100 protein-coding genes, 1 tRNA gene and 3 pseudogenes (1 of these 104 running past the window's edge) are annotated in these 115343 nt (G+C 59.9%); 46 read left to right on the forward strand and 58 right to left on the reverse strand.

The features are described from left to right. Positions 1-172: 172 nt before the first annotated feature. A complete protein-coding gene (locus NKJ28_RS14280; RefSeq protein WP_352636093.1) occupies positions 173-1702 on the reverse strand; it encodes a pyridoxal phosphate-dependent decarboxylase family protein in 1530 nt (509 codons plus the stop codon). A gap of 25 nt (positions 1703-1727) precedes the next feature. Then, entirely contained in the window at positions 1728-2813 is a 1086-nt protein-coding gene (locus tag NKJ28_RS14285) for a PLP-dependent cysteine synthase family protein (RefSeq protein ID WP_023678947.1), read from the reverse strand. A 201-nt stretch (positions 2814-3014) separates the two neighbouring features. Between NKJ28_RS14285 and NKJ28_RS14290 the strand changes: the two genes are divergently transcribed. Then, positions 3015-5057 (forward strand): transcriptional regulator, encoded by a 2043-nt coding sequence (locus NKJ28_RS14290; RefSeq protein WP_352636095.1) that lies wholly within the window; start codon positions 3015-3017, stop codon positions 5055-5057. Between the two features lie 122 nt (positions 5058-5179). Here the strand turns inward: NKJ28_RS14290 and NKJ28_RS14295 are convergent, their stop codons facing one another. From NKJ28_RS14295 to NKJ28_RS14305, 3 genes are read right to left on the reverse strand one after another with little or no spacing between them, the layout of a single operon-like run. Next, complete coding sequence (locus tag NKJ28_RS14295) at positions 5180-5509, reverse strand: hypothetical protein (RefSeq protein WP_352636097.1); 330 nt, start codon at positions 5507-5509, stop codon at positions 5180-5182. 25 nt (positions 5510-5534) lie between these two features. Next, the gene (locus NKJ28_RS14300) at positions 5535-6227 is read right to left on the reverse strand and encodes a L,D-transpeptidase (RefSeq protein WP_352636099.1); all 693 of its coding nucleotides are present in this window, start codon (positions 6225-6227) and stop codon (positions 5535-5537) included. Further along, complete coding sequence (locus tag NKJ28_RS14305) at positions 6224-7195, reverse strand: ABC transporter substrate-binding protein (protein ID WP_352636101.1); 972 nt, start codon at positions 7193-7195, stop codon at positions 6224-6226. The genes NKJ28_RS14300 and NKJ28_RS14305 overlap by 4 nt, the downstream gene beginning before the upstream one ends. A 928-nt stretch (positions 7196-8123) precedes the next feature. Between NKJ28_RS14305 and NKJ28_RS14310 the strand changes: the two genes are divergently transcribed. The 7 genes from NKJ28_RS14310 to NKJ28_RS14340 all read left to right on the forward strand — a co-directional run bounded on the left by NKJ28_RS14310 (position 8124) and on the right by NKJ28_RS14340 (position 13993). After that, positions 8124-8474: a hypothetical protein gene (locus tag NKJ28_RS14310; protein ID WP_023678953.1), complete on the forward strand. Its 351-nt coding sequence runs from the start codon at positions 8124-8126 to the stop codon at positions 8472-8474. 37 nt (positions 8475-8511) lie between these two features. Beyond that, on the forward strand, positions 8512-8952 hold the full coding sequence (locus NKJ28_RS14315; protein WP_031212356.1) for a hypothetical protein: 441 nt from the start codon (positions 8512-8514) through the stop codon (positions 8950-8952). Positions 8953-9065: 113 nt separating this feature from the next. Continuing rightward, the gene (locus NKJ28_RS14320; protein ID WP_156937405.1) at positions 9066-10061 is read left to right on the forward strand and encodes a PDZ domain-containing protein; all 996 of its coding nucleotides are present in this window, start codon (positions 9066-9068) and stop codon (positions 10059-10061) included. A 39-nt stretch (positions 10062-10100) separates the two neighbouring features. Further along, complete coding sequence (locus NKJ28_RS14325) at positions 10101-12404, forward strand: lysozyme inhibitor LprI family protein (protein ID WP_352620864.1); 2304 nt, start codon at positions 10101-10103, stop codon at positions 12402-12404. 105 nt (positions 12405-12509) lie between these two features. Further along, positions 12510-12917, forward strand: a complete 408-nt coding sequence (locus NKJ28_RS14330) for a lysozyme inhibitor LprI family protein (protein WP_352570169.1) — start codon at positions 12510-12512, stop codon at positions 12915-12917. A gap of 117 nt (positions 12918-13034) precedes the next feature. Then, a complete protein-coding gene (locus tag NKJ28_RS14335) occupies positions 13035-13535 on the forward strand; it encodes a hypothetical protein (RefSeq protein ID WP_352636104.1) in 501 nt (166 codons plus the stop codon). An 86-nt stretch (positions 13536-13621) separates the two neighbouring features. Continuing rightward, entirely contained in the window at positions 13622-13993 is a 372-nt protein-coding gene (locus tag NKJ28_RS14340; RefSeq protein WP_352636106.1) for a DUF4087 domain-containing protein, read from the forward strand. Positions 13994-14100: 107 nt separating this feature from the next. Here the strand turns inward: NKJ28_RS14340 and NKJ28_RS14345 are convergent, their stop codons facing one another. Beyond that, a complete protein-coding gene (locus NKJ28_RS14345) occupies positions 14101-14469 on the reverse strand; it encodes a hypothetical protein (RefSeq protein ID WP_352636108.1) in 369 nt (122 codons plus the stop codon). 245 nt (positions 14470-14714) lie between these two features. On the opposite strand from NKJ28_RS14345, the gene NKJ28_RS14350 reads away from it, so the two are divergent. The 6 genes from NKJ28_RS14350 (at position 14715) to NKJ28_RS14375 (ending at position 19578) form a co-directional block, all read left to right on the forward strand. Continuing rightward, positions 14715-15650, forward strand: coding sequence for a hypothetical protein (locus tag NKJ28_RS14350; RefSeq protein WP_352636110.1), 936 nt, complete (start codon positions 14715-14717; stop codon positions 15648-15650). A gap of 60 nt (positions 15651-15710) precedes the next feature. After that, positions 15711-16703 carry a hypothetical protein gene (locus tag NKJ28_RS14355; RefSeq protein ID WP_352636112.1) on the forward strand — a complete coding sequence of 331 codons (993 nt, stop codon included), beginning with the start codon at positions 15711-15713 and terminating at the stop codon, positions 16701-16703. Positions 16704-16726: 23 nt separating this feature from the next. Continuing rightward, a complete protein-coding gene (locus NKJ28_RS14360; protein ID WP_352636114.1) occupies positions 16727-17539 on the forward strand; it encodes a hypothetical protein in 813 nt (270 codons plus the stop codon). Positions 17540-18028: 489 nt separating this feature from the next. Continuing rightward, complete coding sequence (locus tag NKJ28_RS14365) at positions 18029-18637, forward strand: hypothetical protein (RefSeq protein ID WP_352636116.1); 609 nt, start codon at positions 18029-18031, stop codon at positions 18635-18637. A gap of 87 nt (positions 18638-18724) precedes the next feature. Then, positions 18725-19105: a DUF3768 domain-containing protein gene (locus tag NKJ28_RS14370; protein ID WP_352636118.1), complete on the forward strand. Its 381-nt coding sequence runs from the start codon at positions 18725-18727 to the stop codon at positions 19103-19105. Then, a complete protein-coding gene (locus tag NKJ28_RS14375) occupies positions 19105-19578 on the forward strand; it encodes a hypothetical protein (RefSeq protein ID WP_352636120.1) in 474 nt (157 codons plus the stop codon). The genes NKJ28_RS14370 and NKJ28_RS14375 overlap by 1 nt, the downstream gene beginning before the upstream one ends. On the opposite strand, the gene NKJ28_RS14380 is transcribed toward NKJ28_RS14375, so the two are convergent. Beyond that, positions 19511-19774, reverse strand: coding sequence for a helix-turn-helix domain-containing protein (locus NKJ28_RS14380; protein WP_352636122.1), 264 nt, complete (start codon positions 19772-19774; stop codon positions 19511-19513). The genes NKJ28_RS14375 and NKJ28_RS14380 overlap by 68 nt on opposite strands. A gap of 81 nt (positions 19775-19855) precedes the next feature. Here NKJ28_RS14380 and NKJ28_RS14385 point away from each other — a divergent pair, with 81 nt between their 5' ends. Further along, positions 19856-20491: a DUF4339 domain-containing protein gene (locus NKJ28_RS14385; RefSeq protein WP_352636124.1), complete on the forward strand. Its 636-nt coding sequence runs from the start codon at positions 19856-19858 to the stop codon at positions 20489-20491. 26 nt (positions 20492-20517) lie between these two features. Next, positions 20518-21000, forward strand: coding sequence for a superinfection immunity protein (locus NKJ28_RS14390; protein WP_352636126.1), 483 nt, complete (start codon positions 20518-20520; stop codon positions 20998-21000). A gap of 366 nt (positions 21001-21366) precedes the next feature. On the opposite strand, the gene NKJ28_RS14395 is transcribed toward NKJ28_RS14390, so the two are convergent. The 7 genes and pseudogenes from NKJ28_RS14395 to NKJ28_RS14425 form a co-directional block, all read right to left on the reverse strand. Continuing rightward, complete coding sequence (locus tag NKJ28_RS14395; RefSeq protein WP_352636128.1) at positions 21367-21846, reverse strand: hypothetical protein; 480 nt, start codon at positions 21844-21846, stop codon at positions 21367-21369. Between the two features lie 7 nt (positions 21847-21853). Further along, positions 21854-24529, reverse strand: a complete 2676-nt coding sequence (locus tag NKJ28_RS14400) for a peptidoglycan-binding domain-containing protein (protein ID WP_352636130.1) — start codon at positions 24527-24529, stop codon at positions 21854-21856. Positions 24530-25344: 815 nt separating this feature from the next. Beyond that, on the reverse strand, positions 25345-25542 hold the full coding sequence (locus tag NKJ28_RS14405) for a transposase (protein WP_352636132.1): 198 nt from the start codon (positions 25540-25542) through the stop codon (positions 25345-25347). Between the two features lie 95 nt (positions 25543-25637). After that, positions 25638-25778, reverse strand: a pseudogene (locus tag NKJ28_RS14410) (IS5/IS1182 family transposase); the annotation flags it as partial. After that, positions 25730-25861 carry a hypothetical protein gene (locus tag NKJ28_RS14415; protein WP_352636134.1) on the reverse strand — a complete coding sequence of 44 codons (132 nt, stop codon included), beginning with the start codon at positions 25859-25861 and terminating at the stop codon, positions 25730-25732. The pseudogene NKJ28_RS14410 and the gene NKJ28_RS14415, both read right to left, overlap by 49 nt. A gap of 46 nt (positions 25862-25907) precedes the next feature. Next, positions 25908-26192 (reverse strand): transposase, encoded by a 285-nt coding sequence (locus NKJ28_RS14420; protein WP_502902187.1) that lies wholly within the window; start codon positions 26190-26192, stop codon positions 25908-25910. 547 nt (positions 26193-26739) lie between these two features. Next, on the reverse strand, positions 26740-27588 hold the full coding sequence (locus NKJ28_RS14425; protein WP_352636136.1) for a tetratricopeptide repeat protein: 849 nt from the start codon (positions 27586-27588) through the stop codon (positions 26740-26742). Between the two features lie 333 nt (positions 27589-27921). On the opposite strand from NKJ28_RS14425, the gene NKJ28_RS14430 reads away from it, so the two are divergent. Continuing rightward, positions 27922-28614 (forward strand): gamma-glutamylcyclotransferase, encoded by a 693-nt coding sequence (locus NKJ28_RS14430; RefSeq protein ID WP_352636138.1) that lies wholly within the window; start codon positions 27922-27924, stop codon positions 28612-28614. Positions 28615-28723: 109 nt separating this feature from the next. On the opposite strand, the gene NKJ28_RS14435 is transcribed toward NKJ28_RS14430, so the two are convergent. The 11 genes from NKJ28_RS14435 to NKJ28_RS14485 form a co-directional block, all read right to left on the reverse strand. Next, positions 28724-29281, reverse strand: coding sequence for a recombinase family protein (locus NKJ28_RS14435; RefSeq protein ID WP_352636140.1), 558 nt, complete (start codon positions 29279-29281; stop codon positions 28724-28726). Between the two features lie 165 nt (positions 29282-29446). Next, a complete protein-coding gene (locus tag NKJ28_RS14440) occupies positions 29447-32434 on the reverse strand; it encodes an SIR2 family protein (protein WP_352636142.1) in 2988 nt (995 codons plus the stop codon). Positions 32435-33041: 607 nt separating this feature from the next. Further along, on the reverse strand, positions 33042-34214 hold the full coding sequence (locus tag NKJ28_RS14445) for a hypothetical protein (RefSeq protein ID WP_352636144.1): 1173 nt from the start codon (positions 34212-34214) through the stop codon (positions 33042-33044). A 58-nt stretch (positions 34215-34272) separates the two neighbouring features. Beyond that, positions 34273-34752 (reverse strand): hypothetical protein, encoded by a 480-nt coding sequence (locus NKJ28_RS14450; RefSeq protein ID WP_352636146.1) that lies wholly within the window; start codon positions 34750-34752, stop codon positions 34273-34275. A gap of 69 nt (positions 34753-34821) precedes the next feature. Continuing rightward, positions 34822-35334, reverse strand: a complete 513-nt coding sequence (locus NKJ28_RS14455) for a hypothetical protein (RefSeq protein ID WP_352636148.1) — start codon at positions 35332-35334, stop codon at positions 34822-34824. 21 nt (positions 35335-35355) lie between these two features. Continuing rightward, positions 35356-36180: an Ivy family c-type lysozyme inhibitor gene (locus tag NKJ28_RS14460; protein WP_352636150.1), complete on the reverse strand. Its 825-nt coding sequence runs from the start codon at positions 36178-36180 to the stop codon at positions 35356-35358. Positions 36181-36238: 58 nt separating this feature from the next. Next, entirely contained in the window at positions 36239-37399 is a 1161-nt protein-coding gene (hxsC, locus tag NKJ28_RS14465) for a His-Xaa-Ser system radical SAM maturase HxsC (RefSeq protein ID WP_352636152.1), read from the reverse strand. Position 37400: 1 nt separating this feature from the next. Beyond that, the gene (gene hxsB / locus NKJ28_RS14470; RefSeq protein ID WP_352636154.1) at positions 37401-38858 is read right to left on the reverse strand and encodes a His-Xaa-Ser system radical SAM maturase HxsB; all 1458 of its coding nucleotides are present in this window, start codon (positions 38856-38858) and stop codon (positions 37401-37403) included. Then, positions 38851-39183 carry a His-Xaa-Ser system protein HxsD gene (gene hxsD / locus NKJ28_RS14475; RefSeq protein ID WP_352636156.1) on the reverse strand — a complete coding sequence of 111 codons (333 nt, stop codon included), beginning with the start codon at positions 39181-39183 and terminating at the stop codon, positions 38851-38853. The genes hxsB and hxsD overlap by 8 nt, the downstream gene beginning before the upstream one ends. Next, a complete protein-coding gene (locus NKJ28_RS14480) occupies positions 39183-39443 on the reverse strand; it encodes a hypothetical protein (RefSeq protein WP_352636158.1) in 261 nt (86 codons plus the stop codon). Before NKJ28_RS14480 ends, hxsD begins: the two co-directional genes overlap by 1 nt. A 152-nt stretch (positions 39444-39595) precedes the next feature. Then, positions 39596-41299, reverse strand: a complete 1704-nt coding sequence (locus tag NKJ28_RS14485; protein WP_352636160.1) for a RecQ family ATP-dependent DNA helicase — start codon at positions 41297-41299, stop codon at positions 39596-39598. 341 nt (positions 41300-41640) lie between these two features. Here NKJ28_RS14485 and NKJ28_RS14490 point away from each other — a divergent pair, with 341 nt between their 5' ends. Beyond that, positions 41641-42513: a hypothetical protein gene (locus tag NKJ28_RS14490; protein ID WP_352636162.1), complete on the forward strand. Its 873-nt coding sequence runs from the start codon at positions 41641-41643 to the stop codon at positions 42511-42513. On the opposite strand, the gene NKJ28_RS14495 is transcribed toward NKJ28_RS14490, so the two are convergent. Both NKJ28_RS14495 and NKJ28_RS14500 read right to left on the reverse strand, forming a co-directional pair. Next, positions 42510-43361, reverse strand: coding sequence for a hypothetical protein (locus tag NKJ28_RS14495; RefSeq protein WP_352636164.1), 852 nt, complete (start codon positions 43359-43361; stop codon positions 42510-42512). The two genes, NKJ28_RS14490 and NKJ28_RS14495, sit on opposite strands and share 4 nt — an antisense overlap. Positions 43362-43862: 501 nt before the next feature. Continuing rightward, the gene (locus NKJ28_RS14500; RefSeq protein ID WP_352636166.1) at positions 43863-45605 is read right to left on the reverse strand and encodes a DUF6538 domain-containing protein; all 1743 of its coding nucleotides are present in this window, start codon (positions 45603-45605) and stop codon (positions 43863-43865) included. Positions 45606-47178: 1573 nt separating this feature from the next. Between NKJ28_RS14500 and NKJ28_RS14505 the strand changes: the two genes are divergently transcribed. From NKJ28_RS14505 to NKJ28_RS14515, 3 genes are read left to right on the forward strand one after another with little or no spacing between them, the layout of a single operon-like run. After that, a complete protein-coding gene (locus NKJ28_RS14505) occupies positions 47179-48993 on the forward strand; it encodes a hypothetical protein (protein WP_352636168.1) in 1815 nt (604 codons plus the stop codon). 2 nt (positions 48994-48995) lie between these two features. Further along, complete coding sequence (locus NKJ28_RS14510) at positions 48996-50537, forward strand: hypothetical protein (protein ID WP_352636170.1); 1542 nt, start codon at positions 48996-48998, stop codon at positions 50535-50537. Beyond that, a complete protein-coding gene (locus NKJ28_RS14515; RefSeq protein ID WP_352636172.1) occupies positions 50534-55885 on the forward strand; it encodes an FtsK/SpoIIIE domain-containing protein in 5352 nt (1783 codons plus the stop codon). The genes NKJ28_RS14510 and NKJ28_RS14515 overlap by 4 nt, the downstream gene beginning before the upstream one ends. A gap of 5 nt (positions 55886-55890) precedes the next feature. Here NKJ28_RS14515 and NKJ28_RS14520 read toward each other — a convergent pair whose 3' ends face one another. Next, entirely contained in the window at positions 55891-56316 is a 426-nt protein-coding gene (locus tag NKJ28_RS14520; RefSeq protein WP_352636174.1) for a hypothetical protein, read from the reverse strand. A 135-nt stretch (positions 56317-56451) separates the two neighbouring features. On the opposite strand from NKJ28_RS14520, the gene NKJ28_RS14525 reads away from it, so the two are divergent. Genes NKJ28_RS14525 through NKJ28_RS14540 form a run of 4 tightly spaced genes read left to right on the forward strand, consistent with a single transcriptional unit; the run spans position 56452 to position 62740 of the window. Then, on the forward strand, positions 56452-57585 hold the full coding sequence (locus tag NKJ28_RS14525) for a cysteine desulfurase family protein (protein ID WP_352636176.1): 1134 nt from the start codon (positions 56452-56454) through the stop codon (positions 57583-57585). 39 nt (positions 57586-57624) lie between these two features. After that, positions 57625-58560 carry a DUF4007 family protein gene (locus tag NKJ28_RS14530; RefSeq protein WP_352636178.1) on the forward strand — a complete coding sequence of 312 codons (936 nt, stop codon included), beginning with the start codon at positions 57625-57627 and terminating at the stop codon, positions 58558-58560. Next, on the forward strand, positions 58557-61898 hold the full coding sequence (locus NKJ28_RS14535) for a hypothetical protein (protein ID WP_352636180.1): 3342 nt from the start codon (positions 58557-58559) through the stop codon (positions 61896-61898). The genes NKJ28_RS14530 and NKJ28_RS14535 overlap by 4 nt, the downstream gene beginning before the upstream one ends. Next, complete coding sequence (locus NKJ28_RS14540) at positions 61895-62740, forward strand: phosphoadenosine phosphosulfate reductase domain-containing protein (protein WP_352636182.1); 846 nt, start codon at positions 61895-61897, stop codon at positions 62738-62740. Before NKJ28_RS14535 ends, NKJ28_RS14540 begins: the two co-directional genes overlap by 4 nt. Before the next feature lie 201 nt (positions 62741-62941). Here the strand turns inward: NKJ28_RS14540 and NKJ28_RS14545 are convergent, their stop codons facing one another. Next, positions 62942-63352 (reverse strand): hypothetical protein, encoded by a 411-nt coding sequence (locus tag NKJ28_RS14545; RefSeq protein WP_352636184.1) that lies wholly within the window; start codon positions 63350-63352, stop codon positions 62942-62944. A 974-nt stretch (positions 63353-64326) separates the two neighbouring features. Between NKJ28_RS14545 and NKJ28_RS14550 the strand changes: the two genes are divergently transcribed. The 3 genes from NKJ28_RS14550 (at position 64327) to NKJ28_RS14560 (ending at position 67592) form a co-directional block, all read left to right on the forward strand. Further along, the gene (locus NKJ28_RS14550) at positions 64327-66051 is read left to right on the forward strand and encodes a hypothetical protein (protein ID WP_352636186.1); all 1725 of its coding nucleotides are present in this window, start codon (positions 64327-64329) and stop codon (positions 66049-66051) included. Then, positions 66048-67088, forward strand: coding sequence for a tyrosine-type recombinase/integrase (locus NKJ28_RS14555; protein ID WP_352636188.1), 1041 nt, complete (start codon positions 66048-66050; stop codon positions 67086-67088). The genes NKJ28_RS14550 and NKJ28_RS14555 overlap by 4 nt, the downstream gene beginning before the upstream one ends. Positions 67089-67217: 129 nt before the next feature. Beyond that, positions 67218-67592, forward strand: coding sequence for a hypothetical protein (locus NKJ28_RS14560; protein ID WP_352636190.1), 375 nt, complete (start codon positions 67218-67220; stop codon positions 67590-67592). Between the two features lie 94 nt (positions 67593-67686). Here the strand turns inward: NKJ28_RS14560 and NKJ28_RS14565 are convergent, their stop codons facing one another. Together NKJ28_RS14565 and NKJ28_RS14570 are read right to left on the reverse strand one after the other, a co-directional pair. After that, a complete protein-coding gene (locus NKJ28_RS14565) occupies positions 67687-68505 on the reverse strand; it encodes a hypothetical protein (RefSeq protein WP_352636192.1) in 819 nt (272 codons plus the stop codon). A 147-nt stretch (positions 68506-68652) separates the two neighbouring features. Then, positions 68653-68781, reverse strand: coding sequence for a hypothetical protein (locus NKJ28_RS14570; RefSeq protein ID WP_352636194.1), 129 nt, complete (start codon positions 68779-68781; stop codon positions 68653-68655). Between the two features lie 177 nt (positions 68782-68958). Between NKJ28_RS14570 and NKJ28_RS14575 the strand changes: the two genes are divergently transcribed. Further along, positions 68959-69558, forward strand: coding sequence for a hypothetical protein (locus NKJ28_RS14575; protein WP_352636196.1), 600 nt, complete (start codon positions 68959-68961; stop codon positions 69556-69558). 280 nt (positions 69559-69838) lie between these two features. Here NKJ28_RS14575 and NKJ28_RS14580 read toward each other — a convergent pair whose 3' ends face one another. Beyond that, positions 69839-70966 carry a RelA/SpoT domain-containing protein gene (locus tag NKJ28_RS14580; RefSeq protein ID WP_352636198.1) on the reverse strand — a complete coding sequence of 376 codons (1128 nt, stop codon included), beginning with the start codon at positions 70964-70966 and terminating at the stop codon, positions 69839-69841. Between the two features lie 326 nt (positions 70967-71292). On the opposite strand from NKJ28_RS14580, the gene NKJ28_RS14585 reads away from it, so the two are divergent. The 3 genes from NKJ28_RS14585 (at position 71293) to NKJ28_RS14595 (ending at position 79464) form a co-directional block, all read left to right on the forward strand. Next, a complete protein-coding gene (locus NKJ28_RS14585) occupies positions 71293-72636 on the forward strand; it encodes a hypothetical protein (RefSeq protein WP_352636200.1) in 1344 nt (447 codons plus the stop codon). A 321-nt stretch (positions 72637-72957) separates the two neighbouring features. Beyond that, positions 72958-77391 carry an NACHT domain-containing protein gene (locus tag NKJ28_RS14590; RefSeq protein ID WP_352636202.1) on the forward strand — a complete coding sequence of 1478 codons (4434 nt, stop codon included), beginning with the start codon at positions 72958-72960 and terminating at the stop codon, positions 77389-77391. A 321-nt stretch (positions 77392-77712) separates the two neighbouring features. Further along, positions 77713-79464, forward strand: a complete 1752-nt coding sequence (locus NKJ28_RS14595; RefSeq protein WP_352636204.1) for an adenylate/guanylate cyclase domain-containing protein — start codon at positions 77713-77715, stop codon at positions 79462-79464. A gap of 214 nt (positions 79465-79678) precedes the next feature. Here the strand turns inward: NKJ28_RS14595 and NKJ28_RS14600 are convergent, their stop codons facing one another. The 10 genes from NKJ28_RS14600 to NKJ28_RS14645 all read right to left on the reverse strand — a co-directional run bounded on the left by NKJ28_RS14600 (position 79679) and on the right by NKJ28_RS14645 (position 90174). After that, on the reverse strand, positions 79679-81394 hold the full coding sequence (locus NKJ28_RS14600; protein WP_352636206.1) for a DUF6538 domain-containing protein: 1716 nt from the start codon (positions 81392-81394) through the stop codon (positions 79679-79681). Positions 81395-81491: 97 nt separating this feature from the next. Further along, positions 81492-81576, reverse strand: a tRNA-Leu gene (locus NKJ28_RS14605). Between the two features lie 73 nt (positions 81577-81649). Continuing rightward, positions 81650-82270, reverse strand: coding sequence for a 2,3-bisphosphoglycerate-dependent phosphoglycerate mutase (locus NKJ28_RS14610; protein WP_352636208.1), 621 nt, complete (start codon positions 82268-82270; stop codon positions 81650-81652). A 58-nt stretch (positions 82271-82328) separates the two neighbouring features. Beyond that, a complete protein-coding gene (gene dapB, locus NKJ28_RS14615; RefSeq protein ID WP_352620859.1) occupies positions 82329-83162 on the reverse strand; it encodes a 4-hydroxy-tetrahydrodipicolinate reductase in 834 nt (277 codons plus the stop codon). After that, positions 83159-85018 carry an ABC transporter ATP-binding protein gene (locus tag NKJ28_RS14620; protein WP_352620857.1) on the reverse strand — a complete coding sequence of 620 codons (1860 nt, stop codon included), beginning with the start codon at positions 85016-85018 and terminating at the stop codon, positions 83159-83161. The genes dapB and NKJ28_RS14620 overlap by 4 nt, the downstream gene beginning before the upstream one ends. Before the next feature lie 119 nt (positions 85019-85137). Beyond that, complete coding sequence (locus NKJ28_RS14625; RefSeq protein ID WP_352451886.1) at positions 85138-86163, reverse strand: glucokinase; 1026 nt, start codon at positions 86161-86163, stop codon at positions 85138-85140. A gap of 121 nt (positions 86164-86284) precedes the next feature. After that, entirely contained in the window at positions 86285-87379 is a 1095-nt protein-coding gene (gene mepA / locus NKJ28_RS14630) for a penicillin-insensitive murein endopeptidase (RefSeq protein ID WP_502897614.1), read from the reverse strand. A 56-nt stretch (positions 87380-87435) separates the two neighbouring features. Beyond that, positions 87436-88344: an SDR family oxidoreductase gene (locus NKJ28_RS14635; protein WP_352636213.1), complete on the reverse strand. Its 909-nt coding sequence runs from the start codon at positions 88342-88344 to the stop codon at positions 87436-87438. After that, positions 88341-89501, reverse strand: a complete 1161-nt coding sequence (gene queG / locus NKJ28_RS14640) for a tRNA epoxyqueuosine(34) reductase QueG (RefSeq protein ID WP_352575350.1) — start codon at positions 89499-89501, stop codon at positions 88341-88343. The genes NKJ28_RS14635 and queG overlap by 4 nt, the downstream gene beginning before the upstream one ends. Then, entirely contained in the window at positions 89482-90174 is a 693-nt protein-coding gene (locus NKJ28_RS14645) for a glutathione S-transferase family protein (RefSeq protein WP_352476844.1), read from the reverse strand. Before NKJ28_RS14645 ends, queG begins: the two co-directional genes overlap by 20 nt. Positions 90175-90336: 162 nt before the next feature. Between NKJ28_RS14645 and NKJ28_RS14650 the strand changes: the two genes are divergently transcribed. Both NKJ28_RS14650 and NKJ28_RS14655 read left to right on the forward strand, forming a co-directional pair. Continuing rightward, positions 90337-91143: an undecaprenyl-diphosphate phosphatase gene (locus NKJ28_RS14650; RefSeq protein WP_352575348.1), complete on the forward strand. Its 807-nt coding sequence runs from the start codon at positions 90337-90339 to the stop codon at positions 91141-91143. 94 nt (positions 91144-91237) lie between these two features. Further along, positions 91238-92488 (forward strand): flavin-containing monooxygenase, encoded by a 1251-nt coding sequence (locus tag NKJ28_RS14655; RefSeq protein ID WP_352575346.1) that lies wholly within the window; start codon positions 91238-91240, stop codon positions 92486-92488. A 75-nt stretch (positions 92489-92563) separates the two neighbouring features. On the opposite strand, the pseudogene NKJ28_RS33000 reads toward NKJ28_RS14655, so the two are convergent. The 5 genes and pseudogenes from NKJ28_RS33000 to rsmI form a co-directional block, all read right to left on the reverse strand. Beyond that, a pseudogene (locus NKJ28_RS33000) lies at positions 92564-92691 on the reverse strand (YraN family protein); the annotation flags it as partial. Between the two features lie 99 nt (positions 92692-92790). Then, positions 92791-93027 (reverse strand): metallothionein, encoded by a 237-nt coding sequence (locus NKJ28_RS14660; RefSeq protein ID WP_254817997.1) that lies wholly within the window; start codon positions 93025-93027, stop codon positions 92791-92793. Positions 93028-93110: 83 nt separating this feature from the next. Further along, a complete protein-coding gene (locus NKJ28_RS14665; RefSeq protein WP_352620850.1) occupies positions 93111-94079 on the reverse strand; it encodes a complex I NDUFA9 subunit family protein in 969 nt (322 codons plus the stop codon). Between the two features lie 192 nt (positions 94080-94271). Continuing rightward, positions 94272-94649 carry a YraN family protein gene (locus NKJ28_RS14670; RefSeq protein WP_023678973.1) on the reverse strand — a complete coding sequence of 126 codons (378 nt, stop codon included), beginning with the start codon at positions 94647-94649 and terminating at the stop codon, positions 94272-94274. After that, positions 94642-95568: a 16S rRNA (cytidine(1402)-2'-O)-methyltransferase gene (gene rsmI / locus NKJ28_RS14675; RefSeq protein WP_352636216.1), complete on the reverse strand. Its 927-nt coding sequence runs from the start codon at positions 95566-95568 to the stop codon at positions 94642-94644. Before rsmI ends, NKJ28_RS14670 begins: the two co-directional genes overlap by 8 nt. Positions 95569-95744: 176 nt before the next feature. On the opposite strand from rsmI, the gene NKJ28_RS14680 reads away from it, so the two are divergent. Beyond that, a complete protein-coding gene (locus NKJ28_RS14680; protein WP_023678975.1) occupies positions 95745-95930 on the forward strand; it encodes a hypothetical protein in 186 nt (61 codons plus the stop codon). 263 nt (positions 95931-96193) lie between these two features. Here NKJ28_RS14680 and NKJ28_RS14685 read toward each other — a convergent pair whose 3' ends face one another. The 5 genes from NKJ28_RS14685 to rph are packed head-to-tail and all read right to left on the reverse strand — an operon-like array spanning position 96194 to position 99503. After that, positions 96194-96517 carry a low molecular weight protein tyrosine phosphatase family protein gene (locus NKJ28_RS14685; protein ID WP_023678977.1) on the reverse strand — a complete coding sequence of 108 codons (324 nt, stop codon included), beginning with the start codon at positions 96515-96517 and terminating at the stop codon, positions 96194-96196. Positions 96518-96521: 4 nt separating this feature from the next. Continuing rightward, entirely contained in the window at positions 96522-97685 is a 1164-nt protein-coding gene (gene hemW / locus NKJ28_RS14690) for a radical SAM family heme chaperone HemW (RefSeq protein ID WP_352575340.1), read from the reverse strand. Continuing rightward, complete coding sequence (gene rdgB / locus NKJ28_RS14695; RefSeq protein ID WP_023678979.1) at positions 97682-98344, reverse strand: RdgB/HAM1 family non-canonical purine NTP pyrophosphatase; 663 nt, start codon at positions 98342-98344, stop codon at positions 97682-97684. The genes hemW and rdgB overlap by 4 nt, the downstream gene beginning before the upstream one ends. Then, positions 98344-98754, reverse strand: a complete 411-nt coding sequence (locus NKJ28_RS14700; protein ID WP_023678980.1) for a VOC family protein — start codon at positions 98752-98754, stop codon at positions 98344-98346. The genes rdgB and NKJ28_RS14700 overlap by 1 nt, the downstream gene beginning before the upstream one ends. Positions 98755-98786: 32 nt before the next feature. Next, a complete protein-coding gene (gene rph / locus NKJ28_RS14705; protein ID WP_023678981.1) occupies positions 98787-99503 on the reverse strand; it encodes a ribonuclease PH in 717 nt (238 codons plus the stop codon). Positions 99504-99649: 146 nt separating this feature from the next. Here rph and hrcA point away from each other — a divergent pair, with 146 nt between their 5' ends. The 5 genes from hrcA to NKJ28_RS14730 all read left to right on the forward strand — a co-directional run bounded on the left by hrcA (position 99650) and on the right by NKJ28_RS14730 (position 105099). Further along, entirely contained in the window at positions 99650-100762 is a 1113-nt protein-coding gene (gene hrcA / locus NKJ28_RS14710) for a heat-inducible transcriptional repressor HrcA (protein ID WP_502898278.1), read from the forward strand. 330 nt (positions 100763-101092) lie between these two features. After that, positions 101093-102448, forward strand: a complete 1356-nt coding sequence (locus NKJ28_RS14715) for a PQQ-dependent sugar dehydrogenase (protein WP_352636219.1) — start codon at positions 101093-101095, stop codon at positions 102446-102448. Positions 102449-102535: 87 nt separating this feature from the next. Beyond that, positions 102536-103153, forward strand: coding sequence for a LysE family translocator (locus NKJ28_RS14720; RefSeq protein ID WP_352636221.1), 618 nt, complete (start codon positions 102536-102538; stop codon positions 103151-103153). 166 nt (positions 103154-103319) lie between these two features. Beyond that, complete coding sequence (gene cysK, locus NKJ28_RS14725; protein WP_023678986.1) at positions 103320-104300, forward strand: cysteine synthase A; 981 nt, start codon at positions 103320-103322, stop codon at positions 104298-104300. A gap of 175 nt (positions 104301-104475) precedes the next feature. Beyond that, positions 104476-105099: a glutathione S-transferase family protein gene (locus NKJ28_RS14730; RefSeq protein WP_352575452.1), complete on the forward strand. Its 624-nt coding sequence runs from the start codon at positions 104476-104478 to the stop codon at positions 105097-105099. 15 nt (positions 105100-105114) lie between these two features. Here the strand turns inward: NKJ28_RS14730 and NKJ28_RS14735 are convergent, their stop codons facing one another. Together NKJ28_RS14735 and NKJ28_RS14740 are read right to left on the reverse strand one after the other, a co-directional pair. Then, the gene (locus tag NKJ28_RS14735) at positions 105115-106371 is read right to left on the reverse strand and encodes an RNA polymerase sigma factor (RefSeq protein WP_352591729.1); all 1257 of its coding nucleotides are present in this window, start codon (positions 106369-106371) and stop codon (positions 105115-105117) included. Next, positions 106371-106724 (reverse strand): YciI family protein, encoded by a 354-nt coding sequence (locus NKJ28_RS14740; RefSeq protein WP_023718846.1) that lies wholly within the window; start codon positions 106722-106724, stop codon positions 106371-106373. Before NKJ28_RS14740 ends, NKJ28_RS14735 begins: the two co-directional genes overlap by 1 nt. A 258-nt stretch (positions 106725-106982) precedes the next feature. Between NKJ28_RS14740 and NKJ28_RS14745 the strand changes: the two genes are divergently transcribed. The 3 genes from NKJ28_RS14745 to NKJ28_RS14755 all read left to right on the forward strand — a co-directional run bounded on the left by NKJ28_RS14745 (position 106983) and on the right by NKJ28_RS14755 (position 110580). Beyond that, the gene (locus NKJ28_RS14745; RefSeq protein ID WP_352457892.1) at positions 106983-107942 is read left to right on the forward strand and encodes a TAXI family TRAP transporter solute-binding subunit; all 960 of its coding nucleotides are present in this window, start codon (positions 106983-106985) and stop codon (positions 107940-107942) included. 161 nt (positions 107943-108103) lie between these two features. Beyond that, entirely contained in the window at positions 108104-110200 is a 2097-nt protein-coding gene (locus NKJ28_RS14750; protein ID WP_352591726.1) for a TRAP transporter permease, read from the forward strand. After that, on the forward strand, positions 110197-110580 hold the full coding sequence (locus tag NKJ28_RS14755; RefSeq protein WP_352451865.1) for a DUF1850 domain-containing protein: 384 nt from the start codon (positions 110197-110199) through the stop codon (positions 110578-110580). The genes NKJ28_RS14750 and NKJ28_RS14755 overlap by 4 nt, the downstream gene beginning before the upstream one ends. A 123-nt stretch (positions 110581-110703) precedes the next feature. Here NKJ28_RS14755 and NKJ28_RS14760 read toward each other — a convergent pair. From NKJ28_RS14760 to NKJ28_RS14775, 4 genes and pseudogenes are all read right to left on the reverse strand, one after another. Next, positions 110704-111015: pseudogene (locus tag NKJ28_RS14760) on the reverse strand (DUF4166 domain-containing protein); the annotation flags it as partial. Beyond that, entirely contained in the window at positions 110943-112217 is a 1275-nt protein-coding gene (locus tag NKJ28_RS14765; RefSeq protein ID WP_352636225.1) for a saccharopine dehydrogenase family protein, read from the reverse strand. The gene NKJ28_RS14765 and the pseudogene NKJ28_RS14760, both read right to left, overlap by 73 nt. 50 nt (positions 112218-112267) lie before the next feature. Next, positions 112268-112648 carry a thiol-disulfide oxidoreductase DCC family protein gene (locus tag NKJ28_RS14770; RefSeq protein ID WP_245274773.1) on the reverse strand — a complete coding sequence of 127 codons (381 nt, stop codon included), beginning with the start codon at positions 112646-112648 and terminating at the stop codon, positions 112268-112270. Positions 112649-112905: 257 nt separating this feature from the next. Then, entirely contained in the window at positions 112906-113052 is a 147-nt protein-coding gene (locus NKJ28_RS14775; RefSeq protein ID WP_023678994.1) for a hypothetical protein, read from the reverse strand. 407 nt (positions 113053-113459) lie between these two features. Between NKJ28_RS14775 and NKJ28_RS14780 the strand changes: the two genes are divergently transcribed. The 3 genes from NKJ28_RS14780 to ligD form a co-directional block, all read left to right on the forward strand. Then, positions 113460-113966 carry a YciE/YciF ferroxidase family protein gene (locus tag NKJ28_RS14780; protein ID WP_352451918.1) on the forward strand — a complete coding sequence of 169 codons (507 nt, stop codon included), beginning with the start codon at positions 113460-113462 and terminating at the stop codon, positions 113964-113966. A gap of 136 nt (positions 113967-114102) precedes the next feature. Next, positions 114103-114954, forward strand: coding sequence for a non-homologous end joining protein Ku (gene ku / locus NKJ28_RS14785; RefSeq protein ID WP_352636227.1), 852 nt, complete (start codon positions 114103-114105; stop codon positions 114952-114954). 9 nt (positions 114955-114963) lie between these two features. Then, a protein-coding gene (ligD, locus tag NKJ28_RS14790; protein ID WP_352636229.1) for a DNA ligase D crosses the window boundary here: on the forward strand, positions 114964-115343 show its 5' portion. Its footprint extends 2122 nt past the window's final position; 380 of the gene's 2502 nt are visible here — the first part of the coding sequence; it begins with the start codon at positions 114964-114966; its stop codon lies beyond the right edge, outside the window.

The raw sequence follows: 115343 nt of genomic DNA on the forward strand, positions 1-115343 counted from the left end.
GACCCAGAACACGATCCGCCATCCCGAATCTCCCTGCTTCGACCATCATCACAGAATCACCAATCGGCTTCTGTGCAAAGGTCTCCTTGTGGGAGAAGGTGGATTGGCGCGCAGCGCCAAGACGGTTGAGGGGTGCGGACGGAGTGCCGTCGGTATCAAGCTGGAACACCCCTCATCCGGCCGCTTCGCGTCCACCTTCTCCCACAAGGGGAGAAGGAAGAGCCACGCCAGGCCTTGAAATCTCCAGTCCAAGCCGCACGGTCTCCCGCACCAGCAGGTCCAGATCGTCGCGCCGGGTGCGGTGGTTGTTGATCGCCACCCTGAGGCTATGCTGGCCATGCACCGTCGTGTCGGAAATGGCGGCGATGCCTTCTTCCTGCAGCCTCAGCATGATCTCGGTATTGAGCGCTTTCAGGCGCTCCCCGCCCAGTCCGTCCGCGCGGTAGCGAAAGCAGACGATGTTGATGCTCACCGGCGCTACCAGTTCGAGTGCCGGTTCGGCCGCGATCAGCGCGCCGAGATAATGCCCTTGCGCGATGTTCTGGTCGATCAGCCGGCCGAACTTTTCGATGCCGTGCTCTCGCAACGCCATCCACACCTTCAGAGCGCGAAAGCCGCGCGTCGTCTGCAGGCCGTAATCGTGCAGCCATTGGCCGGAGGCCAGGCCGCGCGGCGTCGATTCCAGATATTCCGGCGTCACCGCGAACGTGCCGCGATGCACGGAGGCATCCTGGATCAGCGCGCAGCCGACCTCGAATGGCGCGTGCAGCCATTTATGCGGATCGAGCGCGATCGAGTGGGCGTGCTCGATGCCGGCAACGCGATGCGAATTGTCCGGCGCAATCGCAAGCAAGGCGCCGATGCAGCCATCGACGTGAAACCACAGATTCTCTTTTGCCGCCAGGTCAGCCAGCGCTTGCAGATCGTCGATTGCGCCGGTGTTCACCGTGCCGGCCGTACCGATTACGCAGGCCGGCTTGAAGCCGGCGTCGCGGTCCTCGGCGATCGCCGCCCGCAACGCAGCGATGTCGATCCGCATCCCGGCATCGCTCGGGATGCGACGCAGCGCCCGGTTGCCGAGGCCGAGCACTTCCATTGCCTTGCGGTGACAGGAGTGAAGCTGGTCGGAGCCGTAGAAACGCAGCGGCTTGTCGATGCCGGCAACGCCGTGCTCGCGTATGTCGATGCCGGCCTTGGCGTTGCGCGCCACGGTCAGCCCGATGATGTTGGCCATCGAGCCGCCGCTGACCAGCGTGCCGCTGGCCGATTGCGGAAAGCCCAGCATCTGCTTCAGCCAATCGACGACCTGGCCGTCCATCAAGGCGGCGGCGTGGTTGCCGCCGCCGAGGTTGGAGCCCTGGATCGCCGCCAGGAAATCACCGAGCGCCCCGGTGAAATTGCTCGACCCCATGTACCAGGCCCAGAAGCGCGGATGGATATTGCCCATTGGATAGGCCATCAGCTTCTTGACAACGTCGCCATAGACATCGGCCAGCGGCGTTGGCGATTGCGGCAGGGACGCGGTGAAGAACTCCCTCACATCTCCAGGCATCTCCTGCCACACCGGCCGCTCTCTGACATCGCGCAGGTAGGCGACGGCATCGTCGACGACCCGATGCGACAGGACCTGCACATCTCCCCAGTCCGAGGGGTCAAGCGTTTCCTCGGCGGTCGTGGCGGGCAATCCAGACGGCGTGTCCATGCAGGTCGCTCCCGATATGCCGCCGTCACGCCGGAAACTGGCAGCCGGGCGTCGACTGCGAAAGCGCAGTCTCCTCGGCGTCCATCTCCGCCTCGATGCCGTCGAACAGCGGTGTCGTCATGTAGCGTTCGCCAGTATCGGGCAGCATGCACAGGATCACCGAGCCGGGCGCCGCCTTTTCCGCGATCTGCCGCGCCACCGCGAAGGTCGCTCCGCCGGAGATGCCGGTGAAAATCCCTTCCTTCTGCGCCAGCGCCTTGGCCCATTTCATGCCCTCGGGCCCGGCAATCGGCACCACCTCGTCATAGAGGCTTGCGTCTATCGCCTCCTGCAGCACGTCCGGAATGAAGTCGGGCGTCCAGCCCTGGATCGGATGCGGCTCGAACGCCGGATGGCTGGCGGCAGGCGCGCCGCCGGTGCCGCGCTGCTGCGGCTTGCCGCTGCCGATAAGCTGCGCATTGGCCGGTTCGGCGAGCACGATCCGGGTCTCCGGCCGCTCGCGGCGCAGCACGCGTCCGACGCCGGCGACGGTGCCGCCCGTGCCGTAGCCGGTGACGAAGCAGTCGAGCCGCGAGCCGGCGAAATCGTTGATGATCTCGCGCGCCGTCGTCGCTTCGTGAATGGCGGCGTTGGCCTTGGTTTCGAACTGGCGGGCCAGGAACCAGCCATTGGCTTCGGCGAGCTCCACCGCCTTCTTGTACATGCCGAAACCCTTCTGGGCGCGCGGCGTCAGCACCACCTTGGCGCCCAGCATGCGCATCAGCTTGCGGCGTTCGATGGAAAAACTGTCGGCCATCGTCACCACCAGCGGATAGCCCTTCTGGGCGCAGACCATGGCAAGGCCGATGCCGGTGTTGCCGCTGGTCGCCTCGACCACGGTCTGGCCAGGCTTTAGAGCGCCGCTGAGCTCGCCTTCCTCGATGATGTTGAGCGCCAGCCGGTCCTTCACCGAGGCGGCGGGATTGAAGAACTCGGCCTTCACATAGATCGTGGCATGGTCCGGTCCGAGATTATTGATGCGGATCACCGGCGTATCGCCGACCGTGTCGAGAATGCTGTCGAACAGACGGCCGCGCCCGGCGGTGGTTCTGATTTTCTGTTGATGCAACATGTCGATCTCCTCGCCTTGTCGTTGTCTCTTGTCGTCACGGGCCGGTTACAGACCGGTGGCTTGGGCGGCGAGGTTTCGAGACCTTGCCGCGCTACATTTGCCTCCGGCAATGCCAGCATCCGGAGCGGGAATTCGTTGCCGGATGCACCGTGTCGCGTTTGGTGATAAAACAAAGGCCGACTGGCCAGCGTGGGAGCAGGCGTGGAAACGCTCGTGGAATCCGCCCGATCGAGCCTCCACGGCGAGGTGGCCGGCTTTTCCGTGCGTCTGCTCGGACCGCTGACGATCGCACGCAACGGCATCATCATCCAGCTCCCAAAATCGCGCAAGCTGTGTGCGCTGCTCGCCTATCTGGCGCTGGCGCCGCATCCGGTCGGCCGCAGCCGCCTCTGCGAGCTTTTGTGGGATGTGCCGAACGACCCGCGCGGCGAGCTTCGCTGGTGCCTGAGCAAGCTTAGAGGCATCCTCGATGAACCGCATCATCGCAGGGTCGAGACACCAGGCGACACGATCGCGCTTGATCTGAGAGGTGCTTCCGTCGACGCTGTCGACATAGCCTCGGCCGCCGCCAAGGGCGTTGAGACGCTCGGTCTAGAGCGGCTGCAGGCTCTTTCCGGAATGTTCGCCGGCGACTTTCTCGATGGGCTGGAGATCGACCGCAGCCCGCATTTCAACAGCTGGCTGATCGCCCAGCGCCGCCGCTTCGGCTCTTGGCACGCCGCAATCCTGGAACATCTCGTCAACAAGCTTCCGGTGGATGCCGACAGATTGTCTTCGCATCTGGACAAATGGCTGGAACTCGCTCCGTTCGACGGGCGCGCGCATGTGGCTCTTCTGAACGGGCTGGCGCAGCGCGGCCAGTTTGACGCCTGCGAGGAACATCTCGCTTCCGCAGCGCAGCTGTTTGCTTCGGAGGATCTGGATTTCGGACCCGTTCGTGAGGCATGGCGCACGATCCGCAACGAACGACCTGCCGCTACGCTCTGGGCGCGACCGTCACTCGTACCCGCGGCCCCTCACGCGTCAATTGTGCTTCCCAATTCCGACACTGCTGCATCGCAGAAGGCTTCGCTTGCGGTGATGCCGTTTGCCGAAGAGACGGCTGACGGCGGCCCACGCGGAGGCATCGCCGATGGCCTGACCCACGATATCATCACCCGCCTGGCCAAGCTCAGGGATTTCTTCGTCATCGCGCGCGGTTCGGTGTTTGCGCTCGCCGAAAAAAACATTGGGCCGGAGGATGCCGGCCGTCGGCTCAATGTCGATTATGTCGCCACCGGCACGGTACGCAGCCAGGCCGGCCGCGTCACCGTCGCGGTCGAGCTGGTCGAAGTGCGCACGGCCAGGATCGTCTGGGCCGAGACGTTCGAGCGCAAGCCGAACGACATCTTTGCCGTGCTCGACGACATCGGCAACAGCATCGTCTCGTCGATCTCGGCCGAGATCGAGACGGTCGAGCGCAACCGCGCCATGTTGAAGGCGCCCAATTCGCTCAACGCCTGGGAAGCCTACCACCGCGGTCTCTGGCACATGTATCGCTTCACCCGCGCGGAAAACGAGCAGGCCCGGCATTTCTTCGACATAGCCTTGAAGCTCGATCCGACGTTCGCCCGCGCCTATGCCGGCCTCTCCTTCACCCATTGGCAAAATGCCTTCCAGCGCTGGGGCGACCGCGACCACGAAAGCGCCCTGGCCTTCGAGGCAGCCGGCCAGAGCCTGCTCGTCGACGATCACAATCCGGCCGCTCACTGGGCCATGGGGCGGGCGCTGTGGCTGCGCGGCGAGCAGGACGGCTCCCTCATCGAGCTGGAACGCGCCGTAGACCTCAGCCCGAATTTCGCGCTCGGCCACTATGCGCTATCTTTCGTCCATTCGCAGTCCGGCGACCCGCAGGCTGCGATCGGCTCATCCGACCATTCCAGGCATCTGAGCCCCTTCGATCCGCTGCTGTTCGGTATGCTGGGCGCCAGGGCGATGTCGCATGTCCGGCTCGGCCAGTTCGACGAAGCCGCCGAATGGGCGCTGAAAGCAGCCGCGCGTCCCAACGCCCACGCCATCATCCTCGCGATTGCCGCGCATTGCCTTGCGCTGGCGGGGCGGCTGGACGAGGCACGAAGTTTCGCCGCTGCGCTGCGCAAGATGCTGCCGAACTACTGCGCCGACGATTTCATCGGCACGTTCCGCTTCGAGCCGGACGCCGAGGCGCTGTTCCGGCAAGGCGCCAAGCGGATCGGGCTGGGGTGAGGCAGGCGCGCGGTTTGCCAGGCTCTCCAAACCGCTCATCGCGGCTGGCCGCCCCAAACATCGTCATGTCTGCAGCCAGGGCGCATCGTCAGGTTGGTTGCGAATTCGTCGACCAGAGCGGATCAGACGGGCTCAACCGATTTGACGTTGCCGTCGGTATCCACGAGGCAGCTTGTCTTCTTGCCACTGGCATCGAGTTCGACCTGATAGGTCTTGGAATCGAGCTTGCTCGATGAAACCGGAAGTATCTTCGTGCTGTCGACATCGCTCGCCTTGGCGACCGCATTGGCGCAAAGCAGTTGAAGGTCCGCCGGGGCAGTCTCGACCTTGGTCCTGGACATCTGGTCCTGAGGAGGCGGCGGCGGCGCGCTGACGCAAGCGCTAACGGCTCCAGCCAGGAATCCGATTGCCGTCACCAGGATCGAAGTTCTCACTGCATCTTTTGCCGACATTGCTTGTCCCTCTCCGAATGCCGCTTCACACACCCTTGTAAAGTGCCGCCCCCTGCATGAGAACGATAACCTTGGCTCCAACCTTGACGCGGGACGCGAGATCGACGATGTCGTCGTTCCTCATACGGATGCACCCCGATGACACGTCGAGCCCGATAGTCCAAGGCTCCGGGGTGCCGTGTATCCGGTAAATCGTGTCCTGGTCGCGCTCATAGAGATAGAGCGCCCTTGCGCCGAGCGGGTTGTCGGGCCCTCCCTCCATGCCTCCGGCGTATTTCACCGCCTTCGGATCGCGAGCGACCATTTCGGCCGGAGGTGTCCAGGTCGGCCACTCCGCCATGCGGCCGACGCGCACGATGCCGGCCCATCCAAACCCTTCCCGGCCCACGCCGATGCCGTAGCGCATGGCCCGCTGATCCGGCTGCACAAGATAGAGGAAGTGCTGGTTGCCATCGATGATGATCGTGCCTGGCACTTCCGCGGTGCGGAATTTGACCATCTGCGGACGAAATGCCTCGGGCACCTCATTATGCGCGGCATAGTATTTGCGCGCCTTGGTGCGATCGTAGTCCACCCATTTGTGGCTTTTCGGGTCGAAAACCTGTGTTCCCGCAGCCAGCGCCGCCACCGCGACAAGACCGAACGCCGCGGCGACGACTGCCGTGAGGGAGCGCCGCCGGACGGTGCCGCGTTCCGCGAACATAGGATTTCCGCTCATGGATTTGCCCACCCGTGCACCCGTGCGCCTTGTGCGGCAACCCATTGTTTGGCGTATTCGTAAGGATCCTGACGCTCTACCTGGAGCGCATAACTCATCTTGGTGATTTCCTCGGGCCTCAGGTCGACCCGTTCCAGGAACGCCACCACCTTCGGATATTTATTGCGCAGCGAGGTGGCGTAGGCGATATGGAAATGTGCGGTATCCCATGATACCGGCGCGCTGGACTTCGAGACCCAGAGCGGATCTTCTGACGGCAGCACGATCTTCCACTTTGCCGGGTCGAAGGGCGGCTCGGTAAGGCGGACAATGTCGTGCAGCTCAAAGACGTAGTGCGGCGCGTAGCAGGCAAACACCATCGGATGATCCGTGGCGACGGCGGCATCGACAGCCGCCATTCCGGCATCCTCCGGCGTCTCCAGCAAGGTCATTGTCTTGGCATAGCCATAGCTGTTGGCGCGGACGCGCTCGATAGCGGTCGAGGACCAACCCTCAGCGCCGATCCACAGTTCGCCGCGTCCGTCGCCATCGGTATCCAACGCGGCCGTTTTCTTCGTATCGCTGAGATCCGAAACATCGTGAATTCCAAATTTGTCGGCTGCTTCACGCGTCGCGCAAATGCCTTGCCAGGCCGGCACTCCAATGGGGCTGATGGCCACCGTGCCGGCCCCGTCCACATACTTCTTCACCAGATTGTCCAGATTGGGCAGCCAGATTTCGGGATGAATATCCACCTCACCAGAATTGAGACCGGCAAAGGCAATAAGCGTCCCAATCTCGCGCACGTCGGCATCGAGCCCGAAATTTTCCTTCAGGCTGACCTTGAGGATATTTGCCGTCGCCTGGCCCGACGGCCAGTTCGGCATTGCAATGACGAGATCAGCCGCGTGGACCGGGATGTTTAGCGCCAGCATCGTCAATGCCGCCAGCGACACTTTCCGCAGGCACTGCCGAAATCGGTTGTGCATCTCTTCCCCCTCGCTTCGGTGCTGAAATGAACCGGGACGGGAACAATCTGTCGCGGCAAGCACCGGACCCATCTTCTGACGGGCAACTGCTGAAGCTGCGGCAGTGCGTTCGCCAAAGAGAGCGCCTTCACGTGCCGCCCCTGCACGCTACCCGATGACAATCCGACTGGGAAGATGCTCACAACGCGGCCGCGGCGCCCCACTGTGCCCCTATTTGGCACGCCGCAGCGTTGAAAAGTCGGGCAAAGGGGCGCGTTTCTTTCGGCCCTCGCAACGGTTGGCTGGGTTCGAAAAAATACCACAATAGATCGCGATTAGGGAGATTGTATAAGATGTGGTATCGTCGCGCCTTTTTTGTAGAGCTGGCGCAAAATTCACAACAACATAGAATATTACTTGTACTAGCTCGGCTTAATGAGAACAAAACTAAGGAAGCATTCCTGAATCTTGCTACTGATCACATTTCAGTATCTGCTAAGATAGCTCGTGCTGATTCCGAATTATTAAGCATTTGCAAAATTCAATCCTGCGATATTTGGATTTGTCCTTGTCATAGGCTGCCTCGGATGCATTTCTTGGAAGCACAGCCGCGTCAGCGGATCGTTGAAACATGCTTGGGCGGACGGGGCACTAAGCATGGAGAGGAATATTGACACTCGCTAATGCGGCGGCCCCCGCTGGGAGCGTTCCCTCCCACGTAAGAGATTACGGCAACCGTCGGCTAAGTCGTCGAATGCATCGCCCACAGCCTGGCTCTCGTTTGATGGCCGGCGAAGCTTTGCCCTCCTCCGATTGGCGCCAGCCTTCGCGGCAAAAGCGAGGATCGCCGCCTGCAATGGCCTTCCGATATGGACGATGTCCGCCGCCAGCCAGTCGGAGGAATGAATCATGGAAACTCGTAATCTGTGCGGCCTTGGCCACTGCTTTGATGGCGATCGTCGGTTGTACCACCGACGACTACGATGGTTGTCGCGGAAAGGGCTGCCTGGTTGATCGGTCCCATAAAGGGAGCCGGAAGATAGACGACCGGCCGCAGTTCGAGAGGAACGGCAATCCCAACTTCGATACCAGGGGCCGTTACATCGGCTGCCATGGGCTCGGATGTAAAGTCGACGATCCTGATGACGGGGATCAAAGCATCGACGACAGACCGCAGTACGACAAAGAAGGCAATCCGAACTTCGATACGCAAGGCAACTACCAAGGCTGCCGCGGCATCGGCTGCGAGGTCGATACACCGGACGATGACAATTCATCAGACGACGACGATTCCGATTAATGGCCCCTGCAGCGAACAACGAAGAGGATAGCCACTCATGTCTGAATTGAACGGTCTCATCCGTCGACGTGTCAAAATCGTCATGGTCGGCCTTGCGGGGTTGGGAATGGCGCTGACGTCCGCTTTCGCTGCGAATAACGCCTGTGACGGTATAAAGGTCGAAGTGACGAAGGCGCGCAAGCAGGAATATGCCCCTCTCGTCGTCTCGGCGATGACCAATAAGTTCAAGCCCGCTCAGGCAAAGTTCTTCTCGATCATGGAGAGCGGCAGCTGGAGCGCCGCCTACGTCTCCACGCCGGTGAGCGACGACGGCGTGATGTTCTTCCAGACAGTCGACGGAAAGAAGCAGTTTCGCGACGTGTGGGGCGGCTATGCCGAGCCGTCGGAAAAACCTGAACTGGTATCCTGGGCGAAGAAGCTCGGAGCGCCGCAAGACCTGGCAAAGTGTTTTGCCGAGGAAGTTACGGAACGACGGTGATGATCGCTGGAAATTGCCGCTGACCGTTGGTGCAGGGGGAGAATGATTGGTGAGCGCTCCGGGGCGCCGGGGCTCTGAGATCGACTCCAATCATCAGCTGCAGGATGTGCAAAATGCAAAGTCTTCGAAAATCCAGACTGATCGTGCAGTTCGCCCGTGCATTGGCAACGTCAGTGAAAATGACGGCCGTCGTAAGCGTAACCGTCCCGCAAACGATCAATATTGCGCATGCCAGCAAGTATGATCTGCCGAAACCCTACGTCTCCCGGGCTCTTGATGCGGTTCTGATACCGATCAATCACGCCTCTCGGCACCGCTACCAGATCCCGCCAAAACTTCGCGGGGTGTATGTCCTGGCTGTTGCACCCCATGGCATTGCCGCGCGGCAAGGTATCCGACCGGGTGACGTGCTTGCCACAGTGCGGCATCAACCGATTTCGACGCCGGTTGATGTCGACAGACTCGTTTGGGCCGCCCTTGCCGTGAGTGCCACCAGTTTCCTGTTTGGCGTGAACCGCGGGACAGAAGTCGCAGATGTCGTCGAGGTCAACACCAACATCACCGTCAACAACTTCAACACCAACATCTCGGTCGACAATATTTCGCAATGGACGAGCGTCGACAATCGAGAGGAGTGGACGCAGATCGTCGATGAGTATGACGACGAGATGGAGACGGGCCTCAATGATACGAGCTATCGCGAGGACGACTCGCAGCCTGGCGACGCCAATCCGGACGCAAATGTGTCTTCTCCCGATGCTGACGACGACGATACCAGCACCGATACTGACGACAATAGCCCGGCCGACAGTACCGACGACAACAGTTCCGATCAGGACGATTCGAGCGATCAGAACGACGATGAAAACTCAACGGACGGTGATGATGACAAGAACAGCACCGACACCGACGACGATAGCACGGATGACGATGCGTCGGATGACAGCACTGACAACAATGATTCCGACGATCAGGACGATTCCAGCGATCAGAATGACGATGACGACCCGTCGGCAGATGGTGAAGACGAAAACAGCACCGACAGTAATGACGATGCGTCGGATGACAGTAACGACGCTGACGGATCGGACGATGACGATGCCAACTAGCGGCCGACCGTGCCGGCAGTTCTGGACAGAGGGCAATCGATGAAAACCGTGATACTAAGCGCTGCCATGGTTCTGGGCATGCCGGCTTTCGTATTTGCCCAGGACAAGTGCTACGACGCCGCCAAGGATCAGGCCGGCCCGAACGAGTGCGCCGATGCCGCGTCCAAGAAATCCGACAAGAAGCTCAACGAGCTTTACAGGCAGATCGAAACTCGCCTGAACGACGATGCGGATACCAGGACGCTTCTCGTTCAAGCACAGCGGGATTGGATCAAATTTCGCGACGCGGAGTGCAGTTTCCAGACCGCAGGAGCGGCCGGAGAAAGCGTAATTCCAACGCTCATCGCGGAGTGCATGGACAGCCTGACGCAATCCCGTGTCAAAGATTTCGAGGGTTACCTGAAATGCAGGGAAGGCGATGCGAGCTGCCCCGTTCCGGCAGCGAACACATCACATGCGGTACCTGCCGTGGCCGATGAGAACGGCCAGACCGGCCTTGCCCAGGCTGCCGACCCGATACCTATTCCGTTGCAACATGTTAGGGGCCACGGAAGCGCTGACGTCGTTTATCACAATCTCGGGATTGCGCTGGGCATCAATGGTGCCAAGCCTCGTCTGTTCGAATTCGACACCGGGTCGGATGAATTCAACGCCGAGATCGATTCGAGTGTCCCTGGCGTAGAGCCGGTGCACGGCAGCAAGCCCGAAATGTACGCCTATGGAGACGGCACCTATGGAGATTGGGTACAGCAGGTCCGGTTCGACAGCCTGTCCTATTACGATCCGGATGATCCCTCGCAGCCTGTCGTAACCTTCGACGGTGGCTATGGCGCCGGTCGGGTGGTGGATTACGTCTTCACCAAGGGTTTCGGCTATCTCAAGGATATGAAATTGACGCAAAAGCCCGTTGGCCACCGCGGCGATACGCCGGTCTATGCGGATCTTAATGCGCGCAAGAGCATGCAGAATGGCGAACCCGGTGGTTCGACGACGTTTTACGGTGTCTTTGGAGCCGGCGATTTTCTCGATGAGGGGGACGAGGCCGCCGCTCCCGCCAGTCAGACACAAAGCGGCTATGTGGTCTCGGCCAATGCAAATCTTGGAAAGAAGACGACACCGGGCTGCGCTCCCTGCCTGACGCTGAATTTGTCCCCCAGTCTGAGATCCCAGTTTACGGCCCTGATGCCCTGGGGCGAACTGGATTATGAATTCCGCCAGAGACGATTCCCGCGATCAGGCGCGAACGCATCCAATCACTACGAAGGGTCTTACCATTATACAATTTCTTTTGATCATAAGGGAAAGAAGCAATCGGTTGATTTCAGTGGACCTGTTTTATTGGATACTGGATCGTCGACCTTTCTCGGTATCACCACAGAAGGCTTTTTTAATAAGCTTCGCTCGAAAGGATTTAAGCTTGATGAATATGATTATACGGTAGTCGATTTTAGGATTTTGGGATTTGAAGATAGTTTCAACAACAAGGAATACAGCGATGTCGTTATGGATCGACAAAGCGATGAGGAGGGGGGCAATGGAGTTGTTGTCGGGCTACCCTTCTTCCAGTCAAATTCCGTAATGTATGATCTGGAGAACAAGACGACCGCATATTCACCCTATTTTGTCAGCGCTGCTAACTTTACGACAGACGCGGCTGCCGAGGATCAAGTGCAGCTGAATCGCGCGACCAGCGATGCTGGAAGCAAAGGCTGGCTCGGACTGGCCGGAATAATCTCCGGCGCCGGCGACTTCACGATCGAGAAGGACGCGGACGTGCGCATGACCGGGGCCAATACCTACACCGGCACAACCCATATCGCGGCCGATGGGTATCTTACTCTGGCCGGGCCGGGCAACATCGAGCATTCCTCGCGCGTCATGGTCGACGGTGTGCTCAACATCGATCAGAAAGGAAACTATCTGAAGCCCTGGGGGGTGGCGCACTCCCTGAACGATACGGCCATTCGCAACCTTAGCGGTAAAGGCGAGGTCTATCTGGGTGCGGGCAGACTGATCCTGACAGAAGCCGACGGGCAATTTGATGGAACCATCGCGAACTATGATGACGCCGGCGACAGCGGCGGCCTCGTGGTCGCCGGCGGCAAGCTGACCCTGAGCGGAAAGAACAAATATTCGGGCATAACCGAAGTGGCGTCTGGGGCGGAGTTGCGCGTGACCGGATTGTTGACTGGTGACGTTTCCGTCTCGGGACTGCTTGTCGTTGACGGGGAGGTCTCCGGCAAAGTCACGGTCAAGGAGGGCGGCAGACTGACCGGCTCAGGAAAGGTCGGCAGCGTCACGGTCGCCGAAGGTGGCAAAGCTGATCCAATGAAAACCAGATAATCAGGCCATGGGCACGGCCGACCGTGGCAATGACGGATAGCTGAAGAGAACATAGGGCGGGGCTGAGCAACTTAAGAGCTTGACTGCAACCGGAAAGGGAAATCGATGAAAATAGCGATACTGACTGCTGCCGCGGTTCTGGCTGCGCCGACATTCGCCCTTGCCAAGGACAAGTGCGCCGAGGCCAAGGATCAGGCCACCATGAACCAGTGCTTCGGTGCCGAGTTCCAGAAATCCGACAAGAAGCTCAATGAGCTTTACAAGCAGATCGAAGCCCGCCTGAAGGACGATGCGGATACCAAGAAGCTTCTTGTTCAGGCACAGCGGGATTGGGGCAAGTTTCGCGACGCGGAGTGCAGTTTCCAGACCGCAGGCGCGGCCGGAGGAAGCATGATGCCAATGCTCATCGCGCAGTGCAAGGACGGCCTGACACAATCCCGTGTCAAAGGTTTCGAAGGCTATCTGAAATGCCAGGAAGGTGACATGAGCTGCCCTGTTCCGGCCGCGAACTGACACATGCCACAGCTGATCGGATCACGATGAAGCCGGCGGCGAGCGTGACGTCGCCGCCAGACATGAAAGGATGCGAGGGGCATCATCATTGCGTGAGGGACTTGAGGGAGGTGGATTGTGAAACGCTATGGATCGTCGCTCGCAATGACAATTGCGGCATCTGTACTGTTGGCATGTGCCGTGCCGGCAACAGCCCAGACTGACATGAGCTTCGACGTTAACGTCACGCTTTCCAAGAAAGCAGCCGCCAAGCTCGCGGCTGACAAAGAGAGGATCGTTGTCTTCGCCTCCTATTACGGTGACCCGAAGCGGAGCGCCGAGAAGCATGCCAACGAAGTCGGCCAGATCGATCTCACGCCGCAGGACGAAGAGGTCGAGATAGCGGGCACAGCGGGCCACGCCCACGTCAGCGGCGCAAAGGTCGACGCGAAGCGTCTCGACTGGCTTGCCGGGCCGGCCAAGGTCAACGTCAACATTGCGTCGGCGCGCAAGAGCAGTCCGGACAATCTGCTCAGCTGCGACTTCATCGACGGTTCACTAAGTGATGTCCAAAGGAAGCCTGTGACGCTTCATTGCGGATTGATCGAAGAACATGTGGACACGAAGTTGAAGCCATAAGACTTACAAATCATGCGCCTCGCCACCGGCGCCAACGTACATTACTCGCGGCATGACCTGCTTACTTCAGGGAGGCAAAGATTCTCATGCGCCTGCTGTTCGCTATCTGTTTCGGCCTGGTCATCATGTCCTTGCCTGCGACCGCCCATGCCGAGCGCCGTTGTGGTTGGTACTCCAGCCCGACACCCGGCAACCTCGTCCTGACCGACAGTGACGGGGATTGGTGGATCCAGATGCAGGGACGCCCGGATCCCGAAGGCATCGACAATGTGCCGGCCTTTGACGAGCGGCAATTCGTCGAGACCAATGTACCTGGTTCGGGTCACGGCTACGGATGTGCGTGCATGAACGTCGTAACCAACGCCAAGCAACAGAAGATCACCAGAGTGATCTCGGGCCAAGTCCTTCCGCTGCTGCGCTGCCGCAATGACAGATCACTGCCTAACCCGGACGGATAATTGTTAGATATCTTGTGGATGCCATGGCTGACGGTAGGGCAGCCTAGAGCATTGGATCAAGAAAAAGCCCGGCAAACCGGGCTTTTTCTTGGGTCTCTGAAACCGCATCAATCGGTTCGAAACGGGAATTTGGTGCCCAGAAGAGGAATGGGCAGATTGCCAAAAAAAGACAACAAAATCAACGGCACAGCTAACCAATTTGCGCTGCCTGTGTAGCACCAGTGTGAGTTATAGTCGAGACGCACGATAGCACTATGTCGCCACGGTCGTTGTTGCTGGCATCCGGCTAGTTGTCGGATCAGGCTGAGGGCAGAGACGCGGACCTCTTCGCGTAAAGCAGTAAGCGTTGTTGCCACACGGCTATTGAAGGTTGGTTGTGGCGACGGGCGCTTGGGAAACAAAATTTCATAATTCGCATCTTGGTACTCTTGCAACTCGTAGATCCAATTAACAATTATCCGTTGTGAGTCACGCATGGCTCGCCTTGCCATAGACACAACTGTTATTGGCTTGTTCGGCGGCCTTCGGGACCGCTCAGGAACAGCGAGTTCATCGCTAATCGCGCGACCGGCGAGTGATGAATCAACGCGTACCGTAAGGTAAGCTCCGGTGGTCGACCGGCCGTTCCGTCACAGAAGTCCAACTCAACAGAGTCGGGCTGTGGCGGGCGGTATGGAAACCCTCCCCGCTGTCAGTTCGGCTCCTTTTTAGGAGCAATCAAATGGTCACCTCAAGAAGATCTACTGCTCGCAAGGCAGACCGTCAGGATTCCCGTCAGCAACCGACAGCGGATCTCCTCGCAAAAGCTGACGCGGAACCAAAAGACGACCCTACCAATCTAAAGCGCAAAGCGGCAGGTCGAGGCGTCACAGCTAGGCTACCTCAAATTCCCAAGCCCGCCGAGATCCTGAGACAGGGCGCCGCGAGTGTTCTTGCTGACGTGCGTAGGAACCTCACGACGTTGGCTGGCGAACACCGCAAGAGCCTATATCATGAGGTTACAACGGCTTACGCAGTCGGGATGGTTCTTAGAGCCGATCAGGACGAATGGCTTACCTTTTGCCTTCATAGCGATTGGGGGACCTTCAGAAACAGGCCCAAGGATTCTGACAGATCTGACGCCCTTCGCCATGCCATCAGATTTGCGGTCGGTTTCGGCGTTACTGAAGAGGCAAAAAAGGCCAAGAACAGGCGCGTTGACAGGCTGCATGGTGCGTTGAAATCGTTTTTTGCCGACAACGTTCCCCCCGCTGACATTCCGGCGAAAATACGTGAAGGTAGGGGGCTGGAAAAATTGAAAAGCGCTAATGCTACAAAAGCGGGGATTAGTAATCCCCCGAAGCAGGAATATTTGACGTTCCGAGTGCCACTGGATGCGGCTAACCGCAGGCTGCTGGAGCGACAATTGCGTTTTACCGTGCACCTTAAGTTGCACGTCGAGAAGCGTTCCAAAACTCGATTCGATGCGCAGTTGTTGGATTTGAAAACCGTAGATCGCCTGCCAATTGGCCCTTGTTACACACCGTTTGCACCGCAAAAGCCGTCAAAGCGCAGCAAGCCTGCAAACGACGATGACACCCAACTGAGAATACCGACGACAATACCAAAACGAAATGAGAGCACGGGTCACCGCCGGAAGGTGGTGACACCACGATAGCCGGGCCGCAGCTCAAAGAGCGTGTTTCAAGACTGATGAACATGTCTTGGCGGCGCAATTATGCGCGTCGTCAGCACCGCACATCAGCATCAGCTGGGTCGCTTTAAGCGACCCAGCGGCATGACACACGCCACACTTCGCAATCCCCACAACCGACTGAAAGACAGGTGCGGCATGAGGATATTAAGCCTCGCAGCTTTTAGAAGCGTGCATCGACAATTCGAAACCATGCTTCGCGATTTTTCGACGACAGCCCGAGGGCGGAAAGCTTTCGATGCAGACACTCTTCAGCGCATGGAACGGCGAAAAGGGATGTCGCTGTTTGCAGTCAACGTTCGTAGCCGAATCCAACTGGCTTGGGCCGCAGATCGTGAATTTGCCAAACTCGTTTCGCGTCGTCGTGACGAAGAGTTCTATTTTGTTACGCTGTCGCCCAAGGAGTTCGCGATCCCTATCGAGATGGCACCGAGCTTCGATCATAAATCGCTCAGGATGTGGGCGAAGGAACAGCTTCGAGGGCTGAACTACGTGGGGATGATCGAGGCCGCGTACTACAGCAATTACAACCCCATTCCCGGCCGCCGAAGCGCAATGGTTTCTTGGCACGTGCACGCCATTGTATGGGGCTGTTCAGCGCGCAGGATCACGGCTGTGGTCGAACGGGTGAACGCCGTTTGCGAACCACTAATACCGTGCCGAGCTGCCGCTCACGCTCGTGGGATGGCGGGTGACACAGCCGCGAAACGTATCTTCTATATGTTGAAGATCGCCATCAATAACTACCGTGTGTACGCAAAAAAGGGGGACGTTGTGGACCAGCTCACTGGAGAGGTCACTGTCGGCAATACCGGAGAAATGGTTACAAGAAAATCACGACTTAGGCCCGGTCAGGCGGTGAAAATGGCCGTGGTGATGGGAAATCGGACGTTGCCTGTGTTGATGTTCTCGGCCGGTGAAGGCGCGGTCGTTTGGATAAGAGCTCGAGCCCTAACCCGAAGCAAAATTCGGCACGCCGACGAGATATTTAGGCGTAAGATAGACAGTCTTTTCTAGGGCGGTCACGTAGGGTGGGTTCAATGCAGATCACCTCGGAACAGCGGGACGCTTGGCTTAAGAACACCGCCCACAGTCCCTTCAACGTCTGGCTTGAGCCGCAGGTAAGAGGATCGGACGGCCAGCTCAATCTTGACCGATTATACGATGTGGCTATGCGCTATGGAATTGACCGGCAGGCCCGGTATTCATACCTGAACACGGGTCAACAGCGGATGATAATCGGGAACATGTTGCGGCGGGTGGTGCCTGCCCAAGAGTACGAAATCGCCGTGGCTGTTCTTCCGGTAGCCGTCTCGCTGGAGGCAACTAAGATTGTCGAGCAGGCAACCGTACTAAGCCGACCGGAAATCATTCGCACGGCGGGCGTAACCGACTTGCTGATCCTGCACAGCCAGATCATGGATGAGCTACGTGATCGGGAGATCGTGCGCACCGCCAATGCTCCTCTCGGCGACTATGCCGAGCTTTTGTTTGCGACGGCGTTCGGTTGGTCGTTGGAAAGCAATTCGTCGACCGGTCACGACGCGAAGGATGCCGCGGGCGTGCGATATCAAATCAAGAGCCGTCGAACAACGCCCCGGAACGCTTCCCGGCAGCTAAGCGCCATCCGGCGCCTACCCGACAACACCTTTGACTTTCTCGCTGCCGTTCTTTTCAACGAAAGCTATCGGGTCACAAGGGCAATCGTGATCCCACGTGAGGTCGTGGTGCGCCGTGCAAAGCGCGTCGAGCACACCAACAGCTGGCGGTTCATGTTGGACGACAAGGTCTGGGCCGACGAAGGCGCGCGCGACGTCACTGCGGCCCTCCTATCCGCTGCCGCCGCGATTTGAAAGCGTATCTCTGCTGCCATTATCGCGGATCGGGGGAGGCCATTTGGGAGCCCGAAGTACGCGTAGACGGGAATGCGGCCCGCATGTGAGCACCGCGCGGCCGCAGGCTTCCGACCAGAACCAGTCGAGAGGTGAATTCAGCGCGCAAACCATCGACATTCGCCCGCGAAAGCCCGTAGTCAGCCTCCAAACCAGCAGGTCTCAAGGGAGGGCTGCGGTGTGATTTCCAATTGCTTAAAAATGATAAGTCTTTGATCTTAAATAAAATTCTCTTGACAAAAGGCCTGCCGCCCGATATAGTGTGGTTGTTCAGATGAGCGGTTTTCGCCGTCGAAACGACCGAAAAGGTTTGGTGAGTGAGCTATTTCGCCACAGGGCATCGCCCCGGGCTTTTGCCGCCTTCGGCTTCACGCCGACACTGCCGACCATCATCTGAAAATTCAACCACTGAGGCCCCCATTCGGGGCCTTTATCTTTATGGAGACCTGAATGACCAATGGAGTACCTTCTGCCGCCTCGTCGGGATCCGCCTCGCCTGCCGTCATCGTTCTGGGCCTCGATGATGGCGGCAAAGCCCACGCCTCATGGTTCGGTGACAATGATACCGGCTTAGCCGAAAAGGCGGCTGGCATGATGGGCATGGCTGCCTTGCCAGTCGATGCTGACGATCTGCGGCAGCTAGCCGGGCGCTTGCCGCGGGGAAAGGTATTCGAAAGTGGCCGTGCCTTCGTGCCGTTTGTAAAGCGCGATCTCTATGAGGCTATCGCGACGCACCTTCCTGCCGGATACAAATTCCCAGTTCGCGTCGCCGACGACCGGCCGCCTGCTGCCAAGTCGAAGAAGGCCAACGCCACCGGCGCGCCCGAAAGCGGTCCCAAGCGCCCCGAACCATCGCGGCCGACTGACTGGAGTAAGATAGAAATCGGCAGCTTGGTCCTCGCCACCGAAGGTGCCTATCAAGGCTGGTTCGAGGCGCAGGTCGTGAAGATCAGCCCTGAGGGCGTCTACACCCTTCGTTGGCGTGACTGGCTCGACATGCCGGTGTTCACACGCCGCCTGATCCACATTGCCCTGCTTCATCCCGAGCATACCGATTGACGCCTGCTTGGCCTCGGGCGCGCAGCTCGGGCAGCCGCCCACCCTCTCAAAATTCATCGTTTGAAAACGGTCGCTGTGGCGGCCTGGATGAAGGATTCGCAAATGGGTTTGGAATGCAGCTTGGCTGATAAATGTGCGCTTGGCAGTCGCCAGCAGCGCATCGCGCAACTGAACGACAGTTTGCGCAGGACAGGTCATGGCGGGCGCTTCGTGATGACGGCCGGAATTGCCGCGATGAACGCGACCGTCATTGCTGGGATCTTGGCGGCGGTGGCTGCCTTCGAGGCTTTCGATGCCGACAACGACCCGCACGGCGAACACGACTGCGCTGTGCTGGAGGTCGGAGGTATCATCGTGATTTGGAGAGTCGACTACTACGATCTGGCGATGTCCTTTGGGTCAGATGATCCAGCCGACCCGTCGGTCACCACTCGCGTTCTGACCATCAAGCTCGGCGAGGAATACTGATGCTGGGGCGAGCCCTTTCCCGCCGGACTCTGCTGGCCGCTTTGCCCGCCCTTGCGATTGCGCCTGGAATGCCTTCGGTTACTGATGCATCGGACCGGCCAGACGGCGACGTAGCTCACCTTGGCTCCGATGATGTTTCGCCTGAGTTGATCAGAACTATTTGCGCTCACTGCGCCGCTTACGCAGGCCTGCGCAAAATCTCTCGCGAAACTGACGCTGTGGCTATTGGTCGACCGGCGACCGTCGACGAACTCAGCCGCCTGGATGCAGCGACTGATCTTGAGGAGCAGTTGCTACTTGCGCTGTGCCACCATCCTGCCGCGAACGATACCGAGCGCCATGACAAGGCAACCTACCTGCTTGGCATCTTTGAAGGCAATGATCCTGAGTCCGAACTGGTGACGGCTATCCTGTTGTCGATGACCCGGGAGGTACAGCATCAGGCGGTCGAATCTCTTGATCTGTCGGTTTGAGGAGATCGAGATGACTGACCCCGAGCGCACGAGCGATGGCCTGCAAGGTCTCAATCGTCGGGTTTCTCTTACCCCTTTCGAGGTCACTCAAATACTGCTGGCTGAGGTTTGACCGCTCAGCCACCTGCTCCTGCGTCAGGCCGCTGGCCGCACGTAACCGCGCAAAGTTCTCCCCGACCAGTTTTCGCATCTCCATGCGACCACCAATCGAGGAATTCGAGCGTTGAGTTTATCAACTATAGTATGTAAATCGAAAACGAGAGGGAGGCGGGCAGCAATGGCAGAGTGGTATTACGAGCAGGATGGGACGCATCGTGGGCCGGTCGCCGAGGTCGACCTCAACGTGATGCTTGCGAATCGCCTAATTGATCCGAGCACCCGAGTATGGACCGCGAGCTTCGGCCAAGCTTGGAAGCACGCGTTCGAGACGCAGCTGCAGATGCCTGCCCCAACTACGCCCCCACCCCTTCCGCAGGGTGCAAACTCACAACCACACCCTGTCGCGGCGGTAGCGCCGCCTGTCGCAAGCGTTCAGGCAGCCATTGTCTGTTCGAATACCCTCACCGAAAAATGGGCCATGTGGTTGGCATGCTCGCCACTGATTTTCTTGGCGGTGGATATTATCCTCGCCTCGGTTGGAATTGATCCCTATGGGGGAAGTTCCCAAGCCCGAGGTGCCACGCTGTGGTGCGGAATTGGCAGTTTCGTGCTCGCCTATAAAGACGCCAGCACAATCAACGCTGCCGGACGCAACCCGCAACACCGATGGCTTTTGCCCTTCATGCTGTTGATGCCCGTCGGCTATTTCCTCCGCCGTTGGTATGTCGCCGCGACACCGCTGACGCCACTTTGGATATGGTTGGTGAGCGTCGTCGTTTACGCGATGGGCGCAGGGGCGTTGTCAACACAATGAGACCGACGCTGCTCAGAGGGTGGCGGATGTGGGCTCTGGCGACGCCCATCATTTTGGTGTCAACCTCGGCTCGTGCGACCGATGAGAACCTCGATGCAGGAACAGCGTTCATTGCAGGATTCCTGCTACTGGCAGCTGCCGTCTACGAACTGCCCGCGATCATCGCCTTCTTCCGTCGGCATCCAAACAGGTGGTTGATTCTGGTGCTATGCACGGCGCTTGCCGGTACGGGTATTGTGTGGCTCGGCTGCCTGATTTGGGCGTTCAAAACGATCCACATCACCGATGATCCAACTGGGACCAATGGGGGTGAATCAGGATTGAATCTTCTAGCAAACGACGTTCAGCGGGTGCGATTGGAAAATCCGTCGGTCATGCATCCGTCAACTATTCAGACAGCGCACCATGATACAGTCGACAAATTGGAGCGCCTAAAAAAGCTTCTCGATAATGGCGTGATCGACGATGCGCAGTTTCGGCGCATGCGCGACCTGATCGCAGGCGGCTGAGGGCTTCGGGCCGCGTCAACACGGCAACCGTTGAGCGGCCGCACCTTTAAAACCGGGGCACCCTCAGCGCCGCGATAGGTGTTTTTCAGGTCATACAGGGCCCGCCAGCGCGCATCGAGCCAGTGAAGGCACCTTCGAGCGCTCAGCGAGCCTAGCGGCGCGGCTGCAAAGCGCCACGCGAACGTATTTTTGGCCGCCTTGCAGCAACTCGGGTTGAACACCCCTGAAAAAATCTCGTCTTGAACCTGAAGTCGATGCTTTCGAGGTTTCTTCGAAGGAAGTGCGACAAACGCTACTGGCTCCCAATTCAACTCACGCAAGATTGGTGGCGCGCGCAGGGGAGGAACTGCCGCGGACCACAGGGCCTCACAGCAACGCGCACTGCGCAAGCTTCTGTATGCCATCGCCAGCGATCCAGACGGTCATCTTATCGTTGGCCGCTTCGCGAAGCTCGAAGTCAATCGCCTCCAGTGCGCAATTCCCGCCAATCTGCCCGCCGCCTTTCCTCTCGATCATAAAGTAGCCTTCGGTCTTTGCCGGACCGACGAGAGGGATGGCCGCCAGAAGCGGAACCTTGACAAAGGACACCTTAAGTTGATTGCCGGGAATGTTCTGGTCGATCATGCTCTGGAGTGTCTTCGGCATCGATTGTGTGATCGAGAGATAGGAAAGACCCGTCCAGATTGCCACGCCAATGACTGTCAATACAAGCAAGGATGAAAGTTGTCTCACGCTGAAGCCCCCGCTGAATGGGAAAGCGTTATCCCGGTGGATGCAAGCCGTCAAACCGAGCCCTTTCGCAAAAGGCCGAGTCAGCCTCACCGCAGCCAACCAAAAATATTCCATTCACTCCCTAGTTGACCACCCACAGACTCTTTAGCTCGTGGCCGACAGCCCAGTCCGACGAGGTGTCGTTGCCACAGCTTGCCTCGTACGGGTCGCGCACCATTTTAAATTCGTCATCCATCACTGCTCCGAAGACGAAACATTCTTCTTTGTATTCCCCACGTTCGGCACTCGCCAACTTGACGACGGTTTTGATGATGATGGCTGCCAAATTGCGGCTTTTCCAGTTCACGGTACCATAGTCATCGACGGTCGAGCTGACGTCCGTCGCCTTCCATGCGTCCTGGCCGAGTTGTTGGTTCCAACGGGCAAACTCCGGAAATAGCCCTTGGACATTGACCGCGGAGGACACTTGATTCCCTTGGCCAGCGAGGACAGTCGTTCTTAGGCCATCAGAAAACATATTCAAAAGTGCGATGGCTGCTGGACCGTTCTTCTGACGCAGAGCTGCCTCTTGCGCCGATTTCGTCTTTTGCGCTTCCGTGAGGCGTTGGGCCGCAACGCGCTTTGCCTCCTCGGCCGCAACGCGCGCTGCTTCTTCAGATTTAACCAGTTCTTGCCGGGCAAGCTGCAACTCCGCTTGAGCCGCCGCTAGGTCACTCTGTTCGAACCAAATCGGGGCATAGGCAAAATTGACGCTGTCCCGTGTCAAAGCTTCGGTCACGGCTTTGAGGGTCGTGGTTGACCCGTAAAGGATCCGACACTTATCCCGGCGTACATCCTGGTACGCAGCGTCAACGTTCGAGATTTGTGGATCGGCCTTGGGGATGGAAGCAAGTTCGGCCAGCTTATCAATAGTAGCGAGATGAGCCTGCGGTCCTCCATCAATCACGCCGCAAATCCTGGTGGATTTGTTATCCAACAGAATTCCACCGTATCCCATCCTCGACCCTTTCTCGACATCAGCCGCAATCTGGCTGGCGAGGGCCTTATCCTGGTCAATTCGCCGCTTTAGGTCGGCGAAATTTAGCGCATCGAAGGGGCGAAGGCTCTTCGCCTCGATGGCCTCCAGATACGCAATCGCGAAGCTCGGTTTGGATTCAACGAACTTCTTCCGCTGGATAAAAAACACGTCCGCTTGGTCGATATCCACTTGGCCGCATTCGCGGCGAATGTGGATAGCTTTTCCGCCTAGCGGGCCGAACGCCGCTTGGAGAGCCTTTTCGAGCGCGGGAGTGTTTTCCACACCAAATAGACAAATCCAGGCCTCGTTCTTGGTAAATGAAAATTGGCCAGACAGGGTTTTCAATAGCGACGGGGCTGCCGGACCTGCGTTGTAGAGGACAACAACGTCATCAAGCGCTCCTCTAAGCAGAACTTTGTTCGACTCTGTAAGAGCGAATGCAGGATTATTGTCTGCCTGCGATTCGCCGTTGCGGTCTTCCTGCGACAGGGCCTGTGCGGCCGCCAACTCACTCTTGAGACCTTGGTTCGCGATAAGAGCCCGAACGCTGTCTCTCGCCTCTGTAAGGGTCTCCAAATCCGACGACGAGGTGACGCCGCTCAGCGCCTTAACTTCACTGACAACCAACGGCAGCTTGCTCGAAGTGAGATGAGCCGCCATCCAGGTCTTGAGCGCCTGCTGGTCGCCCTGAAGCTCGGCCACGATAAGCGCTTTTTGTTTTTCGATGTCCTGAGACCGTTCCTTGTCCCTTGATGCGGAAAATTCGGCAAAGCCTGGAACTGCCATCAGCAGATTAGTTAGGCGAAGCGTGGAATCGTTTAGTGCATCGGCCGAATTCGTCTGAACTTGCGCATTCAGAGCAGCAGCTTTGTCAGCGATCTCGACCAAATTGGACGTCTGCGGATTCAATTTTAGAAATGTTTCCGCATCGGACAGCAAGATGGTGGCGGCGGCCTTCGACGCTTTGAGCCTGCGGGCCTCCGACTTGTCAAACGAGGCCTTGTCCGCGAAGCCCTTTTGACTTGCGTTCCTGAATTCGATGGGGTCGGTGAAACCCGACGCGCGAAACGCTATCAATTCGGCTTTGGTTTGAATCCCGAATTGCTGCGCTGCACGGAAATCGTCGGCGGATGTGAAGCCTGCTGCCTGCGCGCGTTGATATTCGTCGCGGCTTCGGAACCCTCCTGAGACAGCGGCATCAAATTCTCTTTGAGTGCTGAAACCTAAGTTCTTTGCCTGCGCAAATATGCTTGCCGACGGGAATCCGCCTGCCATAGCCTCTCTGTATGACCGGGCATCACTAAAGCCCAGCGATTGGGCAAGGTTTCGTTCTTGGTCGTTCCTGAATCCATCTCCAGCGCTACGCTCGATCTCCCCGAGACCGTATTCTGTGAGCAGATCGCCTGCAGGTAGACCAAAATTGGCCCTGTACGCCTTGAAGGAAGTTACGGTCGACGGGCCAATCAAGCCGTCAACCGGACCGTCATAGAGCGAGAGCCGCGTCATGGCAGCCTGAAGGCGTTGAACAACTTGGCGGTAAGCTTGTTGCATCATGAAATCCAAGGAATCGCCTCGTTGAAACGAGTGCCAAGCCACGCGATCCAGGCTCTCGCCGCGAGACAAAAAAGCATCTTGGGGGACTATGTGCAGCTCCTTAAGCGTCCTCAGGTTTGGTCTGGCCCTATCGTTGTTCAACGTGCCCGCGATAATGGCAAATACGCCGTTGCGGCTTTGCGCGACCAATGTAGGCCCAAGGGTCGGAGCATACGACTGCGCCAAGGCGATAGCCTCTTCCTCTGTGGGTCGACTTGATACAACCAACCAAAGGACGTCTGATTGCGGCGTTCGCAGCGAAGCCGGGACCAGACCTAAGCGGGTCTGATAGTGCGTCAAAGTCGGCAGTGGAAAGGTATTTGGACGCCGTGCCGTAGCCTCTAAACAAGAAGCTAACAAAAGGGCTACGACGAAGCCCATCGAAATCATACGCATTTATTGTCCGCCTACCCAAACCCAAAATCTATCATGGGCTGAGGGGCATGCCTGCGCAAGCACGTCTCTGAAAGTCTCTGGAGTATATCCAGGGAAGGTAAATTAGCAGGGTTGCCCCTTCCGCCGCTCCTCAGACGACGGCACTGAAGATCATTGCCAGCGTCAATTCTGCCCTGTCAGGACTGGTCCAGCCGGTCATAGGGCCGCCGCCAGTGCGCCAATTCCACTCGGGCTACGGCACTTTGTTAAACTCCTAGTGGCCCTTTCGATAGGCCCGCCCGGCCGCATTTGCTCCGTTTGGTAGCGCTTGCCCAAGGCTTCGTATCTGTCCGTCACGGAAAGCGCTCGGTCTGTGAGAAGCTTGTTGAGACGAACGCACCTTGGATCCCCCGGCATCGGGACGAGCCTTCGGATCAACGCAGCGATGATCTCCGAATTGGCAGCCCATCCCAAGATAGATGTCTATGCTGCCTTCCCGGCCGATATGCAATGGAATGGACTTCCGGTTCACGGCAGCGCTGGGCTAGAGTTGGGTCTGATCAAGCAATACGCTCTGCCATGGAACATGCGGAGCGCCGGATGACCGCGCCACCCCTCAATCTACATCACTCCTCAAGTTCCGTCTCGCGGGCTCTCACCGTGCGGCGCCACTTATAGATCAGGCTGGTCGCGACATCATACTGACGCGCCACCGCCGCTACTGTGGCCCCGGGCGCGAATGCCGCGGCCAGTATCCGGCACTGATCCTCTTCAATCCAACGACGACGACGCTCCGGCCCGGTCAATAACGTCACATGGCTCATGCTGTGCTGCTAACTTCGCTCGTAAGGACCACCTTAAGAGCGCAGCCTCGCGTCCATGCAATACTCGCGCAAGGCGGCCTTCGCCGGAGGCGTAGGTTGCGCTCGCGATAGAGCCGCTTGCTGAAGCAGGGCTTCCAGCGCCGGTTGCTCTTGGGCGGGATGTTGGGCGTGGCACCCCGGTCCTGGATCAGCTCGCGGATGCGGTCGGCGTCATAGGCCTTGTCCGCCAGCACAATAGTACGCGGCCGAGGTGGTCGAGCAGCGTATCGGCGCCACGGCCGACCCGCATGGCGATGCCGTCGATCTCAAGCTCGATCATGCCGGCATCTCGGGTGGCTTGCAGTTTCCGCTGCTTCGGTGGACGCCTAGCTAAAGGTTCCGGCGCCACAACCACAGGCACGAAGGCAGGAGAATTCTTGCTGCACCGAAGCTGCCTGTTTGCGCGCTTGCCGGCGCCAGGCGAAGACCTGCTGCGGCCTGAGACCATAACGGCGGGCGACCTCGGAAATGATTGCATTCGGCTCCAGCGTCTCCGCGATGATCCGCGCTTTGTCATCCACAGACCAATGACGCCGGCCGCCAGCACCGTTGATCACCTCGAAACGCCGAAGCTGCCGCTCCGGGTCAAGCGTAAGGTCAAGTCCAGACACAAGCCGATCTCCGATCCCAATACAGGATCGGCAACCTCACAGATCGCGACCACTCCCGAAAGGTGGCCCACAACAGCGCTTACGCTAGTTCTTGGTAGCTGCCCGTTTCTATATGAACCGTCCAGACAGCGGCGCGCGTCTTCCGCCCGACCGGAATCTGATAGCAACCTGACCCATACTGATTGCTAAAGAAGCGTTTGCATCTGCCAGCCAAAGGGCGTCAGCATCCCGTTCCGCCCTACTTTGATCGACATTGTTCCCCCGCACCAACCAGACTCAGTCCTAGTGGTGAAATCTGACGTTTGGTACCCGAAAGGGAATACCGCTTTGGGTGGTTCTCTGCCGTCTGTCTCGTCGAGCGGAACGGGCAGGCAGCGCCACTTCCGGACCTACCGGATCGCCATCAGGACCGTCGCGTATCGACCCAACCACGTCCTTCAGGACACCAAGAGCGTACCCTCTAGAGCGGACTTTCGCTCCGTGAAACAGAATACTATCAATCTGTTTCAAACCTAGACGTTGCCTTTTGTGGAAAGGGAGAGGCTTGTCAGTTCGTGGGTTTCCAATCTCGTGCCAAGCGCTGTGCTTCGGCGATCTGGTCGGGAGACATTTTTCTGGCCGCGTTATCCCTGTTCAGAACCGCAACCTCGTGCCCCTGCGCCGCCGCTAAATTGGACCACATATATGCAAGCACGTAGTCCTGCGGGACGCCTTGGCCGGTGGCATACAAAAATCCGAGTTCGAACTGAGCATAGGCATGGCCTTGTCCCGCCGACAGCCGATATAACTTTGCCGCCTCGGCATAGTCCTGCGGGACGCCTTGGCCGTTGGCGACCATGTAACCGAGGAGGTATTGGGCCTCGGCATTGCCTTGTTCGGCCGCCAGACGATACCACTTTGCCGCCTCGGCATGGTCCTCCGGGACGCCTTTGCCGGTGGCGAGCATGTAACCGAGGAGGTATTGGGCCTCGGCATTGCCTTGTTCGGCCGCCAGACGACACCACTTTGCCGCCTCGGCATAGTCCTGCGGGGCGCCATGGCCTTGGGCATACAGGATGCCTAAGCTGGTAATGGCCTTCACATGACCTTGGCCGGCTGCCAGACGAAACCACTTCATCGCCTCAACATAGTCCTGCGGGACGCCTCGGCCGGTGGCGTACATATGACCGAGGTTGAATTGGGCATTGGCATGGCCTTGGTCGGCTGCTAGCCGATACGACTTTGCCGCCTCGGCATAATCGCCATGCTTATAAGCGGTAACGCCATCCTCGAATGGCCCGGCAATCGTCGGACCGACCAGCATCATAACGACGATGAACCCGGCAAGAATACGCTTCAGCACGGCAACATTCTTCCTCTGCCAGTTTTTATAGAGCTGCGTACCATCGGCTTTCATGGATGGCACTAACAACATGAAACAGAATTGCTAATTCTGTTTCAACAGCGTCCGGGCGGAAGCAAATGACCGCTTCCCCGTCCACGAAAACCGGGACCGACTGGTTTCCACCGATCCGGACCTCCATGGTCGTTCGCTGGAAAGGCAGATTCGGGTCAGATCGCGTCATGCGGCGCTCCCAACTGGATGACGGCAAAGGGTCGGTAGCGGGAATTTAGCGTCGGTACCAAGCTTCAGAATTTACCCCTAGGTACCTAGTGGTGCGAATCTGACACTTGATGCCTTGGTGGACTGCTGCGAGTGTAGTGAGCGATGGCCCCGAAACCAAGTCGAATGCGGCTAACGCCCGAGCTGGTCGCCAGGGTCCTCAGTGCGGACGATTCTCTGCCACAGCCCTTCACCGCGCCGTCCGACGCCGACCATGATGACACCGTCCGGGCGATACTTGCCGCCGCACCGTCAGCTGATGAGGTCTGGCTCTTTGCCTATGGATCGCTGATGTGGAACCCGGCCTGTGATTTCGTGGAGCAGCGGGTAGGCTTCGTGCCCGGATGGCACCGCTCCTTCTGCCTCGGTTGGGACCGGTGGTTTCGTGGATCAGACAGCAAACCCGGTCTCATGTTGTCGCTCGACCGTGGCGGGCAGTGCAAGGGCGCGGTCTATCGCCTGCCGCCGGATGCTGTCGAGGCCAATCTAGGCAGGCTCTTTCGTCGTGAGATGCGCGCCAAGCCGTCCGCTCATTCGCCGCGTTGGGTGAATGTTCGCACCGAGAACGGACCGCTCCAGGCGATCACCTTTGTGATTAACCGGAACAGCGGACGCTATGTCCGCGCGCTGTCGCTGGAACAGATCGCCGACGCGCTCGCGGTCGCGTGCGGTCCGTGGGGTTCCATGGCCGACTATCTCCACAGCACTGTAAGTCACCTTGAAGGTATGGGGATTCACGACAGCCAATTGTGGCGTTTGCAGGAGCTGGTAGCCGAACGCATCGAAGCGTCGACGGCCGAACATTTTCCCGCGAAATGAGCCAACAGGACTCAACCCCTGAGACCATGACCACTAGTTCTGGTTCCTTGCCTGCATTCCCTAGTAATACCAGCACGGTCGCCAGTTCGCCATTAGAAATAGCGTGGGCTCAACCTGCCATCCTATGTGCATTAAGGATCCGGTAAATCTGCATCCTTGAGCAGCCCACCAGCTTCGCGATCTGTGTCGGGGTCTTGCCTTCATCACGGAGGGCCATCACCTTGCTCCTATCGAGCCGCTGTTTGCCCCCTTTGTATGTGCCTTCGGCTTTTGCCTGTTCAATGCCATCACGCTGCCGTTCTTTGATGAACCGGCGTTCCATTTGCGCAACCATACCAAGCACCGTCAGCACGATGTGACCCATCTCGCCTCGAGTTGAAACATGTGGGTCGAGGACTGTGACGAATGCGCCCTTTTGTTCGCATTCGTGGATCAAATTTAGAACATCACGTGTGTCGCGGCCGAGCCGGTCAAGACGGGTGACCACCAGCTCATCTCCTGGTCTTAGAAAATCGATGATGGTGGCGAGCTCCGCCCGACCGTCACGGCTAGCACCCGAAACTTTTTCCGACCGGATGATGCCGCACGCTTCGGCTTTCAGCTTGGCGATTTGGGTTTCGAGATCTTGATCAACGGTGCTGACGCGGGCGTACCCAATCCGGCTCATGCAGTGTCACCCCAAGGTTTTAGGCCCGAGGCTACACTGTCACAAATAGTCGATGTCAACCCAGATGTTACATGGGCGTCGCGGCAGGGCGTTACGTCACTTCAGGGCATACCCCGATGTTCACGAAGCTGGAGGTGACATCCTGAATAGAACCTTACCCCGCCGCTATTCCCCAGCTATTCGAGCCCAAAACCCTTTTGCGTCAAGTCTCCCAATCACCTTCTTAATCTCGGTCGCACTCGGCAGTTTGACGTTTGCTTCGCGCCTCAGGCGCACGGCGGCAACTAACTCTTTCAGGCAGAGGCGCTCATCCTCGGTATTAATCTCCTGCTGAAATTGACGCATCGAAGCTTCGAGCATATGCCTCAGATACAAGTCATCCCGCCTCATGTCGCCAACACGCTTTTTCACAGAGGCCAGCCAGCCCGACGGCTTGCTGCGGATGATAAGGCTGAAAAGGATTAACCGGTTTATCTTGGCGTCGAAAGCCGTGCCATCCAGAGCCAGAAACACCTGACCGAGCCTTCTGCTGCCAAATACATTAGCAGCATTTGCTGCAACCGAGCCCGGAAGAGCCGAGGCGACAAGCTGCTGCATTCGCTCCCGCCTTGCTTCCTCATCTGCATGCCCTGTGCGCTTATCCTCAATCAAGTTGATATACGTGAACCCATTCCAAGAAAAATACTTATTTTCCGCGATCAGCGGGATGAATAAACTTGCCACCTCATAGGCCAGAACCTGACCGCTGATAACGGCAGTTGCCGCGGCCTTTTTTGCCGAAGCGCTGGCATGTTTAGCACTCTCAAGTGCGATGACAAGATTGTGGACATTTGCGGAGACAGTCTTCTCAGATGCTATGAACTTTATAATCGAAACCTTCTGATCTCCAGTACGCCGTTCGGCTTGAAGCGATGTCTTTAGGTCGTCAAGCTCCTGAGTGCCGATTGGCCCCTTGTCGAAGCGATCCGTCACTCCCTTCCATATCTCGCTCTCGGTGTTTCCGAACTCCCATTTCGCGCTCTCGTGAAAATCCAGACCCTTGATAGGATAATAGTCATAGAAGCGTTCCATGGAGATTTCCAACTTGCAGGTCAGGTCATCTAGAACCAGACTGCAATTCGGCAGCATCCCGCAGATGACTTCTATCAGTCCAGCCAACTCAAGATGTCGGTTCTCCGCAATGCATTTTATCAGCAGCTCGGAACGAGCTGATATGTGTCTCCCTACGAAATAGCTATAGAACATCATATATCGGAAGACGTACCGGCCAGCGTCGTGGGATAAAATGCGACCGTTGACGAGGTCACTAAGTATATCTGTGGAGTTGAAAGAAACAAGATTGACAGACTTGAATTTGTCACAGAACGAGCGCCATTCCATAGCGGAGAATGTCGGAGTCCCAGAGATAAAGCTCTCGTAACAAAATTCGCAAATAAGATCTATCTTGTTGATCGAGTTGAAAGTGTCGGAATACGCGTCACTCGCTCTCTGCAAAGCCTCGATGACAAATCTGTCAACTATATTAAGACGGGAGACCGGAGAGAAACTGCCGTCTTTGCAAAGTACGCTGCAATACATTATAACGTTAGACGGAGTTAATGGAATGCAAAGCTGCAGTAGGTCATTATAGACTTTATCAACAATGGCGGACGTCTCGTCGGAGTTGCGGAACGGCGAAAGTGCGTTTATGACCGTGCGAATGTCCGAGCGAGAGAAGCCCGTCAGCGAGAAAGAATGGAACCCGAGCTCAGGCAGATCGTCTTCGGTGGCCTCTGTGCGGCGGACGGCCTGTAGAAGAATTATTCGTATATTCTTGTAGGCGGCATGTAACTCTTTTACCGTGCGCTGGTGCTCAATTGAAGAGAAATTATCCAGAACTAATATGAAATGATCCTCGGTAGAATAACCGGCATTGTCAAGGTCGGCCTGAATAGCCTTGCGGTACTTTGGGAAACTATGAGCATCGCGGATCAACGCTCGGTTCCCGGAAAGTTCGCTGTCCGACACCAATCGACGACCGATGTTCGAAAGACCAAACTCGTGTGGTGCTGATATCGTACAATGAAAATCAGCGTCAAGTATATCCTGAAAGGTGGCGCGTTTGCGTTCGGTGGTTTGTGAGGGGGGGCCACTCCATATATTCGGCTCACAGTATATGGTTTTATCTCCAAAGGTGAAGAGTCCGCTGCGATACGATTGTGTAGTGTCCCTCAGTAGCGTCAACGAGGCGTGATCCTGCGCGACAGAGGTGTCGTTGGTGCGGGGGGAGAATTTTTGTATTTCGCTCAGCACCTTTAACAATGCGCTATGATCATGCCCGGTGGTTGACGCTTTGACAGGGTAGAAGATAGCTTCGAGCTTATATTTTAAGGAGTACTTCCGCCGCTCACTCACCACATTGATCTTTTGGTCACTATCAATCCCGATAACGGCAAAATGGCTGTTCGACTTCGGAAGTGGCTGCATCACCGAATTCATTTCGCGCTCTACGAATGGATCAGAGAAGCCGAAGCCAATCATAAGTACGGACCACGTTCGGAATATTTGTCGCAGGGTTTCCCGGTTATGAGGCGAATTGTCATAAAAGGACAGGTAGTCAGCTCCGCTTAATACAATGCTTTGTGCGTCGCTTGCCAAACCGTGCCAGTGCAAGACTGGCGGTTCAATCTGTGGCTGATCACGACGCAACCATACGTCGAGCTCGCTTTTTTGGGTGCCCAGAATGCTAGAGGTGTGCCGAGACAACTGAGAGGCATAGGCCATCTCCAAGCCTCGATCATAGTTGAGAGTCATCAGTCTGGCGAACTGCGACTGAACAATGAGGTTGTGAGCTTCCGTAGGGCTTATGAGCGCACCAAAGATTTTCGCGACGGCAGCCTTCGTTTGACTCTCCCCTACTAGGGAAAATATCTCGTCTACCACATAGAGATAGTCGTCGTTCTGGTTGTAAAGTGCGTTCGCGGTATCTGCGTCCATCCTTCCATTTGTCAGTGCGTCACCAACGAGCGTCTTAACAAGCTCTGCCCACCCCGGTACGTTGGGCATGCTCGTGCCCGCGCCGGAAAACGCGACTACGCTCCCGGTATCCATTGTTTCTTTAAGGTGCTGCATAACGGATGCATTGCCCGGAAAGAGATCGTTAAAGATTTCCATATTTAGCTCGCAGCCCCATGGTTGCTTTCAGAAGCGGTAGTTGCCGCGACCAGAATCACATTCTGAGATAAAGCGTTGACGTCCAGCTATACAGTGCCGGATGCGGTTCACAACATCGCCCCGATGTATGGGCTTTGGTAAGCAGTGTCCTCTACCAGCCGTAGGGGAACATCCATCCGCCCACAGCGGCGTCGGAACCGCCATCAATCACCCTGCATGGCAGTCGCCGGATTGTATCCGACAATGAACACCTCGCAGTCCAACGGCGATCCTTCGCAGACAAAAGGATGCAAACTCGAAGGCTTCGAATGACCTCGATCAGTCCGCGGTTCAAAATTTTCAGGCGTCACGGCAGAGCGCCAAGTTCTTGCATGGCCGCTTTCAACTCTTGGCGCTTCCCCTCTGGACACGGATGCATGCGCGATGCAGGGTCAATTCGGTTTGTCGCCATGCGTTTGGTAAGCCCATGCTCGGCAAGCATCTCCGCTATCCAACAGGTCTTCGGGACGAACAACCGTGTTGCGCGAACGTGATCCTGTATCTCCTTGTAGGTAGGCAATCAGACCTCCTGCTGCAGCAAACACGAGTCTATACCCGGCACCGCAGTCTAGGGTTGCGAGATGGTCGGTTCATTGGCTTGGTATTGCATCACGGTACCGCCAACGTCAGCTAGTTTGGTCTCGGGCGGCACCATATCGAGGACTCGCATCATCGCTTCAAACGGGTCTGGCCGACCGATTTTCATAGTCGTTTCCGAGCTGGAGAACTCCCACCATTGCCCCTGTCCATTCTTCAGTTCCGCAAAGAGCTCGTCAACGGTACCGGCGGGCTTGTAAAGCGTCGTGGCATCAGGTCCAATTGGGCCAAATAGACACCAAACGAAACTCCTACCGTCATCAGTTTTCGCTATCGGCGTGAACGCCACGCTTGTTGAGCGCTCCCCATATTTGATGCGGCGGACGCCAAATACCTGCTTCTCCTCACCATTCTCCAGTAGTTTCGAGCCTTCGACAAATTCCTCTCTGACAGCGGCGGCCGCCCCGTAACCGGAGAGGCTGCTTCGCCCGCGAAGATGGAAGTATCGATTCACGCAAGCGTTCAGAACCATCGATGGCGTAAAACCCTTTAGGTCGCGAATTTGCAGGGTGTAGTCAGTGTAGTCGATCCCTAGAAATCTCACCGCGTCCACGTTGTCTGCCATATAGAGATCATCTCGTGTTGGTTTGAGAAGCTTCGGCAGCTCGGCGGAAGACACGTACAAATGGTCGGCAATTGCGATAAACCGCGAAATTCCCAAGACAGCAGCGGTATACGCATCCGAGACATTGTCAGCAGTGTATGACGAGTCCCTCAGGTCTAGATACGGGGCGTGGAATCCAAGCGCCGCATCACGCTCGATTGAACGGTCCGGAAGCTGGTCCGGGATAGGTCCATCCTCGGCCGCAGGTGTCGGATCCGTTGCATGCTCGGTCCCCCCAAGAAACGCCAGAGCACAGGCCGAAAAACAATGATCCCCGGACCTTACGACTGTCGCCAGCCCTAACCTGCGGAAGAGCAGCGCTAAGTCGAGGCCAGCCTGATAAGATCCACCGGCACTATCAAGTTCGACGACAATGTTCGGCCACACCTCGCCATCATTTACGATCCCCGCTTTCGTCAATGCGGCCTTGACGCTAGCGGAGTCAGTGTCATCAATCTCGCCTTCAAGTCGAAAAGCTACCGCCTCGCTTCCCTCGTGCTCTACCTTCCCTACGAACCTAACATCGGCAGCTTGCACCATCCCAGTCAGACTGAGAGAGATGCCGAGTGAAAGCCATGTGTGACGCCTCGAACGCATATTACTTCGCAATTCCGGGACATAAGTGCTGGAAAATACCAAGCTCGACCCAATAACCTGAAGCCGTTGTGCCGTCGAGGATCTCGCCCGTCTTCACGCGCTTTATGGCGTAGTCGGCGATCATTTCGTCTGATTTTTTGGCGGGACCGAGGAACGCGAATTTTTCGTTCGACAGATCCAACCAAGTGCGTTTGACGCAGTTTCCAGTCAGGTAATCGTCAATTTTGACCAAAGCCATCGTTTGCTTCACGCAAGCCATCGAGTAGTCCAAGTTATACTGAACGCAAAAGGCTTTGGCATCCTTAGGGGTATGCTTCACGTGAATTTTGGCGTTGGCAGTGCCGATACCCTCCTCCGACACCGTGGTAAGTTGCATACCGGCACGGCTTCCGTAGTAGATGGGATCCTTATCGTCGGCCCATCCTGCTGAAGCGGACAGAGCCATGGCCAAGAATGCAGATACACACCCGAAAAGCTTCATAGTCGCGTCCCCATGATATTCAGTGTGCTCTAATCGCCCCGAAGAGACCCATTCGGCCAGACGGTCGGTTCAGTCTGTAGAATAATTGAAAGTGCCGCAGAGGTTTGGGCTATTGATGTCGTGCGGAGTGTCTTTCGATCCAAAGACTGTCATCCCAAGCAGCGGAGAAGCGCCATACGACGATCTTTCGAGAAACACGACGTAACGGGCCGGGTCAGATTTCGGATCACCGCAAAGCGTGTTGCCGTTTCTAAGAGCACCCGGATCGCCCGACAATCTGAAAACCTCCGCGGTCGCTTTACTTTCGCTCGTTTCGTCCCACTGTCGCCAAGATGCACCCACTGAAGTCAGACCAACTTTTCTGCCGTTTCCGAATGTGATTGCCATTTTGCTGCCCGGAGCGGCAAAATCTGGATTTCCCGAGAGCTGTATAGCGCCAGTTACCGACTCTGCAGTGCGGCTATAGGGCTCGAATTTACGCTTATCTTGCCAGACGTGATGCTCGGTTGCCGACTGGGCCAGCACGGGACCGCAAACGACGCAGGCCGCGATTTTAAAGGCTACCGGATATCTCAGCTGCAAGATTATCACCTCAAATCCGAGCTACATCCATTTTCGCGCCCACGTTGCCAGTTCGGCTTGAGCCTTGTCCGGCCATTCATCTAGAGGCGGCCGGACTTTTATCTTCTTTTGATCCGGTTTCCACGCCGCATAGATGCGATGTTCTTTTGCGGACACGAAAACCAATGCCTCCTGAACGCCGCACATATGAGGGGTGCAAGCCGTTCCAACATAATCGTCGCCGACGAATTTCCCGGAGCCCGTCCCATCAAGCGTTTCCCTGTAGGCGCCGAGGTCGGGGCCGAGGAGGTCGCTGAAGGCGCTGCTAATGTCCCCGTAGCTGAAAAGGTCAGACGGGTGTTTGACAGTGCGTTCTCGCAAGGTCGCGAAGCCCTTAGTCAAATCAGGCTGCATTTCAACGGACGCCTGCTCAGCAAGGCCAGCGGAGGGCGTCCAGACCCATATCTTGCCGACCCTTCCGGCACTTGGAGCTGTGGAAAAAGTAATCGCAGTGTCTTCAACCTTGCGGGTTACCAACGCGCATTCGGCTCCCTCGATTGGCCCGTCAATCCGAGGTTGGCCGCTAGGGGGGAACGAAACAATGAACGGTGACCCTTCGCAAGCGTTGCCACCGGACAGGCTGTTGCCGACCAATGTTGGAATTCCGTTCACAATTGTGATTTCGTCGATTGTGAGTCTACCGTCCGTAATGGTCGGCTTTCCGTCAAGATGCATCGTCTCCTCGGTCTCGCCGTAAATTTCGACTGAATGACCGAATAGAATGGCATTGAAATCATCTGCGATTGACGCTGTCGTGAAGCTGAGGATGGCAAATATCGCGAGAAAGTTTCTCAAGTAGCGTCGCATTGGATGGCCTTAGCTTTTGAATCGGGTTTCGTGAAGTCCCGATGCACATCGGTGCTCTTTATTGGAACGCCGCGATGTGAGAGCTTTTTGCGAGGCTGCTGGATGAAAAGAAGCCACCACACTTATTGCGTAGGGAGCAGCCGCTGCACTCATCGGCGTATTCATTTTTCCAATCGCTGATCGAGCGTTTTGCGTACTGATGGATGGAGCCATCAAGAAGACAGAGTTGGTGATTGTAGACTGAAACATTGATCCTAGCCGCAGCCAGATATTGCACAGCCGCCCGCAACTCACTTCGATAGTCGTACGGGTCCATCCAGAGCTTATCCATATTTGCCCTTGTGAAGCCAGTGATCTCCAGCCCCATGAACGTCACGTGGTCTACGAAGGTGAGGTTTCTAAAAATGAAATCTGACAGGTCGGCGAGACCTTCATAGGTCTGCTTGTGAACGACAACTCGTATCTCAACCTCGGCCCCGACGGACTTCAGGTTCATGATCCCGCGGATGGTCTCATCGAATGCGCCTTTGGATTGAACGACATAGTCGTGCACTTCCGGGTCAGCTGAGTAGATCGGTATGCCTACCGAAAGGCGGCGATGTCCAATCGCTTGATAGCGCTCTGCGAATTGACGATCCTTAAATGTTCGGCCGTTCGAAAGAATATGAACTGGCGTAGAAGGAAGGTGGTCACGTGCCGAGGACAAAATGTCAAAAAAGTCCTCCCCCACCAGCGTTGGCTCACCGCCGGTGATCCCGAGAAACGGGGTCGTTGCTGGCAGCAGGGGCAGCACTTCCAGGATTTCTCGCGCCAGCCACCGGTCATCAACGTCTTTAGGCGGCTGGGAGCACATCAAGCACAGGTGGTTGCACCGCTCCGTCACGAGGAAATAGTTCGCGTTGGCATCCTTTCTGAACAGGACACGCACTGCCTTCCGATCCGGCACAAAGCGGATAACGTCTCCCTCGCGGAGGTAGCCGAACTCATGCGGCAGAACGACCAGTCGTCGGTCCGAAAACAGTCGCTCAGCCTCCGGCCGATGCTCCTCAAAGGTGAAAACCCAGTGGCATTCAGGATGAAACGCCTCCCCCTTGAAAAGGTACGCATCATGCTCCGGGTTAGGCGCTTGATCAGCTTGGCCCGTCACGAGCCTGAGTGCCACTCGCTGTGAGAAATCACCTAAGCTTGCTGACGCAGCGAAGCCACTCAGTCGCAACATCCTAATTTGCCCAACTTAGAAAGAGTTCTCGGGCAGTAACGTCCCTCTCCATAAGGTCAATCAGCCTCTTGAAAATCGACATGTTGCGATTGCAGAATCCGGACCGCGTTTTGAGCCCAACAAAGTCGCCTTGAGTTGCGGTATGGAACACTGGATCGGAGCCACAGAACGGTTCGTAAGCGCAGTCGGCGCACATCGGCACGGAGCCTGCAAAAGACTGCTCAATAGGATCGAGGAGAGCGTCGGACCCGAAAATCTCAGCGTAGGTGTTTTCGTGAACATTCCCGAGCAGAAATGTCTTGTCGCCCATTTCGGCCAACATTCGCGCTTCGTCGGACGCGTAGACGCTGGCATCATAGTTGTAGACAACGGCGGAGATGCCGATACCTGCCGGGCTCATCAGGTCCACATATCCCGGCTCGAAAGGCGTGAGCATCTTTGTGAGGATGGTGGCTGCGTAAAATTCCTTGAAAGGAGTGCCGTTCCGATTCAGTTCCAGGATGTAGTTCAGCCCATCAAAATAGAAGTCGAGCCAGCGGTCCACGTCATAGGCGGCGTACGATTTCGTCTTGACCGCGAAGCCGTAAGGGGAGAGCGGCCGAAGGAATATTCCGGGGAAATCTAGCCGCACGTATTCGTCAATGATCTCGCGCACAAGTGAAAGGCTGGCCTTCGTGGTCGTCATAAGTGCGCTCACGCGCTCTTTACCAAGAGCCAGTCTGGCCTTATGGATGCCTGCGACAGCCAACTCGTAGCTGTTCTTTCCCGGGCGTGGTCGATTGGCATTGTGAAGAGTGGCCGGTCCGTCGAGCGACGTTGAAATTAGAATGCTGTGCTCGCGACAGAACTCCAAGATTTCGTCCGTAATGACGGCGAGGTTCGTCGTGATGACGAACTGCAGGGACCGCCCGGCAACCTCGTTGATCTTTTCAGCCCGATGCACGACGTGTTGGATCAACGGGAAATTCAGAAGCGGCTCACCACCCTGAAACTCGATCTTAATAGCCGGGCTTGGAGATTGAAAAATGAGTCCCAAAGCCTTTTCGGCAGTCTCTTCGGACATATCGAAGGCTGAACGATCTTCGCTTTGGCGGGATACCTGACAGTAAGGGCAGGAGTGCTCGCAACGCAGCGACACGACCATTATGTGAAGCGATGTGAAGTTCTCCAGTCTTTTTGCCTTGGTCCGGACCTTCAGCGCCAGCAGCTCCTTGCCGATATTGGAAGATGCATCAAAGAGGAATTGCCTGCTGCGCAGGCGGGAGTAGGCAGGGTGTGTGCTGGGGAGCTCGTGCTTGACAAACGAAGCCAGCACAGCGCGCGGCAATACCAGATATTCGCCCGCTTGGTTGGTCAGCACATACCGGTCGTCATCCAACTGGGAAAAACGGAAGTATGCGAGCTGGTATGTGTCGTCCAATGGTCGTTGGAACTCAGTTGCCGGAGCAAACTTAGTCATCAGACTGCAGGCCCGATCTGGAAAACGCCAGCGCCAGAATCGCGTTTCTAACCGTGGCGGTTTCGGCGGCTATGCTGCTACGCAGGTCCTGATCCAAGACCTCTAGTCGCAGCTTTTCTATCGCTGCGTCGGCCGAAGCTCGTGCGGCCGCCTTACTGAAGTTGATCGTGCATACTGCGGAGCCGCCTTCGACCGTGATCTCAACCGCAGCGTTTCCGGTTACCCGATACGCTGCGCGCTTCACACAATCGAGGCTGAAGACTGACAGATCAAACTTGACTTGGGCGGTCTGGACGAGCTCGCTATCGCGAGAGGTGTCCGACATCAACAATAGCTGTAGCCAGAGCAGTGAGACCCGTGACTAGCATGGCTCGAATGGCTGGTGTGGTACGCCATGATGACGTCTGTACCATTTGAGCGGTCGAGCACCTCACCGTAGCCGAGATCCGCCGGAACAGCGCCAGCTTCAGCGAGCTTGGTCGAAGGCTGATTTGCCGATTCGACAAGGACTGCAGCCTGAACTTGGCCGCCGAGAATCATCGTGGCCGACAAGGCCATTGGTGACAGGAAATTGCGCTTCGACATTATCCAAACCCCCGTTTGTACGGACTCATTAGCAAAACGGCCCGAGTCCGGCAAGTACCGATTGTGGAGAAGTGCTTAAGAGATCACTAATGTTCAAGCCAAATACTGTAGTGAGAAGATGAAGGCCCCCCTTCTGAGCACAATCAAATCGGTCATTTTCGCCCTAAACGCGGGAAGTCACCTCCCATGACCCGTGCAACATAAGCAATCGCGCCGTGTTTTTTGATTGTTGCGGCGTCGCAGCTATCGCAGCAAGCGGTGTGGTGGGTTCTCGGCGCACGAGTTGCAAAAACCCATTCAAGGATTCGCACTGCAAGGCTCAATTTGTGCCGTTCCTCGCTATCGCCGAAATAGTTGCTGATCGACTTTCGAAAACAGGAAGTCGAGCGGAGCATTGCGGCCACTTGACCGATGTTCTGGGTCCGCTGCTCCAGCATGACCGCTCTTCGGTGTTCATCCCCCGGCGCATTCGAGACAGTCATCTCCGCCATGAATTTCAGGCGTCCCGTATCACGTCGGCCCTTACCGTCGTGGAACATGACCGAGACAGACGGCTTCCCATCTCTTCCAGCGCGGCCAAACTCCTGCAACAGGTCTTCAATAGATGCTGATTGTTGCCAGTGCACCACCAGCCGCACGTTAGGAACGTCGAGGCCCATGCCAAAGGCGTTGGTGCAGACAATCTGATCGACCACTGGGCGGCTCTGCCCCAAGAAGCGCTTCACGAGTTCCTGCCGCTCCCATGCAGTTCCCAGTTTGGAATGATAGAATGGGATGTCCAACCCCATCGCCGATAGAGCAGTCCGCAGTTCGTCACCCACTTTTACCGTAGGGACGAAAATCATCGCCTTCTGCGCCTTCAACTGAGGCAGCGCCAGCATGGATGCTATTTCCTGCGCCCGCTGTTCAGATCGGCAATGCCGTCGCAGCATAGCAATGTTTGGCCTATCCACGTCGCGGACGAACACTTTTGCATCCGGAATTCCAAGCGACGCGAGAATCCGATCTTGCATTTCCTTCCCTGCGGTAGCTGTGAATGCCAAGACCGGAGGAGCGCCGAGCTTCTCCCGCACCTCCCGCAACCGCCCATATTCAGGGCGAAAATCCTCACCCCACCTATCAACACAGTGGGCTTCATCCACGATCAGAAACGACGGCTGACTGCGCTTCAGACGGCTGCGCTCGTCCTCGCTGCGTACGAAAAATCGTTCCGGCGCAATGTAAAGGAGTTTGATCGCACTGCGCGCAAGGAGTGCGAACCGCCTCTCCTTTTCTTCCCGGCTCAAATCGCTATTGATGAAGGTCGCCGGTATTTTTTTGCCGAGAAGGTCTGACACCTGCTCGGACATCAGGGTCTTGAGGGGCGAAACGACTAGCGTCACTCCGTTTCTCAGTAACGCCGGGAGCTGAAAGCAGAGGGTCTTACCGGAGCCGGTGGGGCTGACAACCAGCACGGACTTCCCCGACAGCGCCGCGAGGACGATTGGCAATTGGCCATGCCGAAAACGCTCCAAGCCGAACAGGCGCAAGGCGGGACCGAAGTTTCCGGTTGCCTCGTTGACGATGCCTACGCGGTCGAGCCATCGCGCCAACCGCACGGCCCACCTCTCCATTGCGCGCCGCGCCAACCCGCCAGCCAAGGTTGGATGGTGGCGCGCGTGACAGCCGTCGCATAGCGAGACCAAATTCGACATTTCGTCAGTGCCGCCCATGGATCGGGGAAGCAGGTGATGAATGTCTGTGTCCGCCGAGCGCAACGCAACACCACACGACACGCAACGATAGCCGTCGCGCTCCAAGACCTGATTTCGGACGATCTGCCACTGGTTTGACGCGACGTTCAGGGCTTTCTCCAAAACACCTTAGACATCGGGCGGCGCGTAGCCGCGACGACCTTTCGATTTCAACCTACTAAGACTTGTTTGAAATACCTTGAAGCGTTCGCAGAGAATGCGGACGAACCGAGCCGCCTTGTCGGGCTTCCTGCTTTGCTCGGACTGTAGCTGCGCCAAGTGGGGCAAGGACAAAGATCGGGACATTGCCCCAGCTACTCACCATGAGGTTGATTTCGGCGCTGCCAAGAGCTTCCAAAATCCGCCAGCCGTTCCGGTTTCTGACGGAAGGAAGAGGGGCTTGGTAGGCTCCGATATGTGAGGTGTATCAGAGGTTAGAAACCTATTTCGCGTAAAGAATGGCGATGAGACTTTTCGCAACCAGAGTTTGGGGAACGAGCTTCGGGCGCATACCGCTTGCGACGTTTACGATGGAAGGTCATCAGCAACGACTGTTGCGACTGGCAGATCGCGGAGACCGCCTCGTTTTTGTCGGCACACAGACAGCGCGGACCGACGAAGAAAACCGAGGGCGCTTGCTTGGTATGGGGGAGATCGGTTTTGAACCCCTTCGCACGCTCGACCTCATTGATCGTCAAGACCTTGACCCACGCGATTTCGCTGCCGATGGCCGTTTCCGCTTTCCCTACGCCGTGCCGCTGGTCAAGGCATGGCGGTTCACTCCAGCGCCGTTTTTAACAGACGTGCTGTCCAAGCAACTTCCCATGTTGGCTACTCCGGGGGTCGTGCAACTCGATGCCTCGGATACCGATAGCGTTCTGGCTCTTGTGTCAGAGGAAGTGCAGCTTCCCGCTCTTCCGGCATTGGCGAAGATGCGTCGCCTGAACCAGTTCTTCCGTCCGACCACTGGCCCCAGACCAACCGACGCGACTTACAACGTCACGCGCAGCGCACAGGAAACCAGTTGGACTTACGCGCTGCGCTATGGAAAGCGGAATATGTTCAAGGTTGGCCACACGAGCGATGTGCAGGATCGCTTGGCTTCGATCAATCAGCATATTCCCATGGAGATCGGCGCGGAATGCTGGTCGGTGGCCTTACAGCAGAAGTGGAAAACTGCGTCCGGTGCCTACGACATGGAACAGCGAGTATTCGTGCTTCTGGCGGCGAAACGCTCGGGGTTTGAGCGTATCCAGTGCTCTGAGAGGGAGCTTCAAAGCACGTGGCAAAATGCGCTGATGGATGTTCTCAATTCACCCGACCCAACTTCCGCCTAGAGAACTGCTCCCGCCGCATTGCTGGTGAGCATACCCCACGCAATCAGTTCCTCGGTCACATTTACCGGACGGGAGTGATAAAGCTTTGAAAGCGCTTCGAGGCGTTCAATGACCGTCGGATCGACTTGCACCGCCACTTCAAAACCTCGTTTCAAACGATCCTGCGCTTCCTCCCATATCTTCAACGTATTGCCTGCCAAGTCATTGCGGGTCGAAAACTGAAAGGGGTCGCCTAGCGGCTCTGGTATATTGCGATACTCCGCCAGCCTTTTGCCGTAACCATCGGCGTCTCGGATTGGGCTCCCGAACTCCTCGTCCATCTTCTGTTTGGCCTTGGCCTTTCCGTTCCGAATGGCTTCACGAACCTTCGAAATCTCGGGTGTGGACATATCAAAGAGGAAGTAGTCGTCCATCACCTTTTTAACGCCCGAAAAATCTATCTTCTGGCCAAGAACTTCATGCTGGGTGACAAGGTCATCATAGAGCTTCCAATGGCTTTGCCAATCGGTCTTGGTCCCCCATCTTCCGGCTGTGACTTTCCCAAGTATGACTTCCCGAGTGTAGATCGAAACCACCTCGCGCAGACGTTCAATGAGGTCGGCGGCCTCTTTTTGCTTGTCTTCCCAAAGTTCAGCTTCAAAGCCCAGCCCTTTGAACCGCTTGAACCGGGCAACATTAGCATAGATGAAGCTGAGGAAGCCAAGACCGAAGACGACTGCTGCTTCCGTGACTTTATCGGTATAGACCAAATATATGCTCGACCCGAGCAGGGTTAGCCCGGCGATGACGAATAGCCCCCGCTCCCAATTAACTGAGAGCCATTTCCCGAACGTCTTGGCAGTTTCCATTGATCTTCCCCGACACAACCCCGCATTCGATGTAACGGCCTAAAAGGCGTTTGACAAATGAGGTGCCGACCTGCCGGGCCTAGCATGCCAGCCTGCGAGGCTGACGAAGCGCTCGAGCAAGCCAGATGCGATCTTGGGGAATGTAGCTGCCGATAGGTGCCGGGACAAAATCGACTGGCCCGGCTGGCTACCCGCCACGGCTTTGACGAGCGGATCGCTGGAGGCTTCCAAAATCCGCCAGTCTTCCACCATTTCCCTGCCGCTCGTGGCTCTAGTTAATTGTCGAAACCCGTATTGTGTAAAGCCTTGTTGCCTCTGCCTGAGGCCGTGCTTCTCTGATCCGCAAACCCGGGCTTGCAAATGCGATCAACCTTCGTAGTTCGCGGTCGAGCGTGTCCACGTCGGTAAGGCTAGTAGCTGCTGGTATACGGGCAATGATCGCCCAGATACACGGTTAGGCGCTTGTCCATCGCATTGAAGTCACTTGATTTCCACAAGCGATTAAGTGGGCAGTCGGGGCGCACTCGAGAAATCGTTGGGCGCATCGAGCGAATAGATGCTCAATTTCGCGATCTCCGCGGCCATGGTCTTGAGTGTGACCTCGCCGTAAGTGTCGGCAACCGTCCGAGCTGCCTGACCTTGGATTGCATCCAGAATGCGGGGAGGGATACCGGCTTCCATTCCAATTGTTTTGAACCGATGACGCCAGCCGTGGTTGGGCGCAACGTTCGGATCTGACACAAAGGTGCGTCCGAACTCAGCGAGCCGGTTTTTTAAGCCGCGCAAAGCCCCCCGAACATTTTCCGACGGGTCGACATTCAGAAAAAGGTGGCCGCTTGCGGCCTCTTTTACAAAAGCAGGGAAACCAAGGTCGATCACCTGCTGATGAAGGGGTACCTCGCGGGCTTCATTGGTTTTGACGGTTCCGGCTTCAGGAGTGATGCGAATTACCCAGACGTCGCCGCGCAAAGATACATCCTGCTTTCGCAACTGGGCCAGTTCGCCCACGCGAGCTCCGGTAAATGCACACAACCATGGTATCCAACGCTTCGCCGCAAATGTCTTCGGATTTTCCTGCCCTCGCCGATGAGATAGCGCGCCTGAAAGGATGGTTTTGGCCTCGTCATCTGAAAGGCCCTTCGATCTATGACGAGCGGGTTTTCCTACCTTCAAGGTCACACCGGCAGCCGGGTTATGATCAACGAGTCCGTTGGCGACGCCCCAGCCGAAGACGACTTTCAGAGCCGAGAGATTGCTATCTTTAACCGTCTTGGCGGAAACCATCTTCCCGGTTTTCGGCGACGGTGTGCTCAGTCGGTGATCTTTGAAGGCAATGACATCCTTGGCCGCAACCTTTGATGCATCGTTGTGTTTGAGAAACCGAGCAAGATAGGCAAAAGCGTCTCTGTAGCTTTCATAGGTGCTCGGTTTTCTGCCTGCTGCTTTGCTCTCCTTCCACCAGCCGTCCACGAGCCCAGTCAAAGTCGCTGCGTTCGAGCTCTCCTTTACAGCCGCCGTCTTAGGCGACCGACCGTCAGTTGGCTGAGCATTTGCCGAACGATGAAGCCACCCGGGCTCCTCTCCCGGCTCAAACTCGCCGCGTTCAAGCCTTTGCAGCGTCAAGCTGGCTTTCTGCAGGGCAGCCCCCACTGCACGCGAAGTTTTGTGAATGCTCCAAGGATCATCGCAGAAACCATTTTCGGTCAGGATGTCCTTCGCCCTGCTGATGCATCCGGCCCGCATCGATTTCCAAAAGATATTCTCGATTGGCATTGTCCCCGGGATGGGATCAGCGATGCCCTCAACTCCAGCAACTGGATCGGTTGATGACAACGGGTAGTTCTTCCACATGCCCTCGTACAGCTCGGGGTGCCAGTGGAGCTGTTCACTTGGATTGTCGTAGAATTTTGCAAGCCACTCATCCTGCACGGCCGAGGCTAAAAGGTGTGCCTCCCGGTCTGTGATCAGGCGCGGTGTGAGCGCATCCGCACCGGCAGCAGCAGGACGACCCAAACTGCTTCCATTGACCAAATGATTTCCGAGCCGAAGCTGCGCCCACTCGCGTTCATATTCCGCAAGGACCTCTGCGTATTTTCGCTTGGCCTCTTCGGGATCCTTCGTTCCGAGCGTCTTGTTGACTTCTTTGCGGCCGGTCAACACGGCAATGTCTGCTGGTACCCGCTTGCGGAACCAGTAAACGCCGGTCTTACGATGTTTGACAGGACGGCTCATTGCAAGGACCATGTGTAACACCCGTGTGTAGCACTCGGGTAGCCTAACCACATAATTCTGCTAGCTTTTCAGCTATACCAACACCTGAGGAAGGTGATGGTGCCCAGAAGAGGACTCGCGCCCTCATAGCGGCAGACACCTTAACCTGCTGATTTAGCTAATCATCTCAGCTACAGTTAAGGACTCGACTATCACAGTTCCTATGACAGTCAAGGCCGCGCTTATGGGATCGAGCCGTCGCCGCTCGTGAAGCCCGGCGATGGCCGGGTTCACGACTTCGGATTGCGATGGCTAACCCGCAATCTGGATAGTTGCGGACGCTCACCCAATAGAACACAATGCGAACTTATGAAGGGTTGCGGCTAACAACTCTTGCTGGGCTTAATAGAAACGCCTGTGAAACGGAGTAGCCGTGGACGAAGAAGGTGCCAACTTTCTGGAGCGCATCCGATCCGAGGAGGCTTTACGACTGGGTCGTGAAATTGGCCAAGAGACGTATCGAGCTACGGATCCTGCTAATCGCTATGTTCGATGCGGGTGTGGCCGGACCGATTGTTGGACGTACGATTTACTTCCGCTTCGAGCGCATGGAGCCGCCCTCTTTCGAGCGCTGATAGCACTCGGGGTGGATGGCAGGTTTCCGGATTTCTCCAGTCACGACGACCCATGGCCGGGCGTTATATACGCCCTTCGAATGGCTGGCGGCCTAGAGAATTTATCCACTGACCCGGCTTACGCCAATGACGACGATTCGTCATTTTATTGCGAGCCAGTTGCAGAGCGAGAGGACGAAGAGAGAGAGCTTGCCTCAAAGTACACGGCGGCGCTCATCATGTTCAACTTTGCTTGGGCAGCATACGAGGCGGCTATCGAGATCTCCGCCAACGGGCAATTCGCGAAAGACAAGCTCCCTGTCAGGGCCCGACGTATTTTGCACGCAGAGGCGGTTGAAGCATCAAAAATCACTGGATTGGAAGTTAGTTACAAACTTGCACACAAGATTTGCAGCCGCGTTTTGACGTTGAAGCCGGAGATAGAGGACATCGAGACAAAATATGGACTGACGGGCGCTTCCGCGGCCGCAGAGCTCGTACGCATTTTCCGCAATCATATCGTTCATGGGGGAGACATGTTACCGGTCGAATCCGTGGCTCCTTGCTATAGGTTCTACGCGATAACACGGGTTGTGCTCTTGCTGATCCAACATCTGATCCTCCGACGGGTCACGAGGCCCACAGAAGATGTGCAGTTGTCTGCGAATCTGGAGCAGCTCGGGAAGGAGCCCGCGGACTTATTTCTACGAAACCTACACTATGCCGATCGGCGATGGAGGACGTCTATCTCAGAAGACAGTCCCTACGGTCTAACGACCCGGCATTTTGGCGCAGCCTGATCCCCGACGGGTGGCCACAGCCCAGCTACGCCGTGAGCAGCCGCATCCAGACTGTCGCATCAAAAATGCCATGTTGTATTGTTGCGTTTCGCGAGTTCTACAATAGTCTGCAGCTGACTGATTTTCATGGGGCTGCGCTGGAATTCCAGGACGGTCGTCAGCGCTGGACGGCAGTCGTGGGGGGGTGCGTGCATGCCAACTAACCATTGGATCCGGTTCCTTCGGAACTACGGCCCGATTCCCACCAACGACAATATGTACGATGAGACCATTCAACGGGCCCTGGTCCGCTCGAAAATGCAACCTATCGAGCTGCCCGCTCAGTACCTCGAATGGCTCATCGAGAACTTCAAGTCGGAGGATCCCCAGTCGATCATCCTGACGGGCACGGCAGGCGATGGAAAGACGTATCACTGCCGGCGCGTATGGCTTGAGCTTGGGGGCACAGTCGAAGCCTGGAACGGTGGGGAGAAGATCCAGCGGCTCAGCCTGGGATCTCGGCAACTCATCGTGGTCAAGGATCTGAGCGAACTTCGATCCGATGAGAGCAAGCCGCTGATCGAGCAGATGGCATGGGACGTCGCAGACCCGAATTCCCCACGGGTCTATTTGATGGCGGCTAATCATGGACAGCTGCTCGAGAAGCTGAAGACCGCCGGCGGTGACAAGACAACAACCGCACTTGTCGAGGTCGTGGAGAACCTGCTGGTGGCTGGCCGCAGTGGGAACGCGGCCATCAAGCTCGATCTGAGGGATCTTAGCCGGTCAGCTGCCGCGGTGATGATCGATCAGGTCATCGACGCGGTCACACAGCACCCGGGATGGGACGGCTGCTCGGACTGTCCCGCTTTGGGCGAAGGGACGTGCCCCATCCGTGAGAACCGCGAACGGTTGATGGGGACTAACGACAACGGCCTCTTCAGGCACCGGCTCGGCAATCTTGTCGAGGCGAGCGAACAGAATGGCGGGCACTTCACTATTCGGCAGGTGCTCTCGCTCGTGACCAACATCATCCTTGGCCACCCCGAGGCGAGGGACGGACTGATGGCGTGCACCGACGTCGCGGACCTTGCGGCTGTAGGAACGGCGGAACGGGCTAGCCCCTATCGCAACGTGTTCGGCGTCAACCTGAGGCCGAGCCGGGCGGAGAGGACCGAGCCCTTTCGAAAACTCAATCTGTTCGGGATCGGCTCCGAGACGAGCAACAAAGTCGACAACATGCTGGTGTATGGGGCCGATGATCCCACGCTGGTCGAGACTTATCGGGCCCTGGTGCAGTCGGATCAGGTCTATGGCGAGACGCCGGCCTATAAGCGCGCGCAACAGTCCTATCTAGAGGGCGACGATCCGAGCGCGGTTGCGCGCTTTCTCGGCCTGCTCCGCGGCCAACGTCAACGACTCTTCTTCACTATTTCCGATGAGCTATCGGAAACCCTCGATCTGTGGGACCTGACTGTCTTTCGCTATGCGGGTCTCTATCTAGAGACCGCTCGCGCCTTGGCCGAGAAACGGCCGCTGCCTCGGCAGGTGATGCCAATGATTATGCGCGGACTCAATCGCGTGTTTACTGGCATGCTCATCCAGAATCAGGACGAACTGGTTCTGGCGAGTTCGGGAAGCCAATCGCAATCGAGAACAAGTCCTCTGTTGGAGGAATTCGTCTCGGTGGCCCGCCGGGGTGGCGAGGAAGTCTCGCTCCTTAGCGACAACGCGGGGGGCATGACCCTGGTGGTAAGGCTCGCGCGCGACGACCCGCCAGCGGTCACGCTCCAACTCTCCACCACTCGATTTGAGTTCTTGGGTCGCGTGGCCGAGGGCGCGCTTCCGACGAGCTTTTCGCTCGAGTGCCATGAGGACTTGCTTGCCTTCAAGGCAAGGCTCCTGAGCGCCCTCGAAAGGCGGCGCTTGCTCGACGGTGACGATCGCAGCGATGGCATCGTCCTCAAGTTCATCGACCTCAATCCTGACGGTAGAGCGTCGTCGCGTAGCGTTACGGTGAGGCTCTAGCGATGGAATTTCTGAAGCGGCCGATCTCTCGTGAAGATCGCACTGGACCGGCGTTCTGGATCGACGAAGCGATCTGGGGCCATCGCCTGCATGACGAGCAGACGCCCTGGCTGATCCTTCTCGAATTTCTTGGGGTGCTGAGATCGGAGGAGCTCGCTGGCCGCGCATTGGCGGAGGATGAGTTCAACACTCTCACCTACCGGCCACAGACCCAGCTTCGTTTGCGCAACCTCATCTTCAACAACCCCTACCTTTTGACCATCGGCGCGGAGCGTCTTTCCGACGAGGCAGCCTGGACCAAATGGTTGGAACTGATGAAGCAGAACGCGGGGGGTCTTGAGAGCCGCGATTTCAGCTATCTGCGCGCCCGATTCGATTCCTTCGACGATTTTGCATCCGTGGTTGGGTTCTTGCAGTCCTCCGCCATAGAAGGGGCCAGCAATAAGCGCTGGAGTTCGAAGTTCGTTTTCCCCTTCGGGCCGAGCGCGCTGTACGAGGACGCGGCCGTGACGGCGTCCGGCGTGTCGACCGACCGACGCTTTTTCGCCCGTACAGGCGAAATTCTCTATCTGATGCTCTGCCGGTCAAAGCGAGCCGCTGACCTCAAGGAACGGCTGGTTGGAAAGCTGTTTGATCAGCCCACCGTCTACGACCGATTGGTTGCGGCGCTGCAGGGAGATCCGCAGCTCGCTGAAAACGAGCGGCCGGGCTCCTACCTCCCGTGTTCCACTCACCCCATCTTCGATCAACTCGCGGACGACTGGATTGCCATTCTGGACAGCCCGATATCGGTCTTCGATGCCCTGCCCCATATCGTCACCATCACGGGCCTCAACCTCGTTCGATACCAGCTCGACCGCGCGCGTGAACTCCTCGACTCTATTCCCATCACAATGGTCTGCGAGATCGTCTCTCCACGAAAGACGGTTGTTCGCGACCTTGCGGCGGACTCCTTTCAGGCGAACAACGCGCTGCCAGGTCTGGCTATAGAAAAGTATGTCCGCGACGCCCAAACCTCCCACGATTGGCAGGTGGCCGTGGCGTCCGATGATGCCGTCCTCAGTGCGGCGGAGGTTTTGGCTCGCCAGTACGACTGGCCGGACCCGGACGAACTTCCGACCGGGATGAGCAATCCCCAGGATCTCATCGAGGAGCTCGTCAGCCGGGCGAAAGGGCGACACGGCCAGCACGTCGGCAAGGTCCACGCCACCTGGGCGCGGCAGATCGGGCTGAGCTCCCGCCGCTCCAGTCGACGCGTGCGGTACGCACCCACAGATCGACTGCTGAAGACATTGGTCGTGTGTTGCGTCAGGGAACGGATGGAGTTCAAAGACTTTCTGGCTGAACTCTACATCCGCTATGGCTTCGTTGTCGGGGACCAGCAAGCGTCGAGTATCATTGGTGCCGGCAAAGCTGACCAGGAAGATTTTTCCGACAACGCTCGCCGATTGGAGGAGCGGCTGATAAGCCTCGGCCTGCTCAACCGCCTTTCGGACTCAGCAGCTTATGTCGAGAACCCGTTCCGTCGCGAGGTGAGGGCATGAACGCGCTCGATCTCATCGGAACCGCCGGCGCAGCAGCGCTCGAGGAGCGGCTGCAGGGCCTAGGCCCCGACAGCGGCACCGCCCGTTTCATGCTGGATCGCCTCACGGGACCGCAGGTCGCCGCGATCGTCAGGCAACTGGTCTCGGATCCCTCGATACAGTCGCGCGTCAAGATCGCCGTTCCGCGCGCTTTGGTGGACGGTCAGGGGCTCCCCGAAACCGTAATCACCGATGAGCGGACTGTCGCGTGGCGGCACGCCGAGTGCGACCGCCCGGCGCTACTCATCGCGAACACCGACGACGATCAGGGCGCTTCACTTCACGATGTGACCCTGATCGGCGCCAAGGAGCTCAAGGACGGTGCGGCGTTCTGGGTGCTGCCGGCCGCCGATGGTCTCGGACTACCGCAAGAGCATGTCGATGCATGGCAGGTGGCCCTCAAGGCGCTATCGAGCGTCGATGAGTGGCCGCTTGCGCAGCTCAGCAACTACGTCGCCATGACGTGCGATGCCATCGAGGGTATGTCGCTGCCGGTCGCAGATGCACTCGGCTGGGCGCTGCCGGCGCTCCAACTCCCAAGGGACACCGGATACTTTCGTTCGCAACGGCCCAAGGACCTTCAGCAGCAAAGCCGGTGGCGGCGGCTCTACGATAAGCTTATTGCCGACCGAAGACCGTTGCTCTCCAAACAGCGGCCTAATCGCCAGCTGATCGAAGCCGAGGAGCTACGCGACCAGTTCGAGACGGTTCGCGACGAGATCGCAGCAGAACTGCATCCAACCATTGAGGCATTCATCGCATCACCGGCAGGGTGGCGCGAGGAAACCGAAAGGCTCGCCGAACTCGAATGGGAGCAGGATAACGTCCTCCTCGTCTTTTCGGGCCTCAGGCTGAAAAAGCTGAAGCTTCCCGAGGAGACCGTTCAGTTTTTCGACTACGAGCGTCCCGATCGGCTGAGCGATGCCGACAAAGCGTACCTCAACGATCTCAAGGGCAGGTCCCTCAAGGAGGCAAGAGAGGACGACCGCGAGTTTTTCGAAGGGCATCGGGAAGACTTGGCCGCCAATCGGCAGCTCCGGGCCAAATGGGAGAAATTCGTCTACGGACGTCCGATCGAATGCATTGACTTCTTGGACGGGTTAGTCCGCAGCATCGAGCGCCTCTTCGCGCAGCTTGGCAACTTCAAGGTACCCCGCCGGATCGATATCCGATCCTCACGCCGGACAAAGACGCAGTGGCTCGACATGAATGTCGACGTCGCGCGCGCCTTCAGTCTCAAATATAAGGCTCTGAAAAACCTGCTCCCCGACGCAGTGAGCTGGGACACACCGCATATTTTTGAGTTCGAGGCCTTGCTCGAAGCGGCGAGCAAGAGCCGGAAGTTCCGTGAAACCGTCTCGACTTCACGCGCGAATATCCAGGTCAAGTTCGACCTGACTCTGATTGTGGGGAACGGCCCGACCGCCGAGAAGAACGTCGTGCAGTTGATCTGGCGCGGCGAGCCCAATGCCATCGGCCTGGCCCTGCCCGACGATCTGGGGCGACTTGAGAAGAACCCGTTCGGCATAACCGAAGTGTCGCGCATGCTGGTCAGCAAGAAGGGCGCTATGCAGTCGGTGTCCCTCAGCGACGTGGGTACGCTACAGCCCTCCTTCCGTCAGAATGCGGGCTCCCTAGTTCCGCGTTCGACCAATGTCGAGGACTTGGGCAAGGCGTTTCCCAGGGCCATCAAGGCCGCAGTGCTCGCGGGGCGACTATCGCCCCCCGCCGGAGCGGACCTTGGAGAATCGTGGACCGCTTTCGCCACGGGCTATACGGCAGCTATTGAGGACTGGCGGTGCAATGGTATGGGCGGGGCACCGCAACTTGACCAAGCCGATCTTTATGGCGCCCTTCTCGATCAACTTCGAAGCTCCGCCCCTGGCGACCTGAACCGTCGAGACCTGTGGGAGCCGGTCCTCAAGATCGGCGCCGTGCAGATTGCCGGCGCGGCACCAGCCGCGATCGTCGCCCCTTGGCATCCCATGCGCATGGCCGCGACAACGGTCAAGATGCGCGCCGTCTGCGGATTGGTTGATCACCTCCTGAAAGCCGAGGAGATCAACTTTGGAGACCAGAGGCTGTTCTTTGCCGATCTGCGGTCCGAGCTCGCCCACCCCTACTACCCCGAGGCGGTACCCGGCTTTACCGGAGGCGAAGCCGTTCTGCTCACGGAGACGAGCACACACAACGACTACAGCCTGATGGAACGGCCAGTTCGGGATCCCTCGGAAGCATCTACAGATGTCGATCCGGCGGAGGCCGCGCGAGAGATCCATGGACTCATCGGCCGCTATCTCGATCTGCAGCCGCACGAGCGCGCTAACCTCAGCATCATGCTCTACAACTGCGATACTGCCGGTCTGCCGTTGGCCACCGTCAACGCATTGGGGTCAGTGCACGAGGAAGAAGTTCACTGCAATGTCCTGGTGCGCCATCGAGACCGTTCGAAGCTCAACCGAGTCTATACCGATCTGCTGGATCAATCGGGCAGCGACCCCGACGCCATCGTCGTGAGTGAAACGTCGCTCAACTTCATGTCCAAGCTCAGGATCGGTGTGATGCTCGAAGGCAGCACCGGGCGGCGTGCGCCTGATGAACGCAGCGTCGATGTGGCGTTCCTCCATGATGTGGTGTCGAGGCAGGCCCGGGAGTCGTGGTTCTCCGTATCGCGCAATAACGACACCGACCCCTCGATTCTTGATCACGTCCCGCCGCGCTGGTCGTATCGCAGGGTCGTGGGCGAGGAACAGCTCACGGCAACCAGCTATCTGGTGTCGCCGCGCCAGCCTCGTGTTGGCTGGTCTTATCTCGATACATTGGCGGGCGTGATCCGCAAGCAGTCGCATCGCGCCAATGAGCACTATCTGCCCGCCCGGCAAATCTCGCTGCAAGACCATGGCCTCGAAGCCATGTTCAAAGACGTTCACGGGTTGGCCGAGTGGGTCGCGACCTATGACGACCTTCTCGACAAGCGCCAGCTCGCGGCGCAAGGGATCAAGGTGATCCGATATCGCCGCGAACGGACGCACGGACGCAACATGGTGGTGTCCTCGACGGCCGACCTGCGCGTTCTACCGGTGCTGGTCCGTCGCCGCTTAGATCAGCTCAGCCTTGGACTTGCCGACGATCGTGTCGCCGCGCTTGCGGATCGGATGATCGCTGACGCTTCGGCGATTTCCGGGGACATAATCTTGCGCGCTGCCAAGCGTGGAGTGTCGGCGGGCGAGCTGATTGGGCTCGTTCTCAGCCGAGCACTTGTCGCTGAGGAACTTCCCAAGCGTCCGGCGTCCTGGTTCCTCCTCGATGACTATGCGCAGTGGCTGGGTCAGAGAGAAGAGGGGATCGCCGACATTCTCGCCCTAAGCGTGGATCCCGGCCTCGACGGAAGGCCGAGACTCCGCGCCGTCGTGACCGAAGCAAAGTATGTGGAAGCGAACGGCCTGGCCGAAGCGAAACGCCATTCGAGCCAACAGCTGCGCCAAACCATGCGGCGGATGGAGGACGCATTATTTGGCGATCCTGGACGGCTTGATCGTGACCTCTGGCTTTCTCGTCTCGCAGATATCCTGCTCGATGAACCCTCGGCGTTGGGCTCGGGCTTTTCCCTGGAGGACGTAAGGAACGGCATCCGAAACGGCACGGTCGAAATTGACCTCAAGGGCTACTCCCACGTTTTCGTATCCGGCCCGGCCGAAGCAGGAGGCTCTCCTGGCGACCAAGACGAGGTTAACGAGGTCCGGGGTGTGCAAGAAGTCTACACTCGAGAGGGCCTCCGGCAGTTGATCAAGGCCTATGAGGCATCCGGTCCGCTAATCGGGATCAGGAGCTCTCTGGGCGATCGTAGGCCATGGGAGAAATCCGAATTCCGCGCGCCCGCACCACGCGTGCGGTGGACCTCGAAGGACATTCCGGCAAAAGAATCTGGGCCAGCACCGGGCGACAGCCCTCCCAATCCAAGCCCACCGCCTGCACCGCCCTCGCCCCCTCCGACTCGGCCGAGGGACGGTGATGCTGCCCCTGCCGCCGTCGCCGATGCCGTTGTCCACGAAGTCGAATATCCTTCGGAGGTTTCATCCACTTCTGTGCACGAAACCGGACATGAGCCTGTGGGCGTCGCGGCATCGGGCAGCGCAGAGAGCTTCGCTGCATTGGTGTCCCGGCGGGCTGGGCAGATTCAAGCGGTGGCTAGCGAGGACGACCAATGGCTTCAGGCCACGGCAAGTCAGCTCCGGACCGCACTCATGGGTTACAACCTGCAAGCCAAGATTGCCGGTGTGCGGTTGACGCCCAATGCTGCCTTGGTGAGGTTCGTCGGCAGCGATCGGCTTCGCGTTGAGGACATTGAGGCAAAGCAGTCGGCTCTTCTGACGACGCACGGGCTGCGTCTGATCTCTGTCTCCCCGCTGCCCGGTGAGATCGTGGTGGGTGTGGCAAGGCCGAAACGTCAGATCGTTTCGATGTGGGACCTTTGGGCGCGGCGCGTACTGAACCGCAATGCGGCGGGGCTCAACACGAGCTTCCTGCTCGGCCTGCGCGAGCTGGACGGCGAAATACTGTATCTGAATCTGGGAGGGCCATTTGCCGGTGGATCTCAGCACGACCCGCACACGCTCATCGCAGGTGCCACTGGCAGTGGCAAATCGGTTCTGATCCAGGCACTGATCCTCGACATTGCGGCGACCAACTCGAGCGCACTCGTCCACATCCACTTGATCGATCCCAAGATGGGCGTCGATTATTCTGCCATCGAACGGCTGCCGCACGTGAAGGGCGGGATCGTCATCGATCAAGCGACGGCCATCGAAACGATGGAGGGGCTCGTCGTCGAGATGGATCGACGGTACGAACTTTTCAGGGAGAACGGATCTCGTGACATTCGCTCTTTCAACATCAAGGCCGCGCCCGTGGCACGCCTACCGATGAAGTTCCTCGTCCATGACGAGTTCGCCGAATGGATGCTCACCGAGGAGTACAAGGGCGCCGTCACCTCGATCGTCTCGAGGCTCGGGGTGAAAGCGCGGGCCGCGGGCATCCACCTCGTCTTTGCCGCGCAGCGACCTGATGCCGGCGTCATGCCGGTCCAACTGCGGGACAATCTTGGCAACCGACTCATTCTTAAGGTCGCGAGCGTGGGGACTTCGGAGATCGCCTTAGGCATGAAGGGCGCCGAAAACTTGCTCGGCCTCGGTCACTTGGCGGCCCGATTGAGCGGCGAGCCCTCAATCGTCTTTGCCCAGGCGCCGTTTCTGTCGGACGAGGATATCGAAGCGGTCGTGTCCGCCATCGCCGCTCAAGATGGCGGGTGAGTTTGCTAGGAAGGAAACGGAGGACAGAACAGGAGGACGACGGCATATATGACCCCGGCAAGCGAAATTACCGTCGCGGCCCATAACAAGAACTGGATGATTTTCACCGTTGAGGGTGGCCGTGTCATGTCTTTGAGTGAGACCGCATAGTCGCCGTCTAGCTTGTTCAAATTTCCGATGTAGCGGCTAAACGCCAAGCTGAATCGGGTCATGATGAACACGCTGCAAACGCTCACAATGGCAGCGAAGAGGAAGATCCCCACGGCGATAAGCCTATCGGACTTGAGCTGCGACGCCGCGAAGTACCAAAGCCCGCCGATGGCTACCGCAAACAGCGGCGGGATTTTATAGAGGATCTCATTCATCGCCCGGAAATGGGCATACTGCTCTTTGTAGATTTCATTGACGCTTACGTCCTTACCGTCCGGCATGATATTCTTCCCTCCTGCTAGGCTGACACTCTATCAGGAAAAGGCTGTGGCTGCGGCCACGACGACCCCTGCTTCGAATTTCCGCTGATCCGGATTAGGTTGCGCTTGATTCGATGACAAATGTCACAGGCGCCCATGCCGATCTATCTTGATGGTCACTCGACAACTCCTCTGGCGCCAGAGTCCATGGAGGCAATGGCCCCTTGGTGGCATGCCCAAGCCGGCAATCCGCATTCTCCTCACCTGAGGGGCATGTTGGCGTCGCAGGCTGTCGAGGGTGCGCGCTCGGACATCGCCTCTCTTGTTGGCGCCGATCCGCAGGAACTCGTGTTCACGTCAGGGGCCACAGAAGCAAACAACATCGCGTTAAGGGGCACCGCGCTCGCCGCACTCGAAGCCGGGATCGATCGGCGGGAGATCGTCGTGTCAGCTATCGAGCACAAGAGCGTGCTCGCATCCGCCGGTTCACTCCGCAGTGCCGGCTTCCGAATCATCGAGGCTCCGGTCGATGTCAATGGCGTCATCGATATCCCGGCGCTGGAGCGCCTGGTCAGCGACCGGACGCTGTTGGTCTCGGTGATGGCCGTGAACAACGAGGTAGGGTCGATCCAACCGCTCGCCGATGTTATCCGCGTATCTCGGGCGGCAAGGGCTCTCGTTCATGTAGACGCTGCGCAGGCAGTCGGAAAGCTCGCCTTGGATTGCGCAGAGTTCGATCTGGCGAGTCTGTCCTCGCACAAAATGTACGGTCCCATGGGTATTGGTGCGCTGTTCGTGTCGGCCGCATCCCAACTGAGGCCTCTGCCGGTGCTTTTCGGTGGGAGTCAGGAGGCGGGTATCCGCCCCGGGACCCTGCCTACGCCGCTCATTGTTGGATTCGGCATGGCCGCCAAGGTCTCTAGGACGAGGCTTGGCGCTGATGCAGCACACTCGCGAAACCTGTCGGTCTTGTTCCTCGAAGAGCTACGCAGCAGACAGGTGCAATTCGTTGAAAGTGTTTTTGAGCAAAATCGAGTCCCTGGAAGCCTTAGCCTTAGATTTCCTGGCAATGACGCGATGTCCATCATTTCTAGGTCTGGAGACCGGATCGCGATTTCCGAAGGATCAGCTTGCACAAGCGGCCAGATTACTGCGTCATATGTGCTGCTCCGCATGGGATTCACCCAGAAAGAAGCCTCGGAAACTGTTCGGTTGTACTTTTCGCGGTACAATAGCGAAGCCGACGCTACGGAGGCAGCAGTCGTGCTCTCCGAAATAGTCGGCCGGTAGGGATTGCTGCTGGTGGCGACCTCCAGTAGCATCCGCTCCATGTTGAACGACCTTTATGATCCGGCCACCGCGATACGCGTTTCAGGCCACGAGACCTTTTCGCTCCGGCTCCTGTGGCTAAAGAAAGCCTTCGATGCCGCGTCCGGTCCGGACGGAATCGATCGTAGAACATTTCATGAACAAAGCGCAATCGCCACCTTCGGTGTCGGCAGGAACATGGCGCTGTCCATGCGTCACTGGGCTTTGGCTACAAAGATCCTGGAGGATGGCGCCACCCATCTGAAGGCCAGTGATTTAGGCCGAATGATTTTTTCAGATGGCAGTGGACTGGATCCCTACCTGGAACATCCATCGACCCTCTGGCTCATACATGCCAATCTCGTGAGCGAACCGTATGCCGCAACGACGTTCTACTACGCGTTCAACCTCCTCAATCAGATCGCCTTTACGCGGGAAGATCTCGTAAGGGCTATGGCTTCCATCGTTGATGCGCGAGCGACGGCGAAAGCCACTCCCGAGACTCTGAAACGCGACGTCGAAGTGTTCGTGCGCAGCTATGCGCCGCGCCACGCCGATACCGGCGAAGATGCAGCCGAACCGCTTTTGGTCGAACTCGGCTTGTTGCGCGAGCTCCGCTCGACCGGGCAACTCGAATTCGTCCGCGGGCAGAAACCGACGCTCGAAGACAGCATCTTCGCCCTCGTGTTGAAACGCTTCTGGGAGCGCCATCACGGCCTATCGCCGACAATTTCGGTGGAGCAGGCGCAGTATGGACCCGGATCGCCGGGTCGGATCTTCAAGCTTGATGAGGACAGCCTAGTTGCTCGCTTGCTGAGTATCGGGGACGCGACCGGCGGCAAGATGGTGTGGACTGACACGGCGGGGCTTCGTCAAGTCGCGCTGAATGGCCGTCTCGGAGAGATCGACGAACTCGGACTCATAAGAGACGGGTACCGGGTTCGGAGGGCCGCATGAGCAAGCTTGCCGACATCGTCAAAGTAGAACGCCGTTTCGCGCTTTCTGCCAGGATCGACACCGACCTTAATGGTACGCCGCCCCTCACCGGCTACGTGCTGCAGGCCAGCGTACGCAAGTCGCTCGTAGCAATGCTGACGGGGATCGCGGACGGTTCCCAATACGCGTTCACGTGGACGGGGCCATATGGTGGCGGCAAGTCCTGTGCTGCGCTACTCGTTGCCAACCTTGTCGCTGGCAACAAAAAGCAGCGCACCCTCGCCGAAGGGATTGTTGGATCCGAACTATCCGACCAGTTCTCGTCGGCCTTTCCAGGGCGTGGCCGCTCGTGGGACGTCCTCGCACTGACGGGCAGACGCACGAGCCTTGCAGCCGCATTGGCGGAAGCGGCTGCAAGGGCATTCGAGTGGCCGCAGGCGACAATTGATGCTGCCCATGACGAACGAGCACTCATTGATTCACTGGAGGCCCACGCACGTCAAAAGGGCGGCCTGCTCATCGTCATCGATGAGCTCGGCAAGTTCCTCGAGCATGCCACGAATTCTGCCGGAGACGTTCACATCCTGCAGGACCTCGCCGAGCGGGCGGCGCGTTCCGATGGCCGGTTGGTCATTGTCGGCATCCTGCATCAGTCCTTCGAGCAATATGCCAATCGCCTAAGCCGCACGGGACGGAACGAATGGGCAAAGGTGCAGGGCCGCTATCAGAACGTTCCCTTCGTCGCGCAAGCCGACGAAGTTGCCGCACTTATCGCGCGAGCCATTGGCAGCGATCACGCTCCTGCAAGCGCCAAGGCGATAGCTGAACGAACGGCCGAAGCTATTTCGCATCGGCGCCCGGTCGATGTGGCCGCGCTCACGGAAGTTCTCGCACAGACCTGGCCGTTGCACCCGGTTTCGGCGTTGTTGCTGGGTCCGGTATCGCGGCAGCGGTTCGCACAAAACGAGCGGAGCGTCTTCGGATTTCTGTCTTCTTCCGAACCCAGTGGATTTCAGGCGCACCTTGCACGCACTGAGGTTACCGAGGATGCCTGGTATGGACCGGATCAGCTTTGGGACTACCTGGTGGCCAATTTCGGCAGCGCCTTATCGGTTGGTCCGGAAAGCAACCGAATGACACTGGCTATGGAGGCCGTGGAGAAAGCCGCGCTATACGGGCCGCTGGCGACAAAATTGGCGAAGGCCGCGGCAGTTGTCGAATTGTTCAGGAACGGCTCTGGACTATCGGTTGCCGACGACATCCTCTCGCTTTGTGCACCTGAAGCGAAAAAGGCCGAGGTCACCGCGACCATCAACGAATTGGTCAATCGGGCCATCCTCATCCGGCAGCCGCGACTTGGCGGGTATGCCCTGTTCGCCGGCAGCGACTTCGACCTCGACGAGGCCATCTCCAAAGTCGCGCTGAAGCTCGATGCGGACGTGCTCGCCGACTTGCCGTCGCGGCTGGGTGTCGGGCCGATCGCTGCCAAGAGTCACTATTTTTCGACTGGGGCGCTGCGCACCTTCGATGTCGTCATTCAGTTTGCCGATGATAGCCCGCAGAGCCCCGCCACATGGGCCAAGAGAACGGCCGCCTCGCTGGCGAAAACGAAGCGGCGGTCCGCAGGTCTCCTGATCATGCTGCTGCCCGATGCCCGAACCTTCGAAGCGCCAATCAAAGTGGCGGCGAAGCAGCTGAGCATAGAACTCGAAAAGCTCGGGGTACTTGGCGGTGTAGCGGCAAGCGAGAAGGTCTATTTGCTGAGAGACCATGCGACGGATCTCTACGCGTTGGATCGCATTGAGGAAACGCATCCACAACTCGAGGGAGATCGCATCGCACGCCGGGAACTGTCCGCCCGCAAGACGCTGATTGCCGAGATTGTGAGAAGCGACCTTCTCAAGGCTTTCTCGTCGGCACGTTGGTGGGCCTTCGGCGAAGGTGCAAAAGACGGGGGGGGCAGAAAACTCGATGGCAGGGAATTAACGGTTGTCGCGTCGGCGCTCTCGACAGCTGCGTTCAGTAGTGCGCCTGTTATCCAATCCGAGCTGCTTTATCGAGATAAGCCCTCTTCAGCCGCCATGGCGGGCCTGCGAACACTGATTCATGCCATGGTCTCGAAGGCGGACATCGCGGATTTGGGCATCGAGAACTACCCCGTCGAACGCGGCCTCTACATCACAATCCTTCGACCGCTGGGTCTTCACCGGCAGGACGAAAAGGGCATTTGGCGTTTTGCCGATCCCGGAGAAGACAAAGCGGGCAAGACGTTGAAGCCTGCGTGGGCGGAGCTCAATGAGAAGCGAGTAAACCTGGCCGAGCTGTTCGACAGATGGGCGGCCAGGCCGTACGGCATCAAGCGGGGAGTTATGCCGGTTCTGGTGCTGTCCTATCTGCTGGCCCACCGAAATGCAGTAGCCCTGTATGTCGACGGCATTTTCCAGCCAGCCATCGATGATGTGGTGGCGGACCGAATCCTCCAGGAGCCCGGGGTCATCGAGTTCCGCCGTATCTCGCGTTCGAAGCGCGACGAAGCCTTCGTTCAGCAGCTGGCGGCTCTTCTTTCGAGCAAGACAAGCCCTATCGAGGCAAAGGCACTTCCTGTCGCATCGGCCCTTTATCAACGCTTTCATGCTCTTCCCCTATGGGCGCAGCGCACTCAGACGCTGGACGACAAGGTTCGAAAGGTCAGGGATATTGTGCTCAAGGCGAGCGATCCGGAGGCATTGCTGTTTTCCGACCTCGCGGCAGCCCTCGAGGGAGATCCCGACCCGGCCGTGACCGTGGTCTCTGCTCTCAACAAGGCCGAGTACGCATATCCCAAAATGCTTGATGTTCTTCGCAAGAGCCTCGCGGAGAATCTGGGGGTAGATCCCAAGACATTCGAGGGGATTGGATCACGGTCCTCAACGGCGTCAGGGGTGTCGGCCGAGCTGAGAGTGGACGCGTTCATCATGCGTGCCGGCGCGTTCGAGGGAGCAGACGGCGACATTGAGGGTCTAGCGAGCCTGTTGGTCCACAAGCCGCCGCGCAACTGGTCGGACCGCGAACACGAACAAGCGATGTTCGAACTCGCCAAACTGTGCCTGCGCTTCCGCGAGGCAGAGACGTTTGCCGCCGTTCGCGGTCGCTCACCGACGTCACAGGCAATTTCCGTGATGGTCGGCCTGAACCCGAAAGAGAAGCCCCACTTCCACGCCTTTCAGGTATCCGAGAAGGAGCTTGAGGCGGCCGACCAAGCCGCGGACGACCTAATGGCGCGGCTCCGCGGCAGGGGAATGAGACCGGCGGTCGAACTCGCCGCCCTAGCCCGCATAGTTGAGCGGCTATCGAACAGCAAAGGGATGGAGCCAGCATGACCCAGGTGCGCGAGCGTCACATCCTAGGGATTTCTGGTGGGCGGGATAGCGCGGCCCTTGCCGTCCATATGCGGCAAACGCGGCCGGAACTCGATCTGGAGTACTTTTTCACCGATACAGGTAAGGAGCTGGCCGAGGTCTATTCGTTTCTCGACAAGCTCGAGGGTTTCCTGGGAAAGCCGATCACCAGGCTCAATCCCGACCGGGACTTCGACTTCTGGCTTAAGGAATACAACCACTTCTTGCCTTCGCCCAAAACCCGGTGGTGTACCCGGCAGCTCAAGCTCCGACCGCTCGAGCACTGGCTGCGCGATGACCTCGACGCCGGCGTGATTATCCATTCATATGTCGCCATCCGGGCAGATGAACCTACCCGTGAGGGATATCAGGCGACGCACGGCAATATGCAGGTCCACTTCCCTCTGCGGGAAGACGGCATCAGTCGGGCAGGTGTGATTGAGACGCTTGAGAGCGCGGGCTTGGGCGAACCCGAGTACTATCGGTGGCGGACTCGGTCCGGGTGCACATTCTGTTTCTTCCAGCAGAAGATTGAGTGGGTGCGGCTGAAGCGAGAGCACCCCGCTGCGTTCGAAGAAGCCAAGGGCTACGAAAAGACCGCACGTGATCACGGGTCGCCTTTCACATGGAGCCAGGGCGAGGGGCTGGATGAGCTGAGTTCGCCCGCGCGGGTTGAAGAGATCGAGCGCGAGTTCGAGCAGCGTCGCGCCCGCCTGCTGGCTCGGCGCCGCGTGAATCCGCTTGCCGGCAATCAGACCCCTACCATCGATGACGTCTACGGGATCGACGAGGCCTCGGCTGGCTGTGTCATCTGTCACAAGTGACGAGTGAGGGGAATTCCCCGGGTGGAGTAGGGCTAGAAAACCTATGTACTCTTCCGGCGCAGGCGAGCCTGTTTCCCAACAGGGTCCCCAAAGACCTCCGGAGTGCCACCTCCGCGAGATGCAAAACAATCGTTACGCACCTGTCCCGCGGTATCTCATCGCAGTAATCACCGTCGACACGATGCGCAATCATGCGCCCGCTCAGTTGGGGGACTTGGCGTAGTGCGGCAGCATCCGGTTGATGATGAGTGCCGACTCTTCATCGGCGAATGGCAACACAGCCATCATCGCAGCGACGTACTGGGAGTCGGTCATTGATCTCGCCGATGAATCAGTCGACCGTTCAAACCGTCCTCTTGAAACGAAGTCCATGTCGTACTGAAGTTGAATGCGAGGAGTCGGCAGGATGCCTGCCGCCTTCATGCGAACGGTGTCCAGCTTCAAACGATACTCGTCGACCGGGTCTTCGGACTTCGTCTCAATGCCGGCATTCGCGAAGAGAAGCTTCTGTTCGGGCGTCGGAAGGTCCTGCGGCCGGGAAACCGATGCACGTGATAGAATTTCAGTCTGCTTGTCGCTGTAGTTGATGTCAGATGCGGAATGGGTTGCCATGTCGGCTCCTTTGTCAAATTGAGGTTTAGGATTCCCCGGACTTGAGCGCTGACTTCTCAGAAGATGCCGATGAGATAACCGCATCAACGCTCAAACGCCGCGCAGATAAACATCATGACAAGCTGAAGTATGCCACAGCATCTCAGCCTACTGATACTGTACGGGGGGAAATGTCAGCTGTCCCACAGCTGCCATCTAACACAAATCTTGGCAGATGAGTTCATGCGTGTCAAGAAATTTGGGTCAGCGGCTCACGGTCGGTTGGGGGGATACTGCCAGATCGGAGCGCCGAGAGGCGCAGCACACTGCCGCCGCCGCCGCATTACTCCTAGAGCTAACAGAATGTGCAGGCACGTAGCGATCTTTCCGCAGTTACCGGGTCAAGCTGGAAACAGGCCGCGGGGACCCTGGGAATTCATCTCTGGGCTTTCATTCTGTCGGACTAACGCGACATCGCTCCGGCGCTTTGGAGCCCTAAATGCATAAAGGAAAAAGCGAGCCGGCCGTCCAAAAAAAATATTCAGAAATACAAATTGCATACGGAAATCATAGACTAGTCATTCCCCTATGATGTGGTAATATAGATCTTGTGACGTATGGCAGTATCGTGAGCAGTAATTTACCAACAATTGAGTAATACTATAGTCATTTGCCCAACAGTATCGTCTTTAACGATACGAATTAACGTTAATTTTAACGTTAAACTGCTAATCCATTTGAAATTCTCAAGAGTTTGTTGTCTTGCTTGGCTTGAGCAGCGGACAACTGCGGTGTCTCGAAACCCGATACGTCGGATCGAGAGGGCGGGAAAGGATATAGCCAAATGGCTTGTCATACCGCCTGGGCCGTAGGGGAACTTCTTCTACGCCTTTATATGTTTCGTAGAAGACAGTATTCCCGAAATCTGCTCCTAACCACAACTGCCGGGAACACCGGTTGTTGCTTTTTCAACCCATGGAATAGGAGTGAATACGATGACCATGATCTTTACCCCGGCACCAAAAATGAATGAGGTGCTTACTGCTGTGCTGTCCCACCCTGGTCTTTCTTCGCTGAAACGCCAGGAACTTGAGTCCGCCTTGCGGAGCCTTGAAAAATGGGCCGGGCAGAGTCTCAATAACATACCCGCCACCGTTGCAGACCTCAGGAACCTCTTTGGTCAGATGGAGCCGGCCGCCCTTGGGATCAGGCCCAAAACATTTGCCAATGTGAAAAGCCTGTCCCTCACTGCCATCACAAAGAGCGAACTCGTCCCCGGCATCTTTGAACGGCGGACTGGGCGCCGGCCCAAATCACCTGAGTGGGCCGAGCTCTCGAACAGGCTGCGGCTTCCGATCCATCAGAACAGCCTCTCCCGGTTGATAAACTGGTGCAGCCGTGCGGGGATTGCTCCGCACGAGGTGAATTCGCGTGTTGTCGAACGCGTCATGGCAGACATGGAGAATAGTTCGCTGCGTCCGAACCTGTATCAAGTTTATCGCAGCATGGCCAAGGTGTGGAATGAAATCGTCGACATCTTCCCCGAGAAGCGCCTGCAGAAGGTCGATGTCCCTGTGTCGCGTTCGCGCCGCACCCGCGTTCCGCCGACCGGGTTTCCAGAGAGCTTTCTCGCCGACTGGAATGCCTTTGCTGCATGGGCTCACGGCGACGATGTGTTCGCCGATAATGCCCGCCCGACGTGCCTGAAGCAGACTACGCTCGATGGGTATTTCCGCCGGGTCCATTTGGCGGCGAGCACGCTGGTGCAGACCGGCGTGGACGTCGCCTCCATTCAGAGCATCGCTGACCTGGTTGCGGTCGATGCCTTCAGGCGCATTCTTCGCAAGAGGCACGAAGTCACCAACGGACAGCCGTCCTACGAGAACTTCTTCTCGGCTCAGCTGTTGGTTCAGCTCGCACGCGATTGGGTAAAAGTTGACGAAGAGACTCTCGCTGAACTCAAGCGCTTAGCCAGGAAGGTACCGCCACCGACCTTCGGGATGACGCGCAAGAACAAGCTTCTGGTCATGCGGTTCGATGACCCGGACCTCAAGAAGCGCTTCCTGACTGCGCCGGAACGCATGTGGCTGGACGTGCGGAACAGCCAGCGGCGCAACCGTTGGCGCCTGGCGGAGTCCCAGGCTGCCCTTGGCATCGAAATGCTGATGTTTGTGCCGGTTCGCCTGAAGAACCTGACGGCTCTGGCATTCGATCAGCACCTGTTCCTTCGCGACGAGGGCACGTCGACGCTGATGTTGTCGGCCGATGAGACGAAGACGGGCGAGTCCCTTGAGTTCGACCTCCCGCCACAGCTTGCGGCACGCATGATCGAATATCGCGACGTGATTGCGCCTACGGTGCTCGGCCACAAGCCGAAGCACCTCTTCGAAAACGGGGATGGCAGCGTGAAGGGCTTCGCGACGGTGCGCTATCTCGTGGAGCGCTACTTCAAGCAGTATGTCGGCATGCATATGAATCCTCACGCTTTCCGGCATCTGGCGGCAAAGACCATCCTGGACTCCAGCCCGGGCGGCCACGTAGTTGTGCAGCACCTGCTTGGCCACAAGAAGCTGGAGACGACAGCGACGTTCTATGCCGGGCTCGATACCCGGCGCGCAGGACGTCACCACAATGCTCTGTTGGCAAAGGCTCTCTACGAGAGTCGCGCCAAGATCGATGCCACCCGGTCCCGGCGCCGCCAGTTGGAGGACGTGGAATGACACGTCACCTCAACAGCGGAATGCCGTTTGATGCCTGGCCGTCGCAGGACAGGGAGCTGTTCCAGCGTGTCTTCGAAGCCATCGATGTCTTCGACAGCGGGCCAGGGTCATCCCTGGCCCCGGCAACCAAGTATAGCAGGAAGGTCGACTACGGCCTGTGGCTGGGCTTCCTGTCCCACATCTTCCCGGATGCCCTCGAACTCAAGCCCGGGGATCGTGTCGACCAGAGCCGCGTCGAGGACTACGTCGAGTATCTGCGCGAAAATTGCCGCGAGACCACCATCGTCCATTGCCTTGCACGCCTGTTCTACACGATCCGGGCATTCTGTCCGCATCGTGACTGGCGGTGGCTCTACCGCATCTCCAGGCGGATTGCGGTAAAGGCGGTGCCGATGAAGCATCGCCAAGTGCTGAGCTCGGATCTCTATGCTCTTGGCTTGCGACTGATGGATCGTGCCCTCATCAAAGCAAATGCACTGGGACGCCTTACGAAGAGCTGCGCCATCGCCTATCGCGACGGTCTGCTGATTGCCACGCTGGTGGAAGCGCCCATGCGCAGGGGTGCGTTCTCGCGCCTGCAGATCGATGACCACATGATGCGGGTCGGCCAACGATGGTGCCTGACTGTGCCGGCAGAAAACACCAAGACCAGGACCGCAGAGGAGTACGAGCTGTCAGAGCGACTGTCTCGCTGTATGGACATCTATCTTGATCAGATCCGTCCGGAGTTCCCGGGTGCTGACACACACAATAGTCTGTGGCCGTACGAAGGGCGGCCGATGACCGACAAGATGATCAGGAGGCGCATCATCAAGTGGACGCGGCTAGGTCTCGGCTTCGAGGTCAGCCCACATCGCTTCCGAAACGCCGCAGCAACCTTCATCTCGATCGCCGACCCCGAAAACGTACGGCTGGCGAGGGATCTGCTCGGCCATCGATCGTTTGCAATGACCGAGAAGCACTACATCGAAGGCGCGCAATCCCGCATTGCCGGACGGGAACTGGCGGCCATCCTTGCGGGGCGCGGGCAGACTTAGCCCGCGCTCTGAAACCTCTAAGTCGCACAACGGATTGGCGGCGGCACCTAAACGCTGAACTGGAGATCTTCATCCTGACGACGGGCCGAGCCCGCCGCTGCCGGAGCTTTGTCGACGATTGGAACCTAAATGATGAAAATACTGTCCTGGAAGCGAGATCGGCCGAAACTGAACGGCGCGGTCGTTCTCGCGCGACGCCCCGGAGAGAACCAATTCGTTGGCCTCATCGAAACCAGCCTCTTCATGAATTGGTCGCCAACACGCGTTCGCTTTTGGTGGACGGACATCATCAGCGACGCCGCGCTTGGCCTCACGTTCGATGTCGACGGCAGTGGAGATGCCGAGGCACACGCCAGGCATTGCCGGAGAAAACAGCCGAACTGGGAGATCACAGTTTGGGATGCTCACGACGAAAACCTCCCAATCTGGATCGATTGGAACGCATGGGCCGACGCAGATGACAAATACAGCCACCGAAATCCGACGTTCGCTATGAAGGAGTGAGCTGGCTCTTCGCGGCTGTCTCAGACTTCTGATGAAAGACACTGAAGCCCCTTGGTAAGCCCTTCTCTGGCCCATACCAGTGACAGACTGAACGTCAGGAATGCCCAATGTCGGTCGTCAAAGCTGCATGGGCCGACTTCCAAAAGCGGACATCGCCTACGCTCGGATCAGCTGGCCTTCGCAATTCGGCTCCAAGTGTGAAGCGCCACAGCGGCATTCGTCCGTCGCCGCCTTTCTGACGCAGCGCCCCGAAGCATTCCGGCTGCGCCGGCGCCGCGATGCGGACGACCTCGCCATTTTCGATCGTGCGGTCCGCATAGTACCGGGCGAACATGCGGCTGAGGAAACCTGCGGTTTCGAACCCTTGATTGCTCAGTTCGGGGGGAGCGCAGTCGAAGTCGAGCGTGATCAACCGGTCGCCGTCAACCACTGCTCTCGGCTCCCCGATCTCCCAGTCGCCATATTGCATCACGGTCCATGCGATCTGCTGGTCCGACGGGTCCGACAGCTCGAATGCGCCGCTGAAGATCTCCGCTTTACCGATGGTCAGGTGCACGGTGCCATCTGGCGCGATCGGGCTTGTCCGCTCCGGATCCATCGTCAGGCGGAGAAGAAGCGGCGCTCGCATGCCAAGCGATTCGTCGCCGAGCGATGCCATCTCGCTCACCTTGAGGGCTTCCATCATATCGAGGGTTAGATCGCCGCCACCCGGGGCGAGCTTTTCGGGATCGACGAGCGTCCATATGGACCAGCGTGCCCAGAATATCGCCAGCTTGAGCGTTCCTCCCGTCGCCGCGGCGTAGCGGTCAAGAGACTTGCGGTAGTCGCGCGTCAGGAGACAGCGACGCTGACGAAAAGCGTTGCGCGCATAGACGTTCTTCAGTTCGACCAGCCAATTCGTCCCGTCCTCCAAGACGACCCTGAAATCCGGGGGCTGCATCTTTCGGACGCAAACACCCGTCCACCGTCCTCCGGCTTGATGAGCTGGACGTCGCCCAAGCTCACGACAAGTGCCTCGAACATTGCTTCGGCGCGCTGCCCCTGAAGAAGGATGAGTCCTTCAGGGCGCGATCGATTGCTGCTCGACATGAAGTCCGAAGGCCGATCGTATGGCCGCGTCGTTCAGGTTGATATCCGTGCCTTCGCCGAACCGGGAGAGCTCGCGAAGGAGGTCGAAAGGCTTGCTCATGACTTCGCCTCCTTTGGGGGTTCAACCAACCATAGACCTCAGGAGCTCCCGCATCGTGCGACGTTAACAACAACACCTAATTCGACTGGGCCGGAGAAGACGACCTGTGTCTTGGCTAGTGGCTAAGTTCCTTTCATGTATCTTGTCGCTGACGCACAAATAACTTGGGAGAGGGGCGTGTACTATCTCGCACAATATCCGGAGAACCCGCCGGGCTATGTTCACCTTTCAACGTCCTCGGAATGGGAACCGTGGCTCAATGGTGTGATCCCCGCCGGACTTCATGCCGATGTCAGAGGGCGCCTGCGTTCCAACCTTAAACACATTTTCGTGGGGCTAGAGATGAAAGCCGCTCTGATCGTGCCGCATGCGACTCGGGTCTCCAACCGGGCCGTTCTATTTGAGCCCTATTGTCAGCTTATTACGTTCGAGTTCTGCGTCGGCGTATTCTCCGTGTGTGAAGGAATCGGCTCGGCCATTTGGCTGCGCAATCAGAACGACGATGGCGCTGCAGCGCCACGGATCACACCCGACAATTGGATTGGCGCCCTGGTGGCGGAAGCCGATCCACACGGAGCACTCAATCTCGACAACAAGGTGCGTGGCGTCAAAGCCGTACGAAACAAGATTCACCAAGATCAACTTGGAGCCCGGACCGAAATCGACTGGCACGCGTTCGGGTATGATCAGTCGTTCGTGCCGGCTAAGGATGCACTGGGGATCCTAATGCAACTAAATGCTGCCGATATACCGGCCGCGACCAACCTGCGACCGTAGTCTTGGCATGGTGAACATAGTGGGGATGAAGGAGATAGACCCGCAAATCGCGAATTTGGTGTATACTGTGCGGTCTGTTTGAGGAGTGTCAATACTCCCGTATGTACATGGCAGCCACTCAGCAGCAGATTGAAAATGAGCCGGATGCGCCAACTGCCGACGCTGAGCGCCAGACTATGAGCCTTGGGTATTCCCGAAACCCTTTTTTCCGGACATTCCCCACCGATCTATCCGAACGGGAACATGGGCCGTGACTCACCGGAAGCTTCCCTTGGCTGATCTACCGCCGTGGCTCGATCCACTGGGTGTAGCGCCTGTGCAGGAGGCCGAAGTTCGGCTTTTCGATTTCTCGAGGCCTGACCACCTCCTGCGGCGCAATGGTGTACTCAAGGCCGGGCCTGCCAAGGCAGGCAAGCTGCAGATTCCGAATGAAGAGGCTGACGTCACCGAAATAGTTCGGATAGGTGGCGACGAGCTTGTCGATCTTGTCGACCTGCACGAGGACGACCTTTTCCTGGTTCTCGCCCGCCTCGATTGCCCTCTCGGCGATACCGAGTTCATACGTGGCCGACATTGTGTCCGGATAGGTCTTGATCTTCACCGTATGGTCGGGATGGTACCGGATCAAGTAGTAGCGGCCCCGTTCGTAGACGAAGTTCTCGGCGAAGTGGGTGGCGGCCCTGATGTTCTGGAGCATGCTCACCGCGCCCAGCCGGGCGTTCAGGTCCTTCAGTTCCCGAATGCGTTCCGTACGCTCGGGCACCCCCTCCGGCAGTGGGCAGCGCTCGACATGTGCGAACTCGGCCGCGGCCAGCACGAACAGCCGCAGCCAGTCGGCGTCACCCTTGTGGTGCTTGAGGTCTTGGTTCCGGTAGAGGCTGACAGCCTCAACGGCGGTCGCCCATGAATGCTGGAGCCGGGTCCTGATTTGCAGTTCGATACGCCGCCCGACGTAGGCGTCGTCCTGCCGGGTGTTCGGCTGGAACTCAAGGGAGATGTGGTGACTCCGGTAGCCGTCCTCCTTCGGGTTCTGGATGTAATTCCACTCCCTGCGAATTCCGTGCGGGGAGCGTCCCCTAATGCGGTCCACGAGCTTGTCTATGCCATCGATGTCGTTCAGAATCGCCCGGCATCCTCCCAGGTCCTGCATCTGGTCGAGCCTGATGGTCGTATCCCCGAGTTTGCGCCGTATGGACGACATCCGTTTCGGCCGGGAAGCCATATCCCCGGGAATGCAGGCCTGTCGCATGTGGCTGCGAACCGAGGCACGGATGCTGCGCGTCGGGCGGATGTGGGAATCACGCCACGAGTTGGCGACCGTGAAGGTCTCGAGGGCCTCACGGTAGTTGGCAGAATCGAAATAGACCTTACCCGCGAGCCTTTTGCCAGCCGCGCGGACGTCATCCATGCTATATTCAAGACGCGGATACTTCGACATTTTCCGAATCACCTACCAGATTCCGAATTGATCAACAGTAAGTCTCCTGCTTGACCTGTCCAGCCGTAGATGGCAGGAGGCCGCAGTTGTTCCCACGCATTCTTGCGTCCGGATCCTTGTGCCGTTTTCGTGGGCACACGATTTGTTGGCGGATCGAGAGGGATTGCTGTCGATGACGTCCGCTTTTGGGCAGTGGCCAAGGCACTCAGAACGGTCGAAACGGAGGTGCGAAGCCGACCAGCTTAATCAGCTGGCGCTCATGTGGCACTGCGAGACCCACTTGAAAAGAATGACCGATGCCGCTCGCGCCTGATCAGCTCGCGACGATCGTGCGGCACGGGATCTCCCGGCTGCGGCTGAGCGTCCGCGAATGGCAGGCGATCGCTTCGACCCGACGGGGAACGCGCCGCTTCTCGCTGACCTTCCCGCATGAGGTGGCGCGCACCGGCCGCCGAGGTGGCCTCGCCTTAATCGAGATCTTTGCCGAGGACGAGCTCGATGGCGCGGAGCTGGCGGAGCTTGGCTTCTCCTTGCTGGTCGGCAGGGTCAGGTCAGTCGGCGCGACCGCCACCTTGGATTCGCGCGTGGTCCTCGACTTCGTGCTACCAGTGACGTCGTCGCTCTCCATACTGCTCCTGGAGGGCATCGTCGAGCCGCAACTGCGGCCCCACGCCGCGGCGCTGGCCGCGGATACGACCGACTACCGGGCGGTTTCCGAGCGCCTGGGAGAGCGGATCGTCGAGCTGTTGAACGAGGTGTCCGATAACACGCCGGCGCTCCAGCGCATCCTGGCTGAGCACGAGCGGGAGCGGCGGTTCACGAGCGCCCGTGCGCTCCAGCAGGACGCGGTAAGCCTCGCGCTGAAAGCGTTCGGCGCGACCGACGAGGCGGCATCAATCTCCTTGTCGGGGCGAGACACGGCGCTGGCGACGGTGCCGCTCCGCGAGGACGCCGTCATCGAGCATGACGCGCGCTGGGTGCCCGGCTGGGATTTCATCGACAGCGACGTGACCGGGCGCGCGACCTTCGCCCGGCTCGGCGAACAGCTCGACATCTGGACCGCCAACCACCGACCGCTCGAGCACTTGCTCGGCGTCGATCTCATCTACCTCAATGAGAGCCGCGGCGCGCTGGTTATGGTCCAGTACAAGATGATGGAGCCCCAGCCGGGAGGGAAGGAGACCGTCGAGGTGGACGGCTGGTCGTTCGGACGGCCCGAGGAGCCTGAATGGCTCGTCCGGATCAACGACCAGTTCCGCGACGAGGTCGCGCGGATGAAACGGTTCGACCGCGACCTGGAGCCGACGGGCGACTATCGGCTGCACCCGGGCGCGTTCTTCTTCAAGCTGGTGAAGCGCAACGCCGCAGTCACGACGTCCGGCATCCTGCTCAGCCTGGGGCACCTGGAGCACCTCGCCGAGCGAGGCGAGCTGGAGGGACCGAAGGGCGGGCTCAGGATCAACTACCGCCAGCTCGGCGGCCATTACCTGCGCGGCGAGGGATTCGTCGAGCTGGTGCGCTCGGGCTATGTCGGCACGCGCGGAGCGACGACGGACCACCTGCTTGCGCTCATCCGGGCCACGCTCAGCGAAGATCGCGCCGTCGTCGCAGCGATCCAGTCGGCGGTGCCGCGCGATTAGCGACGGCAGCTTACAGGATCGAGAATCGCAACGCTGAACAAGCCAACATGAGGCGCAAAGCTACCGTTCACGCCGTGACAGACGTAAGTCCGCTCGGGTTCAGGTCACGACGATGCCCGCGCCGACCGGAATATCCGCTCCGAAAGATCCACAGCCTGAAGGCGCCAGTCGGCTGTCGGCCCCTAGGGAGCAATTTGACCGAGGCTGGACGAAAGAACGTCGAAGCGCGCCGAAGCGAACCTCTAAGCTTCGCACACAGAGATTTTAGCCGGTATTTCGTAATCCTGTTGCGGTTGTCGACGCGGCGAATAAACTCTTCGTATGCCCTACGTCGACATCAGTCGAAGATTTTCAAAATGGCGCGATGAGAATGCGTCAGATGAAGATTTCGCTCTGTTTGAGCGGAGCTTCGTTGGCGAAGCTACTTGGGATGAACTTCTCAAATATCAGCGGGTGATCCTGCTCGCCGAGGCAGGGAGCGGGAAATCTCGAGAACTCGGAGAGCGCGCAAAGCGGCTTGCAGCTGCTGGCGAGTTTGCCTTCCACGCCACCGTTCAGAACGTCGCGAAAGAGAGCCTTGCCGGGGCGCTTGATGGTCCGTCCCGAGCTCGCTTGGAGGGGTGGCAGAATTCGGAGGCGACGGGCTGGTTTTTCATCGACAGCGTCGATGAAGCCAAGCTTGACCACATCCGTTTCGTCGACGCGCTTCGCAAGATCGGGGATGGCTTGGGCAACGGCCTCCCACGCGCGCGCATCATCATCTCAGGACGATACACAGGGTGGGAGTTTCGGGCCGATCTTCAGCGCCTAAAAGAGGTGCTCCCGGTCGCTCGGCATACCGACGCCGGCCAAATCGAGCCCGATCAGGTGCTCGGAAGAATTCTGCGGAACGAAATTCAGCGGGAATCGAGGGCGGAGAAGCCCGAGCAGCCGCTTGTGGTGCTCATGGCCCCTCTTGATCGGGACCAGGTACGCCTATTTGCGCAAGCCCAAGGTGTGCAGCAGCTCGACGAGTTCATGAGCGCGCTGGACCACGACAATCTCTGGCACTTCGCGAAGCGCCCTTTGGATTTGGGCTGGCTCGTCGACTACTGGCGGAAAAACCAACGGTTTGGTCGTTTCGCGGAGATGCTGGAGGCGAGCGCCAGGGCTCGCCTGCAAGAAGAAAATCCGGAGCACGGTTCGCGCGATGAAATCGACATCGAGCGGGGGATGGCGGCCCTGGAGCGGATCGCCGCAACGATGGTATTCGGTCGGAATGACCGCATCGAAATCCCGGACACCGAGCTTACTCTTGAGGCCTCGAACGCGTTCCGGTTGAGAAATATCTTGCCCGATTGGCCGACTGAACAGCTACCGATGCTGCTTTCGCGGTCGGCGTTCGACCCGGCCTCGCTCGGGCAGGTCCGGCTGCACAACGACAATGAAGGCGTTGTTCGCGGATTTCTCGCAGCTCGTTGGCTACAAGCGCGGCTTGAAGCAAATGCCCCACGGTCGCGGGTCTTTGCGCTCCTGTTTGGCGATGCTGACGGCACCCCCATTGTCCTGCCGTCTGCGAAGGAGACTGCAGCATGGCTGTCGGCGTGGAATGGCGACGTCGCGCGGGAGGTAATACGGCGCGATCCATCGCTCTTGCTAACTGCGGGAGACCCGACGAGCCTTTCCACGGAAATTCGTCAGGCGGTGCTCGAAGCAACATTTACCCAGCTGGCGGCCGGCGTCACGCGTTACCGCCGGCTGGACCCCGATGTAGTCCGCAGGTTCTCCAATTCCGACATCGTCCCTGCATTGAAAGCGGGGTGGTCAAAGCACGGCGACAGGACCGAAGTCCGGCGCCTGATCCTCAATATGATCGATGCCGGTCGCCTTTCTGATGCGGTAGACATTGCGCGAATCGCGGTGAATGGCGAGTTCTCGGATATCACGACGCTCGTCCTGGGAACTCGCGCTCTTGGCGTGGTGGGTGAGCCGTCAGATTTGGCAAGCCTCGCGAAAGAGGTTCTTGCCAACTCGTCATCAACGGATCCGACCGCCGTTTGGGAAGCGCTTGATGTCCTGTGGCCCCGACACCTCTCCGTAGACGGTTTCCTGTCGCTCATCCAAGAGCTCAAGAAGAAGGGAGATCGTGCTGAGCAGTTCGGATGGCGGGGCAAGGGTCTGATAGAGCGGCTGGAGAGCCGATCCGGACTGAAAGCGCTGGTGAAGGGCCTCCTCGACATGTTGGGCGAAGAGCCCGACGAAGATGAAGATAGGCATCCCGATGAAAAGCGGCTGCAGCCTCTGTTGCAAGCAGCGGCAACAGCCCTGCTGAAGCAGAGCCCGCGAAAGGTTTTGGACCCGTTTTTGGTCGATGCAGCATTGCGTCTGAACGGCGACCGAATGGGCGTGCGCCGGTTTGAGGACCAGGAGTTCCAGCCGCTCCTGCATGCGTCTGCGGAACGCAGGCGGATTGGCCTCTGGCACGCGGTGGAAAAACTCAGGGACCATCCGCGCGTGCAGAAGATGGGCCTCACCAACATGTGGCAGCTCGATATCGTGGGCTGGTCGTCGGGCCTGCGAGAAGAAGACATCCCATGGCTGCTTGATGACGCGCGCCAGGGCGACACCCCGCAGAAGCGACGCCTCGCGTTGAGCGCGTTGATGTCGCTCTGGCGAGACACTGGCAAGTCCGATGAGCTGCTTGCTCGGATAAAGGGCGCCGCCGAGAAGGCGCAGGAGTCGGACTACCTCGAAGCCTGGCTAAAGCCGCCGGAGCTTTCGAAGCAGGAGATCGAGCACCGGAAGGAGATGGATCGGCTTACTAAGAAGCGCGAGCGTGAGGAGAAGGAGCGCGACAAGTCATGGTTCGAGTTCATCGATCGGCTCAAGGCCGACCCGGAGCAACTGAGGACGCCGCCGCCCGATCTGAAGGCTGGCAACGTTGATGGCCGGCTCTTCTATATCTGGGAGCTACTGCACGCCGCGACGTCGGAGCGGACCGGCTACGCGATCGACAGTTTCGGCCCTCTCGCAGACGTGCTGGGTCCTCACGTGACCCGCGAAGCCACCATGGCTCTCACGAAATTTTGGCGGACGCACAAGCCGACGCTCACCAGTTCAAGGCCCGCGGAGAAGCGCAATGTTGGTTCGAAGCTCGACTCCATGGGCATCGTGGGTATCTCGCTTGAAGCGAAGGCCGACAGCCGGTGGGCGCACGAGCTGACGAGCGAGGAAGCGACGATCGCTGCACAGCTTTCGACGCTGGAACTGAACGGATTTCCGCACTGGCTTTCTCAGCTCGTCGAGGTCTGGCCCGACGAGGTCGCCGTTGTGTTTGTTCACGAGATCATGGACCACCTTACCGTGGTTCCCGATCAACACGGGTTCCTTGACAAAGCCGCCTATGCAGATGCTCACCTAGCGTCCCTCGTTGCACCTGCTCTGTTGAAATACGTTTTCGAGAACGATGATCTCGGCGGTGCGCCGCTCAAGAAGGCATTCAATGTCATCGGGCGCGCACTGCCCGAGATCAACGTGTCGCTTACGTTCACCGAGATGACTCTGGCTCGTTTCGCTTCAGCACAGTGCGCAGAAGATGCCGCGCTCTATCTCGGCTTCGCCATGCGTACTAATCCCGAAGCCAGCATTGAGGCGCTTTCGTCGAAGCTCGATGCTCTAAAACCCACCGACCAAAGGATCCTTTCGGAGCATGTGCTGCCGGCGATATTCGGTGACCAGTGGCTTCGCGGTGGGATGAACCCCGGAGTTTTGCCATTCCCTGTCTTGGAGCGGCTCGTGCGGATCGCGTTCCGGACGATCAGGCATGATGAGGATATCCAGCACGAAGGCGTCTATTCGCCAGGTGCGCGTGACCACGCGGAAGGAGCTCGCAGTTCTCTGTTCAAGCAGCTCTGCGAGACCCCTGGTCATGAAACGCTCGAAGCGCTTAAGCGCATCGGTGCCGATCCGGACCTGCAATTTCCTGCGGAGCGACTACGGGAGCTCGCATACGACCGAGCATCGGCGGATGCTGAGCACGAGCCCTGGCCGGCGTTTGAGGCCTTTGAACTGGAAAGGGAGTTTGATACGGCACCGCGAACGCCGCGAGACCTACAGCTTGTTGCGCTGTCTCGGATCGCAGAGATGAACGACGACCTGCACAACCATCGCTTCTCACAAGGGAAGACGGTCAAGCGGCTTCTCAAAGAGGAGGACGTGCAGAAGTGGCTTGCCTGGGAACTGGAACGTGCTGGTGGGCGAGCCTACTCACTGGAGCGCGAGCCACACGTCGTGGATGAAAAGGAGCCGGATATCCGGCTCCAGTCAAAGGTGACGGACGCAAGTCTGCCACTAGAGATCAAGGTGGCTGAGAGTTGGTCGCTTCGGCAGCTCGAAGACGCCCTGACGCTACAGCTCTCCGGTAGGTACCTGCGACAGCGCGACCACCGTCATGGGGTCCTTGTGCTCGTTCACAAGGAGGCCCGCGCCGAAGGCTGGGAAGATGACAGTGGGATCATCCTGACGTTCCCTCAGGTGTTCCAGCGACTGAAGGGCCTGGCCTACCGTCTTGAGACAGGAGGAATCGATGCGGCTCGAGCCGAGATCGCCGTGATTGATGTCTCGGACATCGTCATTCCCGACCCACCGAAGCGGAAAAAGCGTAACTCGAAGGTCAAAACCCGTGAGACTACCTTCGAGGGACACGCGAGCCGCAAGGCGAAGCCAGTGGAGAGCGCCGAGCCGCAGTCCCCTTGGCAACCGGCTTCACAGATGTGATCCAGTCGGCTCAGGCGGTTCGAAGGTATTTACCGGCCCAGTAATGGGATGACGCCCTAGGTCGTCAGCAGAATGGCAGCTTGCTGATTGTTTCATGCTGACTGCGGACGGTCAGCTTCGGCCCAAGGCTGCCTGTCTGAAAAGCGCCTTTGGCGCATCGGCCCGATTGCGATCGTGCAACCGCTCCTCGAGAGCGGTCACTTCACGACCCAAAGCTGTGCTTCTTCGTTCGTAGCGGAACGGACTGCAATGGTATCTCGCAGGCCACAAACTTCGCGGCTATCCGGCCGCAGCTGTGATAGGTTCCGGTATGGGCATGCAATGACCGAAGTACGCAAGCTCGCGGCAATCCTGGTGGCGGACATCGTCGGCTTCAGCCGTCTGACGGCGAGTGACGAGGATCGTACGCTCGCTCGCATCCGCACGCTGCGAAGCGACCTCGTCGATCCGACCATCGCAGTTCATCGGGGTCGGGTCGTGAAGAGCACCGGCGATGGCGTGCTGTCCGAGTTTCGGAGCGGCGTTGACGCGGTCCGATGCGCTATGGAGCTGCAGCTAGAGATGCTCGAGCGCAATTCCGGATTGCCGGCAGAGCGTCGAATTGAACTGCGCATCGGTATTCATATCGGCGATGTTGTCGAGGAATCGGATGGCGACTTGATGGGCGATGGCGTCAATATCGCTGCTCGTCTGGAGGGCATAGCGAAACCAGGAACCATCTGCCTGTCCGAAGATGCCTACCGTCAGGTGCGGGGCCGGCTCGATCTCGCGATTTGTGATCTCGGCGAGAGAGTCCTTAAGAACATTGCTGAGCCGATGCGTGTTTATGCGCTGGAGGTCGGTACGCCTGCCCGTCGCGAGCCACCTGTCTTAACCGGAGCCACCTCGGCTCCGCTCGCCCTTCTCGACAAGCCGTCCATCGCCGTGCTGCCCTTCATCAACATGAGCGGCGACGCCGAACAGGAGTTCTTTACCGACGGCCTGACAGAGGACATCATCACCGATCTCTCCAATGTACCGGGCTTCTTCGTAATCGCCCGTAACTCCACCTTCGCCTACAAGGGCAAGCCTAGTGATGTCCGTCAGATCGCTCGCGATCTAGGAGTCAAGTACATACTTGAGGGCAGCGCGAGGCGGTCCGTCAAGCGTTTGCGTGTGAATGTGCAGCTGATCAACGCGGCGGAAGGCGGCAATCACGTCTGGGCCGAGCGTTTCGACCGCGAAATCGCCGACATCTTCGACGTTCAGGACGAGGTCACGCGACGCGTTGTTGAAGCGATTTCTGGCAAGCTTGGTGAAAAGCATATTGTTGCCCGTTCCCGACCGTCAAGTCTCGAAGCCTATGATCTTTGTGTTAGGTCGCGAGGCAAATGGAACATTTCCAGATCAGACAACAGTGAGGCGTGTGCTGATTTGGAACGTGCCGTTCAGATCGATCCACACTACTGCGAAGCGCACAGCAATCTTGCCATCTCACTGCTATTTGGCTGGATTATTTGGGGCGAACCACAGATACCCGGCCGCGCAAGGGCTCTGATGCACGCACAACGGGCCGTGGAAATCGATCCTGGCGATTCCCACGCTCGCAGGATCCTGGGCTGCGTTCAGCTTAATGAGCGCAATTGGGATGAAGCAAAATTCCAATTCGATGCTGCCGTTCGGCTAAATCCCAACAATGCAGATGCGGTTGCATGGATGGGGGAGCTTCAAATCTACTTAGGCAAGCCGGAAGCGGCGCTGACCGCTTGTGCAGAGGCGCTGCGTTTAAATCCTCGTCCACCCGGTTGGTATTTCTGGATCATGGGAATGGCGCAAATTTCCGCCGGTCACTACGAAGAAGCTGTTTCGTCCTTGAGCCGGGAAGAAACCTACGGGACAGGTTCGAGGGAGCACCTGATTGCGGCGCTTGCCCTTGCCGGCCGCTTGCCTGATGCACAGGAGGAAGCCCGCCTATTTCTTGCGGGCAATCCAGGTTGGACGATCGGCGAACTAGTAGCGAACTTGCCATTTAGTAGCATGAGCATTGCGCAGCCGTTTGTTGATGGCTGGCGTCTGGCGGGCCTGCCTGAGTAGGTACATGTTGGCGGCGGTGGAATACCCGCACGCCATGAGGCGGCGGACGTAGCGGCACCGGAGCGAGGCCTGCGAAAGCGCACTATCGACCGGTCCATCTCTGATTTGCCACCCCGGTTCCGGCCCAAGCGCTACGTCTGACTAGTGGTTCGGCGATGACCGCTCTTGCCGCAATCATGAGGTTGCGAGCTTGCTCCAGCGCAGACGTGTAGCTCTAAGCATCTAAGGACAGGCCGCGGCGCGGCGGCAGTTCGATCTTCTCGAGCGCTGATGCCATCGGGGCCAAGCCGATATGCCTGTAAACACCCGAAGAACTGCTGTCGGTGTGGCCCTGAATGGCGTCGGCCACGCTGTCAGAAATGCCAACCCTTGACGCTTCGGTCTTGAACCAGTGCCTCAGCGCGTGATTGGGCGCCTTGCGTGGATCAGAAAACCCGTTTTTTCGGATCCAGGACGCCAGCCGGTTGGCAACGCCCTTCGAGGCGTGCTTTCGCTTTGGATCGCCTGACGAGCGGCCATAGAAGAGCGGACCCTGTCCCTTCTCTGCCACGAATTCGAGGAATCCAGCTGTGAGAAGTGCGGGGTGGATCGGCACCGTCCGTTCGCTTTCGGCATTCTTGAGGCTGCCGGCATCGCTTGCGGGCATGATCTTGACGACCTGGTATCCGTTTTCCTCAAACACATGACTGCCGTGGAGCTGCGCGACCTCTCCAATTCGAGAGCCCGTCGCGGCGGCCAGCCAGGGGAGCCACTTCTTCCAAGGGTCAGAAGCATTGCTGGCCAGGTCCAGCAGACGAGCCACCTCCTCGCCGCTGTAGCCCAGCATCTTTTTGCCCGCCTTCATCTTTCGCGTGAGCCTGATTCCCTCGCAGGGATCGGACGCCGCCAGCTTGTTCGCCACGGCAAACCTGAACAGCGCACGGGCGCAGCCGAGATAGCCTCGCGAGATTGTGGCCGCCGCCTTATTGGCTGTGACGAGCTTGTCTTTCCAGCCGACGATATCCTCGGCAGTGATGCGAGTAATATCGTCTGCCTTGTCGCCGACGAATGATTTCAGGTCGCGCAGGATGCCGCGCCAGCTGGACAGTGTGCTGGCACTCGGATCGGTTTCCGCCTCCCAACGCTCGAAGAGTTCGTCGAGCGAGATCGGCTTGGCGGTTGGTACCGTCGGCAGGGAACGGCCCAAGCTAGGCGCCTCAGGATTCTCCACCTGCCGAAAATTGCCTGCACGAAGATCGCCCAGCGAAGGATCAGGCTGCCCCTCGGCGATTGCCCGAAGGGCGTCGAGTTCGTCCTCAAGCATCAATCGGCCAAGAGCGATCGCATCCGAACGGCTGATTCCGGCAATGCGGTTTTCGGCGATCGCGACGAATTCAGCAAGGTTTCCGGTCGCCCGCAGGCCTTGCAGGATTTTGATGCGCTTGCTCAGACGAAAGCGATTCACGAAGGCGATGATTTTTTCGAGATCGCCTTCGGCGACGAGGTGGTCGAAATAGGTATAGGCATCCTCTGCGTCGTGCCCAAAGTCGGCCGGCACCGGCAGAGGTCCGAACTCGCCATCCCAGAACCGGGCGGGAGCCGCGGTCGCTTGGCTGAAGAGCGCCGCACGGCGTGAGAACTCATGATCGCTCGCCGCGATGGCGTGTTCACGGGCGATCTCGCTGAAGCCGGTACGGATCGTTCGGGAATCCGGCGGCGCAGCAAAGCCAAAGTTGTCAACGGCGACCTGATCAGCGCGAATCGCATCAAACCGGCTTTCCAGTTCGACGCTCTTGCGAGCGAGACGTGATTTCGCTGTTTTCAAATCTTTTGTGCGCAAGGACCGGACCACGATTTTACGCCCGTATATAGGGGCAATGTCCGTGGGAACCCAAATCCGGCAGTAAAAAGTGCCGCTTCGCGCCATCAACCGTTCGGGTAGTTTCGCCATTCTGTTCGAGCCCCGACTATAACAGTCACTGTTACAACTGGGCCGAACTGAAAAAGCAAAATCAGGACCTGAATGAAATCAGGTACTTACAAGATGATGGTGCCCAGAAGAGGACTCGAACCTCCACTCCTTGCGGAACACGGACCTGAACCGTGCGCGTCTACCAATTCCGCCATCTGGGCTGGTGCGCGCTCATTAAGCGGGCGAGGGATGAGTGTCAACGCGCTTTTTTGAAAGCCGCGTTCCTTCTCCGGCTCAATGCTCCAGCACTTCCTTCGACGCCACCGTGGAATCGGCGTTGAGCGTGTAGATGATCGGCACACCGGTGCCGAGCTCGAGCTCGACGATCTCCTCGCCCGATTTGCCGTCCAGCGCCATGATCAGCGCGCGCAGCGAATTGCCGTGCGCCGCCACCAGCACGGTGCCGCCGCGCAGCACATGCGGTTGCAGATCGTGCAGGTAATAGGGCCAGACGCGCGCGCCGGTGTCCTTCAGGCTTTCACCGCCGGGCGGCGGCACGTCATAGGAGCGGCGCCAGACATGCACCTGCTCCTCGCCCCATTTCTTGCGAGCGTCATCTTTGTTGAGGCCGGAGAGATCGCCATAGTCGCGCTCGTTCAGCGCCTGGTCGCGAATGGTCTCGAGATCGCTCTGGCCGACGGCGTCGAGAATATGCTGGCAGGTCTTCTGCGCCCGGATCAGCGACGACGTGAAGGCGATGTCGAATTTCATGCCGCGCGCCCTGAGCTTGGCGCCGGCCGCCTTGGCCTCGGCATGACCCAGTTCGGTCAGGTCGACGTCGCGCCAGCCGGTAAATAGGTTCTTCAGATTCCATTCGCTCTGGCCATGGCGCACGAGCACGAGAGTTCTCGACATATTTGCTCCTTCAAATCTTGTGGATCAGCCAAATCTGTGGATCAGCCAAGTCTGTGGATCAGCTTGTCAGGCCGAGCACGTCCCGCATCGAATAGAGGCCCGGCTTGCGGCCGCGCGCCCACAGGGCTGCCTTGACCGCGCCACGAGCAAAGATCGCCCGGTCTTCGGCGTGGTGGGCGAGCGTGATGCGCTCGCCGGTACCGGCCAGCACCACACTGTGATCGCCGACCACCGAGCCGCCGCGCAAGCTGGCGAAACCGATCGAGCCTGCCTTGCGCACGCCGGTATGGCCGTCGCGCACGCGAACATCGTTGCCGGCAAGTGCTACGCCGCGCCCGGCAGCGGCGGCTTCGCCGAGCAGCAGCGCCGTGCCCGACGGCGCATCGACCTTGTGCCGGTGGTGCATTTCCAGGATCTCGATGTCGAAATCGTCGGCATCGAGCGCGCGCGCCGCCTGTTCCACCAGCACCGCCAGCAGATTGACGCCGAGGCTCATATTGCCTGACTTGACCACCGTCGCGTGCCGTGCCGCCGCCGCGATCCTGGCATTGTCTTCGGCCGAGCAGCCGGTGGTGCCGATGACATGGACGATGCGCGCCTGTGCGGCGTAGCCGGCGAATTCGACGGTCGCGGCCGGCGTAGTGAAATCGAGCACGCCGTCGGCCTTGGCGAAGGCCGGCAGCGGATCGTCGCCGATCACCACCTCGAGCCTGCCGACGCCGGCCAGCTCGCCGGCATCCTTGCCGATATGGGGCGAACCGGCCCGCTCGATGGCGCCGGCGACGCGGGCGCCCGGTATCGTGTGGATGGCGCGGATCAGCGCCTGGCCCATGCGGCCGGCCGCGCCCACCACCACCAGGCCCATTTCACTAACGGTCGGCGTGTCACTCATGAATGTCTCCCGGCCGCCTTTTTCGCGCGGACATTTTGCGCCGCAGTCTGGATTGGCTTGCCGTCATCGACAAGCCCCAGCCCTTTCCTGCCTTGCACCCGGTGGAACCGGGCATAGACGCTGTGCGGGTCGGCCATCAGCGAGGCATGCGTGCCCTGTTCGACCAGCCGGCCCTGCTCCAGCACGATGATATGATCGGCATTGACCACCGTCGACAGCCGGTGCGCGATGACAATGGTGGTGCGCCCTTCCATGACATGGGTCAGCGCTTCCTGGACGCGGGCCTCGGCCTCGTTGTCGAGCGCCGAGGTGGCTTCATCGAGCAGCAGGATCGGCGCCTGCCGAACGATAGCGCGTGCAATCGATACACGCTGGCGCTGGCCGCCCGACAGCGTCACGCCGTTCTCGCCGACCGGCGTGTCGTAGCCTTGCGGCTGCTGGCGGATGAAATCGTGTGCCGCGGCCTGTTGGGCGGCGCGTTCAATCTCGGCGTCGGTGGCGCTCAGTCTGCCGTAGCGGATGTTGTCGCGGATGGTGCCTTCGAACAGATAGGGCTGCTGCGAGACATAGGCGATCGAGCCGCGCAGCGAATGCTTGGTGACTTTTGAAATGTCCTGGCCGTCGATTTCGATGCTGCCCGACTCGACGTCGTGGAAGCGCTGCAGCAGCGCAACCAGCGTCGTCTTGCCGGCGCCCGAGGCGCCGACGATGGCGGTCACCTTGCCGGCGGCGGCGACAAAGCTCAGGTCCTGCAGGACCGGCGCCTCTTCGACATAGCGGAAGGACACGTTGTTGAAGCGCACTTCGCCGGAGGCGAATTTCGCCTCGGCGGCTGCCGGCACGTCACCTTGCTGCGGCTCGAGGTCGAGAAGCTCGTAGATCATGCGCGCATTGACCAGCGACTTTTCCATACCGACCTGCATGCGCGCCAGCCGCCTGGCCGGATCATAGGCAAGCAGCAGGGCGGTGAGGAAGGCAACGACGGCGCCCGGCGGCTGGCCGCCGACGGTCGCCCGGTAGCCGGAATAGGCGATGACGCCGGCGACGGCGAAGCCGGCCAGCATGTCGGAGATCGGCGTCAGCCGTTCGGAGACGCGGGCGATCTTGTTTGCCCGCTGCTCGGCGCCGGCGACGAGGCCGCCGATGCGGCGCGACAGCTCGTCTTCCAAGGTGAAGGCCTTGACGATAGCGATGCCTTGCGTCGCTTCCTGCATGGCGCCGATCAGCCGCGAGTTGATCTGCACCGACTCACGCGTGATGCGACGCACCCGACGCATCAGATAGCTGACACTGTAGATCAAGGGCGGCCCGATCAGCAGCGACATCGCCGAGAGCACCGGGTCCTGCCAGATCATGACGCCGACCAGCGCGACAAGCGATACGGCATCGCGCGCCAGCGATGTCAGCGTCATCGACAGGAGATCGCGGATGCCGTTGACGTTCTCGTTGATCTGCGCGGCGAGCCGGCCCGAGCGGGTGTCGTTGAAGAAGCCGACGCCGAGCTTCATTAGATGGTCGAAGATGCGGCGCTGGTAGCGCGCCACCAGATTGTTGCCGATCTTGGCCAGCGTCACTGCCTGGCCGTAGCTGGCCAGCCCGCGCAGCATGAAGGCGGCCAGGATCGACACGCTGATCAGCGCGATAAGATCGCCGCGCTGCTTATAGAAGATCTGGTCGACGACATCCTTCATGATCCAGGCGGTGAAGGCGGTCGTCGCCGCGATCGTCACCAGGCACAGCACGGCAAGAGCATAGTACCAGCGATAATCGCGGCTGTTCTCGGCGACGATGCGGCGGATCACCGCCACGATCTCGCTGGGCCGGGCTTTCCCTTTGGTTGGTGCTGGAAGTGTCAAGTTGGAGCGCTTTGTGGTTTTGGCTTCGGCCGGCTGCAATTCGGCAACCTCTTAACGCCCCGATGGCGGCTTGCCTATGGCCGAGGACGGCGAAACTTCGTCGCGGCGCAGCTTGTATCCTAGACCCGCCAGCGCCGCCCCGCCGTCTGCACGCCGAACAGCGACGGATTTCTGGCATAGGCGGCCAGCCCTAAAAGCGCCGCCAGCGGATGGGTGATGACATAGACCGGCATGCTGCGCATCAGGGCGCTGTGCGGCGCCTTGTCCTCGAAGGCGGCGCGGAAATTGCCGGTGCGCAGTGCCGGCAGGATTTTTTGCGCGATGCCGCCGGTGAGAAACACGCCGCCGCGGCTCATGAACACTAGAGCGAGATCGCCGGCGGTGCGCCCCAGGCAAGTGACGAAGATCGACAGCGCCTCTTCGGCCACCGGATCGTTCTTTGCCAGTGCCGCGGCGGTGACCTCGGCAGGCGTTGTAAAGGGCGACGGCTTGCCGTCCGCCTTGGCCACCGCCCGGTAGGCATTGACCAGGCCGCGTCCGGACAGGATCTGTTCGCCGGAGATGCGGCCCTCGAGCTTCTCGATATGCGGAAACACCTGGAAATCGCGCGGCGAGCGCGGGCCGATATCCATATGGCCGCCCTCGCCGGGTACCGGTATCCAGTGATGCAGCGCATAAACCAGCCCGGCGACACCGAGCCCAGTTCCCGGGCCGAGCACCACCCGCCCGGAATTCGGTTCCGGCTCGTCGCCGCCGATCTTTTCCATGTGCTCTTCGCCGAGCGCGACGACAGCCAGCGCCTGCGCCTCGAAGTCGTTGAGCACCACGACGTCGCTGAGACCGAGACTGGCGAACATCTGTCTCGGCTTGACGATCCATGGGCAATTGGTAAGCGGGATCTCGTCGCTTTCGACAGGACCGGCTACCGCCAGCACAGCCGAATTCGGCCGGACCGACGAGCGGTCGAGCACGGCCGACTGGATCGCCTCGTCTATCGTATTGAAGTTGGCGGTCTGGACGATTGTCGGCTCGCCGGCCTCGGAATTCGCGTCGAGCACAATCGAGAAGCGCGCATTGGTGCCGCCTATGTCGCCGATCAGGATCGGAAATCGCAACAGAGTGTCGTCGTCGCTTACGCCTGGCATGCTCTCGTCCGTTCCCGACGCGTATCGCCGTTCTCTCGTTGACTAGCGCATGACCGCAAAAAGGGAAATCGGTTTTCGAAGTGGAGATGCACGGATGCAGACAGCAAACACGCTGCCCGCATCAGTGCCCCGGTCGTGGCCGCGGCAGCGGAATGCCGATCTCGGGGGTCGCCACAAAGGCGTTCGCCGAGGCCGGAAGCGCTGCCGCGCCGGCTGCGACCGTCGGCGGCGGCGAAGGTTCTGCCGCGAGAGCGGGTTCTGCCGCGATCGGCACGCCGTCGCCATAGTAGGTGACTGCTTCCGCCGAGGGCGGAGCCGGCGCGTCGAGCACGAACTGGCATTGCCTGGGCAGGTTCGCCATCGTCATCACGTCGCGTGCCTTCGGCTTGTCCGGGTTCTTGTTGGGGCGCCACGGCCCCTCGGTGAACCACCAGGCCAGCGCCTGGTCGCAGCCATCGCCCGGCGCCGTCGCTTCCTGCGCCTTGCAGTCGGGTGATCCAGCCTGGCAGCCGATGCGAATGTGGAAGTGGTAGTCGTGGCCCCAGAACGGCCTGACCTTGCGCAACCAGCCGCGGTCGCCTTTGACCGTGTCGCAGAGCTTCTTCTTGATCCCTGGATTGACCAGGATGCGCTCGACTTCGGGATAGCTCGCGGCGCGCTTCAACAGCCGCGTATGCATCGGCGTCCACACGCCGTCCTTCACCAAGTGGGTTTTTTCATCGACCATCAAGGTAGCGCTGATGTTTTCGCGCTCTTCGGCCGAGAGCTTGCGGTCGGGCATCGGCGTCAGCCAGATGTCGGCGTCGAGGCCGATCTGGTGGGAGGCATGGCCGGTCAGCATCGGCCCGCCGCGCGGCTGCGAAATGTCGCCGATCAATAGGCCCGGCCAGCCGTCGGCGGCAGCGTCGCGCGACAATTTCTCGATCAGCGCGATCATTGCGGGATGACCCCAGCGGCGGTTGCGCGACGGCCGCATCACCTCCCAGTGCCGGCCATCCATGGGCAGGGCGACGCCGCCGGAAAAACAGCCTTTGGAGTAGAAGCCGATCGATTGCGCTGCTGCGACCGCCGGCAGCCTTTTGGCGCCAAACAGGTCTTTTGCCCGTTGCTCGGCGCCCGCCGTCTGCGTTGCCAGCGCTGTCAAGCTGGCGACGGCCAGTGCTGCCGAAAGCAGCAGTGTTTTGCCGGGCAAGGCTCGCTTTAACGTCTTCCCCAAGCTGGACCCCTCCGCGATTTGAACCGCATCATACCACGCCCCGCGCAACGTATCGATCATGACCGTTTCATCGGGCTGCGCGCCTCGCCGTCGCGCCAGTCGCCGCTCGCCCACATGGCGTCGAGCGCCGAACGGTAGTCGGGGAAGCGAAACCCATAGCCGGCCGCCTTGATCGCCGCGTTGGCGACACGCTTGTTCTCGCCGTAGAAGGACCGCGCCATGGGCGAAAGTTGGGCGGTCTCGAACGGAATTTCGGGCGGCGGCTCGATGCCCATCAATTGGGCGGCATAGGCGACGACGTCCTGCGGCGGCGCCGGCAGGTCGTCGGTGACGTTGAAGATGCCGCCGCGATTGCCTTCGGCCAGATGCCAGAGCGCGCCGGCAATGTCGTCGCAATGGATGCGGTTGAACACCTGGCCCGGCTTGACCAGCCGCCGCGCAGTGCCGTTTTCCAGATTGACCAAGGCGTTGCGGCCTGGCCCATAAATGCCGGAAAGCCGCAGGATCGCCACCGGCCGGCCGGTGTCGTGGCCCAGTTTCAGCCAATCCTGCTCGGCGGCAACCCTCATCGCTGATCGCTTCGATACTGGCCGGCATTCGGCGGCCTCGTCCACCCAATTGCCGCCATGGTCGCCATAGACGCCGACGGTCGAGAGATAGGCGATCCATTCGAGCTCCGGCATGTTGGCCGTGATCACCTCGCGAGCCGCACCCAGCACCGGGTCGCCGGCCTCGTCCGGCGCGACCGAGACGACGAGATGGGTTGTCTTCCCAAGCGCATCGCCGATTTCGGAGGTCAGCGTGCCATCGAAACGCAGCGGCACGATACCGGCTTGCCGCAGCGCCGCGAATTTTTCCAGCGACCGTGTTGTACCGAAGATCGCTGTGTCGGCATCCTTGTTGGCGCGGGCAAAGGCCTTGCCCGAATAACCGGCGCCGAAGATGAAAATCTGCTGTTTGGTCATGTATGTGCCTCGATCGGCTTTGGCAGGGCCAGAAGCCATTCGCCTCTCACCGCCTCGTCATCTTCTGCTTGCAATGCGGCCGCTGCACGCTCGGCAAACTCCCGACTCGGCACCAGCCGCAACAGCGCCCATACCGCAGCTCCGCGAACCAGGGGCGAGGCGTCGTCGAGCAGCGCGCGGACGGCGCCGGCCAGCGACAAGTCCTGGGAATTGCCGGCGGCGATCAGCACGTTGCGGATAAAACGGGCGCGGCCGATGCGCTTGACCGGCGAGCCCGAAAAAAGCACGCGGAAGGCAGCGTCGTCGAGGCGCAGCAGCTCGGCGATCGGCGGTTCGCGCAAGTCCGCGCGGGCGGCAAGCTTTGCCTCCGAAGCGGCTTGGGCGAACTTGTTCCACGGGCAGGCGGCCAGGCAGTCGTCGCAGCCATAGATGCGATTGCCGATCTTTTCCCGGAACTCATGCGGGATCGGTCCTTTGTTCTCGATGGTGAGGTATGAAATGCAGCGCCGCGCATCGAGCCGGTAAGGCGCCGGAAAGGCATCCGTCGGGCAAACGTCGAGGCAGGCCCGGCAGGAGCCGCAATGGTCGTCCTCAGGCGCGTCCGGCACCAGTTCGGCCGTCGTGAAGATGGTGCCGAGGAACAGCCAGGAGCCATGCGTTCGGCTGACCAGGTTGGTGTGCTTGCCTTGCCAGCCGAGGCCGGCCGCCTCGGCCAGCGGCTTTTCCATCACCGGCGCGGTGTCGACAAACACTTTCACGTCCCCGCCGGCGCGCGCCACGATCTTGCCGGCGATCTCCTTCAGCCGGCCTTTCATCACGTCATGATAGTCGCGGTTCTGCGCATAGGCCGAGATCGCGCCGCGGTCGCGCTTTGCCAGGATGTCGCGTGGGTCGTGGTCGGGGCCGTAATTCATCGCCAGCACGACGATCGAGCGGACCTCTGGCCAAAGCGTCGTCGGTTTGCCTCGCCGCTCGAGCGTTTCGGCAATCCAGCCCATCGAGCCGTGAAAGCCGTCGGCAACGAATTCGGCCAGCCGTTCCGGCGCCTGCGGAATCGCATCGGGCGTGGTGACGGCAACGGCGTCGAAGCCGGCATTCCGCGCCTCGCGGTCGATCAGCGCGCGCAGCTTTGCCGTATCAGAAATCGAGGTCCGCATAATGTGACACCGGCGACAGGCCACGCACCCGGTCGGACAGAAGCGGCCGGAACGAAGGCCGTGATTTCACCCTTGTATACCATTCGCGCGCGGCGCTGTGTTCGCGCCAGTCGATCTCGCCGAGATAGTCGAGCACCGACAGTGCTGCCGCCGCCGCGAGATCGGCATAGGTGACCTTGTTGCCGGCCAGCCAATGACGGGTGCCGGCCAGCCAGTTGGTGTATTTCATGTGCTGGCGGATATTGGCGCGGGCGGCGCGGATCGCCGCCGAATCGGGCGATCCGCCGCCTGCCGTTTCCGGCATGACCGGCTTCAGAACGCGTTCGCGCACCAGATGCCGGGTAACCTCGCTTTCCGCCTTGTTGAGGTACCAGTCGGTCAGCCGGCGGATTTCGGCGCGCTCCATCGGATCCTCGGCGAATAGCCGCTTGTCGCGCTTGAGTACGCCGCGCGTCTCGTCGAGATATTCGGCAATGACCATCGCGCCGACGATCGGCACGTCGCCTTCGGCGAGCAGGATCGGCAGCGTGCCGGCCGGGTTCAGCGCCAGGAACTCCTTGCGCCGCGTCCACGGCTTCTCCTCGATCAGCGCTAGTTCCTCGCCATACTCACCAAAGGCGAGGCGGACGAAGCGGCAGCTGGCGAACATCGGATGGTGGAAAAGCGTCAGCATGGTCCCGCGATAATAGAGCGCACTGGCAAATCGCCGGCTGCGCCGGTAAGTCTTGGCCGCCCGATTCAGCGGGCTGTCAGGGTGCTGCGACCTATAGGGGGAGTTCCGCGCCGTGACAAGCAAGCCCTTTTCTCAAGCCCTCACTCCAACGCCGAGGTTGCCATGGAAAGCCAGACCGTCGTCGAAGCGCTGCTGCTCGGCCTGCTCGAGGGCCTGACCGAGTTCATTCCGGTATCTTCGACCGGTCACATCCTTCTCGCCGGCCATTTCCTCGGCTTTCATTCGACCGGCAAGGCCTTCGAGATCCTGATCCAGCTCGGCGCCATATTGGCGATCCTCAGCGTCTACTTCCGCCGTCTCTGGAAGATGCTGCTCGAGCTACCCTACGATCGGCTGACGCGGCATTTCGTCCTTGGCATTCTCATCGCATTCCTGCCGGCGGCCATTATCGGCGCACTGGCGCATGACTTCATCAAGACGGTGCTGTTCGAATCGCCGCGGCTGATCTGCATCATGCTGATCATCGGCGGTGTCATCCTGCTGCTGGTCGATCGCATGAAGCCGAAGCCGTATTACCACGATGTCGAGCGGTTCCCGACCAGGCTTTATCTGCAGATCGGGCTGTTCCAGTGCTTGTCGCTGATCCCCGGCACGTCGCGCTCGGGTTCGACCATCGTCGGCGCGCTGCTGCTCGGGGTCGACAAACGGGCGGCGGCGGAATTCTCCTTCTTCCTCGCCATACCGACGATGGTCGGCGCCTTCGCCTTCGACCTGTTCAAGAATCGCAATGTGCTGAGCAGCGCCGACCTGCCCATCATCACCGTCGGTTTCGTCGCCGCCTTCGTCACGGCATTGATCGTCGTGCGCTTCCTGCTCGACTACGTCTCGCGCCACGGCTATGCGCTGTTCGGCTGGTGGCGGCTGGTCGTCGGCATCGTCGGGCTGGCGGGGCTGGCAATCTGGGGGTGAGCCGGCGCGGATAGCGCAATCCCAGCCGGAACTCTATTCTTGCCCGAAGCCGAGCCATACGATCTTGTGGACGTATGGTTGGCAGGGGGAATGCATGAGCGAAGTTCTTGACGCCCTCGTTATTGGCGCCGGTCCGGCGGGACTCGGCGTCAGTTACTTCTTGAAACGGCAGGACCGCGACCACCGCGTGCTCGATCGAGGCCGGATCGGCGAGACGTGGCGAACGCAGCGGTGGAACTCGTTTCGACTGAATTCGCCGACCATTCGCTCCATCTTACCCGGTGATTCCTACGAGGGGCCCGAGCCGTGGGGCGCGATAAGCCACCACGAATTTGTCGCGTATCTCGAAGGCTATGCCGAGCGGCACCGCCTGCCGGTAAGCACCCAAACTCCGGTGCAAGAGCTGACGAGAGACGACGGGATCTTTCGCATCACCACGACGGACGGGGCATTTCTGGCGCGCAACGTGGTGATCGCCACCGGCGACCAGAATCGGCAGGTCCGGCCAGCAGGGTCGGCGGATTTGCCAACCGCAATTGGCCAAGTCGATTCCTCGGCTTATCGCAACCCGGCCGAGTTCGAGAGTGGCGCGGTGCTGGTGGTCGGCAGCGGCCAGTCGGGCGGCCAGATCGCCGAGGATCTGGCGTTGGCAGGACGTGTGGTCTTTTTGGCGACCAGCCGCAACGGCCGTTGGGTGCGGCGCTACCGCGGGGGCAACATACTTAAATGGCTGACGCTGTCCGGTTTTCTCGACGTTCCGCGCAAGGAACTCGTCCTCCCTTCCGGCAAGCTGCAGGCCCGCGCGCTGGTCGGCGCGACGCACACGATCAGTTTGCAATCGCTGAGTGCGCAAGGCGTGGTGCTGCTCGGCCGCTTCAGGGGAGTGGAGAATGGCAGCCTCGTCTTCGGCGACGAGCTCGACGACCACATGCGATTTGCCGACGAGGTCTCCGCGAATACCAAGCGCCTGGTCGACGGGTACATTGAGCGCGCCGGCCTCGATGCGCCACTGGCCGAGGATGATCCGGCCGAGACGGTTGACCCGCGCTTGCCCGATCCTCCGATCCGCTCCCTCGACTGGACGGCAAGCGGCATCAGATCAGTGATCTGGTGCACGGGCTTCACCGGCGATTTCTCATGGGTCCGGCTCCCCGGCGCCCTCGATGCAGCCGGCCAGCCCGTCCACGAGGATGGCGTCGGCGCTGTTCCAGGTCTCTTTTTCGCCGGCCTCGATTTCGGATCGACGCGGAAGTCGGGCACCATACCGGCCATTCCAGAGGAGGCGGCCGCCGTCGTGGAGCGACTTGTCCAAGCGGGAGCCGACTTGCCACGGAACGGCGTCTAACCGTCGAACGCGGGTTCTTGAACGTGCAAGAACATGACAGCTCTGGCGCGATCAAGACGACGCACGCTGCCTTTTGTCGAAGCGCACCGACAATTTTCCGTAGTCCATTGGTGCGACAGCCAGAAATCGCGAGCACCTTCGATACGGCGCTCCGATTCGCGGCCGACTGCATCCATTGCCTCCATCAGCGTGCGGCGGCCTTGACCTCGGCTGGTCGTCGTCGTGCTGACAGCACTGGCCATATGGGATGAGCCGGCGCAGTCGTTCGGAATGGTCGACCTGGAGACGCCAAAGGAGGTGCGTCAAGGCGCACGATCGGTCAGCGCGCTCGCGCCTTCCTCCGCGGCGCAATGTGCGCAGCAGTAGATGATGTCATCCTGTTCGACGCCATGTCCGATGATCCGGCATCCGCAATGCGGACACGTCGGAGCAAGTTTCTGGACCGCGCATTCGAAGCTGTCGAATGTGTAGGTCTCGTCGGCCATCGTCACGTTGAAAGCCTTGTCGTAGTCATTCCCGCATTGATCGCATCTGGCCATAGTTCTTCTCCTTCTTTCACTGGCTTCAAGCTCGACCAACCTGTCGCGCGGCGATAGGTTCCCGCCAGGATCAGGGGGCCGTCCTAAGCCGGAGACGAGAGCGAGCCTACGCGACGGCGCTGTTCGATCGCACGGATCACCTCGTCGATATCCCGCGGCTCGATGTCGAGTTCCTTCAGGCCAGGCGCGTCGATTGCTGCCACATTGTCCTGACGCATAAGATCGATCTGGTTGCGCGTTATGGGGGCAGCCGGGAGGAGTTCCGCGACGCCAGCCAAGGCGTTCCATACCGCAAACGGCACCGGCATCAGCTTGACGTGCGTATCGAGCTGTCGGGCGATCTCCCGAAGCAGTTCCTTATAGGTATAGATACGCGGGCCACCGAATTCGAATATGGATGAACCCTGGGTTCGCCCGTCGATCAGCCGGCTCACTGCTTCTGCGACGTCTGCCACATAGACCGGCTGAAGCCGTGTGCCACCATCGCCGAACAGCGGATAGACCGGCAGGAGGCGTATCATCCTCACAATGGTCGTGAGGAAAGCGTCGTCAGGTCCTGTCATGACGGCGGGACGCACAATGAAAGCGCCGGGAAATGCGCTTTCCACGGCACCTTCTCCGCGCCCACGCGCCCTTATGTAATTCGAATCCGATTGAGGATCGGAGCCGATCCCTGAAATCTGGACGAACTGGTCGATCTCGCGGTCGCGCGACGCGGCAGCGAGATCGGCCGCGGCTTTCACATGCACGCGTTCAAAGGTCTGGACGCCCTGCTCGACGTAAAGACTGACGGCATTCACGACCGCCTGTGATCCGGTAATGGCCGACCCGATCGAGGACGCATCCAATATATCCGCCTCGACTGCTTCGGGCATCCTTGTAACCGAGGAAAAGACCAGGGCCACGCGAGCCGGATGGCGAGATGCGGCGCGCACCGTGAAACCTCTTTCCAGGAGCCGCTTCACGATCCTGCGCCCGAGAAAGCCAGTTCCGCCGAACACGGTGACGATCCGTTCCGGGTTGAGATCGTCGGGATCCATTTGCCTCGCCATCCCTTTGTCCTCGCATAGCTGCCACGCGGACTGCCCTGGCCGGCATTTGAACCAGCCCGTCGAACATCAGGACGATTGGGGAACAACGCAGGAACGCTTTTGTTCCAGTCAGCGCTGGGCGGATGCTTGACAGATCGGCAAACCATGATCTGAACCGCAGGCGCAGCAAAACGGCCCCACGTCGAGAATGGCCTAGTTTCGCCCGTAAAACACATTCTCGACATGCACCGGCCAGCGCCACGGCAGCACCGCCACCATGTCGAAGCGCACCGATAATTTTCCGTAGTCGGATTGGCGCGACAGCCAGAAATCGGCGGCGCCTTCGATGCGGTGCTCCGATTCGCGACCGACGGCTTCCATTGCCTCCATCAGCGTGCGGCGCGCCTTGACCTCGACGATCAGCACCAGATCGCCACGCCGCGCGATCAGGTCGATCTCGCCGAACCTGGTGCGGTGGCGGCGGGCCAGAATTCGGTAGCCTTTCAGCATCAGCGCCGCCGCCGCCAGCCATTCGCCGTGATGGCCGCGCCGGTAGGCCTTTTGCCGGCTGGCGCTCGGCCGTTCAGCCATCGCCGTCTCCGCCGGTCCCGTCTCTTCCGGCATTCTTGAGGTCGAGCAGCCGACGATAGAGCGTCTGCTTCTGGCCACCCGTCATCTTGGCGGCTTCCGCCGCTGCCTTGGAGGCCGGCATCTCGGCGGCGAGCGAAAGCAGCAGCCGGTCGATGTCTTCAGGCTCATCAGCGACAACATCCGCCAGGCCGACGCAGATGACGATTTCGCCTTTCGGCGTATCAGCTGCGGCGTAATGGCTGGCGAGCGACTGCAGGGTGCCGGTCCGCATCTCCTCGAAGGTCTTGGTCAGCTCGCGGCCGATGGCTGCCTTGCGGGCAACGCCCAGCACCTCGACCATGGCGCTGAGCGTCTCGGCCAGCCGGCGCGGCGATTCGAAGAAGATCAACGTTGCCGGCACCGCCTTCAGCGCTTCCAGCCGCGTCAGCCGCTGCCCGGTCTTCACCGGCAGGAAGCCGGCAAACAGAAACGCGTCCGAGGGCAGGCCGGATGCCGTCAAAGCGGCAAGTGCTGCTGATGGGCCGGGGATCGGCACGACACGAATGCCGCGTTCCAGCGCCTCACCGACCAGCCGGTAGCCGGGGTCGGAGATGAGCGGCGTGCCGGCAGCCGAGATCAGCGCTCCGCTTTGGCCGGCCAGCAGCGCCGCGATCAGCTTCGGTCCGGCCTCGCCGGCATTGTGCTCGTGGTAGGCGGTGGTGCGGCGGCGGATGCCGTAGCGGTCGAGCAGCACGCGGCTGACACGTGTGTCCTCGCAAGCGACGATATCGGCGGCGGCGAGCGTTTCCAGCGCGCGCAGCGTGATGTCGGCGAGATTGCCGATAGGCGTCGCCACCAGGTAGAGCGCCGGCTCGAGCGGCCGGGCGGCGATTTCGGTCTGCCCGACCACATAACTGCGTTTGGCCGATTCGCCGGTCACCTGCACAACTCCGTTCGACCCTGTTTGGCACGGCTCACGCTTGGTTGCAAAAGCCTGGGTTGCAAAGGCCCTGGTTCCAAAAGGGATGCCGACGTGAACCGGCCGCCATGCCTTCGCCACAGTAGGGAACGAAACCGTTGCCGGCGAATTTTACCCCTGATCTCGGGAGGAGCAGGATGAACAGCCTGACGATACAGGACGTTTTCGAACCCTACTATGCCGGCCGCAAACGCTTCGCCGCGCCATGCGACAAGAGCCTGCCTGCCGAAGCCGCAGATGGCAGAGCCAAGAAGCCGCTTGCACGCCAGCGATCGGCAGAGAGCAAGCCCGCAAACGAAACCGACCGCACGATGGAGCACTGACCGGACGATGCCCAATCGCTTCGACATTTTCATCACCCGCCTCGAAACAAAAAGCGCCCGCGATGGCGCAGCGTCACATTCCACAGACGACCAGCACCATGCCTCACGCGACAAAAGCGAGATCAAGCCGGCCCGTTCCGGAGAGACCAGCGAAAAAGATCGCGCCAAACACCGCCACAAGCGCGAGGCTTGACCCCGCAAACCTTAGCGATCGGTCGAGACAGTTCTCGAAGCGCGGTTGCGAATGCTCCGCGATGTATCATTCAACCCAGATACTTCGAGACACGCGCCTCCAGCAGGCCCACCAGAGCCGGGTCCATGAATGCATAGTCGTCGGGAATATCGAGGCAGATTACTCGAGCCTTTTTCAGGCTTGTCTTGAATTTCTGCTGCAGTTTGGCGCGGTGCGTTTTTTCCATCACGAAGATGATGTCGGCCCAGGCGACGAGTTCATGCGTCAACGGTATGTCGGCATCGTGATTAGTGCCGGCCGAAGCGACCTCGATGTCCCGCCGCTTGGAAAACACCTGCTCCGCCGTCGGGCTGCGCAAGCGATTCTGGCTGCAGATGAAGAGAACGTTCTTCAACGTGCTATCTGGCCAAATCCGCCACGACCGCATCGAGCACGATCATGCCGGCCGGCGTGGCGCGCAGGCGGGCATTGCCGATCGGCGCCACCAGGCCTTCGTCCTGCAGCACCGACAGCCGTGCCGTCGACAGGCCGCGCCCTGAAAATGCCTCGTAGCGGGAAAGGTCGATGCCTTCCGCCAGCCTCAGCCCCATCAGCAGGAACTCGTCGGCCTCTTCCGACCGCGTCAGGACCTCGCCGCCGGTAACGCCATGACCCTTGGCCTCGACCAGATTGGCCCAGGTCTCCGGCATTTTCTCGGCGATCGTCACCACGCGGCGGCCATTTTCGACGAACCGGCCATGCGCGCCGGGACCGACGCCGACATATTCGCCATAACGCCAATAGGTGAGATTGTGCCGGCTTTCGGCGCCGGGCCTGGCGTGGTTGGAAATCTCGTAGGCCGGCAGTCCGCGCGCGGTGGTGATCTCCTGTGTCAACGCGTAGAGATCGGCGGCAAGCTCATTGTCTGGAATGATGAATTTCCTTGCCGCATGCAGTGCATGGAACGGCGTGCCTTCCTCGATGGTCAGCTGATAGAGCGACAGATGGTCTGCGGCGTGGCCGATCGCCTGCTCGAGCTCCGTCTGCCACGCTTTAAGCGTCTGGCCCGGCCGCGCGTAGATCAGGTCGAACGACAGCCGTGGGAATATCTCGCGCGCCAGGCCGATCGCATGCAGGGCCTCATCGACATTGTGCAAACGGCCGAGGAAGCGCAGATCCTTGTCGTGCAGCGCCTGCACGCCAAGCGATACCCGGTTGACGCCGGCCGCGCGATAGCCGCGAAAGCGCTCGGCCTCGACCGAGGAAGGATTGGCCTCCAGCGTCACCTCGATGCCATCAGGCACCGTCCAGTTCTTCGCCACTGCATCCAGCACCGCCGCCACGGTCTGCGGCTTCATCAGCGATGGCGTGCCGCCGCCAAGAAAGATGCTGGTCACCTCGCGCGGTCCGGTGCGGCCGCGCATCGTCGCCAGCTCGGTCTCGAAGGCGCGGGCAAAACGCTCCTGGTCGACCGGCTGGTGGCGGACATGGCTGTTGAAGTCGCAATACGGGCATTTGGCCGCGCAGAACGGCCAGTGGACGTAGACGCCGAAACCAGGCCTGCGGTCGAGCAGCATGGTCATACGCCGGCCAATCGGGCTTGCGCGAATTTCTGGAAGGCGCGGGCACGGTGCGACAATGTGGTTGGCTGGCCGGGCTTCCAGCCATGCTTTTCCTTCGCGCTCATCTCGCCGAAGGTCTTTTCGAACCCGTTGGGCAAGAACACCGGATCGTAGCCGAAGCCGAGCTCGCCGCGCGGTGGCCATACCAGCGTGCCCTCGACCTCACCGCGAAAATATTCCGCCTGGCCATCGGGAAAGGCCAGGCAGATGACCGCGACAAAGCGGCCCTTGCGCTGGGCAGGCGTGATCGCGCCAACTTCTTGCAAGGCCACTTCCGTGCGCTGCATGGCCATGCCGAAGTCGCGGGAGCCGTCCGGCGTCTCAGCCCAGTTGGCGGTGTAGACGCCGGGTGCGCCGTCGAGCGCATCGACACACAGGCCGGAATCGTCCGACAGCGCCGGCAGTCCAGTGGCCTTGGCGGCGGCCAAGGCTTTTATGAGGGCGTTCTGCTCGAAAGTGGTGCCGGTCTCGTCCGGCTCCGGCAAGCCGTATTCCTTTGCGGACTTCGCTTCTATGCCGAATGGCGCCATCAGATCGGCGAATTCCCGCAATTTACCGGCATTATGGCTGGCGACGACGATCTTATGCCCGTCAAGCGAATGGACAGTTGGCGAATGCATCAGATGCCCCAGATTCTTGGCTCGGCGAATTCGATCGAATTGCCCGACGGGTCGCGAATATAGATCGAGCGGCCGCCCTGCGGCCATTCGAACTCGCTTTCGATGGCAATTTTCTTCGCCTCAAGATGCGCTTTCCAGCGTGGGATTTCATCCGCGCTTGCGGCGAAGCAAAGATGGCCCTGGCCGACCGCGCCATGCGGCGGTACTTTGAGCTTGGCGTCGGCCGGCGGCGGCACTTTGGTCGCCTCGGCATTGAACATAAGCAGCACGCTGTCGCCGCAGCGGAAGAAGAGATGCCTGCCATCGACCTTGCCGAGCAGATCGAGCCCGAGCACGCCCGAATAGAACCGTTCCGCGGCAGCAAGGTCCGTCACGTAGAGTGCTGATTCCAGGATTGCAGAAGGGGTCACAGGATCGCCAATCTCATCAATATTGACCGCAGCTAAGCCACCGCCATTTGCTGCAAGCTGACCAGGCGCTGAATACCTTTCTTGGCGAGCCCCATCAGCGCCGCGAACTGCTCTTCCGAGAACGGCTCGCCCTCGGCCGTGCCTTGGATCTCGACGATGCCGCCCTTGCCGGTCATGACGAAATTGGCGTCGGTGCCGGCCGAGGAATCCTCGATATAGTCGAGGTCGATGACCGGCTGGCCATCATGGATGCCGCAGGAGATCGCCGCAACGTGATCCTTCAGCACCTTGCCCAGGCTCGCCATCTGGCGGGTTTCCATCCAGCGCAGGCAGTCGTAGAGCGCCACCCAGCCGCCGGTGATCGAAGCGGTGCGCGTGCCGCCGTCGGCCTGGATCACGTCGCAGTCGACGGTGATCTGCTGCTCGCCGAGCGCCTGCAGATCGACCACGGCGCGCAGGGAGCGGCCGATCAGCCGCTGGATTTCCAGCGTGCGGCCGCCTTGTTTGCCGGCCGAAGCCTCGCGGCGCATGCGCTCGCCGGTCGAACGCGGCAGCATGCCGTATTCCGCCGTCACCCAGCCCTTGCCGGAGTTGCGCATCCAGCCCGGCACCTTTTCCTCCAGGCTGGCCGTACACAGCACATGCGTGTCGCCGAACTTCACCAGGCACGAGCCTTCCGCATGCTTGGAGACGCCGCGCTCGAAGGAGATGGGGCGCATTTCGTCGAATTGGCGTTTGGAAGGGCGCATTCAGGCTTCTTTCTTTCTTCGGAATCTTGGCCGGGGAATCTTGGCCGGCTTGTAGCCGCACGGGGCGTGAGGCGCAAAGGAAAATGGACCGGTTGCGCCGACACCGCGGAAGTCTATATCTTCGGGGCGGAGGTTTTTGGCTCGAAATGACAAAGGCAGTCGATCCCGGTTTGCAGTCGCACGTGCTCCCGTCGCACGCGCTGCAATCGCCCGCGCTTCAATCGCTCGACATGCGTTCGCGCGACATCTTCCGGCGCATCGTCGATTCCTATTTGAGGGATGGCGAGCCGGTCGGTTCGCGCAGCCTGTCGCGCATCCTGCCGTCGTCGCTGTCGCCGGCCACCATCCGCAACGTGATGAGCGACCTTGAGCATCTCGGCCTGATCTATGCGCCGCACATTTCGGCTGGCCGGCTGCCGACCCAGGCAGGCCTGCGCTTCTTCGTCGATGCTTTCATGGAACTTGGTGACCTCTCCGACGAGGAGCGCCGCACCATCGAGGCCCAGGTGCGCGCCTCCGGCTCGGGCGCGACGCTGGAGCATATGCTGACCGAGGCCAGCCAGATGCTGTCCGGCATGTCGCGCGGCGCCGGCCTCGTGCTCGCCGCCAAGAATGAGGTGGCGCTTAAGCACATCGAATTCATCCAGCTAGAGCCGACCAAGGCGCTGGCCGTGCTGGTCTCGCAGAGCGGCGACGTCGAAAATCGCGTCATCGATCTGCCCGCCGGCATCACCATCTCGCAATTGCACGAAGCCTCCAACTTCCTCAACGCCCATATCCGCGGTCGCACCCTGGCCGAGGCGCGGGTCGAGATCGCCCGCATCAAGGAAGAGACCAGGGCAGCCCTCGACACGCTGTCGCAGGATCTGGTCGAGAAGGGCCTGGCGGTCTGGGCAGGCGCTGAAAGCGGCGTGCCTGGGCGGCTTATCGTGCGCGGCCGCGCCAATCTCCTGGAAAACGTCACTGCCCAGGCCGACATAGAATTGCTGCGGCATCTGTTTGAGGATCTGGAGACGCAGGATGGGCTGATCCAGCTTCTCGACCTCGCCGAGGCAGGCCCAGGCGTGCGCATATTCATCGGTTCGGAAAACAAGCTGTTTTCGCTGTCTGGCTCCTCGCTGGTGGTGGCACCCTATCGCGACAAGGACGCGCGCGTCGTCGGTGCGCTCGGCGTCATCGGGCCGACGCGGCTGAATTATGCGCGCATAGTACCGATGGTCGACTATACCGCGCAGCTGATTTCGCGCATGCTGAGCTAGGAGCCGCCGCGGGCCTGCCGCAAGGAGGAGAAAAGAATGGCGCTGGAATCGTTCAAGGCCCAGATCAGTCTGCTGCTCGAAGAAATGATCAACCAGCCAGAGCGCCTCGACGACGACTTTTACGCCTAGCGCGACCAGATCGGCCGGCAGCGGCAAACCCATCGCCCGCATCTCTTGCAGCTTCTCGCGCAACTGCTCTTGCACCTCGTGCTGATCCTCTCGGGCAACTGAACGGGTTCGGCTTCAAATCCTCGTGTGCTGGACGGCCGCTTGGAACGATCAATACTTGATGCCGTTTGCCCTGTTCGAGGCGAATCCCGGAGGACGTTGATGATCCGATCTGGCGGCTTTGCGGCCGTTGCCGCTGCCCTCCTTGTTGCGACACCGGCAGCCGCCCAGCAGGCGGACCAGAATGTGCTCAAAGGCGAAGTCGCGTTTGGCGATTGGCACGCCGACAGGCCTGGCGTCCGACGCCTGATTGGGCCGCGAGACATGCCGGCAGCCGACCCCGCCCAATCCGCTTCGAACGGCGCCGGCGTGGCGGAACGGCCCGAAAGCGCCAAGCCAGAATTGCCGTCGGGCTTTTCGGCTGAAATGATCGCATCCGGCATCGTCAATCCACGTGTCGTGCGCGTCGCTCCGAATGGCGACCTGTTTGTTGCCAACAGCCATGCCGACCAAATACGCGTCTATCGTCTCGCCGAGGGCAGCGCCAAGCCCATCGAGAAAGCGATCTTCGCCAAGGGGCTCAATTATCCCTACGGCATCGCCTTCTATCCGCCAGGAGACAAACCGCAATGGGTTTATGTCGCCAACAGCGACAGCATCGTCCGCTTCCCCTATCGCGATGGCGACCTGAAGACATCCGGCAAACCAGAAACCATTGTCGCCCAAATCCCGTCGGGTGGTCACACGACCCGCGACATCGCCTTCTCGCAGGACGGCAAAACGCTTTATTTGTCGGTTGGCTCCGCCTCGAACGTCGCCGAGGATATAGGCAAGGAGCCGGATAGCGGCCTCGACGCCTGGACCAAATCAAAGCCGCTCGGGGCGGCCTGGGGCTCCGAGGACGGCCGTGCCGATGTGCTCGCCTTTGACCCGGATGGGAAAAATCCCCGAACTGTCGCCACCGGCCTGCGCAACTGTACGGGCATGACCGTGCAGCCCGCCACCGGCGCATTGTGGTGCGTCGTCAATGAGCGCGACGAACTCGGCGACAATGTGCCGTTCGAATTTGCAACAGCGGTCAAGCACGGCGGATTCTATGGTTGGCCTTGGTACTACATTGGCAATAACGAGGATCCGCGCCATCAGGGCGAGCGGCCAGACCTCGCCGGCAAGGCCACTGTCCCCGATGTATTGATGCAGGCGCATTCGGCGCCGATGAATATAGCCTTCTACGACGGCAAGAACTTCCCGGCGGATTATCAGGGTGACGCCTTCGTCGCCATGCATGGTTCGTGGAACCGTGGCGCCAGGACCGGCTACAAGGTGGTGAGACTCAAATTCAGGGATGGCAAGCCGACCGGCGAATATGAGGACTTCATGACCGGCTTCGTCATCTCGAACGACGCCGTCTGGGGCCGCCCGGTCGGTGTCGCGATGGCCAAGGACGGCTCGCTGATCGTCACCGAGGACGGTAATGGCACCATCTGGCGCGTTACCTACGAAGACGGCCGCTCCTGAACGGCGGTGTCGCCTGCTGCGCTGGCGCAATCGAATCCGGGCCGAGGGAATTCACCCAACTTCAACATTGTGCGACAAGCGCGAATCATGACACTCACCGGGTTTCTCGCCTATAGTGCCGCCCTCGGCATCGCCGCAGCCATCCCCGGCCCCGGCGTCACCGCGCTCGTTGCGCGTGCGCTGGGTTCCGGCTTCCGCTCGTCGCTGGCCATGTCGTTCGGGCTGATGCTCGGCGACCTGACCTATCTCACTGCCGTGGTGCTCGGCCTGGCTTTCGTCGCACAAACTTTCGGCATGGTCTTCCTGGCCATCAAATGGCTGGGCGTCGCCTACCTCGCCTTTCTTGGCTGGCGTTTCTGGACGAGCGGCATCACGCCGGAGACGGTGGAGGCGAAGAAAGGCAAGGGCGGCTTGGCATCCAGCTTTATAGCCGGCCTTGCCGTCACGCTCGGCAATCCGAAGACGATGATCTTCTATCTTGCCATCACCCCGACCATCGTCGATCTGAAGACGATCACGCTGGCCGATTACGGCATCCTCGTCGCGCTCACCATCGTCGTCCTGCTCGTGGTGCTGGTGCCCTATCTGGCGCTGGCGGCCAAGGCGCGCTGGTTCCTGAAGTCGCCGCGGGCGCTGAGGGTACTCAACCGCACCGCCGCGGGCTTCATGGTCGGTGCGGCGGCGGCAATTGCCGCCCGCCAATAGATCTCCTTCGCCAATCCGCCCAAGGATTGCCACGCCTTGCAAGGGCGGGGGTACTCAGCACGAACTTCACTCGGATATTTTTCGATCGACAGCCTATCTTGCGCGGCGGATGGCTCTATCCTAGGCCCCGCCCGACTCTTGCCGCTTGACCTCTGGGAGGAAATCAATGAACAAGCCCGCCACCCCCGCACACGTGCCCGGCCGCGGCCGCATCTACAATTCGATCACCGAGACGATCGGCGACACGCCGCTGGTGCGGCTTGATAAATTCGCCAGGGAGAAGGGTGTCGTCGCCAATCTGCTGGCCAAGCTCGAATTCTTCAACCCGATCGCCTCGGTCAAGGACCGCATCGGCGTGTCGATGATCGAGGCATTGGAGGCTTCGGGCAGGATTACGCCCGGCAAGACCACCCTGATCGAGCCGACCTCGGGCAATACCGGCATCGCGCTCGCCTTTGCCGCCGCTGCCAAGGGCTACAAGCTGATCCTGACCATGCCGGAAACCATGTCCGTCGAACGCCGCAAGATGCTGGCTCTGCTCGGTGCCGAACTGGTGCTGACCGAAGGGCCGAAAGGCATGAAGGGCGCCATCGCCAAGGCGGACGAGCTGGCGGCAACGCTGCCCGACGCTGTCATTCCGCAGCAATTCGAAAACCCGGCCAATCCGGAAATCCATCGCCGCACCACGGCCGAGGAAATCTGGAACGACACCCATGGCGAAGTCGATATCTTCGTTGCCGGCATCGGGACCGGCGGCACCATCACCGGCGTCGGCCAGGTGCTGAAGAAGCGTAAGCCCTCGGTGCATGTCGTCGCCGTCGAACCGGAAGCCTCGCCGGTGCTGTCGGGCGGCCAGCCAGGCCCGCACAAGATCCAGGGCATTGGCGCCGGCTTCGCGCCAAAAATCCTCGACACGACGATCTATGACGAGATCGTCAAGGTCTCGAACGAGGATTCGGTTGCCAATGCACGGCTCGTCGCTCGGCTCGAAGGTGTGCCGGTCGGCATCTCGTCGGGTGCCGCCCTGCAAGCGGCGATCGTCGTCGGCTCGCGGGCCGAGAACAAGGGCAAGAACCTCGTCGTCGTCATCCCCTCTTTCGCCGAGCGCTATCTCTCGACGATCCTGTTCGAGGGATTGGGCGCTTAGACACGAGCGTTTTTGACCGGTCAGTAGCGATCCTTCGCGATGCCCTCCGACATCAAATACTCTGTATCACGCGTCGGCGTGGACCGCTGAAAAACCACCTGTGGCGGGCGTCGTTCGCTTGAGCGGCGGGTCCCTTCCGTATCAAATCGTCGCTGCCCGGCAGGTGGAGGACTTCATGTACAAGCTCTATACGCGTGCCAATACCGGCGGCTTTGTCATCGAGGCGGCGCTCGCTTTGGCGGGCGTGCCTTTCGACCAGATCGACGTTCCGAAGGGCCGACCCGACCAGGCCTTTTTAGATATCAGCCCCTTGAACCAGGTGCCGGTCCTGATCTTGCCGGACGGACGCTCGATGACCGAATCGGCGGCGATCTGCATCCTGCTGGCCGAGCGCCACCCGGAAGCAGGACTGGCGCCCGCAGCAAGTTCGGCTGACCGTGCCGACTTCCTGCGCTGGATGTTTTTCATGTCCTCCGTCATCTATTCGGCTGACCTGCGGTTCTTCTACGCTCATCGCTACACGACCGATCCCCGCGGCGTGGACGCTGTCAAACGGGCGGCGGTCTCGGAAATGGATCGCAGCTTCGCCATTCTCGATGCCGCCCTCGCAGGCCATGACTGGCTGGCCGGCGACCGGCTCTCGCTGGCCGACATCTATCTCGTCATGTTGGTGGCCTGGCATCCGGAGGTCGCGAAGGTTCCAACCGCTTGGCCGAATATCGAACGCCTGTGGGCCAATTTGCGGGAACATCGAGTGATAAAGAGGCTAAATGCTTCCCACGACATGTGGCCGGCCTAAGCACTCCGCCTTGTCTCAGTGTCTTTCCGCGTGGCCGAGCCATGCCCGTCGTTCCTGCAGGAACCGGCGCACGGCCGGATCGCGTTCGAGGCCGATAGCCCGGTCATAGGCCTCGCTCGCTTGCGGAACTTTGCCGAGTCTGGCCAGCAGGCCCGCGCGGGCGGCCCAGTAAGGTTGATAGTCATACAGCCGCTTGTCGCCGCTGAGTTGATCAAGCGCGCCCAATCCTGCTGAAGCACCTTCGGCCTCGGCAATCGCCACCGCACGGTTGATCGACACCACCGGCGAGCCGGCAATCACCGACAGCGCGTCGTAGAGCTCCTTGATCGCGACCCAGTCGGTACAACCGGTCAGCCGCCGTGTCGTATGGGCGGATTGCACGGCGGCCTCGAGCTGGTAGCGGCCGACAACACCCTCGGCGGCCGCGCGCCCGAGCAGCGCCTCCGCTTCATCGATCAGGGTGTCGTCCCACAATGCAAGATCCTGCTCGGCCAGCGGCACATAGTCACCCGCCGCATTGCGCCGGGCTGCACGCCGCGCCTCGGCGAACAGCATCAGCGCCAGCAGGCCGAGTGCTTCCGGCTCATCCGGCATCAGCGAGGCGATCAGACGGCCGAGCCAGATGCCTTCGGTCGCGAGATTGCGGCGCCGCGTTTCGGTGCCGGCCGGGTCGGACCAACCTTCGGCAAACGCCGCGTAGATCGCTTCCAGAACGGTGCCCAGCCGCTCGCCGAGCTCGGCCCGCTCCGGCACGCGGAACGGAATGCCTGTCTCGCGAATTCGCGTCTTGGCGCGCACCAGCCGCTGGCTCATCGTGGCTGGCGAGACAAGAAAAGCCGAGGCGATGGTCGCTGCGTCGAAGCCCAGGACCGTCTGCAGGATCAGCGGTGCTCGCACGCCGGCCTCAATCGCGGGATGGGCGCAGGCAAACATGAGCCTGAGCCGCTCGTCCGGCAGGTCTTCCTCGGCCATGCGCGCCTCCATCTCCTCGGCGATCAGTCTCAGGTGGTCGCGGCCCGCCTCGCGTGTCAGCCGCCGTCTGACCGCGTCGACGCGGCGCTTGCGTGCCACCGCCAGCAGCCAGGCTTCCGGCTTGTCGGGCACGCCCGCCTGTGGCCAACGCTCGAGCGCCGCTGCAAAGGCATCGGCCAATGCGTCCTCGGCAGCGGCCACGTCGCGCGTGCGTGCGGCGAGATAGGCGACCAGCTTGCCGTAGCTTTGCCGGGCGGCCGCTTCCGCCGCCGCCCGCGCAGTATCGGGCAATTCCGGCATCACATGGTGAGTTCCCAGATCGGCCGCACCTCTACCGTGCCGGTGCTGGCGCCCGGGCAGCGCGCCGCCCAGGCAATGGCGGCGTCGACGTCCTCCGCTTCGATCATATAGAAGCCGGCAAGCTGCTCCTTGGTGTCGGCATAGGGGCCGTCGAGCACGTTGGTCTTGCCATTGGCCATCCGCACCGAGGTAGCGGATTGCGTCGGCTTCAGCCGGTCGCCGGCGAGCCAGGCGCCGGATTTCTTCAACGCTTCGGTGTAGGCGACGTACGCGCTCGACATCTGTGTCACCGCATCTGCTGGCGCGGCTGCCATCCCCGCTTCGTTTCCATAGATCAAAAGCATGTATCGCATGGTCTTCTCCCGTTTCTCGAAGGCCGCATCGTTGCGAGCCGGACTTATGTCGCGCGGCCCTGCCGGATTTCGACAAGCGCTGGAAAAATCTTTCTGCCGCGATGCGACCTCGCGCAAGCGCCAACGTGTTGCGGCACTGCTTAGCCGTTCGTCTAATCGCTGCTATTGCGGGTTGGCATTTCCCGCCCGCTGTCTAAACTCGCTTCGCTTCGTGCCGCCGAGGAGGGCACGGCGGCGAATTTTCAGGGAGGAAATCGCATGCTCAATTTCAGGACGAAATTTGTTGCAGCCGGCGTGCTGGCGCTGTCCCTTGGCCTTGGCGCGGTATCGGTCAAGGCACAGGAATTCATCAACGTGCTGACCGGCGGCACGTCCGGCGTCTACTATCCGCTCGGCGTCGCGCTGTCGGAAATCTACGGCAAGGGCATCGAAGGCGCGCGCACCCAGGTGCAGGCGACGAAAGCGTCGGTCGAAAACCTCAACCTGCTGCAGCAGGGCAAGGGCGAGATCGCCTTTGCGCTCGGCGATTCCGTCAAGCTGGCCGCCGAAGGCAATACCGAAGCAGGCTTCCCAGGCAAGCTCGACAAGCTGCGCGGCATTGCCGCCATCTATCCCAATTACATCCAGATCGTCGCCAGCAAGGAATCCGGCATCAAGACGCTCGCCGATCTCAAGGGCAAGAGCCTTTCGGTCGGCGCGCCGGCCTCAGGCACCGAGCTCAACGCCCGCACGATATTTGCCGCTGCCGGGCTGAAATACGAAGACCTCGGGCGGATCGAATATCTGCCCTTCGCCGAATCGGTGGAGCTGATCAAGAACCGCCAGCTCGACGCCACGCTGCAGTCGGCTGGCCTTGGGGTCGCGTCGATCCGTGACCTCGCCACCTCAGTGCCGGTAAACATCGTTGCCGTGCCGGCGGAGGACGTCGCCAAGATCGGCTCGCCCTATCTTTCCGTGGTCATCCCCAAGGGCACCTACGAGGGCCAGACCGAGGATGTTGCGACCGCCGCCGTCGGCAATTTCCTGATCACCAGCGCCGATGTCTCCGACGAGACCGCCTATCAGATGACGAAACTGCTGTTCGAGCATCTCGACCAGCTCACCGCTGCCCACGCCGCCGCCAAGGCGATCGACCCGGCCAAGGCGCTCGACGGCATGCCGGTGCCGCTGCATCCAGGCGCCGAGAGGTATTACAAGGAAAAGGGATTGGTGAAGTAAGGAGCCATCCCTCCCCCTTGAGGAGAAGGTGAACAGCTGCCGAAGGCGAATGGACGGGTAGGGTCGGTTGAGGTCGCGCACTGCCGCACCGACCCCACCCGCCTCGCTTCGCTCGGCACCCTCCCCTCGAGGAGGGGACCGCCCCGCCAGGAACCCCGCTAATGACCGTAACCCCGACCGCTCTTTCCCCCACAGCGGAAGCTCCTGTCGAAGGATTGCCGCCTGGCTTCGGCGAAGGCATCGCCGGCAAGGCGGCTTTTTTTATCGCCATCGCCTTCTCCATCTTCCAAATCTACATCGCCGTCTATGGCAGCCTGCCGAGCCAGGTTATACGCGCCATGCATGTCGGCTTCCTGCTGCTGCTCGGCTTTGTCCTAATCGCCAATCTGCGCGCCAAAAGCGTCCCGGCGAAAGCAGTGTTCTGGACGCTCGGCCTGCTTGGTTTCGCCACCGGTCTGTACAATTGGGTGTTCTATGCCGACCTCATCCGCCGCTCCGGCTTTCTCACCACGCCTGACCTGATCGTCGGCGCGGTGCTGGTCGTGCTGGTCTTCGAGGCGGCGCGGCGGTTAATGGGGCTGCCGCTCGCCGTCATTGCCTTCATCTTTCTCGCCTACGCATTTGCCGGCAATCATCTGCCGCCGCCGTTCATCCATCGCGGCTATGATTTCGCCCAGCTCGTCGACACCTTCGCCTATGGCACCGAAGGCATCTACGGCACGCCGATCTATGTCTCGGCCGCCTACATCTTCATCTTCGTCGTTTTCGCCGCCTTTCTTGAGCGCGCCGGCATGATCGCGCTGTTCAACGATTTTGCGCTTGGCCTGGTCGGCTCATGGCGCGGCGGCCCGGCGCAAGTCTGCGTGCTGTCCTCGGCGCTGATGGGCACCATTTCCGGCTCCGGCGTCGCCAATGTGGTGGCCAGCGGCCAGTTCACCATCCCGCTGATGAAGCGCTTCGGTTTCCGCTCGGCTTTCGCCGGCGCCGTCGAGGCGACCTCGTCGATGGGCGGCCAGATCATGCCGCCGGTGATGGGAGCGGTTGCCTTTATCATGGCCGAGACCCTGAACATCCCCTATGCCGCGGTGGTCAAGGCGGCGATCATTCCGGCGCTGCTCTATTTCGGCGCCTGTTTCTGGCAGGTGCACCTGGAAGCCGGCAAGGCCGGCCTGCACGGCATGGCCAAGGCCGACCTGCCCAATCCGTGGGATGCGGTCAGACAACATTGGCCGCTGGTACTGCCTCTCGCAGCACTGATCTACCTGCTGTTTGCCGGCTACACACCGGTGTTCGCCGGCACCATGGGCCTGGCGTTGACCATTGTGCTTATCCTCGGCACGCCGCTGGCAGCATCGATCGGGCCGCTCGCCTTCCGCATCGTCTTCTGGCTGGCGCTCGGGCTTGCCGCGGCTTCCTTCATGAAATTCGGCGTCAACATCCTCAGCCTGGTCATCGCCGTGCTGGTCGCCGCCTGCCTCACCTTCAAGGGCGGGCGCGAGACGCTGCGCATATGCGTGGATTCCCTTGCCGAAGGAGCAAAGAACGCGCTGCCGGTCGGCATTGCCTGCGCCATTGTCGGCATCGTCATCGGCACGTTGACGCTTACCGGCATCGCCTCGACCTTCATCGGCTGGATCATCTCCATCGGCGAGAACAATCTGTTCCTGTCGCTGTTGCTGACCATGCTCACCTGCCTGGTGCTCGGCATGGGTATCCCGACCATCCCTAACTACATCATCACCTCGTCGTTGGCCGGGCCGGCATTGCTCTCGCTCGGCGTGCCGCTGGTGGTCAGCCACATGTTCGTCTTCTATTTCGGCATCATGGCCGACCTCACTCCGCCGGTGGCGCTGGCCGCCTTCGCCGCCGCGCCAATGGCCAAGGAGAGCGGCCTCAAGATCGGCATCCAGGCCACCAAGCTTGCCGTCGCCGGCTTCGTCGTGCCGTTCATGGCGGTCTACACCCCGGCGCTGATGTTGCAGGACCCCGGCCCGATCGCCGCCCAGTTCGGCTATCCCGTCGAGGTCGTCTATATCGTTGCCAAGGCCTGCATGGGCATCGTCCTGTGGGGCGCCGCGGCCGTCGGATTTCTCGCCCGGCGCATGGCCTGGTGGGAACGCCTCGTCGCCTTCGCCGCCGGCGTGCTGCTGGTTGCGGCGCTGCCGCTCACCGACGAGGCGGGCTGGGCGCTGTCCCTTGCCTGGATCGGCTGGCACTGCTGGCGCGCGCGGCAGGCTTCGCTGGCTAATTCAGCATGAGTCTCTGCATCGTCGCGGCCGGCAAGACGGTGACGCTCGCGGTCGCTGCCTTCACGCTCTCCTGGGTGCATTCGGTGGAGAAGACCCAGTGGCAGGAAGACTGGAAGGTGCTGCCGTCCGGCCTGCAGCTCGTCGAGGCCCGCATCAAGGGATCGGGCGCCGGGATGGAGCCGCCGCAAGGCTCGGTGCTGAGAAACGGCTGGTGGGTCTATGCGCCCAAGGTCGGGCCACAGCGGCGCCTCGCGCTCGCCGCCTCGGGCGCCACGGGTCAGGGCTGGACGCTGTGCACGGCGCAGGACTGTCGCGAACTGGCCAAGCTGGCAGGCGGCACGATCTCGCTGGAGCCGTGCGGGCCGGAGGGCTCCAGCCAGCCGCGGTAGCGGGCGATCATGCCGGCAAGCGGATGCGAGATCTCGACATGGAAGCGGAAGCGGCCATTTCACCGTTTCGTAGGAAGTCGAGCGTGGACCGAGCCACATCGGAAGCGGCAGGCCAAAAAAACTCCAGCGGCGCAAGACCAGCGCCAGCCGGCCGTCTTCGGCAACCAGCGCCATCGCGAAGGTCAGCGGGCCGAAGCGTTCGCACAGCAAGCGCTGCGATCGACCCCGGCCTGCGGACTGTAGGCTCGAAAAACTGTGCTTGCCGAATGTCCGGGTCCAGGTCTCGCCGTCCTTGTCGGTGTCGAAGCGGACATGAACCGGGATGTCCTCGCTTGCCCCGGGGAAGCCGACCGTCCAGGCCATTAGCCGGCCAAGAACATTGCGCCCGCGTTCGACGCGCGCGCGGCCTGCGGCCGTGATCGTACGGTCATGCATTGACCGAATTGCCTCGGGAAGGCCTTGCCAGGCGGCACCGAGCAGCTCGGCATAAAGCGGCTTGTCCTCGTCCGCCGCCCCGTTCCTGAAGCCGGTGTAGATTGTCCGCCCGGCGAACAGGGCTTCATAATCCCGGAGCTCCAAATCGCGCACCCCCGCCGTGCGCCCGGCGCGGGCTGATGTCCGGCCAGCGCTTTGCGGGCCAGTGCTTCGACCGCCATCGACGGGATCAGCGGCCCGTCATTGCCCTCGGCCAAGAGATGCCACGAGCGCTTGACGATGGCGCCCGCCCGGTCCGATCCCTCCACCTCGACGAACATGCCGCCGCGATGCTCGCCCCAGCGCAGCCGGTTCGTTGCCTGATGCATCAGCGGCGCCAGTGACGAAAGCGAACCGATCAATCCGGCGCGCACCAGCCAGGCGAGGCCGATCAGGGCGCGGTGCAGCACCTCGGGTACCGGCCCGGCTCCCATCCAGATGGTCCTCGCCTCCGGCCAAAGCGCGGCCAAGGCGCGCAGGTCCGGAACGTCGACCAGAGAAAACAGCGCGTTTCGAAGCGGCAGCCGGCCCGGCGGCGCGATAGTGTAGCGCAGCTGCTCGGTAAACGGACGGCCTTGTTCGGGACGGCCATTGCGAACAAGCCGCACCGGCCGACCGGCATAACCGGCGATAGCCCGGATGACGTTCCCGCCGACGCCGGCAAAGGGCGAAGGCGCGATGCCGCCGCGAATGCCGTCGACCCGCGTCAGGTCCGAAGACAGGCGACGCACCACCGCCGCCGTCAGCACCGGAAAGCTCGAGACGCCGGACAGCACGAAGACGCCGGCGTTTCGCGCCGCCTCGTCGAACGCAGAGACACCGGCGACGAAATCCGAGCCGTCGGCTAGATCGAGATAGTTGATGCGCCGGGCGATGCAGGCCTCGATCAGGCGATAGCGTCCCTCGCCATAGGCCTGGAACGGACCGCTCGCGTCGACTACAATATCAGGCTCAAATGCAGCGAGTTGCGCGGCGAGATCGCCGTCACGGTCGAACAGTGCCGGCACCAGCTGGGCTGCTGTCGGGGCGCGCTTCTTGCAATACGCGTCAGCCTTGGCGAGCGAGCGCCCGGCGACAAAGAGGATCAGATGCGGTTCGCCCTCCAAAAGCTCGACGGTGCGACCGCCAAAGGTGCCATAGCCGCCGACGACAAGAACCTTCATCCGCAGTTCCCCCAAAAATGCCCCGCCCGCTCCCGGCCACGGCAACGAACCTAGCCGATCAATCTTGCCCTCACCTCGGCGGAAGGGATTTCGCAATTGTCCTTCTTGCCGAACAGGGCGTAGCGGTTCTTTGCGATGCGGTCGTAGAGCCAGTCGCGAAGCGGGCGCGGCAACAGCAGCAGGATCCGCGCCGCCCGCCACGGCCAGCCGAGTTCGGCCATGACGGCAACGAAACTGTCCAGGCGGGTGAAAGCCGCGCCATCGACGATGACGAGATTGGTCTCGTAGCGATCCGTCCGCAGCCCGTATTTCTTGAACAGCATCTCGCCGAAGGGCGACTGCGCCGTTACGAAATGAAAGCGGCCCTTGCGGTCGAGCTTCACCACCATGCGCACAAAGCCCGAGCACAACACGCAAATACCGTCGAACACGATCAACGGGCGACTTGATTCGAATTCTGGCGGCTCAGGAGAATGGTTCGGCTTGACGATCACGTGACGCCCGGCAGCTGGTGTCAGGCGACACTAGGCCTGCCGGCGGCTGGATCAAAGCCCGGAATGCTGAAGGCTTGGCGTTGTCGCACGCCGTCTTCCGGTCAGCGCAGGGCGCTCGGCGCGATAAGTCGTTGACCGATTGTCGGCGTCGGGCCGGCAGATACGGCTGTCGTGACGGTTCTCCATGCTCATCATCAGCGCACGCTGATCCCAAGCGTGTTGCCACGGCGCGCGCAGGCGGGGCCTGGGCCGCGCATATAATAGCGCTCAGGCCGATAGGTCGGCGCGACGAATTCGCGGATGGCGGCGGCATAGCCGGCGATTTGATTCCAGAAGCTCATTTTACTCGGTCCCTGTCCCGTTTCGGATGTCCCTTCCGAATTGCGGGGATCATAGCGTCCAGGCGTGAATAGTCGGTGAACGCGATGTTAATCTCTGGTCGAAAATGCCTTTGTTCATGGCTGGAATGCGGCTGATTCGCGGTGTTTCCATGCAGTCCGTCGGCATTTCGTCCAGTGTGACTTTTGCATCACATATGTTTCGCCTGAATGTCGCAGAGGCGCGGTTTTGTTTCAGGTTTTGCCGGACCGCGAAATTTCCGTGCACGCGGCCGGAAAACCAGGAACCGGCCCGTCAGCCGCACGTTGATTTCCCAGTGCCGGGACGAACCGGCTCCGCAGGCTGCGGTGCTCGGGTGGGCCGCAGCCAAAAAATCCGAAACTGCAAGAGCAATGGAAAGGCAAAGGCCATGGGTTTCTTTTCGAAGGATATCAAAACCCTCGACGACCTCTTCGTGCACACGCTGCGCGACATCTATTACGCTGAAAAACAGATCGAGAAATCGCTGCCGAAGATGATCGACAAGGCGAGTGATGCGCAGCTGAAAGCCGGCTTTGAGAAACATCTCGCTCAGACCAAGGGTCATATCCAGCGTGTCGAGCAGGTGTTCGAACTGCACGGCGTGAAGGCCAAGCAGGTCGACTGCCCGGCCATCGACGGCATTCTCGAAGAAGCCGACGACGTCAGCGGCGACATCGCCGACAAGGAGGTCCTCGACGCTGCGCTGATCGCCTCCGCCCAGGCGGTCGAGCATTATGAGATGACCCGTTACGGCACCCTGATTGCTTGGGCCAAGCAACTGGGCCGCAGCGACTGCGCCAATGTGTTGGCCAACAACCTCAAGGAGGAGCAGGCAACCGACCGCAAGCTTACCGAGATAGCGGAAAGCAAGGTCAACCTGCAAGCCGCCGAGTAGGGCAGTGAGCGAGAACAAGGCAAGGCTGGGTTGAAAGCTCGGACTTGCCTTTTGCGCCGCCGGAACCGGAACGGACTTTGCCCGTTCTCGGTTGAACGCCGTTATCGGTTGAACATTGTCGCGCAGGGAGTTTGTCATGGCGCCGCGCCCGGCCTGGAGAGGGTATCTCAAGCTTTCGCTGGTCACTTGCGCCGTCGAACTGACCAATGTCGTCACCCAGGCCGAGAAAGTCTCGTTCCGCGTGCTCAACCGCAAGACCGGCAATACCGTCAAGCGCGTCTATGTCGATTCGGCAAGCGGCAAGCCGCTCGATGAAGGCGACGAGATCAAGGGCTACGAGATCGGCGACGGCGACTTCGTCCAAATCGAGGAGGAGGAGATCGAAGCCGTGCAGATCGAATCCTCGCATACGATGAGCCTCGATGGTTTCATCGAAAAATCCTCGATCCAGCAGATCTATCTCGATGCGCCCTATTATGTGACGCCTGCGGACGAGGTCTCGGAAGAGGCCTTCGCCGTCATCCGCGACGCCATGGCCGCCAAGAAGACGGCGGGGCTAGCCCGCATTGTGCTCTATCGCCGCGAACGTCCGGTGGTCATTGAGCCGTTGGGCAAGGGTCTGCTGCTGACGACCCTGCGCTATGGCGATACGGTTCGCAGGCCCGAGATGGTGTTCGGCGACATCAAGCCGGTGAAGACCGACGCCGAGATGATCAGGCTGGCCGAACACATCGTCGATGACAAACAGGCGAAGTTCGATCCTTCCGAATTCGAGGACAAATACGACAACGCCCTGATCGAGCTGGTCCGCGCCAAGAAGGCCGGCAAGAAGGCACCGAAGACCAAGGCGGAACCACGGCCCTCCAACGTCGTCAACCTCTTCGATGCGCTGAAGAAGAGCCTTTCGTCGGAAGCCGGTGCGCCGGCAAAGACCGGACGCCCGGCAAAAGGCGCCAAGTCCAAAGCCGCCCGGCGCAAATCTGCTTAGGATCCGCCCATGGCCAGCCTCGAGCAGTATCACGCCAAGCGCAATTTCAAGAAGACGGCCGAACCAGCCGGCAAGGTTTCGCGCGGCAAGAAAGCCGTGCCGGGTGGCATTTTCGTCATCCACAAGCATGCCGCCACCAGGCTTCACTACGACCTTCGTCTCGAGCACGGCGGCGTGCTGTGGAGCTGGGCGGTGACGCGAGGCCCGAGCCTCGACCCGCACGAAAAGCGGCTCGCCGTGCATGTCGAGGACCACCCGATCGACTATGCGCCGTTTGAAGGCACCATCCCGAAGGACCAATATGGCGGCGGCTCGGTCATTGTCTGGGATGAGGGAACTTGGGTCCCCGATGGCGACCCGGCAAAGGCGATGAAGAAAGGCCATATCAG

It is taken from the genome of Mesorhizobium sp. M0145, assembly GCF_040322355.1.
In the GTDB taxonomy this organism is placed as follows: Bacteria; Pseudomonadota; Alphaproteobacteria; order Rhizobiales; family Rhizobiaceae; genus Mesorhizobium.

What these genes read in the sequence shown, in the direction of transcription:
- NKJ28_RS14280 (WP_352636093.1), bottom strand. Translation starts at nt 1,702, where the DNA reads ATGGACACGCCGTCTGGATTGCCCGCCACGACCGCCGAGGAAACGCTT.
- NKJ28_RS14285 (WP_023678947.1), bottom strand. Translation starts at nt 2,813, where the DNA reads ATGTTGCATCAACAGAAAATCAGAACCACCGCCGGGCGCGGCCGTCTG.
- NKJ28_RS14295 (WP_352636097.1), bottom strand. Translation starts at nt 5,509, where the DNA reads ATGTCGGCAAAAGATGCAGTGAGAACTTCGATCCTGGTGACGGCAATC.
- NKJ28_RS14300 (WP_352636099.1), bottom strand. Translation starts at nt 6,227, where the DNA reads ATGAGCGGAAATCCTATGTTCGCGGAACGCGGCACCGTCCGGCGGCGC.
- NKJ28_RS14305 (WP_352636101.1), bottom strand. Translation starts at nt 7,195, where the DNA reads ATGCACAACCGATTTCGGCAGTGCCTGCGGAAAGTGTCGCTGGCGGCA.
- NKJ28_RS14310 (WP_023678953.1), top strand. Translation starts at nt 8,124, where the DNA reads ATGGCGATCGTCGGTTGTACCACCGACGACTACGATGGTTGTCGCGGA.
- NKJ28_RS14315 (WP_031212356.1), top strand. Translation starts at nt 8,512, where the DNA reads ATGTCTGAATTGAACGGTCTCATCCGTCGACGTGTCAAAATCGTCATG.
- NKJ28_RS14320 (WP_156937405.1), top strand. Translation starts at nt 9,066, where the DNA reads ATGCAAAGTCTTCGAAAATCCAGACTGATCGTGCAGTTCGCCCGTGCA.
- NKJ28_RS14325 (WP_352620864.1), top strand. Translation starts at nt 10,101, where the DNA reads ATGAAAACCGTGATACTAAGCGCTGCCATGGTTCTGGGCATGCCGGCT.
- NKJ28_RS14330 (WP_352570169.1), top strand. Translation starts at nt 12,510, where the DNA reads ATGAAAATAGCGATACTGACTGCTGCCGCGGTTCTGGCTGCGCCGACA.
- NKJ28_RS14340 (WP_352636106.1), top strand. Translation starts at nt 13,622, where the DNA reads ATGCGCCTGCTGTTCGCTATCTGTTTCGGCCTGGTCATCATGTCCTTG.
- NKJ28_RS14345 (WP_352636108.1), bottom strand. Translation starts at nt 14,469, where the DNA reads ATGCGTGACTCACAACGGATAATTGTTAATTGGATCTACGAGTTGCAA.
- NKJ28_RS14350 (WP_352636110.1), top strand. Translation starts at nt 14,715, where the DNA reads ATGGTCACCTCAAGAAGATCTACTGCTCGCAAGGCAGACCGTCAGGAT.
- NKJ28_RS14355 (WP_352636112.1), top strand. Translation starts at nt 15,711, where the DNA reads ATGCGCGTCGTCAGCACCGCACATCAGCATCAGCTGGGTCGCTTTAAG.
- NKJ28_RS14360 (WP_352636114.1), top strand. Translation starts at nt 16,727, where the DNA reads ATGCAGATCACCTCGGAACAGCGGGACGCTTGGCTTAAGAACACCGCC.
- NKJ28_RS14365 (WP_352636116.1), top strand. Translation starts at nt 18,029, where the DNA reads ATGACCAATGGAGTACCTTCTGCCGCCTCGTCGGGATCCGCCTCGCCT.
- NKJ28_RS14370 (WP_352636118.1), top strand. Translation starts at nt 18,725, where the DNA reads ATGAAGGATTCGCAAATGGGTTTGGAATGCAGCTTGGCTGATAAATGT.
- NKJ28_RS14375 (WP_352636120.1), top strand. Translation starts at nt 19,105, where the DNA reads ATGCTGGGGCGAGCCCTTTCCCGCCGGACTCTGCTGGCCGCTTTGCCC.
- NKJ28_RS14380 (WP_352636122.1), bottom strand. Translation starts at nt 19,774, where the DNA reads ATGGAGATGCGAAAACTGGTCGGGGAGAACTTTGCGCGGTTACGTGCG.
- NKJ28_RS14385 (WP_352636124.1), top strand. Translation starts at nt 19,856, where the DNA reads ATGGCAGAGTGGTATTACGAGCAGGATGGGACGCATCGTGGGCCGGTC.
- NKJ28_RS14390 (WP_352636126.1), top strand. Translation starts at nt 20,518, where the DNA reads ATGTGGGCTCTGGCGACGCCCATCATTTTGGTGTCAACCTCGGCTCGT.
- NKJ28_RS14395 (WP_352636128.1), bottom strand. Translation starts at nt 21,846, where the DNA reads ATGGAATATTTTTGGTTGGCTGCGGTGAGGCTGACTCGGCCTTTTGCG.
- NKJ28_RS14405 (WP_352636132.1), bottom strand. Translation starts at nt 25,542, where the DNA reads ATGAGCCATGTGACGTTATTGACCGGGCCGGAGCGTCGTCGTCGTTGG.
- NKJ28_RS14415 (WP_352636134.1), bottom strand. Translation starts at nt 25,861, where the DNA reads ATGATCGAGCTTGAGATCGACGGCATCGCCATGCGGGTCGGCCGTGGC.
- NKJ28_RS14425 (WP_352636136.1), bottom strand. Translation starts at nt 27,588, where the DNA reads ATGAAAGCCGATGGTACGCAGCTCTATAAAAACTGGCAGAGGAAGAAT.
- NKJ28_RS14430 (WP_352636138.1), top strand. Translation starts at nt 27,922, where the DNA reads ATGCGGCTAACGCCCGAGCTGGTCGCCAGGGTCCTCAGTGCGGACGAT.
- NKJ28_RS14435 (WP_352636140.1), bottom strand. Translation starts at nt 29,281, where the DNA reads ATGAGCCGGATTGGGTACGCCCGCGTCAGCACCGTTGATCAAGATCTC.
- NKJ28_RS14440 (WP_352636142.1), bottom strand. Translation starts at nt 32,434, where the DNA reads ATGGAAATCTTTAACGATCTCTTTCCGGGCAATGCATCCGTTATGCAG.
- NKJ28_RS14445 (WP_352636144.1), bottom strand. Translation starts at nt 34,214, where the DNA reads ATGGTGCAAGCTGCCGATGTTAGGTTCGTAGGGAAGGTAGAGCACGAG.
- NKJ28_RS14450 (WP_352636146.1), bottom strand. Translation starts at nt 34,752, where the DNA reads ATGAAGCTTTTCGGGTGTGTATCTGCATTCTTGGCCATGGCTCTGTCC.
- NKJ28_RS14460 (WP_352636150.1), bottom strand. Translation starts at nt 36,180, where the DNA reads ATGCGACGCTACTTGAGAAACTTTCTCGCGATATTTGCCATCCTCAGC.
- hxsC (WP_352636152.1), bottom strand. Translation starts at nt 37,399, where the DNA reads ATGTTGCGACTGAGTGGCTTCGCTGCGTCAGCAAGCTTAGGTGATTTC.
- hxsB (WP_352636154.1), bottom strand. Translation starts at nt 38,858, where the DNA reads ATGACTAAGTTTGCTCCGGCAACTGAGTTCCAACGACCATTGGACGAC.
- hxsD (WP_352636156.1), bottom strand. Translation starts at nt 39,183, where the DNA reads ATGTCGGACACCTCTCGCGATAGCGAGCTCGTCCAGACCGCCCAAGTC.
- NKJ28_RS14480 (WP_352636158.1), bottom strand. Translation starts at nt 39,443, where the DNA reads ATGTCGAAGCGCAATTTCCTGTCACCAATGGCCTTGTCGGCCACGATG.
- NKJ28_RS14490 (WP_352636162.1), top strand. Translation starts at nt 41,641, where the DNA reads ATGAGACTTTTCGCAACCAGAGTTTGGGGAACGAGCTTCGGGCGCATA.
- NKJ28_RS14495 (WP_352636164.1), bottom strand. Translation starts at nt 43,361, where the DNA reads ATGGAAACTGCCAAGACGTTCGGGAAATGGCTCTCAGTTAATTGGGAG.
- NKJ28_RS14500 (WP_352636166.1), bottom strand. Translation starts at nt 45,605, where the DNA reads ATGGTCCTTGCAATGAGCCGTCCTGTCAAACATCGTAAGACCGGCGTT.
- NKJ28_RS14505 (WP_352636168.1), top strand. Translation starts at nt 47,179, where the DNA reads ATGCCAACTAACCATTGGATCCGGTTCCTTCGGAACTACGGCCCGATT.
- NKJ28_RS14510 (WP_352636170.1), top strand. Translation starts at nt 48,996, where the DNA reads ATGGAATTTCTGAAGCGGCCGATCTCTCGTGAAGATCGCACTGGACCG.
- NKJ28_RS14515 (WP_352636172.1), top strand. Translation starts at nt 50,534, where the DNA reads ATGAACGCGCTCGATCTCATCGGAACCGCCGGCGCAGCAGCGCTCGAG.
- NKJ28_RS14520 (WP_352636174.1), bottom strand. Translation starts at nt 56,316, where the DNA reads ATGCCGGACGGTAAGGACGTAAGCGTCAATGAAATCTACAAAGAGCAG.
- NKJ28_RS14525 (WP_352636176.1), top strand. Translation starts at nt 56,452, where the DNA reads ATGCCGATCTATCTTGATGGTCACTCGACAACTCCTCTGGCGCCAGAG.
- NKJ28_RS14530 (WP_352636178.1), top strand. Translation starts at nt 57,625, where the DNA reads ATGTTGAACGACCTTTATGATCCGGCCACCGCGATACGCGTTTCAGGC.
- NKJ28_RS14535 (WP_352636180.1), top strand. Translation starts at nt 58,557, where the DNA reads ATGAGCAAGCTTGCCGACATCGTCAAAGTAGAACGCCGTTTCGCGCTT.
- NKJ28_RS14540 (WP_352636182.1), top strand. Translation starts at nt 61,895, where the DNA reads ATGACCCAGGTGCGCGAGCGTCACATCCTAGGGATTTCTGGTGGGCGG.
- NKJ28_RS14545 (WP_352636184.1), bottom strand. Translation starts at nt 63,352, where the DNA reads ATGGCAACCCATTCCGCATCTGACATCAACTACAGCGACAAGCAGACT.
- NKJ28_RS14550 (WP_352636186.1), top strand. Translation starts at nt 64,327, where the DNA reads ATGACCATGATCTTTACCCCGGCACCAAAAATGAATGAGGTGCTTACT.
- NKJ28_RS14555 (WP_352636188.1), top strand. Translation starts at nt 66,048, where the DNA reads ATGACACGTCACCTCAACAGCGGAATGCCGTTTGATGCCTGGCCGTCG.
- NKJ28_RS14560 (WP_352636190.1), top strand. Translation starts at nt 67,218, where the DNA reads ATGATGAAAATACTGTCCTGGAAGCGAGATCGGCCGAAACTGAACGGC.
- NKJ28_RS14570 (WP_352636194.1), bottom strand. Translation starts at nt 68,781, where the DNA reads ATGAGCAAGCCTTTCGACCTCCTTCGCGAGCTCTCCCGGTTCGGCGAA.
- NKJ28_RS14580 (WP_352636198.1), bottom strand. Translation starts at nt 70,966, where the DNA reads ATGGATGACGTCCGCGCGGCTGGCAAAAGGCTCGCGGGTAAGGTCTAT.
- NKJ28_RS14585 (WP_352636200.1), top strand. Translation starts at nt 71,293, where the DNA reads ATGCCGCTCGCGCCTGATCAGCTCGCGACGATCGTGCGGCACGGGATC.
- NKJ28_RS14590 (WP_352636202.1), top strand. Translation starts at nt 72,958, where the DNA reads ATGCCCTACGTCGACATCAGTCGAAGATTTTCAAAATGGCGCGATGAG.
- NKJ28_RS14595 (WP_352636204.1), top strand. Translation starts at nt 77,713, where the DNA reads ATGACCGAAGTACGCAAGCTCGCGGCAATCCTGGTGGCGGACATCGTC.
- NKJ28_RS14600 (WP_352636206.1), bottom strand. Translation starts at nt 81,394, where the DNA reads ATGGCGAAACTACCCGAACGGTTGATGGCGCGAAGCGGCACTTTTTAC.
- NKJ28_RS14610 (WP_352636208.1), bottom strand. Translation starts at nt 82,270, where the DNA reads ATGTCGAGAACTCTCGTGCTCGTGCGCCATGGCCAGAGCGAATGGAAT.
- dapB (WP_352620859.1), bottom strand. Translation starts at nt 83,162, where the DNA reads ATGAGTGACACGCCGACCGTTAGTGAAATGGGCCTGGTGGTGGTGGGC.
- NKJ28_RS14625 (WP_352451886.1), bottom strand. Translation starts at nt 86,163, where the DNA reads ATGCCAGGCGTAAGCGACGACGACACTCTGTTGCGATTTCCGATCCTG.
- NKJ28_RS14635 (WP_352636213.1), bottom strand. Translation starts at nt 88,344, where the DNA reads ATGACCAAACAGCAGATTTTCATCTTCGGCGCCGGTTATTCGGGCAAG.
- queG (WP_352575350.1), bottom strand. Translation starts at nt 89,501, where the DNA reads ATGCGGACCTCGATTTCTGATACGGCAAAGCTGCGCGCGCTGATCGAC.
- NKJ28_RS14645 (WP_352476844.1), bottom strand. Translation starts at nt 90,174, where the DNA reads ATGCTGACGCTTTTCCACCATCCGATGTTCGCCAGCTGCCGCTTCGTC.
- NKJ28_RS14650 (WP_352575348.1), top strand. Translation starts at nt 90,337, where the DNA reads ATGGAAAGCCAGACCGTCGTCGAAGCGCTGCTGCTCGGCCTGCTCGAG.
- NKJ28_RS14655 (WP_352575346.1), top strand. Translation starts at nt 91,238, where the DNA reads ATGAGCGAAGTTCTTGACGCCCTCGTTATTGGCGCCGGTCCGGCGGGA.
- NKJ28_RS14660 (WP_254817997.1), bottom strand. Translation starts at nt 93,027, where the DNA reads ATGGCCAGATGCGATCAATGCGGGAATGACTACGACAAGGCTTTCAAC.
- NKJ28_RS14665 (WP_352620850.1), bottom strand. Translation starts at nt 94,079, where the DNA reads ATGGCGAGGCAAATGGATCCCGACGATCTCAACCCGGAACGGATCGTC.
- NKJ28_RS14670 (WP_023678973.1), bottom strand. Translation starts at nt 94,649, where the DNA reads ATGGCTGAACGGCCGAGCGCCAGCCGGCAAAAGGCCTACCGGCGCGGC.
- NKJ28_RS14680 (WP_023678975.1), top strand. Translation starts at nt 95,745, where the DNA reads ATGAACAGCCTGACGATACAGGACGTTTTCGAACCCTACTATGCCGGC.
- hemW (WP_352575340.1), bottom strand. Translation starts at nt 97,685, where the DNA reads ATGACCATGCTGCTCGACCGCAGGCCTGGTTTCGGCGTCTACGTCCAC.
- rdgB (WP_023678979.1), bottom strand. Translation starts at nt 98,344, where the DNA reads ATGCATTCGCCAACTGTCCATTCGCTTGACGGGCATAAGATCGTCGTC.
- rph (WP_023678981.1), bottom strand. Translation starts at nt 99,503, where the DNA reads ATGCGCCCTTCCAAACGCCAATTCGACGAAATGCGCCCCATCTCCTTC.
- hrcA (WP_502898278.1), top strand. Translation starts at nt 99,650, where the DNA reads ATGACAAAGGCAGTCGATCCCGGTTTGCAGTCGCACGTGCTCCCGTCG.
- NKJ28_RS14715 (WP_352636219.1), top strand. Translation starts at nt 101,093, where the DNA reads ATGATCCGATCTGGCGGCTTTGCGGCCGTTGCCGCTGCCCTCCTTGTT.
- NKJ28_RS14720 (WP_352636221.1), top strand. Translation starts at nt 102,536, where the DNA reads ATGACACTCACCGGGTTTCTCGCCTATAGTGCCGCCCTCGGCATCGCC.
- cysK (WP_023678986.1), top strand. Translation starts at nt 103,320, where the DNA reads ATGAACAAGCCCGCCACCCCCGCACACGTGCCCGGCCGCGGCCGCATC.
- NKJ28_RS14730 (WP_352575452.1), top strand. Translation starts at nt 104,476, where the DNA reads ATGTACAAGCTCTATACGCGTGCCAATACCGGCGGCTTTGTCATCGAG.
- NKJ28_RS14735 (WP_352591729.1), bottom strand. Translation starts at nt 106,371, where the DNA reads ATGCCGGAATTGCCCGATACTGCGCGGGCGGCGGCGGAAGCGGCCGCC.
- NKJ28_RS14740 (WP_023718846.1), bottom strand. Translation starts at nt 106,724, where the DNA reads ATGCGATACATGCTTTTGATCTATGGAAACGAAGCGGGGATGGCAGCC.
- NKJ28_RS14745 (WP_352457892.1), top strand. Translation starts at nt 106,983, where the DNA reads ATGCTCAATTTCAGGACGAAATTTGTTGCAGCCGGCGTGCTGGCGCTG.
- NKJ28_RS14750 (WP_352591726.1), top strand. Translation starts at nt 108,104, where the DNA reads ATGACCGTAACCCCGACCGCTCTTTCCCCCACAGCGGAAGCTCCTGTC.
- NKJ28_RS14755 (WP_352451865.1), top strand. Translation starts at nt 110,197, where the DNA reads ATGAGTCTCTGCATCGTCGCGGCCGGCAAGACGGTGACGCTCGCGGTC.
- NKJ28_RS14765 (WP_352636225.1), bottom strand. Translation starts at nt 112,217, where the DNA reads ATGAAGGTTCTTGTCGTCGGCGGCTATGGCACCTTTGGCGGTCGCACC.
- NKJ28_RS14775 (WP_023678994.1), bottom strand. Translation starts at nt 113,052, where the DNA reads ATGAGCTTCTGGAATCAAATCGCCGGCTATGCCGCCGCCATCCGCGAA.
- NKJ28_RS14780 (WP_352451918.1), top strand. Translation starts at nt 113,460, where the DNA reads ATGGGTTTCTTTTCGAAGGATATCAAAACCCTCGACGACCTCTTCGTG.
- ku (WP_352636227.1), top strand. Translation starts at nt 114,103, where the DNA reads ATGGCGCCGCGCCCGGCCTGGAGAGGGTATCTCAAGCTTTCGCTGGTC.